Origin of the sequence: Caballeronia pedi (assembly GCF_001544915.2) — a bacterium.
GTDB lineage: Bacteria > Pseudomonadota > Gammaproteobacteria > Burkholderiales > Burkholderiaceae > Caballeronia > Caballeronia pedi.
This window is the reverse complement of record NZ_FCOE02000013.1, coordinates 1-115,343: the sequence shown is the minus strand read 5'-3', so window position 1 is coordinate 115,343 and position 115,343 is coordinate 1. Positions and strand designations below refer to the sequence as shown.

Genomic DNA, 115,343 nt, shown 5'->3' with positions numbered 1-115,343 from the left:
GTCTGCGACCGGGCAAGTCCATGCTGGTCGGCGCGCTCTTGAGCGCCGTGTCGGTGGCCGCAATGGCCGCGGGCGATTTCTCGAACCTGACGGGCCTGACCGACATCATCTGCACGATCAGCAACCTGATCAGCGGCCCGTATCTTTACGGCATTGGCATTATTTTAATTGTTCTGGGCGGCGTGGCTATCGCCGCATCCGAAAGCACGATCGCAAAAATCTTTTCTGGCGTTCTGATGGGCCTGGGATTCGCATCCGTTGCAATTCCGATCATGCGGGATCACTTTCACATGGCCGTCGCCTGTTGAGATGCGTCAACATAAAGTTAGTCGTGCGCTGTCTTTGCCTCGTCAGATGGGTGGCGCAGATCGTGGGCTCGCAATCTTCAATGGGACGATTACAGCGCTGCTCTGTTACACAAGCATGAGCATGGCTTTTTTAGGGCTCGGCGTAATCATGCATGTATTTCTGCGCTGGAAAAGCTCGACTGACCCGTGGTGGCGAATTGTCATGTTGGTCTATAACCGCTACCCGGACGTCTATGAGCCGGGCCCAAGCAGTCGGTTCAGTGCGCGCTTCAAACGTCCGTATGGGTTTGATCAGGACCTTCCATGCTGAAAATGATGTTCACCAAGCGCGCGGTGCAGGAGATCGCGCCGTGGGCGACGATGGTCACGCCCGAACTGGTGCTCAACAAGGACGGGTCGCTGCTGACCGTGTTCGAGTTCGAAGGCATCGACGCGGACTCGCCGAATCCCGGTGACATCACGGCCGCGCGCGACAACCTGGACCACGCATGCCGTAACTTTGACCACCGCGTCACTGCGTGGTGGCGCATGTCGCACCGGCGCGTGCGCGGTGGTATCGACGGCACGTTTGTGTCCGAGGCCGATGCGCGCGTCGACGCGATTAATCAGGCGATCATTGGCAGCGGCAAGTACTTTAAGAATTCGCACTCGCTCGCGCTCGCATTCACGCCTGAGACCGGCATCTCGCGGATCTTCGACAAGATCAGCTATCACATGACGGTGGGCGGCAAGAACCTGGCTGTGGCCATGTTCGAAGCGGCGAAAGACACGATACTCGCGCGCAGTGCGTTCGCGTTCGACCTGACCAAGATCCAGAACGAGATCAAGCGGTTCGAGTCGGTGATCGACGGCTTTGTCGGCGGCGTCACGCGCCTGAAGATGAAGCGGCTTCAGCTTCAGAACGTGCTCTCGTTCCTACATCAGCGAGCCAACCCGTCGACGCCAAAGCGCCGTGTGCGCTATCCAGTTACGATGCTGGACACCCATTTGACCGAGACCGAGGTCACGATCGGCGCGACCGAGCTGATGTTCGAATCGGCGCACGGCAGGGTGCACGCCCGTGTCATCGGCATCAAGGAGTGGATGGGCTTTCAGGAAGCGGCGCTCGACGTGCTCTCGCAGGTCGACGCGGAACTGGACGTCTGTGTGATGTTCCGATTCCTTGATAGCTCGCGGGCGAGCGCCTATATCAAGAAAATTCGCGGCTTTTACAAGGTCGCGTCCTTCAATCCCGTCGCGATCCTCAAGCAGTGGGCAACGAAGGAAGAGCAGAAAAACGACGAAGGCCGCGAGATTCTCGCGAAGGAAGCGGGCGACGCGCTTGCGAAGCTCGATGCGGAAGGCCAACAGTACGGCTTCGCGAATATTTCGGTGGTCGTCTATGGGAGCACGCCCGAGGAGTGCGAGGACGCGACCCGACAAGTGGTGGGTGTCATCGGCAACGCCGGCTTCGGCGTGATCCTGGAGAAGACGAACCTTTTTGCATCGTGGAGCGCGACGCTGCCGGGTCGCTGGGATCAGCAAAAGCGCCTGCAGTTCGTTGAGACGCCCGCCGTATCCGACATCGCGCCGCTGTGTAGCGTGGGTGAGGGATCGAAGGTCAACGAGTGGCTCACGCAGCAGTCTGGCTCTAAAACCGGGCCGCTCACCTGCCTGCCCACCCGCCATCGCACCCTCCAGTACTTCGACTTGCACCATCCGGGCGGCAAGGCGCACACGCTTGTCGTCGGTCCAATCGGCGCCGGTAAGTCGGTGTTCCTGAACTACCTGATGACACAGACGGGCCGCCACGGCGCGCGCCGCATCCGCTTTGACAAGGACCGCTCGACGCGCATCCCCACGCTGCTCGGCGGCGGCCGGTTCATCGATGCAACGGGACGCTTTGAGGCGGCGACCTCGGTCAACCCGCTTTCGCTCATTGGCGAAGAGAAGCACTGGTCGTACGTCGCCGACTGGGTGCAGCTTGCCATTGAGGGCGAGGAATATACCTGCACGCCGCAGCAGCAAACCGAGATTTACGACCGGATCAAGACCTTAGCGTTGGGCTTCCCCGCTGAGAAGTGGCGGTTGTCGAGCTTGATCACGCTGCTGCCCGCGGACCTGCGTGAGCGGCTGCAGGTTTGGACCGAGGGCAATAAAAACGGCAAGTTCTTCGACCATGCCGAAGACGGCTTCGCAATCTCCGATGATCTGTCGATCGAGATGGGCGACCTGTTCCAGAACTTCCCGGTTGCCGCTGCATTGTTCATGGACTACGCGTTCTACCGGATCGCGCAAATTCTCGACGGCAAGCGCTACACCGTGATCGAGATTGAGGAAGCGGGCTTCTTCTTCTCCTACCCGAAGTTCTATGCGCGCCTAGAAATCTGGGCGGTGACGATCCGAAAACTGAACGCAGCGCTGGTGATGGCGACGCAGTCTCTCGGGCAGCTTGCGCGCGTGCCGAACTTCGAGATTCTCAAAGAGAACATCCCCAACCTCATTTACCTGCCGAACAGCGACGCGACCAACAACCAAAGTTTGTACCGCGATGTGTTCGGCCTCACATCGCACCAGATCAAGATGATCTCGGGCGCAGTGCCCAACCGCGACTACCTATGGGTGACGTCCAAGCAGAGCCGGATGCTGCAGGCTCAGTTTCCAAAGGAAGCGCTTGCCTATCTCCGCTCGGACGGTCATGCGCAGGCGATCCTCGACAAGCACGTCAAGTCCGGCAGCCCACAGTGGCGGGAGGAGTACGTGCGCGACGTACTCATCAACGCTTAACGTTTTCTCTGCAAGGTACCGCCATGATGAAAAAATTGCTCCGCGGCATCGCCGCGACCGGTGTGTTGACGGTTGGTCTCGTCCAGCAAACCTACGCGAACATGCCTGTGTTCGACGCATCGAACTTCATTCAGAACACCATGACGGCGGCGGCCGCCGTGAAGGGTGAGGTGTATCAGGATTCGAACCTGGTCTATCAGTACCAGATGATGCTGAACCAGCTTAAGCAGGCGACCAATCTCAATCCGGCCGCGATGGTCGCGCAGTTCAACAGCATTAAGGACGATATTTCGGGCCTGACCAAGTACACCGACGCCCTAAAGGACCTGTACGGTGGACTGCAGAGTAATGCGGAGTACGCAAACAAGGTGCAGGCACTCATCACGCAGTCGGGAAAGACGCCCGACCAGTGGTTCACGGACCAAAACACGCTGCTGCAAAACAACGACAAGACGGCCAAGCAACTATTCCAGCAGGGTAACGATGTCATCTCGCATGTGGGCACGCTTGCCAAGCGGCGGCAGGAGATTCAGGACCAACTGAACATGTCGCCGACGATGGAAGCGACGGCGCAATTAACCACGCACATGCTCGACATCATTTCCAGCCAAAACAGCGACCTGCTTTCGCTGATGGCTGCGAAGCAGCGGAGTGACGCAGTCAAGGATTCGGCAACTGTCGCCGAGCAACAAGTTAACAACAATGCGCAAGCCGCGCTGAAGGCCAAGCAGGATCGCGAGCGCGCCGCGTTCGATGCGGCAATCGGCTCATCAACGAAGTTGGGGCAATGATGAACCGCAGAGTGATGCAGCTAGTACGCGCACTGCTTGTTTCGCTTGTCGTGGCGTTCACGGGCGCGGCGGGCACCTCATCGGCCGCGGTCGCGCAGACGACCAGCAGCACGAATTTAGCGACGACCGGTACGTCCGGCGCACCAGGCACGTCGACCACCAGTGGCTCCGCGAAGGGCAACGCCGTTGCAAGTAAAGACGGCGACTTCGCGGCCGGCGCGGCGAGCGCTGCCAGTCAGATCCATGTGTTGCTCGGCAATGTATTCAACACCGCAGTCACGGCGAGTGCAAACGTCATGGACGAAGCCAACAAGTTCGCATGGGGCCTCGGCGTGATCTCGCTGGTGCTGATGGGCGTTCGGTTCGCGGGCACGAATCACCCGATTTCGGCGTGGGTCGACTTGTTTGAGGAACTTGCGACGCTAGGTATCTTCGTGGCGCTGTACCTCGGCTATAGCACCTCGGCATCAGGGTTCTGGACCTGGTTCGAGCAGTTGGCCGCACACATTAGCGGGGGCGACAACGGATCGGTCGGCGCGGCGATGGCCAAGCTCGCAGGTGTCATGTTCGATGCCGTGAAAAGCAAGTTTTCGATCTTCGGGTTGATGGACCTCGGTGGGTCGCTGGCAGACGTTCTGATCTTGGTACTGTCGGCAGCCGCGATGTGCATCGCTTCCATTGTCTTCATTTTTTTCACGGCAATCGGTCAGGTACAGGCGGCCGTCGGCATTGTGCTGGGGCCTATCGCGATCGCACTTGGTTTCTCGTCGTACACCCGGAGCTATTTCAAGAAGTGGCTGGACTGGATGATTAGCGCCGGCATGTATGTGGTCATTGTTGCAATTTTGGTCAAACTTGTCGGAGAGTCGATCTCTTCGGCAATCACGAAAGCGACGCAGGTTGGCGGTACGACCACGATGAACGGCGCTTATGTCTTGGATCTCTCTGTGTTCGTGCTTCTGCTGTCGTTTGAGATCCCTAAGCTGGCGACGATCTTTGGCGGTGGCGCAACCGCGACCGGTACTGGTCCGCTCAAGCTTCTGAAGGGTGGGCTGTGATGAGCTTTCTGCACGAGCCGATCGCGGCCGAACAACTTTTTGCGAACCATCAAAAGCGTATCGAGCTGGTGCGGCAGTGTGCCAACGAAACCACCGAGGCCGAATTCGCGCGCAAATGGCTCGCAGTCCTTCGCCGCACGGCGACGTGGTTTTCGTCGATGCCGCTCACACCCGAGCTGCACTGTGAGCCGGGAGGTGCGTTTCGCGCGACCATTGAATCGACGTTTTACGCGATGCGGCTGGCGGGCGGGCAGAAATTCGCAGCGGATCTGACCTCTGACAAACGGCGCACGCTTGAGCCGCAGTACAACTACGCCGTGTTCCTCGCTACAGCTTGTTCGCTGCTTGATGAGCCGTTCCGACACTTCGAGTTCATCCGGCAGTCCGACCGGGCGACGTGGAATCCCGCGGCGGACGGCGCTTTCGTTGCCTGGATTGGCGCGGCACCGTATTCGGTCGTGCGCCGCGTGATGCCGCTCAAGAACGAACGGGTGCGTACCGCCATGATCGCGCAGACCGTTATCACGCCCGAACTGCTCGCGGGAATGGATACAGCGGTGCACTCCGACCTTTTCAACGCCATCAATCCGGAACGCAGCCCGCAAGGTTTCGAAGCACTGGTGCATAAGGTGGTACGTCAAGCGATGGACGTCGCGGTCGACTTCGAACGCAAGGCGCAACGGGCGGTGTTCGCTCCAGTGAAATTCGATGTGCCGTCGGCCGTTCACGTGGCGCTGGCGCTCGAGCCGCAGTTCGTTACGCCCGAGTCGGAGCCTACGCCCGCCGCCTCGCCAGAGGCAGCGGTCGCGACCCAGCCGGCTACCGCAGCAACGCCGCTCTCCGCCGCTGCGCCAGTCAACTCGCCGGCAATCGAGGTCCTGCCACAGAAGGCCGTCTCGGCCGCGCCCTCCAACGAGGCGCAAGTGGTGCCGAGTGCTGGCCCGCAGCTTTCGCAGCCGCTGCTCGACGCCTTAGCGGCGGCGGCCATCCCGCCAGCCACCGCAAACAATGCGACCGCGCCGCGGCCTGCGGCGGTTGATCCGGCGGCCGCCGGCGCTCAGTCGCGCAGCAACGCATCCCCATCGGGCCCAACTGATGAACAACTGAACGAGATTCTGGGTCCGGGCGCGGCCATGATGAAAGAGTTCTTCAAGGCGCTCGCGGGCGACGTGGCTTCCGGGAAAGCGAAAGTGGTCTGGGAGGGAAAGGGACTTGCCGTGCAGAAGCGCCTGGTGGGCGCCTATGGCATGACGAGTGACACGCTGGTGGAGCAACTCAAAAAGCGCAGCCTGCTGCTGCGCGCGCACGGCACTGACATCTGCATTGTCGAACGTGCCGGCAGACTCATTTCGGAGCGGTCCACCGCATGAAATACGTCAATCACTTTCGCCCGATCTACGAGTTCCGGCCGTTTCTGCTCTGGTCAGTGCTGATCGTCGGCATCCTCTTGTCCGGCATGCCATACGGCTGGGTGTTCTCGCTGGTGGGCGCGTTCATCCTGCTGGTCCGAGGCTTTCAGGTCTGGAAGGCGTTGAGCTTTCGCATGGCGATCTCGACGAAGTGGCTGAGCAAGATCCACATCGACAAGCTACTCGCGACACAGACGCTCATGAAGCAGCAGGCGGACTCGATGTATCTAGGCACCGGGTTTGAGTGGACGCAGAAGCACACGCAGATTGCGCACGAAATCCTTCGGATGCCGGTGACCGACATCCCGTCGCTGCCGAAGTGGCTGTCGAAAACGGAGGCCGGACGAAAGGTCGAAACCCGTATTGAGCAACTGTTTGGCCCTCGGGACAGCGTCCGCGACCGCATGCCCCAAGGCTCGTCGTGGATTCACGGCATGGAGCCGAAAAAGGTTCGTGTTCCGTTTCACTACAAGGCAATGGGCGGGCACACGCTCGTTGGTGGCACGACCGGCGCCGGGAAGACGCGCACTTACGAAGTCATCTCGACGCAGGTCATCCACAACCCTAACGACGTTTTGATCATCGTCGATCCGAAGAACGACGACGAGTGGAAAAAGCGCGTTGAGAAAGAATGCGCGCGCGCCGGGCGCAAATTCCTGTACTTCAATCAGGCCAAGCCGAACGAGTCGATCCGCCTCAATCCCCTTGAGAACTGGTCGCAGCCTTCGGAAATTCCCTCGCGGATTGCCCAGTTGATGGAGGAGGGACCCTTTCGGGACTTCGCTTTTCTGTTTATCGACCGCGCGGTGAAAGGCGAGCTATACGTTGGCGACAAGCCGAACCTGCGGTCGATCCTGAAGTACGCCCAGTCAGGCATCGGCACGCTGATGGAGCGGTGCCTGCGGCGCTTTTTCGTTGAAAACGGCCTGCCGAACTGGGAAGAGCTCACTGTCGCGGCGACGGTGAAGGATGCGCAGCGTCGCAACGACGTATCGCTCGCCGACGGCATGGCGAAGCTCTACCTGGAGCGGTTCGCGGCGCACGACCGTGGACACGAAACCATCGACGGACTGATCGCGACGCATACGCATGATCGCGAGCATTACATGCGCATCATCGCGTCGGCGTTGCCGCTGCTTCAGATGCTCGCGACCGGCGAGACGGGTTTGATGCTCGCGCCAAAGGCCGATGACTTCGAGGACGAGCGTGAGATCTGGGACATCGACAAGATCATCAAGCAGAAGGCGGTCCTTTATATGGGCCTCGATTCGCTGTCGAACAACATCGTGCAGAAAGCCATTGCCTCGATGGCGCTGTCGGATGTCGCCGCAGTGTGTGGCGCGATCTACAACTTCTACGCAGTGAAGCCGGATGTCGTGCTCATCATCGACGAGATCGCCGAGGCTATCAATGAGCAGGTGATTCAAATCCTGAACAAGGGGCGGGGTGCAGGCTTCAAGGCGTTCGTAGCCTTCCAGGCACGCGCAGACTTGGAAGCAAAACTCGGAAACGCTGCAAAAATGCTCCAGGTCTTGGGAAATCTCAATAACCAGCTCTGCTTAAGATTGGAAGATAGCGATACAGCAAAGTGGTTCTCGGACAAAGTCGGCGAGACGGCGATTCGAGTGGTCAATATCTCGAATAGCACCAACACGACGACCGAGGCCCATGCGCTCGAATTCAGCGGTTCTCAGTCTCGCTCAATCCAGCTAGAAAAGGTGCCGCTCATCCCCGTGAAGTTACTTCACAGCTTACCGAATTTGCAGTACTTCATGCGCATCTCAGGGGGGGCCGTGTATCAGGGTCGAATTCCCATTATCGAAGGCTAACTACACACTATGTCCGCTGCATATAAAAACATCGTTCGCGACCACAAGCTTTCGCACAGGCTTCTACAGGTCTTCAACGTCGCACCTGACCTGGAGCTTGCATGCTCGCGAGTGGCCGATTTTGTCGGTGAGCGGTTTATGGGAGACAAGAGGCCTCTGGCCGCTGAGATGATCGAATCTGCGCTTGACGGTTACAAGCGGGTCAAGCGCAAGGGCGACCCGCATATCGCTTTCATGCAAGGTCTGTTCGAACCGGCGAAGACGCTGTATGTCCGCCGTTATGTAGCTCGTTTCGGCGACAAGATCGCGGTCTGGTGCCCGATGGTCGAAGCCATTCCGACCTTCGAGGCTCGCTATTGCGAGTATCAGTTGGAGATGGTTGAGGAGCGTTGCCCCGACGAGATTACTGAGCGCACCGCAGCGTTTCAACTCGCCGCGCGTGTGCTGCATGGCGAGACCTTCCGCCGTTACTTTGAGGAATACGATGTCGCTCACCGTTACGACGATAGCGAAGCTGTCGGGAGTTAATTACCAAACGGCCAAGCGCGCATGTGACTTGGCCGGGGCATTCGATGGCGAGGTCCACGCCGAGCTGCCCGACGAATTCACCTACGGAGCGGGTGCACGCTGTTACGCCCTGGCGACAATAGCCGAGACCCGCATAGCGTTGTTTTGGGGCGGCCTCATTGCAATCGCGGCAGTACCGGTGCTTGCGCTCGTGAAGGTGCTGCATGGCTAGCCGCTTCGGATCGCACATCAAGATCTGGTTCTTGCTGGTCCCGGTGCTGGCCGTTGCCGTCATGCCCGCTATTCCCCAGTGCAGCCTGTTCGAGGTTCCGGAAGCTGAATCCATTTCGTTGGTCGGCTCAGTTGGGCAGGAACGAGCGGACGATGCCGTACGCCAAGCGAACGAGGCCTTCAGGCACGCGTTCGTCGACAACGGCCTCCTGCACCGCACGCTCAACGCTTCAGGCGACGTCCGCGGCCTGAACGACGGCGGATTTTCGAGCTTCGCTCACACGTGGACAGAGAACTTCTGGTTGCTCGTCTACCGGATGATGCTCCGCGCGATGGTGATGAAAATGTGGATCGTCGGGACCTTGCTGTTCGCGCTCGGAATGTTCGTTGACGGGACCGCTCGTCGGAAAATCAAAGCGTCGGCTGCCGGATTCGTCAGTCCCCTGTCATTCCACCTTGCGGGGCACGGTCTGCTCATCGTCACCGGAACGCTCTTCGGCGTGCTGGTCGTGCCTATCCCGGTGTTGGCAGGCTACTGGGTTGCCGTCGCAGCGCTGCTCGGAGCGTTCTTATGGAAGGCGGCGGAATCGTTTCAGTCGTTTAGATAGCAGTTCACGGGCGCGTAGGCGTGGAAAGAGATACGTTTTCGTGTCTCTTTTCGCGGATCGACAATTATCATGATAATCCCTACGGTGCCCGGACCCGGCTCCTGATGCCGGCGTGTCGCGCGGATCCCATTCCCCTTCTTCACCGCGCAGCGTGCGCTATCCACGTGCACGTCGTAGCCGCACGTGAAGTCCAAATCCCTCATGACGACCGCCGGCAGCCGCCATAAGTGGAAGCACACGCGGGTGTTTGCGTCGTGGCGGCCCGCCTTGTCCCGAAAGGCGCTCGAATTGGCCATTGTTTCAGGCGTTGCTCGGAGCATCAGCCCGTAACAATGGAAGGATAGGCAGCGCGTGCGCGCGCCTGAATCCCAACGACGAACGGACGAATGCGTCCAGATAGGAGAGGCGTAATGAGCACTGTGGTCGAATCCGGCAGTGAGGAAAAGGTCGCGCTGAGCGCACTTGAACAAGGCACGGTCGCGGTGCCGCTGACGACGGACGGGGCCTACGACGGCGAACTCGAGCGCGAGCTGACGCAGATGGAAGCAGACGCGGATCGCCTTCAGAAAGAAGGCGTGATCTCGCCCGACGACGCGCAGATGAAGCGCGAGGAAGTGGCCAAGACGCGCAGGCTATTCCGCGACCTGCCTGCCGCCGAGCGCATTTCCATCATCAAGCGCCGCCGCGAGATCGGTCGGCAGTTGTTGGATCGCCAGCTTTCCGGCGCGGCAGTCGTGACGGCGCGCGTGCGCCTGAACCATACGCGCCTGAAGCCTCTGTTCGAACAGTGGTGGCCGTACATCAACCGCATGAGCATCAACATGCAGCGCTTCGGCCGCTCCACGTTCGGGGAAAACGACAAGGAAGTCGTCAACAGCGCGCTCGAAAAGCTGCTGGCGGGCATCGAGAGCTACGTGGACGAGCAACTGCGCGTGGCCGACGGCTTCCGGCAGCAGAAAGAGGCGGCGCTTCGCGCCAATAAGGAATTCGTGTTCGAGCCGACCATTCCAATGCCAGCGATGGACATCGAGGTCGAGGCTTACTCGCGCTTCTCGATGCGCGTGCTGAGCGCCATCATGAAGTTTGATCGCGCGATGGATCACTTCGACTTTATGGTGTGGAACGGCATCCGCGATCAGTCCGACGTCGACGATGAGGCGGTCAACTTTCTCAAGCGCTTCAATCCGCTCGGCATTCGCGGGTACATGACGCACCTGAAGCTGATGACGACGGTCCGCGGCAACTAAGGAGACGCGATGCTGGACGAGCTCAATCCCCAGCAACGGGAAGTCGCCCAGTTGCGCCAGCATTGCGTGGCGATCGCCTGTCCGGGCGCGGGCAAGACGAAAACGATCGCCACGAAAGCAGCCCTGTTGCTGCAAGGCAGCGCAGCGACGGTCGGCGCCGTCACGTTCTCGAAAGACGCCGCGCTGGAATTACGCGAGCGTATCCTGGCTGCCGCCGGCGAGTCGGTAAAGAAGCGGCTGATCGCCGGTACCTTCCATTCGCTCGCCTTCAAGCAACTGAAGCGCCCCGGCGCTCGCGCGCTCGACATCGCGTCGGACGGAGATCGCCTGGGGTTGCTGATTCGCGTGATGCAGGAACTAGGCCGCGAGGGCAAAGCGGAAGACGCCATTCCAACGATAGAGAAGATCAAAACGAAGTTCGGCCGATGCGATCCGAACACGGACGACGGTGAGCTGTACCACGCCTACCAAGACGCGCTTGCCCGCAACGGCAAGATCGACTTTCAGGACATGCTGCGCCTCGCTGTCGAGGGGATGGAAAACGGCACCATCGCCCCATACGCGTTCACCTATCTGCTCGTTGACGAGTTTCAAGATACCGACCCGCTGCAATATCGGTGGATCGAGCTTCATGCAAAGGCGGGTTCGGTCGTGACCGTCGTAGGCGACGACGACCAGAGCATCTACGCGTTCCGTGAGGCGCTCGGTTATCGCGGCATGGAATCGTTTATCGAAGCGTTCGACGCGAAGCCCGTTGTACTCGGCAGCAACTATCGCTGTCGCGCGGAAATTCTCGGCGCGGCAGACCGAGTGATCCGCAATAACGTTGACCGAATTGCGAAGGTCCTGCGCGCCGAGAAGGGGCCGGGCGGACGCGTCCTCACATCGCGGCATCCAGACGAATACGAGGAGGCGACCGCAGCAGTCGAGGTGCTTGGTCCGCTGTTGGCGAAGGGGCAGTCGTGTGCCATTCTGGCGCGCACCAACCGCATTCTTGACCCGCTCGAATCGGTCTGCCGCTCTCACGGCATCAAATACTACCGCGCATCGGGTGCATCCGTCCTAAGCCGCCCCGAGGGCGCGCTTATGTGCAACTTGCTGGAGATCGTCGAGCGCATCAAGGACACGGGCCTTGATGCCGTTCTGGCACATCTGGGCCTCACCGCGCAGCAGTTGCGCGCATTGCACGCCGACATGGGCGCGGAGCTGACACAGAAGGGCCGCTCCGAGCTGGTCGAGTTGGGGCTACCGGAGGACGTCGCTACGAACTACCGTGAGTTCATGAAGCGGTTGGCGGAATGGCAAAGTCTGTGCGATCGGAAGTTTTATTCGCTGACGCTCTCGGGCGTCGCTGAGTGGATGCTGAAGTACGCGAAAAAGGATTCGGCAATCCGCGCCGTCGAGGCGACAAACGAAGTTCTCCGTCGCTTGTCGGGCAGCTTCGCTGAGCGGCTTCTTTTCTTGCGTCGGGATAATAACGAACCCACGCCCGGTGCGCTCATCCTCACGACAATGCACAGTTCGAAAGGGTTGGAGTGGGACCACGTCTGGATCGCGCGCAGTGAAGAGACAATCGTCCCGGATGCGAAGTCGACGGAACTGGAGGAGCGACGTCTGTTCTATGTCGCAATGACGCGCGCACGTGAATCCCTGATGATCTCGGGTACGTCAAAGAACTTCGAGTCGCGCTTTGTTGTTGAGGCTCAACTTCAGCCGATGGCCACAGCCGCCTGAGCCTATCTTCGGCGCGCTTGCTTGAAAGCGTTGCGTCGTCCGCCTATCCTTCAGATTTGCCTGGCGGCCAAGTCATGGCGCTTGTGGCACCTACTGAATGGAGACGCCATGCGCTCGATTCTGATTGCTTCCGTGCTCGCAACGCTTGCTTTGACCGCCCATGCGGGCGACGATGACGGCCAACACCACCGCGACAGGCACGTCCCAAAGGTGTTTGATGCGCAGGGTAGGGAGGTCGGACCACTCGAGTCCGATGCAGGCCAGAACGGCGTCTATATCGAGATCAACGGGGCAATCACGTTCGTCCCGATCGGTCGAGTCGGCACCGCCGAACGAGGTTCTGCCACGCAGTTTCAATGGGGATCGGACCGACCGATCCTCATCGGAACAGTCGCATACCCTTCTTCTGACTGCAGTGGGACGCCGGTCCTCATCTACTCGTTTGGCAGTGCGACGCAGGTCCTCCTCTACACGTCTGGGCCGCGCCCATCGATTGCGGTACGGCAGGGCGCCGATGTCACCGTGTATATCGCGAGCGACGCTGACTCAGGCCCGGTCAACGTTCAGTCGGCGCGTGGAAATCCAAATCCTTCGGAATGCACACGGTTCGTAGCCACCATCACGGCCTGGACGGTCGGTAGCTCATACGTGATCACTCAGCATCACCCGGAGCCGCTGACGATTCATTATTGATTGAGGCGCCGGTTCAGCAGGTTCCTGCGGCGGCTTGATAGGCTTCTCCCGGCCCTGAAGCGTCAACGCGGCCTTCCTAATCAATTTGCAGCGATCGCTGCAGACACTTTTTTAAGAAAGCAAGGCGTGCGCCAATGAACGAATGTTGCTATGGCTCACCGATGTCGGTAGCGGATCTCCGCGTTATCGCCTATAGCAAGGACTGGCACTCCCGCCTCGTGAGAGGAACCGCCCATGTCAACATTTCACCACGTCCTTGGCCTATGGTTAGCGCCGGACTTCTCCGCTGTGGAGCGCGGCGAGACGTTGCCCCCTCACCTTGATCATGACGCCATCGATCCGCGTGGCATCGCGGACTGGCTGGCCGAGTTCAACGACTGCGGCGAAGACGTCACTATCCGCGTCCCCAACGATGCCGTTGACCAGGTCACGGTTCAATTCCGACTGATGGGTCGCTCGTCAGGAAGTCCTCAGTGCGAAGATTTGCGGCCGAATTGCTGCACCTCGTTTAAACCTCGGCCGATTTGGACATGCGCGGGCCTTGGGCTAAGCTGCACGCGCTGCCTAATAGGGCGGAAAGCCCCGCCTCCCGTCCTGCTCATGTTTGTCGTCAGCGGAGCTCTCGACGCGGTCATGGTGTGGTCGCAGCAATTTCGGATGCGGCTGGGAATACGGGATGCAGATATCCTGAAGCAGATTTTTGGCAACGTTGAAGATGCTGACCATCCAAGGCAAACTGCCGAGCGGACTTGTAAAGTTCCTTGGCCGCACTTTCGCTATCCCGTACAAGCGCGAGTGTGTCGTCACTGGGCTCGCGAGTTCACCGGTGCCGTGTTGATTGGCGCTGCATCACATAGAAAAGCCCGCTATACGCGGGCTTCAGTCCATATCGGCAAGATAGCCGAACGCACAGTCTTACATCGTTCCTTCAACGTTTCGGCTCCAATGCCCGTTTGTACATTCCGACAGAACGGTAAGCAGGCCGGTTCCAATGTGGCGTACCGGCAGGCATCGCATGGCTATTCACCAGGCGCCCCATGTCGAGCATGCAAAAGCAGTGGCCTTCGAATGCGGCCTCTTGCGCGGCCTCGTTCCACGTCAAAGCGAGGAAGTCGAAGATAGGATCGATGGGTTTCACGGTCGCTTCCGCAGAGCTGACGTCACCCGTTATCGGCAATCAAACGCACTCATTTAGTCACTCACGCGATTACGCGCGAAATATCGGTTACGTTCGATTCAACTCGCTCGCCACTCGCGCTGTCCGAAGGGCGAGCGTCGGCGACTGCACCTTGCTTTTGCTCGGTCTGCGCTTCGATCGTGAGCATTCGCGCTACGCGTTTGAGGGTCCCGTTAAGCGCCGCACGCGGGCCGAGGCGGATGGTGCCGCAATAGAAGATGTCACCAGACACCTGGCCGTTGATCTCGAGGGAACCGCGCGCATGGACGTCGCCATCGACGCGCCCGTCGATGCGAACATGCTCGCCTTGTGCCGTTCCCTTGATGAGACCGCCCTCGCCAATATGCAGAAGACCTTGCGTCGAGATGATGCCGCCGTCGAGCAAGCCGAAGCACGAAATGCCGTGATCCACGACCATGTCGCCGGTGATAGCGCAGCCGCGCGCGATGAGCGTGATGTTGAGTTCCGCTTTCATGGTGTCGATTCCTTAAAACATTTGCACTTCGTTAGTCCCGGCGCGGCTCGGGGATGCCGGCTTTTTGCTTGCCGCTGAAACTGCGTCAGCTTCGCTTACCTGCTCTTCGCGCGAGCGCGAGTGATGGCGGCGGCTATGCGACTTAGCGGGCTCCGCGGCATTCGTTGGCGAGGTGTGATCTTGTACCGTGGCTTGTGCCACCGACTGCGTAGGCGGCACGGAAGCCGTTGGTGCAGCGGTGGAGACGGCAGTCGTCGTAGGTTTTAGCGGAGCCTGACCGGACGCGTCACTTTCGCGGCGCGATTGGCGAATAGGCGAGGCGGCCGCGCGTTGATCTTCGTTGGAAAGGGTAGCGGCGGGCTTCGCCGCAGGCGCCGCCGCGTTCACCGTTGGGCCGGTCGAGGTGCCCATCGAACTCTTGAATTGGTCAGCCGTCAGGCCGATCGGTGCAGCGGGAGCCAAGTCTTTCGCCGTTAGCATCGGCGCCATCGCCACCGGATGAGGCGGCTCAGCATCGATCGGACGCAACGCTGCGTCACTCGCGCGAGACTCCTTCTGTCCGGACTTGGACCCCGCCGACTGGGCCTGAGGAACGGGCTGTTCGTTAGCTGATTGTGCAGACGTTGCGTGGAGTGACTTGTAGAGCGAAGCCGCTCCCATGCCGGCCATCGCTACGACCGCGACGATTGCTACCGCAGCGACACTGCGACGAACGATAGGGGTACTCTTTGGAAGCTTCAGTTTGATCGCCGGTGACTTTGCCTTAGCGGTCGCGTCCGTCGGTGCAGGAAGTGCTGCAATCTGACGAGGCAGGTCGATCGTCATTGAGTCGGGTGCGAACTGTGCATGCAGTCGCTGGATATCGCGTAGGTCCATGTGTAGAGCCTCTCACCATTGAGTTCAGTCGAACTTCGCCTGCCCGGGTCGACGGCCCTGCCGTCGCTCCTGAGCAGTGGGATGCTTTCGGATGTTCAGTACGTGTCGCTGGAACCCGGGAGCAGTACGCCCTCCGGCGCGAAGCGGTCGTTGTCGGGGATGCAGAGGTAGGCGATCTTCTTGATGCGGGCCTTGCCGGCATCCAGGGCGCGTTGTCGGCTTTCAGCACCAATGGAGCGAGCGAGCAGAGCGCCCATGGTTTTCAAGAAAAGCTGGTCATAGATCGTGAGCAGGCGCACGAGCCGGCCCGACATCGCGTGTTTGATCTGCAGCGTGACCATTTCTGGGTACACTACTGTCTGGCGTTTGGGCAACTCGTCCGCCCACACCATCGCCTTCTTGAACCATGCCTCGGCAACACGGAACTCCGACTCGATAGCGAGCAACTTGCCGCCACGAGCAACAGTCATCTTCGCCGCAGCGAAATTGAAGTCCCCGCGCAAGAACTCACGCGCAAAGCGGGAGTGGTAGGGAAGCTCCGTCTGGGCAAGCGTATCGCCATTGATACGGGCAAGACGGCCATCACCGGTGAGCCTTTGAAGGGGGCGTAGGCCACTCTCTGCGGCGCTGTCGCCCGCGAGGGGCGCGGGCCGTTTAGGTTCTTCGTCGGGCGCTTCCATATCAATGACGGCCATATTTATGCTCGGTATGTCTGTGATCTCTCTCACATAAGATTTTCATTGTTTAGGCATGAGTCAAGGAGGCGAAAGCGATACGAATTTCGTGAGCTTTCGAGCGCCCGAGAGCGTCCATAACCCGGATACTCAACTCCATTCCCCGCGTCATTGACGCATCGACCTCGACTCCAAGCCCGGAGTCCATCTTCTTTCTGCAAGTCGTGCCCGCCTCGTTCGTTGGCATGCGCCGACCGGATAGCTACCGGTGTGGAAATCTTCCTTGTGCTGAGTGTGCTCGCTACACACTCCCCAATTTCAGCCGTAATACTCGTACCTTGGGCCGCATTCATTTGCGCCGGTACATCGTTCGAACCCGGAATACTCGGGTGGTCTCTCTCCAGCGCCTGATCTGGGTAGAACGATCGAAGTTGGCTGATCCGTGATTCCTGCGGCGGAAGTAATTCCGAAAAGGGCTGTTGCGCGGCGTGACCATGCTGCGCGAGAACGACTTTACGTTCTCTGATGAGCGACAACCGGCTAATGCCGGCCGCTCCCTGCTCGCCACGTCCCCGGAAGGGACGTGGCGCGTAGGTCTCGATTTCGATGTCACGAAGCTCGCCCCCTCACCGGAGCGGGCTTTTTTTTCGTCCGTCGCTTCTCGCGAGCCGGACCTTTCTCAACGGAGGTGCTGTTCTATGTTGTTGCCCGACCGCCTCAACCAGCGTATCGCCGAGGCCATCAAGCATCAAATCAATACCGAGCGCAAGGAGGCCGACACCACGTCTGCCGTTTGGCGCGCGCGCTGCGAGGTTGCTCAGGTCGCGATGTATGGCGATCGCGAGCGCTCTGTCTTCATCTCCCATATCAGCGAACGTCGCGGCAGTGCGGCAGCACGAGAGATGCGATCTCAGGCTGAAACGCTGCGGACTAACGCCATCTTCTTGCTCGCAAGGAAACCGTCATGAATGCAGTCGTTCAGATGTTCGATCACGCGCCGCGCAGTCTCGTTGAAGAACGAGCTATTCGCCCGCCCACGATCGGCAAGATTCGACCCGGTATCAAGGTACTCACGCGGGCGCACCAAGCCAACGAAAAAGCGGTCAAGCTCTATAACGACATGGTGGCCGCGGGCGAGTCGTATGAAGCGATCGGCAAGGTGCTCGAAACGTCGCTGAAGCTGCGCAACGCGCTCGTTCCGCGCAACGTCGACTACTTCGTCTGCAGACGCTCGGATTTCTCGAATCCAGACACGGCTGACGAGATCCTGCGGCTGTATGGCGAGGATCGTGGTCACGGTTTGCGGCTCTACCGCTTCCCGATCATGTTCGCGTTCGACGACTGGCTGCGCAACGTGCCGAATCAGATGGCCGCGTACACGACAGCCGGCCGACAGTACTTCTCGGAGTACGACCGCGACGGCAAGCGCTATTGCAAGACCTACGCGCCGGTCGAGCGCAACGCACGCGCACAGCGGGTACGGCGATCCTTCGGTGGGCGACTGGTCGTTCACCGGCAAGACGACGACATTCCCGATGGCGTCTGCGATCCTCACGTCTGTCCGCAGTATCAGGACCGCAAATGCAACCTGACCGCAAACTTCTTGTTTGCAGTTCCGGACGTGAAGGGACTTGGGCTGATCGAGTTGCCGACCAACTCCATCTACGTGCTGCAGAAAGCGTATTCGGCGATGCAGACCGTGGCATTGGCGCGGGGCAGGCTCACCGGCACGCGCTTCTGGCTCTCGAAGAAAGAGTTCGACATCACGCGGATTGACGACAACGGCCTGGCCGTGCGTCAGAAGCAGATGTTGACGGTGCTCGATGCCGACATTGACCTGGGCGCGCTGCTAGACGGCGCGGACGAGGCTCAACCGGCGCTCGATGCGGCTAGTCGTTCGGTGGCGCTGCTGGAGTCGGACGGAACGGTACGGTCGGCCGCCGATCCGGTTGCTCAGTCGGACGGGCAACCCGCCGGCTCAGAACAACCGGGCGCCGACGCATCGTCGGTCATTCACGATGAGGGTGGTCATGACGACGACTCGCCGGATCCCGACGAGACGCTGGAAGACAAGCGTCACCGAATGTCGGACCTGCTGCATCGTCTGGGCCTAAGTCAGCCGGAGCGGCAGAACGGCTTTCGCAAGTACGCGCACCAGACGTACGGTCGCGGCTGGATCGAACGCATTGCTGATGTCGATGCGATGAATGCGCGTCTTAAGAACGCGCTCGACGATCCCGCCTCGCTTGACGTCGAGATTCAGGACGCGATTGCGCAAGCTGCTTACGTGTAACCTTGGCCAGTCCCCGAATGGGGACTGGCATCCCTTCTTCCACGCCCGCGCATGAGAGCGTTTCAGCAAGAACCGCTTGCTCAAATGTTTTCGACCGCGCTGCACCTGCGCATCGAATTCGTCCGCCTCGGCGGCCCATCTACTTGTTCACGCGAAGGAGATTCCGATGCGTAGAGTCGGCAACTTCACGCTGTTCTTCGGCACGGAGGACGCTTTTTGTAACTGGCATCCGTGCCGGTTTACCTACCATGACGTCGATTTTGTCTCGGTAGAACAGTTCATGATGTTCTCCAAAGCCAAGCTGTTTGGCGACGAGGACATTGCTCAAGCTGTGCTCGCCACACACCTGCCGAAAGAGCAGAAAGGGCTCGGCCGCAAGGTCAGGGGCTTCGACCTCGATACGTGGAAGGCCAAGCGCGAGTCGATCGTCTATGTTGGGTGCCGTGAGAAGTTCACGCAGCATCCGGGGCTACGGACGCTGTTGCTCGCAACGGCACCGACCGAGCTTGTCGAAGCCAGTCCCTACGATCTGATCTGGGGCGTGAGCTTAGGCGAGCACCATCCTGACATCACTCACAAATCGAAGTGGCGTGGCCAGAACCTCCTTGGCCAAGCACCGATGAAAGTTCGCGACACGCTCAGTTCCTAAACGACCTTTCGAACGCGCCCTCGTGGTGCATTCGACATCCATTGGCTGCCTTCGGGTGGCCTTTTTCATTTCTAGGAGGCGACTTTGAAAATCGCTCATTTTTCTGACTTGCATTACGCACCGGGAAACGTCGAAGAGGCGGACCGGTGTTTTGGCTTTGCCATCGACCACGCCGTTCTCGCGCACTCCGATGTTGCGGTGATCTCCGGCGACGCGACGGACCATCGCCTCGACGCCCATGCCCCTTCGTTGAACCGGCTAGCGCGGCGCATCAATGGGCTGAGTGGCAGCATGCCGGTCGTGATGCTGCAGGGCACGTTCTCACATGAGCCGCCGGGCACGCTACGCAATTTCGAATTGATGGCAACGAGGCATCAGATCTATGTTGCGGAACGTGTCCAGCAGGTGAGCCTACATGAAGGGCGGTTCTATCCATCGAGCGGCCCGGTGTACTCCGACGAGGAGCTACGCGAGGTGCTCGCGATCGGCGCCGATGTCGTGTTCACCTGCTTGCCCACGGTCAACAAGGGGCAACTGGCTGCCGCCGTTGGTGCCAAGGAAGCCGGGACGGGTCTTGAAGCCTTGCTAGGTGACTATCTGGCCGCCGCAGGGCGCATCAACCAACAGCTTCGAGCCGCGGGAATTCGAACTGTCGGCGTCTCCCACGGCACGGTCAACGGTTGTACCACCGGGCACGGCGTGACGATGGCGGGATTCGACCACGAATTTTCGCTTGGCAATCTGTTCGAGGCTGAATGCGATGCCTTCATGCTCGGGCACATCCACAAGGCGCAGCAGTGGGAGCGAGCGGGGCGCGTCGTGGCCTATCCCGGTTCCATCGGGCGGTTCCACTACGACGAGGAAGGCGACAAGGGCTTTCTCATGTGGAATGTCGAGGTGGGCAGCGCGCAAGCCGATCTGGTCGTGACGCCGTCCCGGCAGACGATCTGCGTCGACTTTGACGGGCCGCCCGACATGCAGCGCCTGACGGCAATCGCGCTCGACGCGACCGACAAGTTCGTGCGAATTCGTTGGCAGGTCGACGAAGAGCACAAGCAGTCAGTGGACCGGGACGCGATCGCGGCGCTGTTTGGCAACGCGGCCGAGCTGAAGGTCGAAGCTCGCATTCTTCCCGTGGTCCGCTCACGCGCCCAAGGCATTAGCCTCGAGACGTCGATTGATCGAAAGCTCGAACGCTGGTGTGAGCACACTGCGGTTGATCCGGTGCCCTTGCTTGACCGGCTGCAGTCGCTGGAAACGGGGGACGCGGAGGCAATCGCTGCTGGCGTGCTGGCTCGACTGAGCGATGCAGACCCGGCGCATCCGTTCGCAAATGACGGGCTGCCCGCATTCTCGAGCCTGCCCGAGCCTGTGCCGGTCGCTGTCCAAGAAGGTCAGAGTGACGACGCTAGAGACGATGCATTGCCAATGCCCGATGCGACGGTGGAAATCGTCGAGTCGGCTACGGCAGGTCAGCTTTCGTGGCTCAACGATGATTTGTTCGCGGCTTAATTTGCAAATGAGGTAGCCGCGCATGCAGGGGAGGCCAGTACGGCTCCTTTGCCTGAACACGCAAGCCGTGTTCCGATAGCCGACATCGTTGCTATCGAAACATAGGTTTCACCGCGTCTTTGACGCATCGACTAGTAGTGGCAGGACCTTTCTCTAGCAGTTCATGTCTTCTTTCACCCTGGCGGGGAGCGATCCCTACCGGGGCCGCATTCCGCCCACCATAACGGAGTGCATCATGTTTGGTCTTTATCCCGCTGGCCCGAACTGGGTTCGCACCTTTGCGTTGGGCCACTGCTCATCGCGTGACCTTCAAAAGTCGTTAGTCGATTTGGCCGGCTTCACCGCTGCGATTCAGCATCAGCCGTTCGGTCAAGACCGCGGTGCGGTACTGGCGCAGTTCGGTCAGACGCTGCTGCTGCTCGCCACGACGCCCGGCGCGTGCGAGGTTGCTGTCACGCCGACGGTTGAGATGCAGCACCTTCTGTGGTCGTATCAGGAAGGGTATGCGAGCCAGTGGTCGGCTGCCGAGATCCGCAGGCTCACCGGGCACAGCGGCTGGTCGGAGCTTCTCACGAACGCGCGCCGCGAGTTCAGTAGAGTCTGCGATCAGGTAGCTGCCGCGCTCGACGGGACGCTTCAGGCGCTACCCCGTGCCATTGCGTCTGCTGACCTGAACGAGCCGTTTCCCAACGAGGACGACGACGCGTTCTACTCGCAGATGGCAGCGATGTCCGTCTCGATGAGCGTGTCGGAGGACCTGTCATGCGGCCTCTGAAACTGACACTGGAAGGCTTCGTTGGCGTGCGCGATGGCATGAAACGCGACAGTGTGACGCTCGATCTGGAAGCGTTGCCGGATGGCCTGATCGCCTTGACCGGCCCTAACGGGGCGGGCAAGACAACGATCATGGACAACTTGCACCCATATCCGATCATGCCGTCGCGTGCGTCGAAGCTGTCGGTCGATGCTTTCTCGTACTGGGATCACATCTGTGGCACCAGTGCATTGAAGGAACTCGAATGGGAGCACGATGGCATCCGCTATCGCTCGTCCTTTACGTTTCGCAAGCCCGGCAAGACAGGCAAGGCGGAGTACTACCTTGCCTATCGCGGCGTCGACGGTACTTGGCGCCCGGTGTCGCTGCCTGACGGAACGGTGTCGGACGGCAAGGCGGAGTCGTATAACCGCTGTGTCGAGGCGATCAACGGTTCGTTGGAAACGTTCTTCACGAGCGTGTTCTCGGCTCAAAACCGGCGGCCGCTCGCGTCCTACGGTGCGGGCGAGATCAAGACGCTGCTGGCCGAACTCCTTGGCATCGACCACCTGAAGGCATTGTCGGCGAAAGCCGCTGATGTCGCGAAGGTGCTCGGCAAGTCGCTCGAAGGCATCCAGTCTGAGCTTGGTGCGCTAGCCGGAAAGCGGCAACGTAAAGCCGACGCTGAGCAGTCGATCGTCGCGCACGGCAACACCCTGCGTGCCGCTCGGGAGCAACGCGATGCCGCGCATGAGCAAGCGAGCAAGCTGGCTCAGGAGCGGGCGACGCTTGCGGCGAAGCAGACTGAATCTGCGACGACCGAGGCCCGCCTGCGAGAGCTGGGCGTACGCCGAGACGAGTTGGGGCGTGCCCTGAAAAGCGCGGCCGACGACGAGCAAGCAGCAGCGGTTCGTTGTCAGCAGCGCGCTTCCGTGCTGAGTCGAACCGTGGCCACGCACCAAGCAATGCTGGCTCGCCGCGAGGCGATCATGGGTGCGGCGGCTAAGCGCGAGGAGGCCGAGTTGGCGATTCGGCGCGAGGAAGCGAGGTTTGCTCCCCTGCAGCGCGACATTGCCGATTTGGAGGTCAAACGCGCGACGTTGACCACGCTCGATGCGACGCTTACCAGCTTAATGAACCAGGGCACGACGAAAGCCGCGCACTTCGAGACGCTGAGTAAGCAGGCGGCCGTGGCTGAGCAGGTGCCGTGTGTCGGTCATTCGATACATGCGCAGTGTCCGCTGCTCGCACAAGCCTTTCAGGCGAACGAGCAAGCGGAAGCGCAGCGTATTTCGGTGGCGAGTCTTCGCGCGGAGTATCGCGAGAAGAGAGCGCAGGCCGAAGCCCTGGCTCGCGTGCCGGCCGAGTTGGCGGCAAAGCGTGTCGAGATGCTGGCCATCACCGATGCCGCCGCGCAGCTTCGCCGTGCACTGCAGGCAGCCGCCGAGCTTGCTGCGACGAAGCCATTGCTTGATGCCTCCGTGGCGGGACTCGAAGCGGCGCAAACCGAGTTGCGTTCGATCGCTGAGGAGAGTACGGCACGCACCGCCAAGTACCAGTCTGAGAAGACGCGTACAGAAGCAGAGCTTGCTCGTATTACCGAGGAGGTCGGGCGACTGGCCGCTGTCGACGTTAGCGCTGTGATTGCAAAGCTGGATCGCGACATCGCACTGAACCGCGAGACTGTCGCGGCACTTGATGGTCGGATCGAGCAATCCATTCGCTCACAAAGCGTGTTGCAGGCCGAAGCGGAAGCCCTGGCTGTGGAGTTGGAGAAGTTCACGGCCACGCAGTCGCGTGCCGAACGCCTCTCCGACGAGATCGCGCAATGGAAGCTGCTGGCCAAGGGCTTGGGCAACGACGGCGTGATCGCGTTGACCATCGATGACGCGGGGCCGGCGCTGACGCACACCGTCAACGAGCTATTGCTCGCGTGCTACGGCATGCGCTTCACCGTTGAGATCCGCACGCAGCGCACGCTCGCAAGCGGTGAATTGCGCGAAGGCTTCGAGATCCTCGTTCACGACGCCGAGTCCGACAGCAGCAAGTCGGTCTCCGTTATGTCCGGCGGTCAGAAGGTCTGGATAAACGAGTGTCTCACGCGGGGCATCGCGCTCTATCTCGCGCAGAACATCGGTCAGCCGTATCAGACCTTGTTCAGCGACGAGTCAGACGGCCCGCTCGATCCCGAGCGCAAAGTGCAGTTCATGCGAATGAAGCGGGAGGTGTTGCGCCAAGGCGGGTATCAGCGGGAGTTCTTCATCTCGCAGACGCCCGACCTTGTCGCTGAGGCCGACGCCGTCATTGACGTTCAGTCGCTTGCCGCCTGATTCCTTATCTACCCTTGTGGGGAGTCGCCCCACAAGGGCGCTCCCGCTTCCCTCTCTTTCTCGCGCCTTTCGGCGCTATCCACTATGGCAAACCTTTTAATGCTGCTGCTCGCGGCAGCCGGCAGTCCGTCTCACGCAAACGTGGTGCCTCACCAGCCTCCAGCGCAGCAAGCCGCACCGGCTACTGCTCAGTCGCAGCCGCCGCGCGCGCCGTACCTGCGTCGCGCGGCAGCGTTCGATACCGGCCGTTTCCATCGCATCTGACACAGCAGCTCATTTCTTTTGAATTTTGACTGGAGACTTCCATGACCTATTCCTGCACTGATTTCGTCGACGACGTTCTTAACGACATGGTGATCCGAAGCTGGATCAAGCCCGAGCAGTACGGGGCCGACGACCCGCAAGCTCAATGCAATGCGGTGCTGGGCGCGATCAACGATGCTGATGTGTCGCTGCGCTTCGCCGCTGACGCGAAGCAGTTTCATGCGGAACTGCTCGATTCCGTCGAAACGCTGACCGGCATCGCCGAACAGCACGGCGCGCTTGCCCTCGCGAATGTCGCCTATCTCCAGACGGCGATCTTGAAGGGCGGTGTGATCGAGCTCACGCGCGAAGAAGCGGTTGAGTTCTCGTTCGTCAGAGACCTGCCTTCGGGCGGTCGCTGGTGGCAGAGCGTCAAGCTGATCGACTGAGCAGCGGCTGTTTGCGGCCAACGTCCTTTCTCAACCCTGGCGGGCAAGCGGCCCGCTGGGGTTGCTGCGCGTTCTTTCTGCGGAGTGTATTCATGTTTGAAGCAGCAAAGCTGGGCGCATCGCCGGAGCAGTTCGCCAACCTCGAAGCGGCGATCGGCTACATCGCCGGCACCGCGACGCACGCGGGTGAAGTTCGCCCCGGGGTCCGCAACGTCGAGACAAAAGTGTTCTTGATCATCGGCGGTAGATTGCAACCCCAAAAAGGGGTGCGCCGATGACCCCCCCCGTGGCTGGAGCAATATGCCAGTGGCCAGAAGGCCGGCTACGCGCAAGCGTTCATGGCCTACGCGGACTACTACGGCGTCGATGGCTCTGCCGATGATGACCCGGAAATCGAAGAGCGGATCGCCATGCATCGGCAACCGATCGTCGGTTACGCCAGTCGCACCGGTACCCGCCGCAACCTGGCCGCCCTGCAGGGCGCGGATTGGCGCTTGTTGGTCTCGGCCAAAGGCGAGCTGCGTACTGAGGGCTTTCGCCGCTATGCATTGGATAACGGCGCTTGGACGGCCTACCAGCAGGGCCAACCCTTCGATGAGCACGCGTTTGCTGTCGCCGTCGAACGGCTCGGCGAGAGGGCCGACTGGCTCGTCCTTCCGGACATCGTCATGGGTGGCATGGCTTCGCTCGACTACTCGCTGAAGTGGCTGGATCGACTTCGGGGGATGCCCTGCCGGATGCTGATTGCAGTTCAGAACGGGATGCAGGTCGACGACCTTGCGTCGCTTTTGTCTCCTGCGGTTGGCATCTTCGTCGGCGGCTCAACGGAGTGGAAAGAGCAGACGGCGCACGTGTGGGGGTCCCTCGCGCGACGGCGTCACTGCTACTTGCACGTCGGTCGCGTGAACTCGGCGCGGCGCATCCGCATCTGTGCGGCCGCCGGTGCCGACAGCTTCGACGGTACCAGCGTTAGCCGGTATGCCAAGACGCTGCCGCGCCTTGATCGAGCAACGCGCCAGAGCGACTTGTTCGCAGCGGCGCACGACGGTCTCGAAGAGGCGCAACAGGCGACGGCTGACCTTTTGATTTGATTTGACCATTAACCCTTTCGGGAGCGCATCCCGAAAGGGTCGCTCCCATATTTTTTGGAGCGAAAAAGATGGAACAGCAAATTTTCTCGAAGATGGAAGCCGCGATCAGCGTCATGCAGCGCTATATCGAGCAGGGCTATAGCCTGAGTTGCGGGTATAGCGGCGGCAAAGACAGCACCTGCACCTTGGTGTTGATGCTCGAAGCAATTGGTCGCGCGAACCGCTCGACGATCGGGCACCACATTCAGTCGGCTGACACGACGATTGAGACACGGATAAGTTTTTCCCGGGGTGATTTACCTGGTAAGTACCACAGGAAATGGACATTGCTCGTCGGTACGTGCAAGCACCGATGCTTACCAGTCGCTGAGACCTGTCAACGGCCTTTGTTGAACGCCAGCGGGATCGTGGAGCACGATGGAACGCGCGGGGTTCATACTCTGGCGGATCTGATGTTGGATGGCTCGAGCGAACGAATTCAGACAGCCTTACGCATTTCCTCGACAACGCAATACGACCACTTCGCGCCGTAGTCTATCGACCCAGCCGCATAACGTTCCGCACTGACGACTTCATCCATTGTTGGAACACGCAGGCCGAGTTTCTGCGCTTGGTGCGTTGCTTCGCGAAACACGGCATCGCATTCTGCAGCTTGCCACTGGTCGATGCTGCGTCCTTTGCGTTTGGTCGCTTCGGCCTGGAACGCCTGGTAGATGCTACGCGCAGGTTCGTGGCGGGGTTCAAAGATGTCTTGCATGATGTCGTGTCTCGTAAAAGTGCGGTCCAGGGCTAGAGGCGCACCGCATTATTTCACATACAGCCTTTGCAGCAAAATCGCTATCTGACCTGCCGATAGATGGCTGGGCCGCCGATCAAGCCAATCGCTGTGATTTTGGTTCGGCCGTAATTGCGCGACTCCCTACGGACCTCGTATCCGTCTTCATCTTTGCGAAGCCGAGCCAAATGCTCCGCAACCGTGGCAACTTCATTGCGAACTGCCGCGAGGTCACGCATCACCAGATCGCTTGGAAGCGATCCGAGGCATTCCATTAACGTTGGCACTTCAACTCCCAATATCCGTGTTTCAAGCCGGTGCTTGACTGATACGCGTCATCTTACATGGTGCCGTAGCGCGTCAAGTCTGGCGACCTGCCGTAGGATCAGGAGACCCCTGTATGACGAATCGGAGTTCCGGTCAATTCGTCGCTGGTCGGACGCTTACTCATAGACGAAAATGATAAGTTTTGAAATGTTGAACAAGTTACAGCCGTTCCTGCCAATCATGGCCACGTACAGTCCGGTGGCCGCATGCTGAACCCGCCGATCAAATGTGCGGTTCTGCCGGCTTTCATCCTGACTGAAACGTGCGACGCAGCAGATCCTCTCGGCATAAAACGCGTTATCCCCGCAGGTGCGCAGCGGGCCGAACAAACCTATCACATGCGGGAAGTCGCCAAGGCCGTCGACTCTCACGGCGGCTATCCGAAGTGGGTCAAGTTCAATTACAACCTTCTCCCGCTCGTTCTGGATAGCCGTGGTGTTCTATGGGACGCGGCTACGATTTATATCCTCGCTCGATGTCAGGCACATCTGAACCCAGACATGACAACGTTCCAGAGTATTGCAGAGGATCTGTCGATTTTTATGAGGTTTCTCGAGGAATTCGAGGTCGATTACCTTGCGTTTCCCCGTTTCAAGTTGCAGCGGCCGACCTATCGGTTCCATGGTTATCTCAAGAACCGCATTCTTCAACGGAAGACGGCGCCCGCAACGGCCAAAAGAACCATGGGATCGGTGATTGGCTTCTATCGGTTTTTGGTCGCCGAGGGGATGCTCGTGCCGGAGAATCCGCTCTGGGAAGATCGAGACCAGTATTTGACGTTCAAGGATGCTCGTGGACTGTCGATCAGCAAACGGGTGAACGTAACGGACGTGAGTATTCGCGCGCCGAAGCAGCTTGATCCATACGATGGCTGCATTAGCGATGGCGAACGATTGCGGCCCCTACCTCAAAACGAACAGGAATGGCTGTTCGAGGCACTGGCCGGCCTTCAGAATCCTGAGATGCTGTTGATCCATCTGCTTGTGGTGACGTCCGGAGCCAGAATTCAGACGGCGCTGACACTTCGAGTCGCGGACGTGCGCAATGAACTACCGGATTCAGCGCGAGAATTTCGGTGTAAGGCCGGCCCTGGAACTGGGATAGACACGAAAAACAATAAGCAGCTTACGATCCATATTCCTCGCTGGGTGTACGAGATGCTCCGGAAGTATGCGTTCTCCGATCGGGCAGCTGCGCGCCGTAGCCGGGCGAAGGGCGGCAACAACGATGACCAATATCTTTTCCTGACGCAGCAGGGGTCCCCTTACTACCAGCAGAAGGCTGAGAGCCTACGCTTCGATCCAGATTTCGACAGGCGGTACCGGGAGCGAGGTCAGGCTCTTCGCATGTTCATTCGTGACCGGGTGATCCCGTGGGTTCGCCAACGCCACGCGCGGGACTTCCACTACAAACCGCACGACTTGCGCGCGACTTATGGAATGAACCTCACTGATGTTCAACTAGCAGCGGTTGAACGGAACGAGAAGACGCTGTCTCAGGCGCGAGATTTCGTCCGTGTGCGGATGGGCCACGAAAGCTCCGCCACGACTGACCTGTACTTGAACTTCAGGTCGAACCAAGCAACGGTCTATGCAGCTGTAGACGGACACGAGGCTTATTTTCGCGATTTGATCGAGAAAGCGTGGCGGGGAGCACTCAATGCAGAAGCGTAAATCAGTTTCGAATGGCGGCGTGCAATTTTGGGCAAGACCGACAGAGCGACACTCAGTCCCGCTGGCCAAAGGGATGTCGGTCCTTCATCCGGAGCGCGCGGTCCTTGTATTCGACGGCATGGCCAAGGACGTAGGGGCGCTTTGCTACATGCGCCGCCAAGGTAGCGTGGAGCCGCGCAATCGACGTGCTCGACAGGCGCGGGAGGTGGACCTAGGATCACTTGACCTGACTCGTACACGGCTGATAGGCCGCTTTATTGAATTCGTTTCCAGCCTTCTTCTGGACGGCGGATTCACCAATTCGACGGTTCACGGATGGGTGGGATTGTGGATCAACCTGATGGATTGGGCCGATGAGAGCGGGCATTCAGATATTCTCAGCGGTGGGGATGCAACCTACGTTGGGTTCCGAGCGTACGTGGACTATTTGAGGCATCGACTTGATACGAACCAAATTACGCAAAGAACCGCAGCCTCTCGGCAATTTGCGAATCTGAGGTTGATGGAGCGGTTCACGGGCCTCCATGACATTCATCGAGGCGTTCGGCTGATCGACATTGCTCGTCCCGATGACGCGCGTACTGTACCACCGTCTGAATATGATCTCGGGCGACTGGAGGGGCTATGTGATGCAATTTTCCACGGGCATACAGATCTGGTTCTCACCCAGCGCGAATTCCCCTACAGAATGGCGGTTCCGAAGTCTCTCGACTGGAAGCGCGATTACGTGTGGTTATTTCCGCTGCGAGCCTGGTCGGTCTCTGTGGGCAGGATTGAGAACAGGGCCACCGGCGGCAGCACGTATGCTGCCTATGATTTCGAAAATGGCCGACTCGCCACAATCCAGGAAATTCGCACGCAGTTCAGTTCTTTTTCCAAGGCGAATACTGCCATCCGGCACGCGCGCAATCGACTCGCCGAGGCAAACCGGAATCCCCGACATCCGGAACGACTCGCCGCGGCAATGCGGGCTCATCATGCATTCGTGGTCCTGTTCCTCGGTCAGACGGGCATGAATGCGTCGGTCGCGTTTGCCCTCTCCTGGGGCGCAGAGTACAAAGTGGGGGCATCACAACAAGGGTTTAGAGAGATAAAGTGGCGCGCCGGCGGAAAAATGGTATCCGTCGTAATCCGAAACAAGTTCCTGCCGTTGTTCGTGAAATTCATTGAGATCCGCAGTTACCTGCTGAACGGTCGTGAGGCCGCCACGTTGTTCTTCAATCTCGGTAATCAGAACCGAAGCGCACCGAAGCCGTTGACAGTAAGGGGGTTTGAATCCTTCTATGCGTCGTTGCGGAGACTAGGCCCAAATATCCCGCTGATCAGGAACCGGCAGTTGCGTGCAGCAAAACAGGATTACCACGTACGCAACGATGATTTCTCAGTCGCAGCCACGATCATGGGCCATTCGGAAGAAACCTCGAGGCGCCACTACACCGCTGGTAGCAAGTCCGCTCACCATGAAGAAATCTCGACGTTTTTGACGAGGATTGAAGAGTCTGCCCTGAACAAGCGGATAGTGCTACAAGCCGACGAAACGGTAGATGGCGGCACGCACGGGCATCTTGGTACCTGCGCGGCGTTTGGCTCTCCTCATTCGATTTCCGAAGATGTCCCCGTGGCGCCAGATTGCGGTCGGCAAGAGGGGTGCCTCTTCTGCGACAAGCACCGTGTACATGCCGACGCCCCTGACATTAGAAAACTGGTGAGCTGCGCCTTTGTTGTTCAACAGGCGACGTATCTGCCAGGTGCGGAGGCCTATTTCGAGCCTGTCCTCCGCCGAATTGCGTCACTGCTTGATCAGGTCAAGGAGTTTGACGGGATGGCCTTGATCGTCGCCCAGATTGAGAATGAAGTCGAGGAGTACGGCCAACTCGATGCCTATTGGGCGGAGAAGTGGGCTTTGCTCAACGAACTAGAGGTGATCGTATGAGTCGTATGTTTCAGGCTAAGTTAGATATCCCGGAAAACGCTGCATTACCGGATGAATGGGACGTAGCCTCCACCGGGTTGGCGCCCCCGGACGATTTCGTTGTCAGTCGGTATGCGAACGGGGTTGCGGCGTCGACTCTCGCCGACATTTACTGGAACTGGACCCCGTACGACCCTGACGGGCGGCCCAGGTGGCTGTGTTTCGACTATTGGCAGAAGACAACATCCAGAATCGACCGACCCATGCGTCAACGTATGTCGAGGTTGAGATCCGGAATCGTCGCGGACATGCAGCGATTTATGGCGTTGTTGATCTACAAAAAGAGAGGCGCCTCGCTTAGTTTCTCCTCGTTGACCGAGTCCCTGAGTGTCCTCCGCCTCATGGGCCAATACAGTGAGAAGCATGAAATTGGATACGAGGATTTTTGGAGTTCGTCAACCCTACTCGAAGATTTCTGTTCATCGTTAGATACCAAAACGGCGGTCACCAAGGTTGCCAGGCTCATGGGTGTGTTCATGGCGATGAACCCGGAAACAGATTTGGGCTTTACTCTCGGGTGTGCGGAGTTATTCGCAACGCTGCAAAAGCGTGTCAGCGATTTCCCGGCAAACAGGCAGACGCCGCCGATGCCGACCCGGGTCTATTCGTCCGTGCTGACCGCGCTGAATACTGAGTTAAACAACTTCGACGTGATTTCCGATTGCTACCTCGCTTTGGTCGCACGCTTGGCGGCGTTGCGGTCGATCCCTGGTGGAGATCGAAAATCTTTTTGTGATGTAGGGTCGATGCTGGCCGAGTATGGGCTGACTGAATACTTTCGCGAGAAAGGAATCACCCCGACGATGCACGGAGTATCCAGTGGTCTTTCAAATATCCAGACCGTTTGCCGCCTTACGGTTCAGGCGTACACCGGAATGAGACACAGCGAAGCCCAGATGCTTCCTTACCACTGCTTGTCGGCGGAAAAGCGACCGGGGGCAACGCATTATTTTCTGGGTGGCCGAACAACGAAATTCGAGAACGGACGCATTCGTCGAACGCAGTGGGTGACCAGCAAAGAGGGCGCTCGGGCCGTTGACATAGCTCGTCGTGTCGCTACAGCAATATACGAGGTAATCGGAGATACTCCACACCAAGCCGACGAGCGAATCAGCAGGTATCCGTTGTTTGTCGCGACATCGTACCTGGAGTTCGCTGGTAGGCAGACATATCAAGTGGTGACTCAGGATGCGTACCTGACTTCTGACAACCGATTGACCAGCCCGCCGTTCGCGCAGCTATTGAAGCGGTTGCGCCCTGTCATCAATGAAGGGGACCTCCGGGAATTGGAAGAAATCGACCCGCACCGCGCCTGGGGAGATGACCCGGATTACGGTGTCGGTCAGGCATGGTCGCTGAGATCACATCAATTCCGGCGGTCGCTTGCCTTGTACGCACAACGTAGCGGCCTGGTGTCGCTCCCGTCGTTACGCCGACAGTTGCAACATATCACGCGGGAAATGTCACTTTACTACTCGAAAGGTTCGGTGTTCGCCAAGAACTTCATTGAGAACGATCCGACAGACTACAAAGAACACATTTGTAAGGACTGGCGCGACGCCAAGCCGGTGTCAGAAGCAATGGCGTTCCTTCGGGACGTAGTATTCGCCGATGAACCTCTGTTTGGTGCTGCTGGGATATTCGAACAGCAGAAGAAAAATCGTGGCCAGATTGTTGATCGAGCCATAACGCTCAAACAGTTTCAGAAGGGATTAACTGCCTACAAGGCAACCCCGTTCGGAGGTTGCGTCAAAGTCGGTGAGTGCGACAAGGCTGGCCTGAGAATGATGGGCGTGCTGTGCCTGGAGGATTGCAAGAACATCGTAATCAAGCTGTCGAAGCTTAATCGGGCCATCGATCAGCAGCAACACCTGGTCAACTCCCTCGAACAATCATCGATCACCTATCACCTCGAGAAGGACGACTTGGATTCGATGGTAGCGGCGCGAAAGCGTTGCCTCGAAATTGCCAATAGGGGTTCAGACCGTGTCTGAGACACTCAATGACTACTTCAAGGCGCTCGAACGTCTGAAAAACGGCACCCCGGCGTCAGTCCCGAAGGGAACGCGAATCTCGAACGATGCCGTTGCCCTAGAAGCTGGCCGGGGAAAGGGGAGTATCAAGAAGTCTCGACCCATCTTCAAAGATCTGATCGAAGCAATCGACCACGCGGCCGCTGACCAGGCTAAGCCGAAGGGGGAAGCCAAGGAGCAGCTCGCGTCGGCTCGAATGTCAGCAAGCAAATATCGCCTGCTCTGGGAAGAGGCCCTTGCTCGAGAAGCCTCCCTGCTCGTTGAGCTGTTTGAGACGAAGAAATCCCTCGCAAAGCTTACCGGAGAGACGGTGTTGCCGCTTCGCGGGCGAAGCCGATAACGTCCCATGCCTGCATTCTGATGGACAATTTCCACGAGAATTGTCCATCAGTCGGGCCGATGGGATGGACACCGCTGTTTTCGAGATCGCTTTATCTGACAAGGCATTGAGCAGTGTCCATCTGCACACCCTTATCCGTATTGAAAACCCGACGATCGCCAACTTCCTGCACTTGGTCCTCGATGAACTGTAGTTGTACATCGAGGAGACGGCGATGCCGGTCGCGATTCACGTAACAAAGCCGTCGCTCGCCAGTCAGTTCGTTGTTTCGACAATCGGACGGGGAACGCTGGTCCGCACGCCGGAAAACGGTGTGCGCGATGGTAGACGCATGCGTGCGTGCGCGGACGAATGGAAGGTGAGGCCGGGAGGGCGCCTGCGAACTTTGCTCGAGCGCCGCGCGGCAACTGACGGCGCTCGCGAGGTCATCACGGTGCTTGGTCTGCGCAAGGACGAAAGTGCATCGCGATCCTTGGCGATGGCAGAGCGCGAAGACACCGCCGACGTTGCGGTCCGGAATCGAGGCGGTGGGCTCACGCTTAGTCCCCTGGCCGACTGGTCGTCCGACGATATTTGGACGATGCTCGCGTTGTTAGCCGATCCGGGAAGTATGCCGTTTGGTTCGCCGTTGCTGCCAGCAACGATCCACCAGCTGTCGGAGATCTACCGAGCTGGCAACGGAGGAACGTGCGGCGTCGTAGTGGGGGAGTCGGGTGCGCGGGCATCTTGCGAAAGCAGGTTCGGGTGCGCTTTCTGTTGTGTCTCGGGCGACCGTGACAAGTCGCTTGAGGCCATGATCGAGGATGAGCAATACGGGCATCTGCGGCCGCTTAACGCCTTTCGCAACTATCTGCTCGCGATCCAGTGGGATATGTCGCGTCGGGAGTTGGTGGGGCGCTCGCTGAGCGATGCGGGCTACACGCGCATCCAGGCAGACACGTACAGCTACCTGACGCGTGTCGATCTGCTCAAGAAACTCTGCAGTATCGACGCGGCCGAGCGCGACCGCGCGGAAGCCCATTCCGGGGCACTGGCGAACGGATCGATTCCGGATACGGAAGACAATCGGCTGCTGTGCGAGCCGCAGTTCGAGTTCGTGACGCCGCAGCAGTTGGTGGGGATCGATTTCTTTCTGTCGATGCATCACTACGCGGCGCACGCGTTCCCCGCGCTTGCGGTCTGGCACGACGTCAATGTGTTGGGGCGTCGCTATCCGATCCCGACGCTTGAACCGCTTCCAAAGACGGATATCGTCCTGCACGGCTGGTATCCAGTTGGTCAGTACGACAAGGAGGCGCCAGCGACCGGATTGCGCTCGTTCGATGCAGAACAGTGGAACCCGTACCGGCATCCTGGTCGGCCCGGGCGATATGCGAGGACGACGGGCGGTGAGCAGACCGTCTATTTCCAGGAAGCCTTGCAGTTCGAGGTGGATGCGGAAGCGGCGTGCCTGTTCGTCACCTGCACATACGACACTGCCTTCATGCTGGACGCGCAGCATCGCGACACGATTGATTCAGCGCATTTCTGGCTGAACGAGGGCATCGTGAAATTGCCGACCGGCATGGCCCAGAGGTATCAGGACATGGCCAAGCGCGGGCAGTACTTCACGAGGCTTGCGCAGCGACTGAACCTGACGCCAGCCGACCTGGACGCGCATCTCGTGTCGGGTGCAATCAGCGATACGGAGCATGACGCGATGTTGGGTCATGACCGGCAGCAGCTGAGCCTTTTTGCGGAAGCGGCTTGACCGCGACCGGTACTTTTCGACAATCCCGGGGCCTATCCCCGGGATTTTTTCTTCAGTCGACTTAATCGAAATCCGGAGTTGTGAGCGTCTCGCCCGCCTTGACGCCCGAGAATAGATCTGCCGAGTCACCGGGACGTGCGCTAGACTACAGATGAACGAGCAACTGCGTCGGCCCGCGACACTGCCGCGATCGCTCGGCTTCTGCAGACTGAAGCCGCACGAGAAAGGGCGATGAGCGATGCACGAGGAGGAGAGAAAGCTCCTTCTGGTTTAGATTGCTTGGCAAGGTCTATTACGCTGAGGTCAGCTTTTATCGAACTTTACTGGCCAAGGTTCCTGAGAACAACCGTCCGCAAACGGGATCAGGTTTTGCTGCACAGTCTCTGCACGGGAGACGATCATGCTCAGACTTCTCAGCATTTTGACACTCGCAGCGGCCTTCTCTGGATGCGTCGCCGCTCCGCCGTATGGTTACAGCGATCCCGCATATGGTCCCGCGCCGGGTCCGAGGGTTGGAGTGGGCGTGGGTGTGGGTACCGGCGGCTTCGGGTCCGGAGGGGGCGTTGGAGTAGGTGTCGGGTTCTGAGCGTTGCGCCCGCACAAACTTGGATTGCCCGCTAGTGTCTCTGTCCGAGCGATGCTGCGCAAAAGATTCGAGCCGCCGCAGGAGCATTGCGGTCAAAAACGCCGCTGCGATCCAACTCACGTCGGCCGCTGCCAAACTTCTGAAATAGGGTCCCGACTACCCTTCTTTGTTATCCCGGCGGGATTTGCTGACATTCCGTTTGGAACCAATAGTCGACGAGCCGTTGGGCCGCTTGTAAGTCATCGGGGTAATACGGATCGTCGTACCACGGCGACGGGTCGTAGCCCGCTTTGCGCAATGCGCCCAGTTCGCTTTGGTGTTGCGCCATCGTAGGGGACGTGTTGCTCCGAAGCGCAGCCAAGTCACGACACTCTGTTGGACTCAAGTGCCTTCCGGTGTACGGCATTCCACTGGCAACACAGCCGCCAAGAAGAAAAATCATAGCGCAAAGCGCTGATCGGTGTCTCTGAAGTTCGCTCACGATTTAACTCAGCCAGAACGATCAAACTAATAACGGCGAACGGGCGAGATTCGCAAGCAGACCGGCGGGCCCGGGATAAACTGCAACGCAGCCGGCGTCTCGCAGTGACTGTTCGGGAAACGCTCCAGAAAGAAGGCCGATCGTGTGCAAGCCCGTCTTCGACGCCGCTTGCGCGTCGTAGGGTGAATCGCCAATCACGATCGCGCCGTCGGGCGACACTTCGAGCTTTTGCAGGGCGACCTTGAACACATCCGGTGCAGGTTTCGATTGCTCGACGTCCTCCGAGGAGACCGTCACGTCGAGTAAATCAGCGATGGCAGCGATCTTGAGATACACCTCGAGTTCATCCTTCTTCGCTGATGAGGCGACGGCAAGTTTCACCCCGGCCTCGCGCAGTTTTTTAAGAAGTTCGGGCACCGCTGCGAAAGGTCGCACCATCGACAGGTAATTTGCCTTGAAATGCGTTCCCCTCCAGGATTCGAGCTGTTTGCCATGGTCCCGCAGCTGGGCGTCAGACAGAAAGACCGGCATCAGTTTATCTCCGCCCTTACCGATTTGACTGCGCGCCTGTTCGAAGCTGACTTCATGTCCGAAATGAGCGAAAGCCTCATGCCAGGCGAGCGCGTGGAGATCGACCGAGTCAATTAGTGTCCCGTCGATATCGAAGATTGCAGCGTGTGGCATAGGGCCTCCGTGGATCAAAGCGTTGTGCAAGGCACGTACCAGCCCAGTCTTTTCATGGGCTTCTCGCTGGCGGCAACGACCGCCGCACAACGAGGCCAAGCAAGGCTACGTGCGATACGTTGCCATCAATCCAGACTACGCCGATGTGGACCACAATTTGGCTATTCTTCTGGACAAACGCAAAGAAAGGCACGGCCTCATCCGACATCGGAGCGCCTACCGCAGACCGAGCCGCTAACAGCGTCATTCGGAATATCGCGAGTTGAGCGCCAGGAGGCAACCTGTTAAGGTCGCGCTGATAATTTTGTCCTCGGAGTCGGAATGCTACCCACGTCCAACCTTGCCTTAGCCGAAGAGCATATTCGAACACGCGCCTATCTCTTGTGGGAAGCCGAAGGCGGCGCGCACGGCCGCGACGACCACTACTGGCGCGAGGCCATCGCGCAGCTTCAGGCGGAAAGCATCCAGCCATCGCTGGATGTGTCCTCAGAGCCCGATGTTGCCGTGGTCGCAAAGGACCAGAAGACGTCGAAGACGGGCAAGAGCGTCGCAGGGAAGGCCGCGAAGAATACCGCTGAGCTGGCCGGTAACGGCAAGGCTAAAGCCAGCAAGAAGTCCAGCGAGAATGCCGGAACGAAAGCTCGCGATAGAGTTGCCAATAAGGCGGCCGGAGCCGTCGATGAACCCAAGAGCGCTGCGAAGAAACCGAAAACTGTCAAGAAAGTGAGTGAGGTCGGTGAGGGTAACGCGGCGTCGCCAGCTCCAGCGCGTCCGAAGAAGCCTCGGAAGACTGCGTCCAGCGAGTCCAAAGTTTTGGCGCAGCGTTCCGCGGAATAGAGAGTTGATCTCGGTCTCTCAGCGTGATCGTCTTCATACGTTGTGAAGGGTTTCCTCGACGCCTGATTCAGCAGAAATTCCGGCTGACGGTCGTGAGTCCGCCCAGAAGATGTGACATGTCGACGAGCCGCTGAGCGACGAGGTGGCGGACCTCGCCTTCGCATTGCCACGTGCCGTACACGGCAAGGAGCGCGGCACCCAACGCTTCCTTCCGTTGCTTCTCAAGGAGCGACGGCCAGATGATCACATTGACGTTGCCTGTCTCGTCCTCTAGCGTCACGAACATCACGCCCTTGGCTGTGCCCGGCCTCTGCCTCACTGTGACTAGCCCACAGCCGCGTGCAAGTCGGCCGTTTCGATAACTCCGAAGCGTAGAAGCGGGCATGAGTCGTTGTTCGAGCAGTGTCGGGCGCAAGAGTGAAAGAGGATGGCGCCCCAAGGTCAACCCTGCGGCGTTGTAGTCGCTGACGATGTCTTCAGCCTCAGACGGCGCGCCGAGTTCGGGCGTCTCGTCGTCGACCCGGCTGTCGGCGAGGATGTCACGATCAGGCACGGCTGCAACCGACTGCCAAAGCGCTTCACGTCGATTGCCGGCAAGCGACTGTAACGCGTTCGACGCCGCCAACACCTGCAGATCGTGCCGATCGAGCTGCGCTCGGCGTGCCAGATCACTGACGCTCACGAAGGGCTTTACGGCGCGCGCGTTCTCGATGCGCTCTGCAGCGCCGTCACGCATGCCCTTGAGCAACGACAGTCCGAGACGCACAACGGGCTCTGCACGATCGGTGCGTTGCTCAAGCACCGAGTCCCAACCGCTGATCGTGACGTCGATCGGTACGACTTCGACGCCATGACGCTTTGCGTCTTGCACAAGCTGCGAGGGCGAGTAAAAGCCCATCGGCTGCGAATTCAGCATGGCAGCAAGGAAGGCGGCGGGTTCGTGGCACTTGAGCCAACTGCTCGCATAGACCAGCAGCGCGAAGCTGGCCGCATGACTTTCCGGAAAGCCGTATTCGCCGAAGCCCTTTATCTGCTCGAAGATGGCTTCGGCAAATGCAAGTTCATAGCCGCGCTCGCGCATGCCGTTGACGATGCGATCGTAATATTGCTGCAGGCCACCCTTGCGTTTCCACGCGGCCATCGCGCGGCGCAGTTGGTCTGCCTCGCCCGGTGTGAAGCCCGCAGCCAGGATCGCCACCTGCATCACCTGCTCCTGAAAAATCGGCACGCCGAGCGTACGACCGAGCGCCGTTTCCAATTCCGCACTCGGATAGGTCACGGGTTCGATCTTCTGGCGTCGCCGCAGATAGGGATGAACAGCGCCGCCCTGAATCGGACCAGGACGCACGATGGCGACTTCGATGACGAGGTCGTAGAACGTTCGCGGTTGCATGCGCGGCAACATGCTCATCTGTGCGCGCGACTCGATCTGAAACACACCCACCGTATCGGCTTGGGAAATCATCTCGTAGGTTGCGGGATCTTCCGACGGGATGTCCTGCATCTCGAAGCGCTCACCGCGCTGCTCGGAGACGATGTCCAGCGTGCGGCGGATCGCCGAGAGCATGCCGAGCGCGAGCACGTCGATTTTGAGAAGTCCGAGGGCTTCGAGGTCGTCCTTGTCCCACTGGATCGCGCTTCGATCCGCCATCGCGGCATTCTCGACGGGTACGAGCCGGGTGAGCTTGCCTCGGCTGATGACGAAGCCGCCCGAGTGCTGCGACAGGTGCCGTGGAAAATTCAGAATTTCCGCCGCCAGTTTCGCCCACATGGTGATGAGCGGATTCGTCGGATCGAGTCCGGTCTCTTCGAAACGACGTAGCAGATCCTGCGAGTGATCGAACCATTGGTGTGACTTGGCGACTTTGTCGACGATCTGCGGATCGATGCCGAGCGCCTTGCCTGTTTCGCGCAGCGCCCCGCGAGGGCGATAGGTCGAGACAGCAGCCGCAATCGCCGCGCGGTCGCGGCCGTACTTGCGATAAATGTACTGAATGACCTCCTCCCGCCGCTGATGCTCGAAGTCGACATCGATGTCGGGCGGCTCGCCGCGCTCCTTGCTGATGAAGCGCTCGAACAACATGTTGCCACGCGACGGATCGACTTCGGTGACGCCCAGGCAGTAGCAGACCGCGCTATTGGCCGCGGACCCACGGCCTTGACACAGGATGTGCTGGTTTCGCGCGAAGCGCACGATGTCATAGACCGTGAGGAAGTACGCTTCATAGCGCATCTCGCGGATGAGCTGTAGCTCATGCTCGATCTGTTGCTGAACCTCATGCGGAACGCCGGCTGGAAAGCGCTTATGCGCGCCGATGTAGGTCTCCTGCCGCAGATACGCTTCATGGGTGAAACCGTCCGGCACGAGCTCGTCGGGATATTCGTAGCGCAGTTCGTCCAACGAGAATGTGCAGCGCTCGAGGATGTTGAGCGTCTGGGCGAGCGCGTGTGCAGGGTACAGATTGGCGAGGCGCAGGCGAGAACGAAGGTGCTGCTCGGCATTGGGCGCGAGCTCGTATCCACACTCGGCCACCGGCTTGCCGATGCGGATCGCGGTCATCGTGTCCTGCAGGGGCTTTCGCGAGCGCACATGCATCACCACATTGCCGAGTGCGACCACGGGCACGCGGTGCTGTTCGGCGATGTATTCGACGCTGCCGCGATGAATGTCATCCATCGCGCGTTGATGCAGAATCAGGCCCACCCATGCACGAGCGGGAAACGTCTCGTTGAGCCATTCGACCTGCGCGGACAGCGCATCTTCCTTCGCAGGAAAGTCCGGCACCAGGATCGCCAGGCAATCCGGCATGCCGCGTAGATGCGCGTGCCCTTTCTCGGGCTTCGACAGGTCGTGCGGCGTGAGCAGGTAGGTGCCCTTCGCGGCACGCATGCGTCCGAGCGTGATCAGTTCGGACAGGTTGCCGTACCCATTGCGGTTTTGAGCGAGCAGGATCAGTCCGAACGCCGAGCTTTTGTCCGCATGAACGAGACGGAAGTAGGAACCGATGATCAGCGGCAGCTTTTCTTCCTTGGCCTGGACGTGAGCACGAACGACACCTGCGAGCGAGCACTCGTCCGTGATCGCCAGGCCTGAGTAGCCGAGTTGGGACGCGCGCAGCACGAGCTCTTCGCCGTGCGACGCACCGTGCAAGAACGAAAAATTCGTGAACGCGAAAAGCTCAGCATAATTGGGCAAGGCCGACGAGAAAAGATCCACGGCAACACCGACTATCCGAACAGACCGTGGAGGAACCAGCGGACTTCCTCGGTCGTCACGCTCGGTCGTTCGCGGTAGATCCAGTAACAGCTTTTATCGGTGGCTTCCGCGACATAGTAGTCGCGCGTGACCAGCGCTCCGTCGTGCCAGCCCGCTTCGATCCGCTCGCCCGTCGAAACCAGCTTGAGCGGGGATCCGTAGAACGGTCGGTGATTCTTGATCATCAGTCGCACGGGCGCGTCAAGCATCCATGTCGGACGGGGCAATTCGGCCGGGGCTGTGCACGCTTTGGCCGTATCCTGGACCGGAACCCATTGATTCGCCTGCTCGGGTCGATGATCCGATGTCGGCGCTGGCCGCAGCACATTCTCCGCACCCAAGCGAGCAACCAGCAGTTCGAGGAGGAGGTTGTGATCTTGCGCGGAACCACCCGGGTCCGGAAAGAGCGAGTCGCTAGGCGGCTCAGCGGGCTGTACTTTCGATGCCGTGAGTCGGAGCGCAATGACGGCCGCTTCGAGTTCGACGCGCCCGAGCCGCTCCTTGAGCAGGCGAACAAGGTGTTCCTCGTGCCATGTGGGTTCCGCGAGTGCAATCTCGATGACCGTCGGCTCGATGGCCTGGCGGCCGCGCTCGTGCTCGAGCGTGATGGTCGCCTGCGTGAGCGCGAGCTGCTGCGCGCTCAACCAGCCACACAGCTGCACGATCAGTCGCCGTGCGGAAAACAGAATGGCCTCGGCGTGCTCGACGCGATCGGGCAGCTCGGTGCGCGCGCTGAAGGAGGGCGGTAGCTCAAGCCATTCGTAAAGCTCGGGCGACAGGCCGTAGGCGCGGTCAAGAGAATCCAGTAAATCCACGCCACACCTCTTTTTGAGACCTGCACGCGGCAGGCGTCGAATATCGTTGAGCACTCGGCAACCGAGGCCGTTAAACCAGTCGCCGAAGGACCGGACCTCGGGGACGACCATGAAGGGCAACTCGCCGAGAAAGCGTTCGAGCGATGTCATCTTGAGCACGCGCCGGCGACCGCGTTTGGCGAGCAGCCACGCGCCTTGACCCGTAGGCGCGACGCTCATGCGGGCGGTGACGCCGATGGCTTTAACCGTCTCCCGAATCTGTCGACAGACGTGCACGATGCCGCCGAAGAGTCGAAGACTTGCCGTCACGTCGACGACGATGGTTTCTTCTTCGCGCACGGCGACCTGAGGCGAGAAGCGCAGCAGCGCGAAAGCGACTTCACGTTGCACATCGAGCTCGCGCGCGGGGCTACGGTCATACATCAATGCGTCGGCCGTCAGTGTCGTGACGCCACCGCGCTTCATCCCTACCATCACCCCTGCATCTCTGGCTGCCTGATCGAGCACGATCACCTTGTCACGCTCGAGCACCACACAGCCGTGTTCAGTCGGTGATGACCATCTCGGACGGAAGACCTCCAGCGAAAGCCGGGGCAGGAAGATGGCGACGAACACGGCCATGAGGGCTGAGCAGAATCGGAGTCGGTTGGAGGTGGATGGACAGTGAGTCGGTTCGGGTTGGACCTCGTCGCTTGATGACATCGACGACGATTCCGCCGTCGGCGGGCCGCACCCCCAGCCGTAAAGTTGCCGGCGACGAATCCTGGGCGGCGGCGAGCGGTCGAACCAGAATCAGTAGGGTCTCTGTTGCTTGGGCCGCCAGATGCAATCGCCTCAAGGCTTCAGATCGGATGTGCTGCTGCCAGAAGAGCAGCGCACCGCAACTTCGGGCGTTCAGCACGCGCTCGGCGCACCAGAGCGCATCCGCCGTCTTCGGCGCCCGCAGTAGCATGAGTTTGTCCAGCGGCAAGCCCAGGTATGCGAACGCCACGCTGTTCGGTACATGCGGCGCCTGCAGCAGCGCGACCGGGCGCTGACTTGCGGCCACCAGTGCGGGCTTGAGCAACCTCATCTCTCCGATCCCGGGTTGCTGGACCAGCAACTCCACTAGTGCGCCGATCGGCCAGCCGCCACCGGGCAGTTCGGCCGACAGGGCGGCGTAGCCGGTGTCGATCGTCTTGCCGTAGGCGCGCGCCAGTTTGTCGGCCTTCCACAAACTGGGATGAATCGACTCGATGTGTTGAGGCAGGGCGGACATGGTGGAATCGGTTGATCGAAATACTGTATATTTATACAGTATTCTATCTCAAAAAAACCGTTCGGAGGATGTGCCCCTGTTTGATCAGAGCAATCGAAATCGGATGCGCGTGTTCTGCAGCCTCGATGCCGGAGCCCGTGGACTTTATTTCCAAGCGGCGGGAGGCTCGCGGAGATGCGACGATCGATGGGGCCCGGTCGCCTGCGCCAAGGCGGGTGAATCGATTTTCTCGGGCGAGAAATGGGCGGACGGCAGAGATCAAGTCAATTGAACATTTCAATTGCTGACCGGTCGACTCCACCGTGCGTGATCGGCATTATTACGAGGGGTGCGATGTCCCTGTGTCGGAACGGGACTGTGTGGTAAAGCCTAGGGCGCGGACACGCGCGGTTGAAAGTCGCGAACTTTGTCCGCACCTGCGTCAGACGGTGATCGTTGAGAATAGGCAGGGAGCGAGATGAATAAACCCGATATTGGTGAACTAGAAGGGGCACGAGCCGATCTGCTGTGCTTCCTCGTGGCAACGGTTGCAGCCTCCTATGCGCTGACGCACGAATGGCGCGTCGATCATGTCGTTGAGAGTTGCCGCATCTGGCTCAAGCGCAACCTCGTCACGATGCATTGGCTTGAGCGGATCCGCATCGGCCAATTGGCCTTCAAAATCGCTCGACGCGACCTGAAGGGAGCGGGCATCGCCGTGCGCCAATCGGACGTGCAGGCGCTCTTTACCGGCGACATGGGGCTGAACCATGCGAGCACCGTGGTGCAGAAGATGATGAGACTGTGCCGCGAGGCTACGGGCACTGCAACCTAAACAGATCGAGTTCGAAGGGGACGGCCGTGTGCTATTCGGCGCAAATTCAGGCGGACTATCGCAAGTACGTGAAGATGTTCGGCGCGCAGATGGACATCCGCGAGTTCGCGCGCCTGTTCTGGGAGCGCGCCGAAGGCAGCAAGGTGAAGATTCCAAAGGCGATGGAAGACGCGTTCCTTGAACCTCAGACGGACGACGAGCGCCAGATCAAGCGATTCATCGATCGGTTCAATGCTGAGCAGGCGGCCACGCTCGAACAGGATCTCTTCAAACAGCGCAAGCGTCTCGCCGACGCTGAGCGCGCTTTGGAGACGAAAATCACGAAGGCAGCGAGTGAAAGTCGTCGCATTGCGACTGACAAGATCGACTCGAATCTACGCAGGCTCGAGGACCTGAGTCGAGCGACGCCGAAAGACCGCGACTCGCGGATTTTCCCCGGTCATTACGCGCCCGTGCTCGTGGTCGAGGACGGACAGTATGTCGTGAAGCCGATGCGCTATCAGTGCCGCATTGCTGGCAAGCCGGCGAACTACGACGCGCGCTTCCCCGGCACCTACAACGCCCGGCGCGACAATCTCGAAGGCTTCTGGAAACCGTGCTTTGGCGTATCGCACGGCGTGATGCTGGTCGGCGTTTTTTACGAGAACGTCAAGCGAGCAAAGTACGAGAATACGCTGCTTGAGACGCACGAGCGGGACGAGAACATCGTCCTCGAGTTTCGACCGAGCAACCGTCAGTTGATGCACGTCGCTTGTCTTTGGTCGCACTGGAGCGCGCCTGGCCAACCGGATTTGCTCTCGTTCGCAGCTATCACGGACGAGCCTCCGCCTGAGGTCGAGGCCGCCGGCCATGATCGTTGCATCATTCAATCAAAACCGAAAACATCCCGGCGTGGCTGAATCCGAAGGCGCCAAATTTGGATGCGATGTACGCCATCCTCGATGATCGCGATAGGCCGTACTACGAGCACCGGCTTGCCGCATGAATGCGAGTGAAAGCTGTCCAGATCTGCTGAGCCAGTGATTATCGAACGGAGTAAGTGGACGGGCACAACATGACGCAACTGGCCACCGCACTTGCCCTTCGCGCCGCGATCAACGTCCTTCGTGATTCGGCCAAGTCTCGCCGCATGCCTTCTGGTGGTCCGCTTGATGATGCGGGCGCGAATATCTTCATGTTGAGGCCGCGGAGGTTCTGGAAGAAGCGTTTTCGACACTCCGCAACCATGAGTAGTGCTCGACCAAGAGACCGGATGGAGCCTGGGTGTTGCTCGCACTCAAGCGCTCCGATGTTCGAGTTTGATGAATACGATTTCGCCGCGGCAAACGAAAACCCAACGACGGAAATAAGTAGGGCCTTGCGTAATCGCTGCTAATTCACGCAACTGTCACGCGGTTACTGGTGCGTAATCTTGAAGGGTGGGAGCGGAAGCGTCTCACCGTCAACAAATGCAAACGCGCAGCGAATCGCGAAGCGGTACGCACCGTCTTTGCTCGCAAACAATCCGAGATCCCCTAGGGAGGTCGCTTCGCCGTCTTCTTCGAGGATAGACGCGCGGGCAGCAAAGGCTCGCCCGACACGGGTGACCGAGGGCTGGATGGCTGCACCATGGTGATAGAAGATCATCCTGTCTGTCCCCCTATATGTCGTGCGAGTAAAAATAGCGTACTGCGGAAAAAAATCTAGCAGTTCGAGAGTTACCTTTTTTGAACGGCCGCTTAATTCTGCTGTGCTCTCGTCAATCGCCGTCCAGCGAATACCATCATCAAAGGATTGCAGGAAGTCACCGTCGCATGTTCCCTACATTGGATAGCCGGTGGTTTCCCCGATATAAGTTGAGCGAGCAGAAGTCCTTATACTTTCTCCTCCCAAACTTCGAGGACTGGCCATGTGGCAGGCGCAATGGCAGCAGCTGCCGGCATTTCTGACGCACATTGAGTTGCCGAACTGGCCGAGTTGGCTAGGGATAGTCGGCGCTTCGAGTGCCGTGAGTTCCATCGTCGTTTTGTTGATGCAGGGGTTGAGGAATCGAATCGTCCTGCGACGAGAGCGGCGCGACGTCGCGCTGGAAGTCGCGATCTCGCTCGAAGGCTATGCGCGCGAGTGTCGTTCCATGATGCACCGCGCCGACTGGGCACGCGCGGAAGTTGCGCGCTCGGGCAACCGTGACGCCGCAAAAAGCGCGATGCTGCCGAAATTCTCGTTCCCCGAAAGAATCCAGTGGATCAGGCTCAGCCATCGCGTTGTGTCAGAACTGCGTGACTTCCCGGCCCATGTGCATGCGGGTCGGAGCGACCTCGACGCGTTCGCCGAGTTTGGCGATCCGTCCGCCTATTGCGAAGAGGTGAGCTTTGAGAGCGCGAAGGCGGCGCGAGACGCGCTCGTCTTGGCACGAGAAACCCGAAAGAAGCACGGCTGCGTGCCGTGGCGCCCAGGTGCGAAGGATGCGGATCTGACTCGCGAGCTGCTGACGTTCATTTCGAGCGCGAACGAGAAGCGCCAAGCGCATCAAGATCCTCTCGGCCAGCACCGGGCTGCGCCGCGTTCGTTACACGCGGCGTCGGCCGGCGGTGAGCCAGCCATTGCGCCGCAGTGAGTCAACGCCGTTAGTCTAGTCAGCGAGAAGGCATTCGAGATCATGCCCGTATCCAAGAAGCGGAAGGCCCCAAAGCGGACTGCGCGCGTTCTTTCAAAGCGATATCTGTTGCCGATGCCGCGGCAGGACGCGGACGGACTCTGTCTGCAGACGCGGCTTGCACTCGAAGCGGCGCGATCGCGGCGTGCCGCCAGTCGGGAGATGACCGTTCTTGCACAAGCCGTCCTGCTGACGAGCTTCCTTACCGAGTCGGGGCACGGACTGCTTGCACTGAGCTGGGTCCGTCAGGTCGAGGAAGCCGTGCTTGCGGTACTGGACGAGGGTAAGAAAACTGGCGAATGGAACGTCGACGAGACGATCATCAAGTCGCTCACTGTCATCGTCAACGAACACGATCGCCAACTTCGGGAAGTTCGCTTCTCTGAAGTTGTCGCGGCGACAGAGCGTCTGGACAAAATGATCGTAGCTGCGCGTTAAGGAACTAGGCGATCCGTCGCGGTCCAGTAGCGATCTCATCATGACCCAGTGAGCGTCGCTTGCCGCTACGACGCTCTTCGAAAGCGTTTCGTTACCAATGGTCAAGGTTTGGAGGCTCATGATCTTGGGACTGCGTGAGTAACCATTCTTCCGCCTGTTCAAGCAGGCAGCGGGCATACTCGGAAACGAACACGCTGTCGATGTGATCCGTCTTCCCGAAAACGCTCACCATCACGCGCCGTGCTTCGGTCGCGAAAGCTGCCCGGTCTTGTTCCGAGTCGAAGAAAACATCGGTGACGATCCTTTCGGCAAAGTCGTTGATTGTCCCGACGACTTTGCCGTCCAGCAGGATCTTGCCGGTCGCATTGAAGCCGCGTCGTGTCTCGGTGAACTGGATGCTGAAGGGATCGATGGTGTAGGTCATATTGGCCTGATTAAGAGCGTTAAGTGACGCGCCGGTCCTAGCCACCACGATTCGGCGCATCTCCCAGACTAGGCCTACCTTGCGTAAGTCAAGGCTGCTTGTCTCTCCACGGCCACGTGTACCAACCTTTGCCACCATCGAGCTTTCCATGTCACGCTGCCGCTGCCCGCAGACTTCGAATTTCGTGATGAAGACGGCAGGTGTCTCGTTCTTCCATAGGATGACGCACAAGGAGATCTGAAAAATCAGGGGGCAGTCGAATGATGTTGCTGACGAATGTGCTAACCGCGACGCGGGCGCGATGAAACGCAAGCTCCCGCGTTTCGAGCCCGTGGGCGTCAATGAGGGCAGGGCGCTCTGGGTGAAATACCGCGGAAATTCAGAGGTTCAGCGCATGCTGTTGGAGATCGCGCAGGCGCGCGAGGCGATTCGCGAGATCGCGGACTACTTTGCCTTGGTGCAGAAGGCATGGGAGGAAGAGGATCTCGGCCAACTCGTTGCGCTGGAGAAGATCCGACTATTGCTCATGGAGCAAAATCTTCGGCACCGTGCGCTTGCGGGGTTGAAACCGCCGCCGTGCGACAAGCCAGACGAGCCCGAACCGGCACTCGTCGACTGAAAGAGCTAAAAATGACTGGCATGCTGCGAAAGCTGCGCCAATCCGGACATTGGGAGCCGGTGAGCGTGGCAAGCCGGTTACCGATCTCTCGTCCCGAATTACTAGCCGTCTGCCTGTACCGTTGTCGGGGACGCCTTGCACGAGCGGCATGCCTCTGCGTGCAACCTTCGGCCAGATTCTACTTCGATCGATTGAGGATCTCGACGTCAAAGCCTTCCGGCCATCCCTGATTGACGACGCGCAAGGCGTCTTCCGCAATCAATTCCGGTGCAACATTTTCGTAGTCGCCTTGCGGCGTAATGAGCAGCAGCGCGCACGGAGCGCCCTTTGCGGTGGCAATTTTCTCGGCAAGCGTCGTCATCTCCGAAGCCCACCGATTGATCTGATCCTCAAGGATCTTCTTTTCTTCCTTTTTCATCGTTCGCTCTCTCTTCTACTTCATCAGCCGACGATACTCGTCGGCTCCAAGGTTAGTCGCAGCCGGGTCACCGTACGGTGGCTCGACAGTCCCAATAGATTGCTGACTTGTTCGTTGGTCCCACCAGCCGCAATGTGCCGACGGCCGTAGGTATTGCGGAGCAGTCGAGGACTCTCATCGGACGCTGACAGGCCGGCGCGTCGCAGAGCGATGCGAACGCACTTCACCAGCGTATCTGGTTTCATCGGCTTACCGCTGCTCGTTGCGACGAAGAGCCACTCGGTCGGGCACATCGACTCGGTCCGGACGTGATGATACACACGGAGAATGTCGTAAGCGAAGCGGTCGACTGGAACACGTCGAGCCAAACGTGGTCCGTGCTTTTGCACCAACAGGCTAGGTCGCACGCCTTCCATGTCAAGGTCTTGGACGCGAAGGAGGCTTAGCTCGGCAGCCGTGACACCACAGCTGAGAAAAAGCGCCACGATTGCCGTGTTCCGCAGGTCTCTGGCTGACTCGGAGTTCGTCAAACCGCAAACAGCCTGCAGTCGCTTGTCATTCTCTTCTGACAGATAGATTGGTGTCGGTTCTTCGTCCGGCCAGTGCTCTTGAGCCAGCATTTCGGCAGCGGGATTCGCGGCGCGCAACTCGATCGCAACCAGGTGTCGCGCGAACCGATCGATCAGTTTGAGATATCGATGCCGTGTGGTCGTGCCGGGCTGACAGTCGTTCGCAAGCTCATCAAAGAATCCTTGGATATGGTCGGACCCGAAGGTGGTCACACTTTGACGACGCGCCAACAGAAAGTCGTTAAATCGAGAAAACATCGAGCAATGCTGGACGACGGACTGGTCGGCAAACGCCCGCCGATCCGCGCCGGTCGCCTCGGCGCGTTGCCATTCGGAGTACGCTGTCTCGGGATCGGATAGCCACAAATCTGTCGACATGAAAATCGATATACTGAATTTTGCCAGCCTCTAATCTAACGCGAAGCTCACGCTTCGCCAACACCTGTATTCAACCGGAAGTCTCTAGTGCCCGCTCAAAGCGAGATGAATACGCGTGAAGTCACGAGACTTGTCTGTGCATTGAACTATTTCAATGACGGTTTAGTGCGTCATCGCTAGCTCTATTGTTTGCATTCGTGGCATAGTGCCGATACTTTTCGAATGCGGAGGATGAGATGGCAACTCTAGAAGCAATTCAAGCGCGCATCAAAAAGCTTGAAGCACAGGCGCAGGCGCTCAAAGCCAAAAGCGTGAGCGGGGTACTTAAGCAGATTCATGACTTGATGGGTTGGCACGAGATCTCAATGGAGGATGTTTCTGCATTCGTTGGCGGCGCCGCACGTAGTATCAAAGCGAAGGCAACGGGAAAGGCCGTTTCGGCGAAATACGTCGATCCGAAAACGGGCGCATCTTGGAGCGGACGGGGCAGGGCGCCAGCATGGATTGCGAACGCGCGCGATCGAAGCGCATTCCTGGCGGACGGAACTGCTCCTGTTGAAAATCCGAAGGCCACGGTAACCCGCCGGAAAGCTGCCCGGAAGGGTCCTCAGCCCGCCCTTTATCGCGATCCGGTCTCTGGGAATACGTGGAGCGGATTTGGTCGTGCGCCGGCGTGGATCGCAACAACCAAGGATCGCAGTACGTTCCTCATTGCTGGAAATGCCGTTGCGAGCGAAAGCGGGAGAAAGGCGAACGCCGCTCCGGCGAAGAAGACCGAAGTAGCAAAGAAGACGCAGGCGAAGGCAGTGACGACAGCGAAGAAGGCGGCGCCTCCCGTCAAGAAGGCGGCAGCAAAGAAAGTGACGGTAAAGAAGGCGACGGCAAAGAAAGCCACCGCAAAGAAGGCGACGGCAAAGAAAGCCACCGCAAAGAAGGTGGCGTCAAAGAAGGTCACTGCGAAGAAGGCCACATCCGCGAAGAAGGGCGCGGCAACTAAATCGGAAGGTAACTCGGCTGCGTCGAAGCGGGCCCGTTCGATCGGTGTTCGTTCAGCTCGGAAGGCTCCGTCCACGGCGGAAAATGTAGTGCCGGCGCCTGAGAGCTCCGTGCAATCTGCCGATACCGAATCGCAAACTAGCGCAAGCTAAGAAAGTAAGTCTCGATTGTCGCCTCGCGGCAATCGAGACTGCAGGAAAGACCCCGTCGAGGCTGGCGATTGATCGGCCGCCGAGGTCTGGAAAGCTGAAGCGCTTTTCCCGAGACGATCGCTATACGGGGAGCGCTGAAGCTTTACCGTACCGAGGCGGCGGCGCAATCAAACACACCGTCAAGATTTCAAGGCGCTTGTACTTCTGGGAGCCCCTTGCGGACCTCGTGTTCGTCCGGGTCATCGTGGCTGCGAGCGATGTGCCCTGCGATGGTCACCGCCTCATTGCGCGTTGCCGCTCGATCGCCACGATCCCAGCGACTGCCTTGATCGGACGGCCGGCCATCGGCCTTATGGAAAGCTTCACATAAGGCCGACAAGGCGTACGACGCGAGTTCATCGACCAGGCGTCGACGCCTTTGTTGCGCCTCTGCGTAGTGGACAGCGTCAAGCAGCACGGCCGTAGGCAATTCACGGCCGGCAAAGCGTTCAAGGATGCGGTCAATCGGTCGTGACCTGGCGCGCGGTTGTTATCGAGCCACTCAGAAAAGTTGGCCGACAAGCGGTTGCAGACTGGTGAGCTTGACAGCGCTCAGGCGCTCCGAGCCATCCGGATGAATCGATCTGATCATCACGCGTTGACCTCGTGCTCCACCCAAGACCTCGACGATGCGATCGCCATAGCGTGCGATGGTGCCGCGCGGCGGCTTTCGCCTCATGATGTTTCGTTTAGAAGAAGAGGGCATAGACAGATCTTGCAGATGCGACGTCAGTTCTACTTTCCTGGCGTTACGTCAACGCCGATGCGGTCTGCAAGATCCAGCAGTTCCGCGTAAGCCTGCTCGTCTCTCAATAGATTTCGTGGGCTGCCGACCTGCTGCAGCGTCCCCTGCGGAACGCGATCACCAAACAGCACCACGGCGCGCGCCGTGTCGTCCTGGCGCGAGATCCAGGAGAGCCCTTGGATGTCTTCGTGCTTTTCATGAATGGCTTCAGCCCACAGACGCGTGTTCGGGTATTCGTTCTTCTCTGTGTCGATCAACTGCCTGCGTTGCACGCCGAGTTTGCGTAGCGCGAGGCTGCTGAGGTCGGCAAGCTTTAGGTCGCGCTGGGCCTGCACCTGGGAATGCACTTGACCCTCGAGCTTGTCCTTGGCGTAATTTTTATAGCCAGGCGCGTGGGAGACGTCGTGGAACACCGATTCCATGGCGGCTGCGTCGAACGTGATCGCCGCGTAGATGGTCGGAATCGCGTTGCCTTTGTTATCGCGGATCGGACTGAAACGCGCATTGCCTTTCTTTCCCGGATTGAACTCGCCAGCTTGGTACTGATCGGAGTGCACCCGGTGCAGCACCTGCTTGCTGGTCAACGTCCATGGCGTAACATGAAGTGTCGCCGTCGGCGCCGGAGTCGGCGCCGACGTTGAATTCGACTGGATCTTGCTAGCGTCACCATCGCCCGAAGATGCGGCCGTACCTGCCGCTGACGAAGGCGTGCGGGGTTTAGCCATGCAAGACGCCTTCCACTTCGTCCTGGGCGGCGGCGACAACTTGCTCCGGTTCGACCGCAAGTACATCCTGAGGGCGTCGGCCGCCCAAGAAGCTGTTGGCCGAGAGAAACCAGTAGGCTAGCCCCCAACTATCCTTCTTGTCGCCGAAGACATCCAAAACGGGTTTGAGAGCCTTGCGCGGTCGCCATCCGGCCGCAGGATCAAGGCCGTAACCCGGAAAGTAGTCGATGCCGTTGTGGTGAATCGCGAAGATTCGGCGCTCGCGTTTCCACTTGTTGGGCTGGGTGCTGGGATTGGTTGCGCTCAAACCAGCGAGTTCGGCGACCTTGGCCGCGGTCAGCCAGTCCGCTCCTTCCAGCACGGCTTTGCGCGAACGCGCGAGCATTGCTGCTTCTTTGAGCAAGTTCGGTGTCGGAGGCGCCTTGGGTACGATGGCATTGACCAAGGCCCTGAGCGTCTGCTCATTCTGCTCGCTTAGAGTCTCGCCAATGAACGAGACGACGGTGGATAGCGCTTGGGCTAGCAGCACAGCCTGCTGAATACTCGCATGAGCCAGAGGCACCACGATGACCTGTTCAGCCTTGAATTGCTCGAGCCGGGTTCGCACCTCCTGAGGGGTGCCTACCAGGGGGGCGAATTCGGTGGGTTCATGAAGAGCAGGCATGGCAGGCTCCTAGATTGATTATAACGAGTATCTAACATAATGATATCCGAAATAATCTCGTGTGTCACCGTCGGTGCAACCGGCTAAGCGCTTGTGCTGCGCGGAAGGTCGCCATATCGCTGAGTAGCATCATGTATTAAGCGATCCACGAAATGTTGATCATGTTAGTTTCGTCAAATTCGACAAGGTGAGGGTTACATCCGACCTAACTCCGACGATGCGGTCGCCCGTGCAACCTACAGATTATTGTTTTACAATAAATCCTATTGTTGATGATAATTGAGGCCAGATCATGGTTGCCGAGACTCGCACGCTGACGGCGCAGGTGCCGATTGAGTTGGCTCAGGAAGTGGATGCCCTGTCTGAGTTGCTCGAGCGACCTCGTCAATGGATCATCAAGAAAGCATTAGTTCAGTTTCTTGCACGTGAAGCGGAGAAGCGCCGTTTGATTCAAGAAGGTTTAGACGACGTAAGCGCCGGACGAATGGTATCAATGGAACAAGCCCGCGCTTGGGCCAACAGTATTGGAACGGACGAAGAACGACCGGTGCCCAAAGCGTGACCGTTAAAGTACTTCCGACCAGTAAAGCGATGTCCGACATGGCGCTGATCGTTGAACACGTAAAGAAATTCAATGATGGCGCGACGGCGCGTCGGATCGTCAACGCGCTGTTCGACGAAGCGGAGCGCCTAGGACAAGATCATTTCCATCGTCTCGGGGAAGAGCTTGACGGTTATGACGGGCCGCCGGCGCGAGAAGTGCACCGCTGGGTCTGCCTCGCAGGTCGATACGAGTTGCATTACGAAGTCCTACCCGCTTACGCTGAAGAACCGAGCACGATTGCTATTTTGCGGGTGTGGGACACTCGCCAGGACCGATAGCAACTGGCAGCATCGCGTCCACCTGAGAGCCTTGCCATTGCCGCCCTAGACATTCGCTAAGCGCGCGAACCTTCCAGTGAGAAGTCAACGGCATTCTCGACTTTGCATAGGACTATTTATAATAAGCTCACTATGCTATTTGTGTAAAAGGTCGTGGACGATAAGGTGAGTTTTCGAAGCGCGTCCGCTAGGTCGGCACGCTTCACCTGCAGCCCGGTTGACCAACTGGAAGCGGGCGATCTTGCCGCGGACCGGCTTTGTCGGTTTATTCGGCAGGAAGAGTCGAACCGATCTGCACGAGGACTGACGGGCGTACCGCGGGCCCAGCGCGGTCAGTTTTCTGCGCTCGGCAGGTCGGACAAGCAGGACTCCGGTCCGGCGATGACAATCGCGTTTTATGAACGCAAGTTTTTCGCAGGAATGCGGCTATTAAGAAACTGAGAGTTATCTAAATAGCTGTGTTTTGAACGCGTCAGCGAGCTGAGCCGACGATTGCTTGATGCGCTTTCTGCGCCGACCCGGACACCAGCGAGACATTAAAACCATGCCTGATAATACGAATTATCAGGCATGGAAGGGGCGTCCGTGTCGCGCACCGTTTCGGCGACAAGTGGATCGAGGAGGGGAGATCAGCGGTGTTGGTGGTCCCGTCGGTCGTGGCGCGGGCGGAATGCAATGCCGTGGTGAACCCGGCACACCCGGATGCCGGACGTCTAGTCGTCTCGGCGCCGCAGCCTGTCGTGTGGGACCAGCGGCTGTTCGCGGGCGGACCGGACGTGTCACCGAACAAGTTGAGCCGTGTCGCGCCACCGAAGCAGCCCGATACCATAAAGATCGTGTTCCAGCGGCTTCAGGGTGCGCGTCGATACAGGCCCGTACGTCCGTACCGGCCGTCAATGAACCTCATCTTTGGAATTGCGCAGGTTGTCGCGCACGCGGCGCGCCACGAGGACCGACAGGTAGTCCACGATGCGTGCCCCTTCGCTGAATTCGGCCCACGTCTCTTCGAACATCCTCGAGACCGTTTCCTCAGGCGTGTCGCCACCGAGACAAGCTCAGTCGCGACGAGTCTGAAAGGACCGAGCGGCTCCCACGGATCGTCGCGACCGCACCCTATGTGTGGGACGACAGGGTGACGCGCGGGAGTTTCTGAATACGGTGCACCCGTTGCTCGAAGGGCGCACGCCGGTGGAAGTCGCTTTGAGCGAGCTCGGCGCGCGGCGCGTCGGAGCAACTGTTCTGGAAGCTGGTTCTATTGGCGGCCGGCATGACCTCCTACATAGAGGTGTTGAGGTGCCGGCCTGATGCGGATTTCTAGAGTTGCAGATTGCAGATCGACGTCATCCGTTGGAGTGGAACGGGGGCGATCTTGGTCGGCGGCCGCTTGAATAGCACAGGGCGCCCGGTCGTGTGGGACCGGCTGATCGTGGGCGGACCGGACGTGTCGCCCGAAAAAGCTGAGTCTTGTTTCCTGAAAAGAGGTCGGGTAGGCATCGACCAAGCGGTTGCAGAAAAGGGCGAGCGAAGAAGGCGTTTCGCTCGGAATGCGTCCGGTGCACCTCCCGTTCCGACCGTTGATTGTCCAGCGCGTGAACAATGCCAGTTGGCTCCTCTGCCGCCGGCCTGCCATGTGCGCGGCACTTCGCTGCGCTAAAAATACTCTGCATCATCAGGATTGCAACTGAGGCGACATGCTTGACGTGGCACATGAAAAGGAACTGAGCTCTCCGATGGGAGCGGGCCGCGAGCATATTCGACGTCCCGTTTACGAAGCCGTGGCCAACGCGTGGAGCGCCGACGCGGTTGTGAGCCATCGGCCACCACTTGACGCTAGAACCACCGGCGAGTCAGCAGGCGCTGGCATTGTTTCGGCGTAAGATTGAGACGTTCGATTTGCCATTGGTTAAAATTTTTAGGTGCCGTTTACCATTAGGAAAATTTCTTTGATTTTTTTTCCGAGTGACGTAGTATGGAGAGCATATGCAGGACACAGAAAGCAGTTTGGACGCCGCTGCGGCTCATGAGGACGACGGCGAGGTCTCGCAACAGGGTGCGGAAGATCGGATTGGCGAAGACGTCCGCAGTCTGCGCAAGGCGAAACGGATGACGCTGGCCGAGCTGGCGAGCCGCATCGACCGGTCGATTGCTTACCTCAGCAAGCTGGAGCGCGGGCTGACCAGGCCTTCGATTACAGAGCTGAACGCAATCAGCGCTGCGCTGGATATCAAGATCAATTTCTTCTTTCACGAAACGACGGCACGCAAACCGTCGGAGCGGCGGATGGTCGTCAGAAAGGCGGAACGGAGAAAGCTGAACTTTGCAGCCGGCGTGACTGACTTTCTGCTCTCGCCGAATCTGGATGGCCCGTTGGAGTTGTTGAAATCAGTCTTTGAACCGGGCGCGGGAAGTGGCGACGTCGCCTACAGCCACGAAGGCGATGAGGCTGGCGTAGTCCTGTCGGGAACGCTGGAGTTCTGGGTCGGCGACGATCACTTCACCGTGGAAGAAGGGGACAGTTTTTCTTTTAAAAGTTCTATCCCGCACAGATACAGGAATCCTGGATCGGTCGAAGCCGTTGTCATCTGGGTCATCACGCCACCGTCATACTAGGCGGCGAATGCTACCCCGACTCCGGTGGACCACTGTGCAAAACGCAATGGTTTTTCAAGGAGACGGAAATGTGGCGTGTTGGCGTTGATGTAGGGGGTACGTTTACCGACCTGTTCGCCTGGAACGTGAAAACGGGGGAACGGAGAACAGCCAAGGTTCTGACGACAAGGCGTGACCGGTCCGAAGGCGTTGTGAATGCCGTGGAGAAGGCGAATATCCCGTTTGGCGAGATTTCGCACTTCATGCACGGCACGACAACGGCCACGAACGCGCTTTTGGAACGCTCGTTTCCGGACGTCGCATTGGTCACGACTGATGGGTTTCGCGATACCATCGAGATTGGCCGTCAGCATCGCCAGTCGCTATACGACCCGTACCAGAAAAAACCGCGTCCCATCATCCCGCGTCGTTTTCGCTTCACGCTTACGGAACGCATGGGTGCGCACGGCGATGTCGTCACTCCGCTCGACACCGCTCGGGCCGTCGAAATCGCCAAAGATATCCATCAACTTGGACTGCAGGCGGTCGCCGTCGGATTTATAAACTCGTACGCGAATCCGGCTCACGAACGGCAGATGCGCGACATCCTGACCGAGCATGCGCAGAATTGCCAAGTAGTCCTCTCGGCTGAAACGCGTCCCGTGTTTCGCGAGCATGGTCGCTTTACCACCACCGCAGTCCGAGCCGCGGTCCTGCCGGTCATGAAGAGCTACTTCGACCGTCTGGCTGAGCAATTCGCAAATCGCGGATTCACTGGCGCGCTTCTGACGCTCAAGAGTAACGGGGGGGTGATGGGCGTGGCTCTGGCGAAGGACCACCCCGAGGAGCTAATTGAATCGGGACCGGCGGGCGGTGTTTCCTATGCGGCGTATTTGAGCCAAACATGCGAGCATGAGCGACTGATTCACACGGATCTCGGCGGCACGAGCTACGATGCTTCCATTGTCGAGAACGGCACGGGACTAGTTACCCGCAATTACGAGCTTGAATGGGAAATTCCCATCGTCGTTCCCATGCTTGACATCCACAGCGTAGGTGCGGGCGGTGGGTCGATCGCCTGGATCGACGATGGCGGCTCCCTGCGCGTGGGTCCTGCCAGCGCGGGTTCCGAGCCTGGTCCGGCTTGCTACGGTCTCGGCGGCACCAAGGCAACCATCACGGATGCCAATCTGATCCTGGGCCGCATCCAGCCCACGCTCGGCGGCAAGATGGAACTGGATGTTGAAGCTGCTAAGCGCGCATTGCAGCCCATCGCAGACACCATTGGACTTTCCTTGCTCGACACGGCCGAGGGGATGATTCGCATCGCCTGCGAGAACATGGGCCAGGCGGTCAAGATGGTGGTGCTCTCGCGAGGCCGGGACCCACGTGATTTCGCGATTGCGAGTTTCGGTGGCGCGGGTCCGATGCACGCCTGCTTCGTGGCTCAGGCGATGAATATTCCGACTGTGGTCGTGCCGCCATATGCCGGCGTAGCGTCGGCGTTCGGCGCGACGTGCATGGATATCCGTCACGATCTCGAAGAATTCTTCTACGCACCAGTGAGCGGCGTAGACATGCAGACGATCACGCGTCTTTACGAACAGCTAGAGGCACGAGGCCGGGCTCTCCTCGCCGCCGACGGCGTGAGTCCCGGCGATGTCGTCATCGAGCGCAGTGCACAGATGCGCTATATCGGTCAAACCTATGAAGTCGATACACCGATTCCCGGTGGCAAGTTGGATGACTCTCATCGCGCCGGTATCGTTTCGGGGTTCCATCACGAGCATCGACGTGAGCATGGCGTCAGCTCCGATGATTTCGACGTGGCGATTGTTTCCCTCGGGATCAAGGCGATTGGCGCTGTTCCCCATCCGCCCATGGAAAAGCAGGCGATCGATCAGGCGAACAAAAAGGCGAGCGCAGCAGGTGCGCGCCCGGTCTACTTCTCCGGAAAGTGGGTCAATACCCAAGTCTACAGCGGGCAGACCCTGACGCCAGGCGCGTCGCTCGACGGTCCTGCAATCATCGAATACGAGGACTCATGCACCGTGATTCCTCCCGGTTGCAGCGCGCGGGTCGACGGGACCAACAATCTGGTGATCAGCGTGGAAACCGAGGCCGAACTGGACGAGTACAGCACGGAACATGCGCTCGTTGATAGCCACTGAAACCGATACGATCTGGAGACAAAGATGAACGACATGAAGATTCCCGCTGCGGGTGCCGGGCGCAAGGTTGACCCGGTCACTTTCGAGGTTTTGCGCAACGTGTTCAACTATGCGTGCGAGCGCATGACCTCGGTGCTGCAACGCTCGTCATTCTCGCCCATTCTCGCCGATATGCTCGATTTCTCGAACGCTGTCTACACAGCAGACCTGAAACTGGTGGCGCAGGCGGCGAATTGCCCAGTTCACTTGGCCGCAATGGCGTTCTCCGCAGAAGCGGCAGTCGAGGAAATCGGCTACGAAAATCTGAATGAAGGCGACGTTCTCGTCCTGAACGACCCCTACCGCGGCGGGACGCACATCAATGACATCACGTTCGTTATGCCGATCTTCCACGAGGCCGAGTTGATGGGCTTCGCGGTGAGCCGCGGACATTGGATGGATCTGGGTGGCGGGGCAGCCGGCGGACAGGCATTCTCTGGGACGCACATCGCGGGAGAAGGTCTGCGCATTCCGCCGATGAAGATTTACGAACGAGGTGTCGTGAACAAAGGCCTTCTGAGCCTGATCATCAATAACACTCGGACGCCGCACTTCGTTCGGGGTGACCTACAGGCGCACGTCGGCGCGCTTCGCGCAGCGGAACTCGAATTCCATCGCGCAGCGAAGCGATATGGAATCGATACTGTCAAATCGGCAATGCAGGATCTCATCGCGTACACCGAGCGCATTGTGCGCAAGAGCATCGACGCGATTCCCGACGGCGTCTACGAAGCATTCGACTACGCCGACACGGACGGCATTTCGGGTAAGCCGGTCAGGTTACAGGTGAGGGTCGAGGTGTCGGGTTCGAACATCACGGTCGACTTTGAAGGAACCGATCCGATTTGCGCGGGCGCAATCAACTCCCCGTTTGCCAATACGTCCTCGGCAGTCTACTACTCGCTGCAATTCTTCCTCGCGCCCAGTGCCCCGGCCAACGCAGGGATGTTCAATCCGATTAGCATTCGCCTGCCTGACAATTGCTGGCTTAATGCGAAGTGGCCGGCGCCCACCATCGGCTGCACGACGCTGACCTCGTCCAAGATCACAAGTGCCATCTGGCAAGCCCTTGGCAAAGCGATTCCGAATCGCATCACGGCCTCGACCTGCTCGGACAGCAACTGGTTTGTTGCTTCCGTCAAGGACCAGAACGGACTGGTCGACGTGTTCTCGGACCTGCCCGCTGGTGGCTGGGGCGGCACGCCCTATGACGACGGCATGAGCGTTACGATGGACCCGCTCGGCAATTGCATGAACATGCCCGCGGAGACCGCTGAACTGCTATTCCCGATTCGCTACGAGTCGTTCGAGTTGCGCCGGGATTCGGCTGGCGCGGGACGCAATCGGGGTGGCCTAGGCGCCGTCTTCAAGGTTCGCTTTCTGGGCGACGGCGAGCTCAGCATGGAAACGTCGCGGACAATCGAAGGAAGCCCCGGTGCAAACGGTGGCACGCGCAGCGCGGTACAGCGCGGCACCAAGATCGGACCCGACGGGAAAACCGAAGTCATCGGTGGCCTGGACGAGAACGGGCAATGGAAAAATCCGCTTCTCTCCGCGCACAAGTTTGCGCCCGGCGAAACTTTTATGTTCGAGACGACCGGCGGCGGCGGATGGGGCAACCCACTCACGCGATCCGTGGAGCGCGTCTTGAACGACGTCAAGGATGACTACATTTCGGTCGAATCGGCAAAAGCGCACTACGGTGTGGTCATCGATGCGAGCTCGATGACAGTGGACGAGGCGGCAACCGCGAGACTGCGTCAGGCGGCCGTTGGTTGATCGCGTATCGGATGACTGCGACGCAACCGCGGTCATCCCTTGCCCTTTCTCGCGTTTCGGCGTTCGCTCCCGCCGGCGCGCATTGTGAACGGCTAAGGTGGAGTGTCCAATGGATGTGAGAAACAAATACGCGCCCGCAGATACAGCACAGGTAATGTATCCGCGAACGTTGCCGACCGTAAATGCCTCAAAGCACCTGCTTCGGAGTTTCTGGATGCAAGATGCCGGCTGGCCTCTGGAGGCGTGCAGCCCGTTGACAGGCTCGACAACTGCGGACGTCGCGGTGATTGGTGGTGGTTTTGTCGGATTGTGGACGGCGCTGGAAATCAAGAAAGCTGCGCCGGGCTCTAACGTGGTGGTGCTTGAGCAGGATGTCTGCGGGGGTGGCGCGTCGGGCCGAAATGGTGGCTTCGTCATGTCTTGGTGGCCGAAGATCGCATCATTGCTGTCCTTCTGCGATGCAGAGGACGCCCTGTTCTTGGCGAAGTCGTCCGAGCAGGCCATTGATGAAATTCGCTTGTTCTGCGAGTTGAATCAAATCGATGCGCATTTCCGCCAGTCTGGATGGCTTTGGACGGCGACAACCGAGGCACAACTCGACTCGTGGCGAGAAACGGTCGAGGCGTGCGCGAAACTTGGCGCGCGGCCTTTTGAGGCCCTATCGCCGCAAGAGATCGTTTGCCGGACGGGGTCTGCGGTGCATCGGGCGGGGGTTTTCGAACGCAGCAATGCAACGGTGCAACCGGCTGCCCTTATCAAGGGCATGAGAAATGTTGCACTCGCGGCGGGAATTCGTATCTTCGAAAATACGAAGGTTCGGGATTTCAGTCGTGGCAGGCCGAGCACAATCAGTACCGACGATGGTGCAGTTCGCGCGACAGCCGTAGTACTTGCCACGAACGCATGGGCTGCGGCGATTCCCGAACTTTCGAGACTGATTGTCCCAGTCAACAGTTCTATTGTGGTTACCGAACCGATTCCGGACAGGCTCGCACAAATCGGCTGGACGGGAGGAGAGTCGATTACCGATTCGCAATTGATGGTGGACTATTACCGGACGACGCGAGATGGTCGCATCGCTTTCGGTAAAGGATCTGGTGCAATCGAATACGGGACGTCCATTGGAAAACGGTTCAGCTACGATGAAGAGAGCCGCGAGTTGGCGTACCGTGATTTTCTCCGCACGTATCCCATGCTTGAGGATGTTCGTATCTCGCATGCGTGGGCCGGACCGATCGACAGAACATATGACAGCCTTCCTGTGTTCGGAACGCTCGCCGGCACGCAAAATATTCACTATGGCATCGGGTGGAGCGGGAATGGCGTAGGCCCGAGCCGGATAGGGGGCAAAGTTCTTGCCAGCCTTGCGCTTGGGAAAAAAGACGAGTGGAGTACCTGCCCCCTCGTGGGCCGCGAGACGAAAACATTCCCGGCTGAACCCTTCAGATTCATCGGCGGTTCACTGGTAAGGCGTGCCGTATTGCGAAAGGAACAACGAGAGAACCTCGGACTTCGCCCTCGCGCATTTGACAGAGCTCTTGCGAAATTCGCGCCTGCAGGTCTTGAGGATAAGGCATAGCCTAGGTACGAAAATGGAAAATGGACCCATCGTATACTCATATGGCAAACATGATTTTTCAGATTGGAAAGATGTAGCTGAACCGATAGGCTCGCTCGTGTCCATGACACGTGCAGCAGAGGCGATGGAGGCTCATGACCGTGCAGTCTCAATGGGGATTTGGGAGTGTTCACGTGGGGTCTGGCGTCGCCAGGTTCTGGCAGCTGAATTCAGTTATATCCTGCGCGGGCACTGCTTCTTTACACCGGACGGGATGACGCCAGTGGAACTCAGGGCAGGAGATAGCGTTTATTTTCCGTCGAACTGCGTCGGCACTTGGGACATACGCGAGGATCTCGCCAAATCCTACTTCATCGTGAGCAGTTGAGGGCGCTTTTGCGCGAGTGCAAGGTGGTCCCGCAATGGCATTGAACAGCTAGTCGGTACTCGGGTCCGCCAGTTCACGGCCCGATACCCCATCCTAAACGTAGTTCGGAAAGTAGTCGAAGCTTGAAAGAGTGCCCGATAGTGCTCGACGACGGCTATAACTATCTGTTTCGGCAAAAACACCTCCGGACGTCAGCATAGCTCGTTCTTATTTTTCGACTGCAATGATTCGCCCGCCGGAGTCAAAATCTACAAGCGCGGCAAGATAGGTCGACTCGGATATCTTTGGTCAATTAATGAAACAAAGTCGCTTAGCCCGAGTAATAGTTAGGATAACGTAAATAAAAAATCTTGAAGGTTGAGGAAAGTGCGTCACTGAATATTTGGCAAAAACACCGGGGCAGATATCTGTTCCATATCGGTCGGAAAGATGAGGAGAAGAGCATGGCAAACCTGGAGAAGGCATCGAACTCGGATATCGATTATGCGAACGCGCCGATACCGCCCACCCAACGGATGGGGCGGCTTGCACTCAGCATGGCTTGGTTTGCATTGTGTAGTGCAATGTTTTGGTTAATGGTGCCGGCGGTGCTCGCTCAGAGCTTCGGGACCGTGAACGTCCTCATAGGATTGGCGCTATCTGTTGTTGTATATGGTCTTGTTAATCGCGTGATCGTCAAGTACGCGATACGAACAGGTCTTTCCGTTTCTCTTTTCTCGCGATTGGTATTCGGGAAAGTCGGGGCGGAGTTGGCAACCTTGATTTTCTTTGCGACAGCAATATATTACGCCGTGTTCGAAGGGTCCGTGATTTCGATTGCCATTCATAGTCAATATCCGTCTATATCGCTGAATTTGGCATATGGAATAGTCGTTGCGTATAGTGTCCCGCTTGTTTTCGGAAGTGTACAGAAATGGCTAGATAAACTTAATGGCGTGCTGCTGCCATTCTTTCTTGTTGGACTGGTTGCAGCGGTGGTGATGAGTTTTAGTCATTATGGCTACAGCGATGCGTGGTTGCATATCGGTCCTGCGAGTGGTGATCCCGCTGGTGGTTGGTGGCAATGCTTCACATATTTCATGGGCGTATGGATCATGATGATGTACACCTGGGACTATGCGAGATTTGGCAAGGAGAAGGACGCCGGTTTCCATCGTACAGTCACCTTCGGATGGTTCTTCTATGGCTTCACCTTCATGATTAACGCCCTCGTCGGTATGTTTCTGGTCGGCAGCTTCTCGGTCGATGGTGGCGTCAATGAGGTCAGTGCCGTGGTTGCCTTGCTGAAGCTGATGGGAATTTCCGGACTCGTATTTGTCTGGATCACTCAGACTCGCATCAACACAGCAAATTTCTACCTTTCGGCTGTGAACATGAAGTCGTTCTTCGGGATGTTTTTCGGACTCGACATTCCAAAGTTTGCATGGGCAATCGTCGTTGGCGTAGTCGTTTATCTTCTTATGCAGCAGAACGTGTTTTCATTCATCCTCCAGTCGCTCGCATATCAGGGAATTTTCGTTGTAGCTTGGGTTTCAATCGCGCTCACTCACATTCTAGTTAATGACTCGACGACACGCCCAGAGGAAATCGAGGTCGCTCTCCGCACCGCTCCGCGCTTCAACCAGAAAGGGTTGGTCGCATGGTTCGCGGGAACGGTGGCTGGCATTGGTGTGATGCATATGCCTGGTTTTGCCGCGTCATTTTCTGCTCCGGTCACCGCATTGTGCGGCGCCTTGGTGTTCGCGGCACTGACTAAACCTGGCCGTAGCGCGCAGCGGGCAGGCGTCATTCGTATCGATTAGGCTTCGGTCAATTTCGCGGACGACTCTGATTGAATCACGGTGGCAATCGACGGGCAGGAACTATTCGGCCTTTTCATAAGGATGCCTGAGTGCTCATAGGAGTATCCTAGCAAGCGACCCTGGTCGTGCAGAGCTCGACGGCACAATATCGAACCGTTAACGAAATCGCGCCCGTCTGAGGGCGCAAAACGACAACGCTGAGGTACCAAGTGAAGAAGTATCATGCAATGGTGGGCGTTGCATTCGCCCTGACGTCTTTGGGTGCGCACGCCCAGAGCGCTGTAACGTTGTACGGAATTGTCGATCTCGGGATCGACTACGCAAACAATGTGAGCGACGCGTCGAACGGGGTCGCGGTTCCGGGAAGTGGCGGCAAACTCTTTCAGATGCAGAGCGGGGTGCCACTGGGAAGCCGCTGGGGGCTGCTTGGGAGCGAAGACCTCGGCGGTGGCCTACAGGCGGTGTTTCGGCTCGAAAGTGGTTTCGACGCCGCGAACGGCGCGCTTGGAGGTGGGCTCGCATTTTCCCGCAACGCCTACGTGGGCTTGTCGTCGAAACAATTTGGTACCGTTACGTTTGGCCGGCAATGGGATTCAAACGTTGACCAGCTTGAGGTATTTACTCTCAACGGGCAGTACGGCGGCTGGTACTTTGCTCACCCGAACGATATGGACAACCTCGACAATGGATTTTCCGTGCCGAACGCAATCAAATACGTTAGCCCTTCGTTCGGCGGAGTGACGGTGGAGGGCCATTACTCGCCAGGCGGTCTTGCTGGACAATTCTCGACGAACTCGACGTACAGTGCGGCCGTGGCCTACGCTGGCGCCCCATTCAGCGCGGCGATTGGTTACTTGCGTGTCAACGACCCGTCAACTGCTGTCGCGGGATACGCTTCTGGCGGTGGCTTTGCAAACGCGGTCTATGGAGAAGCGCTCGTTGCCGCGCGCAGCCAGTCTGTGCTTGCCGTTGGCGCATCGTACACGCTCGGAGCGTTTAAAGCGTCGGCTGCTTTTTCGAACACAGAGTTTCGCCCGAAGTCCGGCGGGGCCAATCTAACGTTTCAGAATTATGAGCTATCTGGCTCGTATCACATGACGCCTGCATTTGTTGTCGCGGGTGGCTTCACTTACACGGTCGGACACGACGACGCGGCGGGCACCTCTCCGAAGTACGAGCAACTCAATTTGATTGCGCAGTATGCGCTTTCGAAACGGACATCGGTATACGCGATGATAGCTGGGCAGCAAGCTTCGGGGGACGCTGCGGTAGCGCAGATTACGGGTTTTAACCCGTCTAGTTCCAAGCGGCAACTCGCGACACGACTCGGAATCACTCACTCGTTCTGACTCGGGGCAAACGCGCGACGCATGCGCGACTCAACGCGCGTGCGTCGTTTTTCAGGTCAAGACTGCGATCGCTGCACGGAGGCGTGAAATGGTTCTGATCCACGCATTTCAACATGCCAGCGGGCGACCGGGGCCTTCGTTTGTTCGATGGGACAGTCGGCAGCGTCGACTGGAGGCGGGCAAGCGTGAGCTTTTTTAATATGTAGCCCCGAAGTGGCCCAAATCGTCTTCAAGTTGCGCCTATCCGTAGTGTTGAGCCCTTTCCTTACCGTTGCCGAGATCATGTCTGGCTCGACGTAACTACGTGGCCCTCTCTTTTCGTGGGGCGAGTTTCGAGTTTGCATCTCAAAGGACTTTCGGGCAAGTAGACATCTGATATGGTCGCTGAGTGTCAATAGAGAGGCTGTTGTAAATCTAAGGGTGATCGAACGATGCGACACAAGTCCGTTGCAGCGACGATGGATCAGACCGATACCCGTGGGTTGGTACCACCGTGCATAGATCCGTCAGGGAAGCGGCCTCGCTTTGGTTGACACAGGTTGCACGCAGGCCTTCTGTACATGGTGTCGACGCGGATTCTTGCTATCGTGACCCGTACCGCATCGCCAGATTGCCCTTTTTATCTGGTGCCCTGCCGCCTTAAGTTCGCAATAGTCAGCGCCATGCGGGCGATCGCCTAGACGAAGCCGGCCAGTTCGCGCGCCACGGCGACACACACCTTGTTGGCCTAGGCGCCGGACTTACACCGTCGCGGGAATCTCGCGCACAGGCGAACGGTTGCCTTCCACGCAAGTTCGCGGATCGACTGCGCGAGCGCTCGTTGACGCGTACACAGTTCGTTGTGCACGCGCGGTGCGAACGGATAGTTCCAGGCCGATTCGGTTAGCGGGCGATGTGCGTGCGCGCTGCCGGTCTTGGTAATCGCGCGGCGTCGCACAGTGCCACCGCTGGGATGCTCAGCGGGGACCAGTTCGAGGTAGCCCATGAGCTGACGGGCAGTGGCAAAACGCCCGATATCACCGATCTCGGCTGCCGTAGCGTCGGCACGTCATGCCTAATGGTGCCGGAAAACCGCGCAGGTTCCTGACCGGCTTCACGCACGCCAATCGAGATGCTTTCCTTGTGTAGGTCGACGCCAAACGAATTTGATAATCTTGTCCATGGCGCGTCTCATGAAGTTCCGCGCCTGGCCCACCCAGGCGTTTGTGGCTTGACACACTTCGGTGCGCAAATCAAGATATCCGAGACGGGCCCCTGCGCTATTCAATCAGCAGCGACCAATATGTCAGCCGCTTCGGTCCGAAACCACGGAGAATCAATTTGAGTGTCGTGCGCTTCGCCTCTTCTGCCCGACGTTCATTTTGTTGTTGGGTTCCCGGACGCGCCTGCGGACACCGACTCCGCAGAGTGCCCTGCGAAATCGCTCGGACGCAGGCGCGGCTGCTCGAGTCAGTCACAGTGCTTCAATCAACTGAGGGACGACCTCGAAGAGGTCTCCCACAAGTCCGTAGTCCGAGACGCCAAAGATTGGCGCGTCCGCGTCCTTGTTTACCGCCACGATAACCCTCGAGTCTTTCATGCCGGCCAAGTGCTGAATGGCGCCAGAGATTCCCACGGCGAGGTACAGCTCCGGCGCGACGATTTTGCCCGTTTGACCGACTTGCAGGTCGTTTGCGGCGTAGCCCAAATCGACCGCTGCTCGCGACGCGCCGATAGCTGCCCCCAGCTTTTCTGCCAACGGGTCGAGCAAGGCGAAGTTCTCGGCGCTGCCAAGCCCTCGACCACCAGAGACGACTACTCGAGCAGCGGTTAGGTCGGGGCGGTCGCTTTTCACAATCTCGCGACGTACGAGGCTCGACAGCCCGGAATCGGGGAGCGCTGTCATCTCGTCGACCGACACATTACCACCATCCTTCGCCGCGTCAAAAGCGGTAGCGCGTATGGTGGCCACAATTACCGAGTCCGATGACTGCACGGTAGCAATCGCATTTCCTGCGTAGATGGGGCGTTGAAAAGTGTCGAGGGAATCCACTGCAACGACGTCGGAGATCTGTGATGAGTCGAGCTTCGCTGCCACACGCGGTGCGATGCTTTTGCCTGCAGCAGTGGCTGCGAAGAAGACATGCGAATAGTCCTTCGCGAGTGCGACGACCTGCGTGGCGACGTTCTCTGCCAGACCATCGGCGAGGTGTGGGGCTTCAATGAGCAGCACGCGTCCAACCCCTGCGATTTCGCGGGCGGCGTCGGCGACGGCACGCGCATTTTCACCCGCCACCAAGATGTCCACGCCGTTCGAGAGCGCCAGCGCGGCCGCGACGGTGTGGAGGGTAGCGTCCTTCAACTGCTCGTTGTTGTGTTCAGCAATAACTAGGGTCGTCATTTAAATCACCTTCGCTTCGGTTTTCAGCTTTTCCACGAGCGTCGCCACGTCGGGAACAATGACACCAGCCTTGCGAACAGGCGGCTCCACAACCTTGAGGGTCTTCAGGCGCGGCGTTGGGTCAACACCCAGTTCAGCCGGCGTGACGGTGTCGATAGGCTTCTTCTTCGCCTTCATGATGTTGGGCAGCGTCACGTACCGTGGCTCATTCAGGCGGAGGTCCGTCGTGATGATTGCAGGCAGACGAATCGAAACAACCTCGAGACCACCATCTACTTCGCGCGTGACAGTTGCGTTGCCATCACGGATTTCTATATTGCTGGCAAAGGTGGCCTGCGGCCAGTCAAGCAGCGCGGCCAGCAACTGCCCGGTCTGCCCGGCATCGTCGTCGATAGCCTGTTTGCCGAGGATGACGAGTTGAGGCTGTTCTCTGTCAACAACTGCCTTCAGGAGCTTCGCGACAGCGAGGGGCTGAAGTTCGACATCGGTCGACACAAGTACACCACGGTCCGCGCCGATTGCAAGGGCCGTGCGCAACGTCTCCTGGCTCTGCACGGTGCCACAGGAAACCGCCACAACCTCGATCGCTTGGCCTCCTTCTTTCAAGCGAACCGCAGCTTCCGTACCAATCTCATCGAAGGGATTCATCGACATCTTGACAGAGCCAATATCGACCCCTGTCTGGTCAGACTTAACGCGCACCTTGACGTTGTAGTCAACGACCCGCTTGACAGCAGTAAGTACCTTCATTTGTCTTTCCTCGGTGTTCAGAGCCGAACCATTAGGAGACCGCGCCGAGACCATACTTGCCGGTCAACAACTCGCCGGTGTCGAAGCGTTCGATTGAGTACGGCTTGAGGGACACGTCGGTGGGCATACCGAGCGCTTCTTGCGCGAGCACGCGTCCGACCGTTGGCGAAAGTTTGAAGCCGTGGCCTGAGAATCCGTATCCAACGACGAGCCCTTCGATGCCCGGTAGCCTTCCGAGAACCGGGTTCCAGTCGGGCGTCACGTCATACACGCCCGTCCAGGAAGATGCGATACCGGCGGTTTCGTATTCGGGGAAGCGTTCAGCGACTTGCGCGCCGACTTCGACGATGTAATCCATCGGAATGTCACCCTGCTCGGTCTCCGTGGTATTGAGCTTCTCGCCCACGATGCCTTCGCTGACGAGCATCTGATTGCCGCCGTAGCTGCGGTAGTACAACATGCCCGGCGAAGCCAAGTCCTTGAAGACAGGCATCGAGAACGTGTACTTGGCGGCATCACATTCCAGCGCAAGCACCGCATGGCGTTCAGGAACAAGCGGGAGGGTACGATTAGTCCAGCCGGCGAGTTGGGGCGTCCAGATGTTTTGTGTGCTGATGACCATCGAGGTCTTGAAGTCGCCAATGCTGGTGGAGACGCCGATGACCTTGTTGTTGTCGATGAGAATCTTGTCGACGGAGACGTTCTCGCGAACGGTGACGCCGCCACGGCGCGCTGCGCGCGCGAAACTGGTCGCAACGAGGTACGCATCGGCGAAGCCCGCTTCAGGTTCATACCCGATGAGGGCGGCATCCTCGAACTGCGCAATCGGGAGCAATTCCCTCGCTTGCTGCGCGGAGAGCAACTCGAGCGGTATGCCTTGCGTTTTTTGCTGGTTGAGTGACGCGCGCAGCGGTTCGACCTTGTCGCCTTCGCTCGCTACAATCATGTAGCCGCACTTGACGAGGCCGCAGGACGCCTCGTCGTCGCCGAGGTAAGAGGCGAAGTCGTTGAACACAGCCCAGGATTTGCGAGCCAACTCAACGTTCTCTTTCACGGAGTAATGGGTCCGCAGGATGCCGGAAGACTGTGACGTCGTCCCGGCTCCGATTGTGCCTCGGTCGAGCACAAGGACATTCTTCGCGCCAAGCTTGGCGAGTTGAAACGCCACTGAGCTTCCGATGACTCCGGCACCAATCACTACAACGTCATATGTGTTCACGGTTGTGTTCCTTCAGAGAGCAAACGAGTGCTTACAGTGTGTTGCGTGAAAAGTGATGATTGGCGTGTATAAGAGAAATCGATTGTTTGCAGAAGCGAAGTGCCAGATACGTTCGGCTTGATTCCGTGCCGACCCGCGAGGAAACCGCTCGGACGGATCGCGTCAGCAGCTACATATTTGAATAGTTAGGGCCGCCGCCGCCTTCTGGAGTGACCCACACGATGTTTTGCGTCGGGTCCTTGATGTCGCACGTCTTGCAATGCAGGCAGTTCTGCGCGTTGATGACCAGCCGGCCTTCGCCTTCATCGTTCTGCGCGAACTCGTATACGCCGGCGGGGCAGTAACGGCTCTCTGGACCCGCATAAGTAGTGAAGTTGACCTCTATCGGCACGGTTACTTTCTTCAGCGTGAGGTGCGCGGGCTGATTCTCTTCATGGTTCGTGTTCGAGGCGAACACAGACGACAGCCGGTCGAACGTCAGTTTGCCATCCGGCTTTGGATAGTCAATTTTCTGGTGCCGTGCCGCTGGCTCGAGCATTTCATGGTCCCAGTGCTTGTGATGAAGCGTCCACGGCACTTTGCCACCGAGCAGCTTTTGTTCAATGCCCACCATCAACGTGCCCAGATAAAGGCCCTTGCTCATCCATTGCTTGAAATTGCGTGCGCGGTATAGCTCGTCGTACAGCCACGAGGCTTTGAAGGCCTCTGGGTAAGCCGTGAGTACGTCGTGCTGACGTCCTGCTTGCAAGGCTTCGAATGCTGCATCAGCCGCGAGCATTCCGGTCTTGATGGCAGCATGCGAACCTTTGATGCGTGAGGCGTTCAGGAAGCCCGCGTCGTCGCCGACCAATGCGCCGCCGGGGAACACCACTCTGGGCAACGACATCAGTCCGCCCGCGGTGATGGCGCGAGCCCCGTAGGAGACACGCTTTCCTCCATCGAGGAACTTGCGAACCTGTGGATGCGTCTTGTAACGCTGAAACTCTTCGAATGGCGACAGGTAGGGATTTTTGTACCCAAGCCCGACAACGAAACCGACCACGACTTGGTTGTTGTCCGAGTGATAGAGGAATGAGCCCCCGTACGTGTCGTTCTTGAGCGGCCAGCCGGCGGTGTGCATGACCAAGCCAGGTTTGTGCTTCTCGGGCGAGACTTCCCAGATTTCCTTGATACCAAGCCCATACACCTGCGGGTCGACACCGTCGCCCAATCCAAATTTGTCGCTCAGTTGGCGCCCGAGGTGCCCACGCGTTCCCTCGCTGAAGAGCGTGTACTTGGCGTGCAGCTCCATTCCGGGTTGGAAACTTGCAGTGGGCTCACCATTCTTGCCGATCCCCATGTTGCCAGTCGCAACACCTCTGACGGAGCCGTTATCGTTATAGAGGACCTCGGCTGCGGGGAATCCGGGGAAGATGTCGACGCCGAGCGCCTCAGCCTCTCGGCCCAACCATCTGGTCACATTAGCGAGACTGACGACATAATTACCGTGATTCTTGAAGTTGTCCGGTAGCGCCCAAGCCGGAACGGGCCTGGCGTCGCTCTCGGTGAGAAACAGAAAGCTGTCCTCTGATACCTCGATATTGAGCGGCGCGCCCTTTGCTTTCCAGTCGGGAATAAGCTCGTTAATGGCGCGCGGGTCCATCACCGCACCGGAGAGAATGTGCGCTCCGATTTCAGAACCTTTCTCCAGAACACAGACACTGATGTCGGCATCGTTCTGATGAGCCAGATGCTTGACACGGATGGCGGCTGATAAACCTGCAGGGCCGCCGCCGACGATTACCACGTCGTACTCCACTGACTCTCGCGGGCCGTACTGCTCAAGAAGTTCAGGGTTCATAGCTTAACGTTCCACTGATTCAATCGCTATTGACACGAGCTTGCACGATGGGCCAGCCGCATGCACTTCGAGTTCGCCCGCGCAGTCTTCCAACAGCACGCCATTCATCGATTGCAGAAGGACGCTGTTGAGAAGCGGGCTTGACACGCTCCATTGACCCGCCACGCACAGCAGCAGATGCACACGCGACAAGGTCAGCCGAAGCGAGTGCGAGGCTGCGGACACGTTTGCTCGTAGGGTGTTGCGACGAATCATCACGTTCACGACCTCCAGGTGTTCGGTCGGAACAGATGCCCAGATGTGAAGGTCGCCGGAAAACGAAACAGGCTGGCCAGGGCGCGCCGTTCTGGCGCCGTCCTGTGAACGCAATTCCACCGCACCATCACCCAAAGGCATCAGTACGCGTTCAAGCCCAGGAAACTGCGAGAACTTCGATGGGCCGGTCAGCGTCGCCAGACTCACTCGCCAGTTCATCTCGCCGTCGACGCCGAGTTCACTTGCGACGGTTCGCGTGGTGCCCGCACCGTTCTTCCAAGGCTCCGGGGCTAGCTTGGCGCAGTCCAACAAGCGGAGCGCACCATGGGCGAACGAATTTTTAGGAATAACCACGGAATTCTCCTGGTGGGCTGCTGGCGCGACGAGTCGCGGTTTCGGGGAGGAGGCGCCAGCCTGCGCAACAGTCGGCGACGTCTCAGTGATGGACCGGATTCTAGAAAGCCAAAAGCACCGGAAATTTTGCATAAGGCAAACTAATGCTAGATCCCTCCGAACACTGGCGACAGCAGAAATCAATTTGGACAGAGGCACGATGTCGCGAAAGCGCGTACCTCACAGATATGGGGATTTCCATGAGACGGACTCAATCACCGATTGACCTTCGCGCCTTGCAGGCTTTTGTCGCCGTCTGTGAAACAGGGTCGATGACGGCCGCAGCGAAGCGACTGGGCATCAGTCAGAGTGCGGTTAGCCAGGCCATCGCGACCCTAGAGCGCGACCAGGCAACGGACTTGTTCGACCGCGAAAGTCGTCCGCCCAGGCCGAACCTGGCGGGAAGAACGCTATTCGAACTAGCTGGACCGCTTCTGGAGCATGCACACATGGTCAGCACGCGAATCGGCGATGCATCGGCTTCCGGTACATTGCCGGTGCGCCTAGGCTGCGTCGATTCGTTCGCGGCAACAGTCGGCCCCGAGTTGATTCGGGCGCTCTCGGGCTCAACCCGGCACATTGCTTTGTGGTCAGGGCTCACGCCAGGACTCTCGCAACAGATACACGACCGTGAAGTGGACGTCGTGGTCTGCACGCAGACGGTGTTGCACGACAGTCGCATTGTCGAGATGCCGGTGTTCTCTGAGGCTTTCGTCGCGGTCGTTTCGCGTCGGTGGCTCGACGAGCAAAAGTCGCGAGATATCGACTGGCGGACGTTGGCGGCCGAACTGCCTCTTATCCGTTATACCGCGCGGTCTGTGATAGGGCAGCAGGTTGAGCGGCTTGCTCGTCATCTTGGAATCGAAAGCCCACGCCGATTCGAGTTCGACGCGACGGACCCGCTTCTCAGCCTTGTGACTGCAAGGCTTGGCTTCGGTATCTCGACGCCACTGTGCCTATGGCAGGCACGACAGTATCTGGACGACATCGCGGTGCTGCCTTTGCCGGCAGGGCGGCTCTCTCGCAGAGACTTCTTTCTGCTGCACCGGCAAGGCGAATGGGACACGCTGGTCGGCGAGATAGCGACGCTTACGCGCCGCGTAATCGACCATGTCATCCGACCGGCACTCACGCATGCGCTCCCTCAGCTTCCAGAAGATGCGATAACTTGAAACTCAAAGAGGACATTGAAAGACGATGACCGAGTTCTACTCCTTGACGCGTGGCGATGCACCGCTGATTGTGTCCATCCCGCACCTGGGTACGCAGATTCCCGATGAACTGCGCTACCAATACACGGACGTGGCACTCACGGTCGCTGACACCGACTGGCATCTGGACCGCCTCTACTCATTCGTGAAAGACCTCGGGGCGACGATTCTCGGAGCGCGAGTATCTCGCTACGTCATCGACCTGAATCGGCCGCCGACGGACGAGAGTCTTTATCCAGGGCAGACGACCACGGGTCTTTGCCCGACAGAGACATTTCGCGGCGAGTCTGTATATCGGGCCGGGGGCGAGCCCGACATGTCGGAAAAGCAGCGCCGCGTCGAGACCTATTGGCAGCCATACCACGATGCATTGAGCGCCGAACTCAAGCGATTGCGCGGGCGGCACGCGAACGTTCTTCTGTGGGAGGCGCATTCCATCGCCAGCCTACTGCCGCGCTTATTCGACGGCAAGCTGCCAGACCTGAATCTCGGCACCCAGGATGGGCGAACGGCAGCGCCTTCTGTTTTGGAGCCAGTGGTCGCTGCCGCTGATAGCAGTGAATTTACATGGGTAGCCAATGGTCGCTTTAAGGGCGGATATATCACACGGAATTATGGTGCGCCAGACCAGGGTATCCATGGCGTTCAACTGGAGATGTGTCAGAGCGTCTACATGGACGAAAATCCACCGTTCGGCTATCTCGATGAGCGCGCTCAAGAGGTTACGCCCGTACTAAAGCAGATGTTTGACGGCGCAATGCAAGCCCTCAGTAAGCTATCAGCCGATCAGACACCACCACAGTAAATGCTTCAGAGAGCAAAACGATTACGGGCGACCAGGGGTCGCCCGTTTGCTTTTCTGGCCTACCCGAAGGGGAGTTAAGTAAAACTGTTGAACCTTCATAACCTTGGTGTTCATCGTGGTGCTACGTCGCACGCTTGTGGTCCAAGCGGCACCAAGGATACGCGCGCCCTAATTTCTCCCCCTCTTCCCTCAGTTCGTCAGACCCGCGTCGCTGTTTCATTTGAGGAAAATTTGATTCACATAGAGAAACTTGGCACGGCTGTTGCATCTGACGCTGAGACAGGAATCACTCTTCGCCTGGCGACGGATAGACAAAGATGGACAGGAACTGAATGGGTAGCTTAATCAGTCGTTCCGGTCCGTGTGGCACCGAAGCCTGGAAAGTCAGCGTATCGCCTGGATGAAGCGTATAGGTCTGCTGCCCGTGGCGGTACTCGATGACTCCTTTGAGCATGTGGATGAACTCGGTCCCGGGATGCTCGAACACAGGAAACTTCTCAGCAGCATCTTCGATGGTGATGAGAAAGGGTTCAAAGAGTTTTCTCGGACCTTGGTCGTAAGCAAGCAGGTGGTAGGTATGACCGCTTTTTGTGCCTCGCCGAACGACCTCCATGCCCGCGCCCTTGCGTACCAGTTGAGCGCCGCCTTCCGGAACGTCGTAGTTCCGGAACAGCGTGGCCATGGAAACACCCAGTGCCTTCGCGATTCGGTTGAGCACGTCGAGTCCCGCAGTGGCCTGCGCGTTCTCGATTTTCGACAGCATTCCGCGGCTGATAGCGGCTTGCTCGCAGACCTGGGCGATGGTTAGTCCGTGCCGCTGACGAAGTTCACGGATGGTCGCGCCCAGTGAGCGTTCAAGTGAGTGCTTGCCGTCGTCGCCGTTTTGCATGGTTGCCTCAGAGGAAAAACAAAGCGTAACAGAGGAGCAGCAAAGTGCGTCCGCTTAGTTTCACTACAGGAATCATTGTTGCACAGCAAGAAAATAGATTGCATACTACGGTCAGGCTTGCAGCGTGTCGCGCCGGAGAAACGGAATCAGTCGTTTCTACCTGCCGTAGAACCGTACGGTCAATGAACCCGCGCATCACGCGCTGTAAGGAGTTTCGATGAATACGATGGATTCAAAGCAGCTGATGTCCAACGCTCTCGGCACCGTGCCGAGATTCGAGTCAGCAGATGAGGCTGAGACGTGGCTGGCCAACCAAGGCATCAAGTACGTGCTCGCGCAGTTTGTCGACATCCACGGTGTTGCCAAAGCCAAGTCGGTCCCCGCGGCACATCTGAAAAGCATCCTTACGGCAGGAGCCGGCTTCGCAGGATTCGCAATTTGGGGTGTGGGCATAGAGCCGAATGGGCCGGACTTCATGGCAGTGGGCGACCTCTCGACGCTCTCGCCGATGCCATGGCAGTCGGGACTTGCCCGCATCGCTTGCGATGGTCACGTCGACGGTGAGCCGTGGACGTACGACTCGCGTGTGACCCTCAGGAAGCAAGTCGCTCGGATGACCGAGCGCGGATGGACGCTGTTCACCGGCCTCGAACCGGAATTCTCGCTGCTGCGCCGTTCTGCCACGGGACAACTGGAGCCTTGCGACCCGAGCGACACGTTGGCGAAGCCTTGCTATGACTACAAGGGCCTGTCGCGTACGCGTGTGTTTCTCGAGCGTCTCACCGAGGCGATGCGTGAAGTCGGCATCGATGTGTATCAGATTGACCACGAGGATGCGAACGGTCAGTTTGAAATCAACTACACGTACACCGACTGCCTGAAGTCGTGCGACCACTACGTGTTCTTCAAAATGGCGGCCTCCGAAATTGCCAACGAGCTTGGGATGATTTGCTCGTTCATGGCAAAACCGTTCGCAAACCGTCCGGGCAACGGCATGCACATGCACATGTCGATTGGCGACGGGAAGAGCAACCTCTTCTCCGACAAGAGCGACCCGAAGGGCATGGGTCTGTCGAAGCTTGGTTACCAGTTCACTTCGGGCCTGCTTGCACACGCACCTGCGTTGGCTGCGCTCTGCAATCCGACCGTGAATTCGTATAAGCGACTGGTCGTCGGCCGTTCGCTGACTGGTGCAACTTGGGCGCCGGCGTACATCAGCTATGGCGACAACAATCGTTCGACGATGGTGCGCATGCCGGGTGAGCGTATCGAACTTCGTCTGCCCGACGGTTCATGCAACCCGTACCTCGCGACTGCCGCTGTGATTGCCGCTGGACTGGACGGCATCGACCGCGAGTTGCCGTTGGGGCCGCCGGCGAATGAAAACCTTTATGAGTGGACGCCTGCAAAGCTCAAGGAGCACGGCATCGGCGTGCTACCGCAGAATCTCGAGCAGGCACTCGACGCCCTCGAAGCGGACCATCTTATCTGCGAAGCACTCGGTCCCGTGGCGCAGGAATTTCTCAAACTCAAGCGCATGGAGTGGCTGGAATACATGCGTCACGTATCAGACTGGGAGCTGAAGAGCTACCTCGAATTTTTCTAAGGAGAAGAATCATGTGCGGTATTGTGGGTCTGCTGGTCAAGACACCAGAACTACGCGAGCGCTTGGGCGAACTGATGGTACCGATGCTCATCGGCATGACCGAGCGCGGCCCGGACTCGGCGGGTCTTGCAATATTCGGCGCTCCGGTCGCGAGCGAGGAACGCAAGGTCAGCCTCTACGCCGGCTTCACCGATGAAGGCGCCGATTTCCCGTGGAAGCGGCTTGTAAGCGCATTGGAAGGACGTCTCGGCTCGAAGGTCGGACTTGAAGCGAAGGGCAATCACGCCGTGCTCATGGTGCGCACCGACGTGAATGCCGTCAAGCACTGGCTGAGCGAGCACTATCCGAAGGTCTATCTTCTGTCGGTTGGAAACTCAATTGAACTGTACAAGGACATCGGCACACCCGCTCAGGTGGCCGATCGTTACAGCTTCGAGAAGCTGAAAGGCTCGCATCTCGTCGGCCACACACGCATGGCGACCGAATCCGCTGTGACGCCCGACCGCGCGCACCCGTTCACCGCGGGCGAGGACTTCTGCCTCGTGCACAACGGCTCGCTTTCGAACCCGTACGGCGTGCGTCGCAAGCTTGAGCCGCAAGGCATTCGTTTCGACACCGACAACGACACGGAAGCCGCGTGCCGTTTCCTCGAATGGCGCCTTCGTGAGGGAGACACGCTTCCGGACGCGCTGCAAAAAGGCTTCGAGGAACTAGACGGGTTTTACACTTTTTTGATGGGAACCTCGACGGAACTCGCGCTGATTCGGGACCCGTTCGCTTGCAAGCCGGCAGTGGTTGCAGAAAACGACGACTACGTCGCTATCGCATCGGAATTCCGCTCGCTGGCCCATCTGCCCGATATTCGCCACGCAAAGGTGTTCGAACCTGCACCAGAGGAGATGTACGTATGGAAAGTCTGACCTTTAACCTCGAACGAAAATCGGTTCGTGACCTGAATCAGTTCCTTCACGCCGACGCGAATGAGCTCGCAGGCCAGCACGTCGTGGTCGCTTCGCCCGATGGAGCACACAACATCGCCGTCGGCGTTGATGCAGACGTGAGCATCCGAATCGACGGTCACGCGGGCTACTACGCTGGCGGCATGAACAAACGCGCGAATATTGTGATTGACGGGAGCGCCGGCACCGGCGTCGCTGAAAACATGATGAGTGGCAAGGTGCATGTTCGCGGCTTCGCATCCAACGGTGCGGGTGCATCCGCTTGTGGCGGCTTGCTGGTCATTGATGGCGATGCGGGATTGCGCTGCGGCATCTCGCTCAAGGGCGGCGATATTGTGGTGGGCGGCTCAGTGGGAAGCTTCTCGGCATTTATGGCTCAGGCCGGGCATCTCGTCATCTGCGGCGACGCAGGCGACGCGCTTGGCGACTCGCTTTACGAGGCAGTGCTCTACGTGAGGGGGGAAGTGAAGTCCCTCGGCGCTGACGCGCAGTTCGAGCCGATGACCGACTCGGATTTCACGACGCTGGCGAAGCTCCTCGATGCGGCTGGGTTCGACTACGACCCGCGCTCGTTTAAGCGCATCGCATCTGCACGCACGCTTTATCACTGGAACGCAGACGCGGACCAGGAATATTGAAAACAGAGGGTCCCCATGGAAGCCAAAATCGAAACGAAGCCGAATCACTTCGCCCGCCTGCAGCAGGAAGAGTCTCATGGCTACGATAGAGCAACTATCGACTATATCCATACCGCAGCACAGCGCGGTCTTTATGAAATTCGCGGTCTGGGCGCTAAGCGCCGCGTCCCGCACTTCGACGATTTGCTTTTCCTCGGCGCGTCGCTCTCGCGTTATCCGCTCGAGGGCTATCGTGAAAAATGCTCGACCACGACGGTACTCGGCACCCGGTATGCGAAGAAGCCTATTGTTCTTGACTCCCCGATTACCATTGCTGGCATGAGTTTCGGCGCGCTGTCGGCGAACGTGAAGGAGGCGCTAGGTCGCGCCGCGACTGCAATTGGTACTTCGACTACGACGGGCGACGGCGGCATGACGCAAGAGGAACGTATGTCCTCGAAGACGCTTGTATACCAGTGTCTACCGTCCCGTTACGGCTTCAATCCCGATGACGTGCGTCGAGCAGACGCCATCGAGGTCGTGATTGGACAAGGTGCGAAGCCGGGCGGTGGTGGGATGCTGTTGGGGCAAAAAATCAATCCGCGCGTAGCCAAGATGCGTACGCTGCCGGCGGGCGTTGACCAGCGGTCCGCGAGCCGCCACCCGGACTGGACGGGGCCGGACGACCTGGCCATCAAGATCCAGGAGCTTCGTGAAATTACCGACTGGCAGAAGCCGATTTACGTGAAGGTCGGTGCTACCCGTACTTTCAATGATGTGAAGCTTGCGGTCCATGCAGGCGCAGATGTTGTCGTCATCGACGGCATGCAAGGCGGCACTGCGGCGACCCAGACTTGCTTTATCGAGAACGTCGGCGTCCCGACGCTCGCTGCGGTCCGTCAGGCGGTGGACGCGCTGGAAGACCTGAACATGAAGGGGCAGGTGCAGCTAATTGTCTCCGGTGGCATTCGTACGGGCGCAGACGTCGCGAAGGCACTCGCACTCGGTGCCGACGCAGTGGCGATTGGCCAAGGTATTCTGATGGCGCTCGGTTGCAACAGTTCAACCTACTTCCAGAAGGGTCAACTGCATTCCGCGGAGGCAGACTACGCGGCGCTGAATACGTCGCCAGGGTTTTGCCACCACTGCCATACGGGGAAATGCCCCGTCGGCGTGACCACTCAAGACGCCATCCTCGAGCAACGCCTGGAGCCTGAGGAAGGTGCACGTCGTGTGCGCAACTACCTTAAGACGCTCAACATGGAATTGACGACGATTGCACGTGCTTGCGGGAAGCAAAACGTTCATCACCTAGAGCCTGAAGACCTAGTTGCTATCACCGTCGAAGCGGCGGCGATGGCCCGTGTACCACTGGCCGGTACCTCTTGGATTCCGGGTCACGGGTTCTAGGCCCCTCATCTTTCAATAACCCATGTCGGGCTTCTCGGCCAATCGAAATGCGGGAGACGGACGAGGCATATCATTTTCTCCCGCCTTTTTTCATCGTGAAGCGCTTAAAACATACGAAGTTGAGCTTTAGATGCTAGTCGAGACGAGTTGCCGGAACTGCGAGAAGAGCGCGAGGTCCCTTCGATTTCGCTTATCACAAGCAGGTGCTTAGCATGGTTGAGTCCGGGGAGTTCGAGCTGTAGCTGGGTGGGTAGACACGCCCCAAAATATCTGCCGCTTCGAGACCCGGTATGTCACTTTCTCATCGTGACCACCGGTGCAATCCGGGATTTAGCCTCTGCTCAGTTCAAATCGAGGCCCTCTGATCCCGATCTGCGCGCACATGAGGTTGTGCTCGGCATGCCCTGAAGCGAAGCGGCGCATGGCACGCACTTGTCAGCGGAAACATCGTTCATGCCGCTGAACTACCTCCCGTCGGCGACGCAAGGGGATCAGTTCGAACCTCGACACATGGAGCCGATATGGCCGAGCGGCCGTTGCTGCTGCAGGGCGAGATCGTGCTGTACGCAGCGCGTCAGAACCCGAGATCAATTGCGACGACGTGCAAGTGGCGTGGCGGTGCGGGTTACCGTGCCCGGTATCCAATTACATTGTCGCGAGTGAACCCGCGCGTCGGAGTTCCCATTGCCTCCCACGACGCCGACTCGGATTTGAGCATTTGTTCGCGCGCCGACATCGCCTGAGCAGCCAAGCGTGCGCCTGCGAGTTCCGCCGCGACCGTGCAGGCGTGGCGATCTGGCGCACGATAAAAGCGTTCCCCCGAGGCCCAGTCGAATCGTCCGGAGCAACATCGCCCGATTTTCCTCCGCGATCCGTCTGGCATCCGTGGAGACGCCACGCGAAACAGGCCCTCCGACCGCCCGGCCATCGCCATCGGGCGCTTCGCTGCTCCGGCCCGAACCGTGCGGGGACGATCGGAAAGGTGTGCCGGACTGCCGAATCCGGAATCATCGCCCGTCCGGACCGCTTGTAATTCTTGGCTTGCGACCGCCTCTTCGTTGCTTTAGGAGATACCCTGAGTGGCAGCCACGTCATAGCAATTGCCCCATTCCTTATATGCAGGCGCGGCGCTGAGATTCGATACTCACTACGCCCAAGAGGTAATCACTAATTCAAGAATCGCGTGACGGCAAGCCACTTCAGACGCTCGACGGATATTCAAGTTTGATATGGCGCGGACTTATTGCAGACGAGGGAAAACTTTTTACCGCTACACCCGCATGAAGTCGAGACTATTCCAGGCGTCGCCGCATGATGTGGGCATGTTATCCGCACAATTGCCGCCGCTGATGACTGAAGGCGCAGGAGCAGGGAGCTTACGCGTAGTACTTTCGTGGATTTGCGGCACGACATAGTTGTCGCGCTATGGATCTGGATATTAGTTATGCAGAGTAAATAGCAACACAAATGAGACCTAAGTCGAAGAGGTTTAAGTTTGTCGATGGCTAAAAGCGGGTGCCTTGACAAGGCAACTTTAGCAAGCGGCAATAGTCACCACAAGTTTCAGGAGTTGAGGAGGCACAAATGGAATGGCTAAGTAAATTTCCCCACATGCAGGATGAATCGCTTCTTCACTTGAAGCGGTCCATCGACGACGGATTCCGGGTTTTCACCGCCGCATACGGTGACTCGATCGATCACGCTTTTCAGCCGCTGCAGAAATTTCTCATGGGAGCGGAGCGCTTCATGACGCAAACGCCTTGGCCCATCATCATGCTGTTAGTGCTTGGGGTCGCTTGGGTGGCCAGCAGAAACTGGAAAGTCGTCTTTGCGTGCCTAGTAACCCTTTTGCTCATCGGCTATTTCGATATGTGGCAGGACACGATGAGAACCGTGTCCATGATTTTTGTAAGCACCCTCATGTCGATCATCATTGGCCTGCCTGTAGGTATTTTCATGGCGAAGTCGGACCGCGTTCGTCGAGTAGTCGATCCGATTCTCGACGTTATGCAGACGATGCCTAGTTTTGTCTATCTCATTCCGGTCGTGATGTTGCTCGGCATCGGCCGCGTGCCTGGCCTTATCGCTGTCATCATCTACGCACTTCCGCCGATGATCAGACTGACGAATCTCGGGATTCGCCTTGTTGACAAAGACATCCTTGAAGCTGCGGACGCGTTCGGATCCTCGGGTTGGCAACGACTTGTGAAGGTGCAATTGCCGCTCGCGCTTCCAACCATCATGGCAGGCGTCAATCAAACGATCATGATGGCTTTGGCAATGGTGGTCGTGGCGGCCATGATTGGCGTTCAAGGTCTCGGACAGCCGGTGTTGAAGGCTATCGCGAACCAATACTTTACGCTCGGTATTTTCAACGGACTCGCTATTGTTGGCATCGCAGTCATTTTCGACCGCGTTAGTCAGGCATATGGCAAGCGACTCCAAAAGCATCTGGAGGTGGTTCATGGCTGATGTTAAATCCGGCGGTATCAAAATCCAGAATCTTTATAAGATTTTCGGACCAAAGGCAGCATCACACGTTGCCGCCGTTAAGAATGGCTTATCCAAAGCGGACCTGTTGAAGCAGACTGGTCATGTGCTTGGCCTCCGGGACATCAATATTGACATCCCCGCTGGCTCCATTCAAGTGATCATGGGCCTATCTGGCTCCGGCAAGTCGACGCTCATTCGACACATCAATCGGCTAATCGACCCGACTTCAGGCGAAGTCCTCATTGGTGGAGTCGATGTGTGCAAGATGAAGTTTCGAGACCTGCGCGAGTTCCGCCGGCGTCAGACCGCAATGGTGTTTCAGAAGTTTGCGCTTCTGCCGCATCGGAACGTTCTGGACAACGTCGTCTACGGCCTCGAGGTGTGCAGTGTCGGCCGCAAGGAGTCAGTGGACACGGCGATGCGATGGATCGAGCGCGTAGGCTTGAAAGGGTTCGAGCAGCGTTATCCTAACCAACTATCCGGCGGCATGCAGCAGCGCGTCGGTCTCGCACGCGCCCTTGCGATGGATGCGCCAGTTCTTCTCATGGACGAAGCTTATTCGGCGCTCGATCCGCTTATCCGCATGGATATGCAGACTGTTCTGCTCGACCTCCAAAAAGAGATTCGAAAGACGATCGTCTTCATCACGCACGATCTCGACGAAGCGCTTCGACTGGGCGATCAGATTGCGATTCTTCGTGACGGCTGCATGATTCAGCAAGGCACAAAGCAAGACATTGTGATGCGACCGGCAGACGAATACGTAACAAACTTTGTAAAGCAAGTGAATAGGGGACGCGTCGTGTCTGTCGATGGCGTGATGTCACCTATTCTTAGGAGTGTTGATACAGTCGGAAAGCAAATCGCGGTGGATACGACCATTGAGGACGCGATCTCAATTCTGACCCGCAGTCCAGACGCGGATCACTTGGTTGTCGTTAGTGAGGCAAATCAGCCTCTCGGAACCGTGAATCTCCGTCAGTTGGCTTCTGCGCTTGTCACACCGAGTGAGGATGTCGACGGTTTCACCGATCCCGCGGAAGAGTTCGTTGGAGTTGAAACTCGAGCCGCGGTATCCGCACTAAAAGTAGCACGATAGGCGTTAGATCAAATGTTATCGATAAGTCGAAACCTAATTCGAGGTCGAAAACGCGTGAGTCGCCGCGCATCAACTAACCCTCCATTCACAAACCTCGCAGCCCGAGAATTGCGACAACTCGTGCTGCGACAAAACCACGTCGCTTGGTGATACGGAAGGAATGAAAATGAAAAAGGCAATTTCGTCCACATGCGTACTGCTTGGTCTTTTGGCCGGCGCGTCGGTGGCCAACGCGAAATGCGGGCACGTAACGATTGCTAGCATGAACTTCACAAGCGCCGAGGTGCTGGCGAATGTGGACAGACTCATTCTTGCAAATGGCTACGAATGCGATGCTGAACTCGTTCTTGGTGACACTGTTCCGACGATGACTTCCATGGTAGAGAAGGGGCAACCGGACATTGCGCCGGAAGTGCCACCCGCACTTTTGCCACAGCTTATCAATCGCGGGCTGTCCGAAGGGAAGTTGCTCCAGACGGTGGAAAACATCTCCGACGGTGAGACAAATGGATGGTTCATTCCGAAATACTTCGCAGATAAGCATCCTGAGATCAAGACCATTGGGGACGTCCTCAAGCATCCTGAACTTTTCCCGTCGCCGGACGACCCCAAGAAAGGTGCGATCTACAACGGCCCTCAAGGTTGGGGCTGGACCGTGATCACCGCTCAACTATTCAAAGCGTTCGACGGGACGAAGGCGGGCTTCGAGTTGATCAATACTGGTTCGGCCGCGGGGCTTGATAGCTCGATTGTGAAAGCGTTCGCAAATCACCAGGCTTGGGTGGGCTACTATTGGTCACCGACCGCGCTCCTGGGCAAGTATCAAATGGTGCGGATCGACCCGGGCGTGCCTTATAACGACGCCGAATGGAAGCGATGCATTACAAAAGCAGACTGTCCGGATCCCAAGGCTACCGGCTGGCCGGCCACTGATCACGTGTACTCGTATGTTACCAAGTCGTTCTCAACCCGAGTGAGCCCGGACGTGATGCAGTACATGAAGACCCGCTCTTGGAGCAGCGCAACATTGAACAAGCTGATGGCCTGGATGTCCGATAACCAAGCAACCGGCGAGGACGGCGCAAAGCACTTCCTCAAGGAGAACAAGGCACTGTGGAGCAAGTGGGTTTCTAAGGACGCCGCCGACAAAATCAGCGCCTCACTCTGAGAAAGACACATATACGCGCTCTGCGCGTCACCGTAGAAGAGTGGAAATAGAGGGAGATGAACCTGAACGGGATGCGTTCGGGTACATGGGGCGGCAACAACTAATCAAGATTCAGTTGCCGCTCGCGCTTCCGATTATTGTAACGTGAGGCAATCAGACCGCCATAACCATCCTTGCGTGGCGGGCGTAATCGGAATCGCTTTCGCTATCGAAATCCTGTAGAAAGGCCCTTAAAGCGAGGCCTTGGTCGGTTGACCTTTTTCGCGTTGGCCTACTGAATATACGCAAGCCGGCGTTCTCTGGGGGCCAGCAGTACCGTGTAGATCCGTGCGCTCCTGTCTGGTTCGATCACACTTCGGTCTGGACGGATGCCCCAAGAAAGTGCGGTTATCTGCTTAGTGGACTGCCAACTGCCGTCCGCAGCGAACCCGATTTTGCGAAGGCAGCGAACGAACGTGTGACCGATGATTGCGGTGACGTCTGAGTCTCATGCACGTTGCTGGATGGAGTATTAGCGCCATCCGAGCCCGTCTTCGATCCCCGGATCCTTGAAGTCGCCGCGTGCATGCTCAACGGCCCACATCAGGCACATGACGTCCGACACCCTCGGCACGGACTACCTCAGCAAGCTTGACACCAGCGGACTCATTCGCCCTTTTTGAAGCACCTAACTGATGTCGGCCATTGACGTATCGAAAACGGCCGGGTACTTCGCCCGCGACGCTCCTACCATTGCTGCTCAACAATGGACGCGCGCCGCGCGTTCCCTGGAGGCGAGTAATGTTCCCTTCGAGTTACACAAAGATCGCGTCGAAATGGGTCGTCTTACGGGGGTGCCCTTCACATCGAGCAAGTAGTGCTGGCTTGGCTTACCATAAAATATACCAAGCGAAGTTTTCCTCGTGGAAAATTTGTTTAATCTATTTTCCGTCGCTATACTTCCGTGTACATCGGACACAAGCGCAGCTTTGGGGCGACGAGCCGCGATGTTGCCCGCAACAGACGCCGTCCAAGCATCCGTGGCAAGGACGACGGCCCTTGTCGTGATTTGTCCCTGTGCAGAACTGATGACCGATGGGTAGTCTCGCGTGCATTCGACTACCGGCGTGTTTTCGTAGATGAGGATGCCACGGTCCATGGCCACGCGCCGCATTCCCCTCGCGAGCGCGGACGGCCGAACCGTCGAATTACAGCGCCCGACGACAGCGGAACGCGATGTGGATCAAGCAATCGATTTTTTCGGGAGGTCGTACATGGCAAGTGCAGGATACTCGGACACACGTCTTTTCATCGATGGCGAATGGTGTGACGCCACGTCCGGCGAAACGATCAACGTCGTGAGCCCCGCGACGGGCGAGGTCATCGGCAAGGTCGCGAAGGCGGGCACGACGGACCTGGAGCGCGCGGTCGCCGCATCGCGGCGCGGCTTTGCGACCTGGCGCAGGATGACCGCGCTCGAACGCGCCAACACGATGCGCAAGGCGGCCGCGCTGATCCGCGAGCGCGCGGATTCGATCGCGCGCCTGATGACGCAAGAGCAGGGCAAGCCGCTCGCCGAAGCGCGCGTCGAAGTGAACTCGGCGGCGGACATCATCGAATGGTTCGCGGATGAAGGGCGCCGCGTGTACGGCCGGATCGTGCCGCCGCGTAACGTAAATGCGCAACAGACGGTCGTCAAGGAGCCGGTAGGCCCGGTCGCCGCGTTCACGCCGTGGAATTTCCCGGTCAATCAGGTGGTGCGCAAGTTGTGCGCGTCGCTTTCGACGGGCTGCTCGTTCATCGTGAAGGCGCCGGAAGAAACGCCGGCATCGCCCGCCGAACTGATTCGCGCATTCGCCGATGCAGGCGTGCCGAAGGGCGTCGTTCAGCTCGTGTATGGCGATCCGCCGCAGATTTCGCAGTTCCTGATCGCGCATCCGGACATCCGCAAGGTGACGTTCACCGGCTCGACGGCAGTCGGCAAAGAACTCGCCGCGCTCGCCGGTCAGCACATGAAACGCGCGACGATGGAACTCGGCGGTCACGCACCGGTGATCGTCGCGGAAGACGCGGATGTCGAACTCGCGGTGAAGGCATCGGGCGCGGCGAAGTTCCGCAACGCGGGCCAGGTCTGCATTTCGCCGACGCGTTTCCTCGTGCACAACAGCGTGAAGCAGGACTTCATCGCGGCGCTCGTGAAGCACGCGGAAAGCCTGAAAGTCGGCGACGGCCTCGCGGACGGCACGACGCTCGGGCCGCTCGCCAACGCGCGACGCATCTCGGCGATGAACAGCGTGATCGAGAACGCGCGCAAGACGGGCGCGACGATCGCGACGGGCGGCGAGCGCATCGGTACGGCGGGCAACTTCTTCGCGCCGACGGTCATCACCGATGTCTCGCTCGAAGCCGACGTGTTCAACGCGGAGCCGTTCGGCCCGGTCGCGGCGGTGCGCGGCTTCGATTCGCTCGAAGACGCGATCGCGGAAGCGAACCGTTTGCCCTTCGGCCTCGCCGGCTACGCGTTTACGCGTTCGTTCAAGAACGTGCATCTGCTCACGCAGGAACTCGAAGTGGGCATGTTGTGGATCAATCAGCCGGCGACGCCCTGGCCCGAGATGCCGTTCGGCGGCGTGAAGGATTCGGGTTACGGCTCGGAAGGCGGACCTGAAGCGCTGGAGCCGTATCTGGTGACGAAGTCGGTCACGGTGATGGCGGTTTGATCGTCGCGGGGCCCGAGTTTACCCGGGCCCCGGACGAACAAAATGAGCGTTTTCGCCGTGTTCGCGCCGCGCGCTTTCACACCTCGAACATGTTTCTCGACTCTCGATCTGAGGCCGCATAGCGCTTATCGATAGCACCAAAGCAGCGTCATTCTAAAAAGGACCGATTTAGCCATTGATCTCGATGGAGGGTGAGCTTGTCAAATATCGCGTCAAGCGTCCTCCGTTCTTCTTCGTCTAGGACAGCGAGCATGGCCTCTTGAAAGTCGGAAGCCATTGGGAAGAGCTTGTCGAGCATCCGACGTCCCTTCGCCGATATCACAAGACGGGTATTCCTGCGATCCTGTGAATCGGTCTCCTGCGAGATCAAGTTCTTCTTAGCCAGTTCGCTGACCCCTCGGCTGATACTGTTTTTCGGTCTCGCCGTGACGTCGCAGATTGTTTTCGCACGCAGCGGCCCATATCTGCCAAGGCAAGCCAACACATTGAATTCATCGCGGGAAATACCGTGCACCGCGGTCATCTCTGCAAACAACGTGTCTCGGTAGGCGTTCGACCAGAGCGTGATGTTCCACGCGGTCTTCATAGGGCCATCGTTGACCACTGATTGAAAGACTTGATCATCTTCAACGCTCGAGAGTTTCGTAGATTTCGCGGTTGCCTCCAACCGCCCTCGGTCTCCGCTTCGTTCACGCCGCGACATCATCGTTTCCTTAGGTTTGGCAAGAATATTATCCACGAATCGGAAGCACTTCAACGCTCCGATGCGACAGGGTGTCGGTTCGCAATGACGCACGCGCGCTTCGTTGGCGCCTTTGTTCACAGGGGAATTAGTTTAGGCTAGCAGCGGCGGATCGAAGCACAGCAGTTGCAGGCGTCTCGCGCGTGCCCCAGTGTCGCGCTCACACATGGCCACACCGGGTAAACGTCCAACCTTGACTTCTTGACGAATGGTTCTAGATGGGACTAATCTGCTAATACGCTGGTTCGTTCCGACATGGCCCTGGCCGGTCTGACCGAAACTGCACCGTCATTGACGAGATTCGTGTTCAAGAGATTGGCGTTCCTAATGAATAATCTCGATGAAGCGCGTGCGTTTTTAGACCGGGCTAGCCAATCAAGTCTGGCGCGCTAACGTTGGCTTGTCGTTCACGACTCCGAGGCTGTGACCACTGGTTGTTCGATCCCACTGAGCCGTCCAAGGCGGCGGCACCATTGGTGATCAGCGGGCGTGATGAGTTATCGCATGCGGTAACTCTTCTGATAGATGCACAACGCTGTTTGTCCCTTACACGTATTCTCAGAATGAACTACCGCCCAATCATGAAAAGAATCTTTCCCATAGTATTTGTAGCTTGTTATCTTACTGCGGGCTCGTCTTCAGCGAACTCTCAAGAGACCGTCAAGATCGGAGTGTCCGCACCCCTCACCGGCATCAACGCATCGAACGGGAAGGATCTCGAAAACGGCGTGCGACTCGCAATCGAGGAAGCAAATGGGCAGCACGTTAAGGTTGCGGGACGCGAGGTGCACTTCGAACTTGAGTCGGTCGATGACCAATCAGACCCGCGAATTGGCGTGCAGGTTGCTCAAAAGCTCGTCGATGAGGGCGTCGTCGCAGTTGTGGGTTATTACAACTCTGGCGTCGCTTTGCCGGCGGCCCCTATCTTCGCGAAAGCAGGCATCCCTCTGATCGATCCGGCAGCCACCAATCCCGCCATCACGCGTCTGGGCGGAAAAAACGTGTTTCGCATCATCGCGACCGATGCTCAGAACTCGGGCAATGCAGGCAAGTACGCGGTGACGGTGACCAAGGCGAAGCGGATCGCGGTCATGGATGATCGGACGGCTTTCGGGCAGGGAGCAGTCGACGAGTTCAAGAAGGCTGTGGAGGCAGCAGGCGGCCAGATCGTGGCGACTGAATTTACGAACGACAAGGCTGTCGAATTTAATGCTCAGCTGACCAATATCAAAGGTGCAAACGCGGATCTGCTCTTCTATGGCGGCGGCGATAATCAGGCCGCGCTCATCACAAAACGCATGAAGCAGCTTGGCATGCGCACGCAGTTCGTCGGCAGTGGAGGCATCGCCGACTCCATCTTCATACAGGTCGCCGGCAACGCGGCGGAGGGTGCAATGGCATGGGAATATGGCCGGCCGGTGGAATCGCTTCCCGAGGGCCGTGCATTTGCCGCGAAATTCAAGAAGCGTTTTGGTAATGAGCCGTTGACTTACTCGCCGTTCGCGTATGACTGCGCGTGGGTCGCGATCAATGCGATGAAGCAAGCGAACTCATCGAAGCCCGAAACGTTCATGTCCGCGCTGCGTACGATGCAATACAAGGGCATTACAGGGCAGATCGCATTCGACAGTAACGGCGACCTCAAGAACCCCACGTCGACGCTCTATCAGGTCAAGGCTGGCAAGTGGGTTCCGGTGACGACGATTGGAGAATAGGACTAACTCGTGCGTTTCCATTGGTCAGTAGGGTTTTTCAGCACGGGACAAACGGCCATTCCAGGAATGAAACCAACGCGGGTAACGTTTCGTTCCTGGCTGGACAAAGCAGGTAGTCGCTGAGCCGGCAGTGCGCGTTTGATTTCGTGCGTTCTTTTGCCAGCAGGAGTCACGTAGCGGCTAGAGTTCTGAAGACTCCCTTCGCCATGAAGCCAGCCTCCCGCGATCCACCGCGCCAACGCTTGACGCTATTCATGGTCCTATACAGAGGTAGATGCAATGCAATCGAAGCAAATATTTCCTGCGGGCACTGGCATCGCCGACAATAACGGGGGCAGCCACCCTGGCGTGAACGGGGACACCTGTCCGAGCGATTTTGACCTTCTTTTCACAGCCCTGTTGGCGGTCGTGGCCTATCACGCGACGGAAGAACAGTCCGCCGAAGGCGTCCAGTTAGTGCAGGCTATCAAAGCTGAAGTCGAGAAGGGGCCCGCAGGCGGATGATAGCCGTATTGGAAAGGCCATCGACCATCTCGTAGACATGGTGCCGGGAGCCGCTAAGTCACTCGTGGTCCTGTTTTCCGCGCCGATAGTAAGAAGCTCCTCCGGTCCGGTTACAGAATCCGTTCTGCAGACACTGGACCGAAAGTGAGCCACCTGTCTTTGAGTCGCTGATCTTCGATCCAGCGACGAAACTTTACGGCCCTTAAGGCGGAGGCCATCGAAGCGAAAGCCAAAACGCCCCTGTCCACACTGCGTGCAAAGCATTACAACGGTGTCACGGAACATACCTTATTCGGTACGCACGGCAATCTCAAGAATCCCATCTGGGGACCCTAGGTGACTTACTTGCGGGTTTCCGTTTAAGGTAGGGTAGTTCAGCACGCGCTCAATAGCCATTCGCGAAACGCAACCAACGCGGGTAGCGTTTCGTTCCCGCTTGGATAAATTAGGTAGTAGCTTCGCTCACTGGTAATCGCGTGTCCGATCGCGATGAGTTCGTTTCTGTTCAACTCGTCCTCCACCAGAACTTTTGGAACGAGACCGATCCCCATTCCCGCACGAACAGCCTGTATTAAGTGCGACGTTAGCTCGAAGCTGGGCCCAATGCGCATTTGGCGATGGTCAAGGCGATAGTGCGAAAACCATTCCGCCCACGCCTGCTGGTTGCTCGTCACGCCTAGCAGTGTTTGTTTCGTTGCCCAGGCCGGAGCGCAGCTTTCGGGTGTACCAGCCGTCGCCTCAGGACTGGCAATGGCAATGAGAAATTCGTTATAGAGACGGTGAGCGTGCAGGTCGGGCCAATCACCTGCGCCGACAGTAATTGCTGCATCAATATCTGCGTTGCGAAAATCGATGCTGCCAATTCGCGAGTGGAGGTGGACCGTCATGCCGGGATGGGCGGCATAGAAATCGTGCAGATGCGGCAATAGCCACTTTGAACCGAATGTGGGCAACGTCGCGAGCCGGAGCGTTCCTGCACCCGCCTGGTAGGACATGACTTGCAGGGTCGCACTGCGGATGCGTCCCAGCGCACCGCTCAACTCAGTGAAATAGCGACGTCCTACTTCTGTCAGCTTGACGGACCGTCCTTCACGCCGAAAGAGGGGCACACCAACATGCTCCTCGAGCACCTGAATCTGCCGGCTGATCGCGCTCTGGCTGAGCGACAGCTCTTCGGCCGCTCGCGTGTAGCTTTCGTGACGCGCGGCCGCCTCAAAGACGAGAAGCAGCGACATGGAAGGGGTTAGACGTCGGTAATTCATGAGTTTTATGCAGCAATCGAGGGACTAGGATTCGTTTGTTTTTCGTTTGCGCCGCCACGATACTTGAATCTCCCCGAGCGGAAACTTGCGCAGATGTCATATGTTAGCTGCGTTGGTGCGCCGACTCTACCCGCGATTCATACTTATTGCGCCCCATGTCAATCGTCCCGTTGCCCCGTCCCGCAGACCCACTCGAACCCCAGTACCGTGATTACCTCGCTGCGCTCCAAGCAGCGGGGTTCGAGGGAGAGATTAGCCCGGACTATGCGAACAGAACCGTACTGGCAACTGACAACTCGATATACCAGCGCTTGCCGCAAGCCGTGGTCTGTCCGGCCCATGCTGACGATGTTCAGCTGCTGGCTAAACTATTGGACGACGTCGCCCACCGCGGAATTGTTGTGGCACCGCGTGGCGGCGGCACTGGGACCAACGGGCAGTCGCTGACTACAGGTCTGGTCGTCGATCTCTCCCGAAATATGAACAGTATCCTCGAGATCAACGTCGAGGAACGGTGGGTCCGGGTGCAGGCGGGGGTCGTCAAGGATCAGCTTAATGCGGCCTTGGAGCCGCACGGCCTGTTCTTCGCACCCGAGCTGTCAACGTCGAACCGGGCCACCATCGGCGGAATGATCAACACGGACGCCAGCGGGCAGGGAAGTTGCACCTACGGGAAGACCCGTGACCACGTCCTGGCATTGGATTTCGTATTGCTCGGTGGCGAGGCGCTGCACAGTGAGGCACTGGATGTCGAAGAGTTAGAGCGCGTGTGCGCCCGGCAGGACCGTATCGGCAAGGTCCATCGTACCGCGCGGCGGATCAGCGAGGACAAGGCCGAGCTGATCGAAGCAAAATTTCCCAAGCTCAATCGTTGCCTGACGGGGTATGACCTGCCGCACCTGCGCGAGCCCAGCGGACGTTTCAATCTCAACAGCGTTCTATGCGGGGCGGAGGGCTCGCTCGGCTTCGTCGTGGAAGCCAAGCTCAATGTGTTGCCCATTCCGAAGTACTCGGTGTTGGTCAACGTGCGCTACGCTGGCTTCATGGACGCCCTTCGCGATGCGCAGGCGCTGATGGTGCATCGGCCGCTGTCCATAGAGACAGTGGACTCAAAAGTGCTGCTTCTCGCCATGCAGGACTTTGTCTGGACCAGCGTAGCTGAGTATTTCCCGCAAGATGAACAGCGCGCGACGCTCGGCATCAACCTGATCGAGTTCAGCGGAGACGACGTGGGCGAAGTCGACGCCCAAGTACACGCGTTCATTGATCATCTGAGGACCGACCCGAGCGTAGAACGACTCGGTCACACGCTGGCGATTGGCGAGGAAGCTGTCACGCGCGTCTATTCGATGCGTAAGCGTGCGGTAGGCTTGCTGGGCAATGTGCAGGGCGAGGCTCGTCCTCAGCCCTTCGTCGAAGACACCGCTGTTCCCCCTGAAAATCTGGCCGCATACATCGCTGAATTCCGCGAGCTGCTTGATAGTCATAACCTGCAGTACGGGATGTTCGGCCATGTCGACGCGGGCGTCCTGCATGTGCGCCCCGCGCTGGACATGAAGGATCCACGGCAAGCGGCCCTTGTACGACCGATTTCTGACGGTGTGGCGGAGCTAACGCAACGTCATGGCGGCTTATTGTGGGGAGAGCACGGCAAAGGCGTGCGGTCCGAGTATGCACCTCGCTTTTTTGGGGAACTCTATTCCTCGCTTCAGCAACTGAAGGCCGCATTTGATCCGCGGAATCAGTTCAATCCCGGCAAGATCGCCACCCCGGCGGCCACGACGATGCAATTGCTGAAGATTGACGAAGTACCCACGCGCGGACAGTTCGATCGGCAGATCGATGAGCGCGTCTGGCAGAGCTACGGAACGGCCATGCACTGCAATGGTAATGGCGCCTGTTACAACTTTGATCCGGACGACGCCATGTGCCCGTCCTGGAAGGCCACTCGCGAACGGGTGCATTCGCCCAAAGGGCGAGCTTCGCTCATGCGGGAATGGTTGCGCCTGCAGGGCCAGGCCGGCGTCGATGTCGTTGCCGTAGCGCGTACACGACAGCCATTTCTGACCAGTCTGGCGGGCCGCTGGCGTAACAGCCGTGCCGCTCGCGCCCGCGATTCCGACTTCTCGCACGAGGTCTATGATGCGATGGCTGGTTGTCTAGCCTGCAAATCATGCGCCGGACAGTGTCCGGTCAAGGTCAACGTCCCAGAGTTCCGCTCACGGTTCCTGGAACTGTATCACCGACGCTATCTGCGACCGGTGCGCGACTATCTGATTGGTTCACTGGAATTCACAATGCCCCTGATGGCGCATGTGCCGAGGCTGTACAACGGCTTGATGCGTACAGAATGGGTGCGTGAGTTGCTCGAACGACGCGTCGGCATGGTCGACAGTCCGCTCCTGAGCCAATACGATCTGGCGCCTGTCTTGCGGCAATGGCAGGTCAGACCAGCGGATCCGCAAGCGCTGGCAGCGTTGACCCAGGCGCAGCGCGAACGCAGCGTCATCATCGTTCAAGATACGTTTACGCGTTTCTTCGATACCGTGCAATTAGCCACGCTGATCGAGCTCGCGGCGCGTCTGGGTTTTTTGGTATGGCTGGCGCCGCTCAATCCAAACGGCAAGCCGCTGCATGTACAAGGCTTTCTCGACGCTTTTGCCAAGGCTGCGATTCGCAACGCTACGCAACTGAGCGCACTCGCCCAATATGGCGCTCCTCTTGTCGGGCTTGATCCCGCGATGACGCTGACGTATCGCCAGGAATATCTGAAGGTGCCGGGGCTTGCTGAAGCGCCACAGGTCGCCTTGCCACAGGAATGGCTGCTAAAGGCACTGCCGAAAGCCACCCGTGAAGGTTCGCCGTCGACTTACCGGCTGCTACCGCATTGCACCGAGAGAACCAATGCTCCCGACAGTTCCAATCAATGGACGGAACTTTTCGAGCGTCGTGACCTGCGCTTGCTGGTCCAAGAGACCGGTTGCTGCGGCATGTCCGGCACTTATGGTCACGAAGCTCGAAATGTCGAAACGTCCCGGACGATCTACACCCAGTCCTGGGCCGCGCATGTCGACGCATCGGACGATCACGGGGAAGCCCTGGCCACTGGATACTCCTGCCGAAGTCAGGCCAAGCGCCTGTCGACTCGGCAACTGCGCCATCCGCTGCAAGCATTGCTTGATCATGTCCGTGCGTCGCAATGACAGTTGGTCAAGTTTCTGTTGCGGCCGGCCCGCTTTGAGGCTTTGAGGGCGGGGAAATGGATCTCGCGGCAGGCGATGGTGCTCGGCTTTCTTGAGCGTCGCCGCGATCAACAGCACTGATATCAAAAGACGGCGGATGCCGCTCAGGCACTGGCGGTGGGTGTCCTATCAGGGCAAAGATGTTACAGGAGCAGTACTCGCTTGGAGGCAGGCAACACAAGGCTGTGCGGGTCAGTCGTGCCTCCGTCTCTCCAATCGTAGCGCCCAAACCGTTCACCGCGCAGTGCGAACTGCCAACCGCGTAAGCCGCCGCGTCGTTCGTCGTGCGCTCAATTCTCTTCGTCCTTCGCTCCATCGCTTCTTCTCCACGGGCCGCGCGAACCATCGCGAAGGCCGCCGGCGCGTTCGCATTTCAGTCTGTCTCTCGACAGCCGGGGCCGCTTTAGGGGGATACCCTAAATGGCAGCAACATCACAGCAATTGCCCCATTTCTTATATGCGGCGGTCCTACCCAGAACCGATACTTTCGTCAAATTCGGTGTTCTATATGAAACGAGTAGATTATTTACCTGCTGACGACAGATCCTGCGGCTGGTTTCACTTGAGTCGGAAACGGCAAGTTAGTGCACCACACTCAGGATATACATCAGCACCTTGGGTAGTTATCGGCGCAGGGCTTACAGGGCTGGCAGCAGCGCGGCAAATCGCGTTCCATTATCCCAATGAGCAAGTCATCCTTCTGGAAGCCCAGGAGGTGGGCTATGGCTCATCGGGAAGAAGCTCTGGAATTGCGATTGACTTACCGCATGATATCGGTGCGCCTGATTATATTGGGGATCTCGCCACCGCGAAGATGAACCTAAAGCTCAATAAGGCAGCACAGGAAATCATTAAGAGACTGGTTTCTGAGCACAATATCGAATGCGACCTGCGCCCGATTGGTAAGTACGAGGCCGCCGTCGAGCCGCGCGGCATTGCTGTTTTGGATGCTTACCGCCGAGGATTGGAGAATCTTGGTGAGGAAAGTGAAGTCATCTCCGAAGCAGACCTTCCAGAACGCATCGGTACGACTTTTTATAAAAAGGGACTTTTCACGCCAGGCACGATTCTCTTGCAGCCGGCCTCATTAGTAAAAGGTCTAGCAGACAGTCTGCCGGAAAACGTCACGTTGCACGAGAATACACCGGTTTCTGCGGTGGAATACGGTAGCAGAATTACTTTGAAGCATGAGCACGGCGAAATCGTCGGGGACAAACTGCTGTTGACTAACAATGCTTTCGCATCGAGCTTTGGTTTCCTGAAGAGACGGTTGCTTCCTATATTCACTTACGCCAGTATGACAAGAGTGCTGACCGAGGAAGAGCAATTCCGGCTCGGAGGCCTGCCGGCCTGGGGCATTATTCCAGCCGACCGTTTGGCAGCACGTTGCGGCGGACCCCAGACAATCGTTTGTTGGTACGCAACAGTTTCAGTTTCAACCCGGATGGCCGCAGCGACGAAGGCTTCCTCCATCGAGTTGTGCACCGCCACCGGGAGTCCTTCGACCGGCGCTTCCCAATGTTGCGGGACGTCGAGTTCGAATACACGTGGGGCGGAGCCATGTGTTTGGCACGTAATCACATGGCGCATTTTGGCCAATTGGCTCCAAACGTGTACGGCGCTCTCTGTTGCGGGGGGTTAGGCATTACGCGCGGAACGGTTACAGGCACGTTGCTGGCGGACTGGTTGGCTGGTCAGCGCAACGAACTTATAGAGTTTCTTCTGTCCTCTCCAGGCCCCAATCTGAATCCGTCCCAACCGTTTTTGTCTCTGGGAGCGAATTTGAACCTGATGTGGGGCAAGTGCCGTGCAGGCAAAGAGAGCTGACAATTCGTCGTTCGAGGTCGTCATGATAAAACTAGGTATTCTCGGCGTAGGAGATCTCACCGAAAAGATGGTGCGCGGCCTGCTTCGCGACGCTGGTGAGATGGAAGTCTTTTTGTCGCCTCGCGGTCGTGAGAAAGCTTGCACTCTCTCGAGGGATTTGTCGTGCCGCGTCATGCCCGACAATCAAGCTGTCGTGGACGCGGCCGACATCATACTCATCGGAGTGCGGCCTGGCCAGTTGATTGAACTTGCACAGCAAGTCACTTTGAGAAACGACCAGAAGTTGATATCCCTGGTCAGTGGTGTATCGGTTAATGAACTGCGTCGGCTGTTCGGAATTCAACGCTGTGTACGGGCCATGCTGTCATACGCCGCTGAGATCAATCGCTCAACAGTTGCTATTTTTCCAGCAGACGCCGAAGCACAAGCGCTGCTTCGCCCGCTCGGCAATCTTATTTCCTTGGCGAGTGAAACCGAGTTTGAACTTGCAACTGTCAGCGCGTGCATGAATGGCTGGTTCTACTTCTTGCTTCACGACTTGCAGCATTGGCTGATCGAAAAAGGGCTGCCACCAGAACGTGCCAGAGCGCTCGTGACGAGCAGCATGGAAGACTGTGCAGCTTATGCCAAGCATCAGGATTCTTTACCAATCCGCGACCTTGGTCAATCCATCGCGACGCCGGGTACCTTTACTGCCCAAGGACTCGAGATGCTCGGGTTGCATCAGGCCAACGCAGCCTGGAACGCAGCATGTGAAGTCGTATTCGACGCGCTTCTGACGCAGTCTGGAAGAGGTTCCTTGTGCAACCTCGATACGGCAGAGCACTAGCCCGTCGACTACCGAGTATCCGGTAATCAACGACCGCAAATTCAGGTTACTAATACATTTAGGTAAGCGAATGTTGAATTCGAGTGTCATTGGGGCAGAGATCAAGGCCAATAGAGATGTAGCCTCTCTAGAGGATGCGCCGCTGAATAGCTTCCATAAGCGACTGACGTTTTACTCGTCTGCCGCACCGTTTCTGGATGGCTATATTCTGAGCATCATTGGTGTGGTGATGCTACAAATGAGTCACGCTTTGCAGTTGACTTCCGTCCAGGAGGGGCTGATCGCAGCATCGTCGCTTATCGGCATGTTCTTGGGTGGCTTCATTGGTGGGGTGGTTACCGACAAGCTGGGTCGGAAAACTCTGTACCTTCTGGTTCTCGTTGCGCTCGCACTTTTTTCGTTGGGACAGTATTGGGTGACGTCCGCCTGGCAATTGATCGGGCTGCGGCTGCTGTTAGGCATGGCGATCGGGGCCGATCATCCGCTCGCGACATCCCTGCTGGCTGAGTTCCTTCCTCGAAAGCACCGTGGTTCCCTTCTGGCTAGCTTGGTGATGATGTGGTTTGTCGGGGCTTCGGCGGCTTATATTTTTGGCGAGATGATCATGCGATCCGCCGGAGCCGACGCCTGGAGAGTTGCGTTGGCCAGCGCGGCGATCCCCGGCGTCATATTCCTCATGCTGCGAGCCGGTACGCCTGAGTCTGCGCGTTGGCTCCTGAGCAAGGGCAGGGTTTCCGAAGCCGATCAAGTCATCAAGAAAGTGTATGGACCGCAGTACTCCGTGCGCAATCTGCATGAAGTCACTCCCCAAAAGCATTTGTCGGTTTGGTCCTTGTTTCATTCCGGCTATGGCAAACGGATTTACTTTGTCAGCATGTTCTGGACTTGCGCGATCGTTCCGGTGTTCGCGATCTATTCGTTCGCGCCAAGGATTCTCGCGGCCTTCGATTTGACCGGCGACCGAGCGTCCTGGGGTTCGGTGGCCATCACGGTCATCTTCGCTATAGGTTGCTTGGTGGCTCTAAAGCTCATTAACCCGATGGGGCGACGCAAACTGCTGATTCACAGCTTCCTTTGGTCTGGTCTGTCCTTGTTGCTGCTGGGGATTTTCCCCAATAGTTCCGCGCTGGTGACGTTGCTGCTGTTCGGGGGCTATGCCTTGTTCATTGGCGGTGCACAGGTTCTCGAGTACGTGTACCCGAACGAACTCTTCCCGACGGAAGTACGGGGCAGCGCAGTTGGTTTGGCGACCTCTCTTTCGCGAATTGGGGCTGCGATGGGAACTTATCTCGTCCCGATTTCGCTCAATTCGATCGGTATCGGCAATACGATGTTGGCGGCTTTTGGCGTTTCGATGGTAGGCATGGTTGTGGCCATCTTGATGGCGCCCGAGACCCGTTCATTGGATCTGCAGCAGGCGGCTTCCCTTCGGAAGTCCTGACGCCCCACGACGAGGTGCTTCAAAATGATTCGTTTGCCTTTGGATGCGCTTTCAGCCGCCACTTACGACGTAGTCGTGGTGGGGGCGGGGGCAGTCGGGTGCGCCACTGCGCGTGAGCTGTCAGCGCGGGGCCATCGCACTTTGCTGGTGGATCGTGGCGATATCGGAGCAGGCACCTCGTCTCGTTCGAGCCGGATGCTCTACTCCGGTGTGGGTTATCTGGCACCGTATTTTCCGTTGTGGCAGATCGCCTTTCGGCCAACCGAAGTGTGGCAGCGATTTCAATACGCTCGAAACATCATGCATTGCCGGGGTGAGCTGGTCGCCGACATGCCCCATCGCTTGACCAAGCATCGCTTTCACTATCCGTTCCGCAAAGGCGACCGCTATCCCCATTGGCTTGTCGAATTCGGGTTTCGGTTGATGGAAACCGTGGCCAGCCGCGGCGTGCCTTTGGCGTACCGCAGGCTATCGCCGAAACAGGCCGCCCAAGAGAGCGCGCTGGTCGCTGGTTTGGGCGGCCGGTTGTCCAGCGTTGCAGTGTTCGAGGAGTACATGTATGACTGGCCGGAGCGCATATGCGTGGATACGGCGCTGGATGCGGAGCAACGGGGCGCAACCATCCGCACTTATGCGAAAGCGACCCGAATCGAACGGTGTGGCGAGTCGTGGCACATCACCCTGGAAGAACAGGCGCCCGGATTGACTGGACAGGCTAGCATCAACACACGAACCATCGTGAATGCCGCCGGCCCCTGGGTTGACCGAGTGAGGGGTGGAGGAAGCGGAAAAGTGAAGCGGATGCTCGGACGCAAGGGCGTCAATGTAATGGTACGCCTGCCGGATGCGTGGCGTGGCCAAGGGCTGGAGGCCTTCTCAAGCAAGGGTGAGCCGTTCTATGTTTTTCCTTGGGGTGAATACCATTTCATCGGACCGACTGAAGCGGTAGTGGACGAAGACCCAGACGATGTTCGCGTGCTGGAGGCGGAGATCGACTACATTCTGGGCGAAGCGAATTTTCTGTTCCCAGATCTTCGCCTGACGCGCCAGCACGTGCAGCATAGCTGGTGTGGTGTGCGGCCCATGTCGACGCTGAATGGTGAGACGGTCAGCCTGCCGGTGCGGGCCATTGAAGATCCGGACATGCCGGGGTTGGTGACCGTGACTGGCTCCTACATCATGATGCATCGTCATGCCGCACGTCTCGCGACACAGGCCATTGAGAAATGGCTTGGCGCAGGAAGCGGTTTGCCGCCGTCGGGAATGCTCATCGGTGCGCGCGATGTCCGCAGCAACGAAGACATCGCGCGAATCGTGGAAACGGAGCATGTGGTGTGTCTTACCGATCTCATTCGTCGCCGGCTGCCCGACGGCTTGAATCCAAGCTTGGGGCGCGACAGGGCCCAACACCTCTCAAACATCGCTGCGGCGACACTGGGGTGGTCCGAATTTCACAGGCAGCACGAGTTGAAAAGGTTCGACGAAGATACAGAGCGAGTGTACTGGCGGCCCTGCGTCGATGAAGCATCAACCGAGCTTCTGTCAAACAATTACCTTTGACGTTCGTCCGGGTTAAAGCTAGTACTTGATCCACGCTTTCGTCAGCCTAAAACTCATTCGAAAGCGTTCCATCGTGTCGTAATGCCCATCGTGCCATTTTGAAGCGCCTGGGCGGAGAGAAAACATGTCATTCAAGAGAACCATTCATGCGGTTGACACCCACGCCGGCACGCCGATGCGCGTGATCACCGGAGGTGTAACGCACATCCCTGGCAACAGCGTCTATGAAAAGATGAAGTGGCTGGAAAAAAACGATGATCAATTGCGCAAGCTGATGTTGCGCGAACCGCGCGGCTACCCGGCGCACTGCTGCAACATCATCGTACCGCCATCCCATCCCGAAGCGGACGCGGGCTACATCATCATGGAGCAGATTGAGTATCCCGTCATGTCCGGCGGCAATACCATCTCTGTTGTGACGGTTTTGCTCGAAATGGGCATGCTCCCGATGAAGGAACCTGTCACGGAGTTGGTTCTGGAAGCACCTGCAGGGCTCATCCGTGTAAAGGCCGAGTGCCGAAACGGAAAAGTGAAGAACGTTACCTTCCAGAACGTGCCGGCCTTTGCCGCCCATCTGGACGCAGTGATCGACGTTCCGCACCTGGGCAAGGTGACAGTCGATGTTGGCTGGGGCGGCATGTTCTACGTTATCGCCGATGTCCGCCAGTTCAAGGGCCTGAAATTGATCCCTCAGCATGGTAAGGAGATCGCGCGCATTTCTTCGATGATCAGGGAGGCCGCCATTGAGCAACTGCCGGTGGCTCATCCGGATTATCCGGGCGTCGGCATCACCATAACCCAGCTCTCCGGCCCGACCGACGACCCCAATGCGGATTGGAAGAATGTGGTGACCATGGCCTCGGGGGATTTTTCCTGGGACGATCCGACTACTTGGACGGGTGCGCTGGACCGCTGTCCCTGTGGTACCGGTACTTGCGCCAAGATGGCTGTCTTGCATGCGAAGGGTGAACTGCCGCTGAACAAGGACTTCCGTCACCAAAGCATCATCGGAAACGTGTACACGGGACGACTCCTCGAGGAAACGACCATCGGAGATAAGACCGCTGTCGTTCCGACCATAACAGGGACGAGCTGGATTTACGGATTGAACACGTTCGTTCTGGATCACGACGATCCCTTCACGGAGGGGTTCACCGTAGGCGATATCTGGGCTTGATATCCGCACTAAGCTCGCTTAAGTCGAGATGGATCGATTCGTTCGTTTCGGTCCATTTAGATGATTGCAATTTGTCCGCCAGTACCCAACGTTCTGGCGATCGTGTTACCTGAAATCCATAAGGTTCATCTCATGACTCAAGTTCTTACCATTGTTCGGAATGCCGAAGGCGCCGCTATGGGCCAACCCCAGCCGGCAAAGTTGCCCATGGGTGATGTCGTTGCGAATCAAAGCACAGCGCAGCATCAGGATGCGGCCGACGCGGGCGCCGGTGTGGGTGTTTGGGAAAGCTCGCCTGGGGTGTTCCGTCGCCATCTGAAAAATCGTGAGTTCAGCCATATCGTCAGCGGCTGGTGCATCTTCACGCCTGATGGCGGCGAGCCGGTGGAGTTGCGTGCCGGCGACGCAGTATTGTTCCCGGCGAACTGCGAAGGTGTTTGGGATATCCGCGAGACGCTTCGCAAGACTTACGTTCTGTTCTGAGGTGAGTTCGAACATGAGCGAGATCAAGCGATTTGCGATCAGTCGGCGAGCTAGCGGCGTCGTAGTGTCCGGCGATCACTTTGAGACATCGGGCATCGTCGCTGCGCCAGGCGCATCGCGGGGCATTGCCGAGCAAACACATTCGGTTCTGTTGCAACTGGAAGATTTGTTGCGGCAGGCGGGGGCCGCGAAGAAGAACCTAATCCGCATCCAGATCTGGCTGGCGGACATGAAGGACTTCGATGCGATGAACCATGTCTACGATGAGTGGATTGGTAACGTCGATCAGCCAGCGCGGGCCTGTGTCGGTTCGCGACTCGCACACGAGAGCTACCTCATCGAGATTCAGGCAACGGGTGCTCTCTGACTCATGCAGCATATCGATGCCGCCCATCCCTTTGCGATCGCATCGGAGAAAGGTTCAGGGCGGCATCAACTTGGGGCAGCTTCCGCGAGGCCTCGTTGTTAGCGCGGGAATCGCCTACAGCCCGATTTTTCGTAGCATGCAATCGGCAATCATGAGATCCAGATGAGCGCCACCGCCATTCTTAAATACCGTGATGCTATCTGGAGTTCGAGAGCTTGCGTCCGGGTTAGCGACCAGATCGTATAGGTCACCACGGACGTGATCGTGCGGTACCGCACCGGAGGCGATAGGGTCCGCAAGCTCCCCGATATGACGGGTGGTCTCGCGACTGTCGACGTAAAGAAGGCCCGCTGCAATTAACGAATCATCGGCTTCACGCATTTCCTTCGTGAACGCGCCGATCAGATCAACGTGCGTTCCAGGGCGAATCCATTCTCCGAGCAAAACGGGCTGCCGCGCCATGGTTGCGCTCGAGACAATATCCGCGGTTGCAAGTGCTGAGGGCAGGTCGGACACCGCCGTGACTGAAACAGGCAAGGCGTCTAGTCGATTGCTGAGTTCCTGGGCTTGCTCGATACGGCGTGTCCAAATCGAGATTTTCTGCAACCTCGGGAACAGTGCGCTGTAGGCGCGGGCGAGATTGCCCGCGACGCGGCCGGCACCCACAATGACCAAATGACGGCTCTCTGGTCGTGCCAGCAACGTAGCGCCCAGCACAGAGTCTGCAGCAGTCTTGAGGTCGGTGATAAGGTGACTGTCGATGACGGCGCGTAAGATGCCAGTGTCTGGCGAGTAAAGCAGCACGGCGCCATGGGTGTTCGGGAGTCCTTTGCTTGAGTTTGCACTGAAAACCGATTCGACTTTCACGCCGTAGCCCATGCCTTCGATTCGCGCTGTGCGATTCAACAGCATTTCGTCCGTCGGACCAACCAGTGAATCATGCGTTTCGGCCCTGGGCAGCAGATGGCCTTTACGCAAGGCATCAACTGCGTCGGACCAGCTCAATACGTCTTTCGCACCGTCATAGGTCAGGAAAGAAGACATAGCAAAAATATTCCTCTAAACGAAATCGCTATCTATACGCCTTCGACGATAGAAAATGTGCGCTCCATCGCTTTCTGTGCGAATTCCTTCGCCTTCTGGTATTTCTCGCTATAATAACAATCTAACGCGACCTGATAAGATCGAAACTCTACGACAAGAACGCGAGGTTTATTCGGGCCTTCTACCGTACTTGTCTGCTTGCCCCCCGCAACAAACTTAGCGCCATATTCATTAGCAATCTCGATCCAGGCTTCTGCATATTTCTGCATAGCCGATGAATCGGTTATTTCTTGACATTGAATTACCCAATATCCTTTAGGCTGTTCCATATTATTCCTCGTGCTTTGAAAGTATGTCGAAGGCGTGACATTGGCAACTGTTAGTCCACTTGTGTCACACCTCGATTGTCGGATCGATCGAAGAGTCTGTAGATGAGATTCAGGACCATATCAGGAAGACCGATGCCACTTTAGACATCTTTAGGTATCTAACTTGACCCTTCCCGCTCGGGTTGGGCGCTCTTGATATCCACGCCCCATCAAAGCAGTTTCTATACGCTCGGGACATCGGGCACTGCGGGGCGTAGTTGGTTGCTCAGCTGGTCGGAAGTCGTCTCGCCACAGTTATAGGCCTGAGCGAACGCGGCGAAGCTCTTAAGCAGGCTCGCTGCTTCGGGGGTTGGGTCGACGACGGTATGCAAGGCTCCCGTTTTGGTCGTCGGCTTGGAACCGGCCACCGCGGTCTCAACGTAAGCGGTCGATATTCGACGTCTGGCAGTGAGCGACAGTAGCGAGGACCATAGGTGTCCACCTATTTTGAGGTGGACACCTATGACTGGAATAGACTCAGAGTTGGCAGTAGTACGTCGCAGCAGCGATGGCCGTCGCCGCTATGACGAAAAAAGTAAACGCGCCTTGATTGAGGCAGCACTTCGTCCTGGAGTATCAGTCGCCGGTCTGGCTCAGGAGCACGGCATCAACGCCAATCTGCTGCGCAAGTGGATCGCGAAGTACCTGATGGAGCGCGAGAAAGGCATTTCGGCACCGCCGCAGCACAATGGCGACGACGAATGCAACCTGCCTCGGCCCGAAGAGTCGATTGATGGGGTGGCCATCGATCTTCCCGGCTCGCATCAACCCGTCCCCGTCAAGGTAAAGCGATCTGCGTTCGTGTCGGTTGTTTCAGCGTCGCCGACACAGCCGTCCACACCGCCATCGATGACACTGGCCTTGCATGTGCGTCTGCCGAATGGCGTCGAGCTTGAACTCGGCGGGGCAATCGCGACCATCGACGAGTTGATGACTATGGTTCAGATTCTGGGGAGGATGCCGTGTTCCGGTTCGACGAAAATCTGAAGGTCTACTTGCACCGCGATCCCGTCGATTTCCGCTACGGCATGAACAGTCTGTCGATCCTTGTCGAGCAGTCGATGCGCCTGAATCCGATGGACACGTCGCTTTACATCTTCGGCAACCGGCGCCGCGATCGGATAAAGATCCTCGGCTGGGATGGCAGTGGTTTCTGGCTCCTGTTGAAACGATTGGAGACAAGCCACTTCATATGGCCTGACAACAAGGCTGACATTGTGACAATGACGACCAACGTGCTGCACGCGTTGCTCGACGGCGATGACATCACCGCGATTCAACGACATCCAAAACGAGAATATGTCCGCGTGAGCTGAACAGTGAGGCGGGGTGCAGGTCTAAGCGGGATGCCGACCAACGTCACGATCACCGCCGAGGAGTTGAAGGCGTTGCTCGCCGAGCGCGATGCCGCTCGTGCATTGCGAGAAGAACAGGAGGCATTACGCGGCGCTTTGCGGCTCGTGACGGCCGAGCGCGATCTCGCCGAGGAGCGCCTCCGAGCCTATCGTCGCGAACTGTTCGGCGCCAAGAGTGAAGCACGAGATTCTAATCAACCTAGCCTGTTCAACGAAGCCGAGACGCTCGGCGCGAACAGCGCGCCCGCACAGGAAGACACGCCGGAGACGACGGTCGCCGCGCACAAGCGCAAGAGGCGCGGTCATCGCAAGCCGCTAGATCCGAATCTGCCGCGCGAGGTCGTGCGACACGAACTGCCCGAAGCCGAACGCTTCTGCACGAACGATGGGCATGCGCTCGTCGAGATAGGCGCGGAGATCAGTGAGCAGCTCGATGTGATCCCCGAGCAGCTCCGAGTGATCCAACACCAGCGTGTTAAATATGCGTGTCCGTGCTGCGATCTTGGCATCAAGGTCACGCCGGCGCCGCTGCGCATCATCCCGCGCGGACTGTTGAGCGAATCGGCGCTCGCATGGATTGCCACCGGCAAATATCAGTTCGGCATGCCGCTCTATCGTCAGGCTGGTTTGCTATGTCGCTTCGGCGGCGACATCTCTTCGAACACGATCGCCGCCAGCATGGTTCGCGTTGGCCTCGCGACCCAGCCCGTGATCAACTTGATGCGCGATGCGTTACTCGAGGCAGAGCTGATCTACTGCGACGAGACAACGTTCCAGGTACTGAAAGAGAAAGGGAGAAAACCACAAACGAAGAGCTACCTCTGGGCGCAGATGACCGGCTCTGGCGTCCCTATCCGCTGCTTCAGCTATACACCCGGACGCGGCGCCAAGCTGGCCGACAAGCTGTTCGCGGGGATTCGCAAGGGCGCGGTTCTGGTAACTGACGGCTACGAGCCCTACAACGACATCGCTCAACGCTACGACCTCGTGCACCTCGGATGTTGGGCACACCTGAGACGGTACTTCATCAAAGCCGAGGAGAACGTGCCGAAAGCCGCGCGTTCCCCCGATCTGCTCGCGACACGCTTCATCACGCTGATCGGCAAGCTGTTCGCTGCGGAGGCCCGCTCTAAGAAATGGAAGCTTGAGCGACGACAGCGATTGCGACGGCGATACAGCACGCGCATACTCGACGCCATCTACGCCCTGGCGCTCGCGCAGTCGCCCGGCATCGTGCCAAAAAGTTTGCTTGGAAAGGCACTGACCTATCTGCGCGAGCAGTGGCCGAAGCTGATCCGCTATATCGAGAACGGCAGTTGGCCCATCTCGAACAACCCTTGTGAAAACGCGATTCGCCCCTTCGTCGTTGGGCGCCGTTCATGGCTTTTTAGCGACACGGTTGCGGGGGCAAACGCAAGTGCAAACCTCTACAGCCTGATCGAAACGTGCAAAGCCGGCGGCATCGATCCCTATCGTTACCTGCACTGGTTATTCCAGTGCCTTCCTCTGGCGAAGACCGTCGACGACTACGACGCGCTGCTTCCCTGGAAGATGCCCGCAGATCTCCGCTGACCCGCTTCGCTATCACACATCACGCGCTCTACCATCTTACTCTGAGGGGCGTCGTTCGTGGATCGCATACGTCTCAACCAGGTACCCGTTCATCGCAGAGGTCGAGAACTCCGGATGAAACTGCAAGCCCCATGCGCATGGACCAAATCGAAACGCTTGATGTAGATCGTGTTCGCTGCGGGCCAGCGATATCGCACCATCGGGCAACCCAAGCACCGACTGGCAATGCACCAGATGCGCGGGAAATTTCTTTGGCAAGCCCTTAAGCAAGGGGTCCCGAGAGGCCGACTCCAGAAGTTCGACGCTTTTCGTGCCAATCTCAATGCCTGCAGGGTGATTATCTACATGTCCACCTAACGCGTGGGCCAACAACTGATGGCCGTAGCAAATCCCCAGTACAGGCACCGCCGTCTCAACGCAAATTTTTAGCCACTGCCCCAACTGTTCGCTCCAATGGGCCCGATCCGTCACCATCGCATGCGAACCGCTCACGATAACCCCAGAGAAGTCCAGCGGCGATGGAAGCTCGCGCGCAAGCCGTGCATCGAGACAGCAGTACTCCACGCCTTCTCCGAGCCCCGATGCGATCCAGTTGTCGAAGTCGCCATTTGATCGGCTAATTGACGGAAAGGTTCGGCCGGTGAGAACGATAAGAATCGGTTTAACTAGGAGGTTTCGCATAGCTTGGCCCAAGAAAGATTAGGGTCATAAAGCATGGTAAAGAGATGACCGGCGATCAGCGTTCGAGAACTAACAGCGGGCCACCGCTGCAATTTGAGACGCGTTTGCCGGGGCGTTGCATACCGACGCGCTACAAACCGCGCTTGGACACGTCCGGCGACTGATAGACATCGATTTGACCTTTCTTTCGGACCGGGATTGCCAGCCGAACAGAATCCCTTTCCGTCTCGCGCATGCCAGATCTGCTGGCGCTATCGATTGCTGCAAGTCCTTCTCACGTCGTCCCTAGCAGACGTTCCACCTCATGTCGACGCTTCCGATAGGCCGACGGCGTCTCTCCGTATTGCTTTCGAAACCAGAGGATAAAATGCGACGCATCGGAGAAACCACACTCAATGGCGATCGTGGTGACATTCCTGCTCGTATCCGCAAGCTGCTTGCGCGCGTGCTCGAGCCTGAGCTTTCGCCAGTAATTTGCGGGCGCGTCGTTGGTGTTGTTGAGGAAAGCGCGATTCAACTGCCGGGGACTGGTACCTGCATGGTCTGCAACCTCTTTCAATGTCGCCGTCGAGCCGAGGTTGGCCCGCATGAACGCAATCGCCTTCCACACAATTTCGTTTTGGTAAACATGCGGCTCGGCGTCGGGTTGGGATTCTGGCGCCTTTTCAAGCGCCGTGTCTGCAAGCAGATACTTGAGGCCCTTCTGCGCGCGAATCTCGCCGCAATGGCGGCGGATCATGTTGGCGGCCAGATCGATAGCTGTCCCGCCGGGACACGTAATAATCCCTCCGTCATCCACATAGCTCTTGTCGACCAACGCCGTGGCCGAGGGGAACCGTTGCAAAAATTCCTCGCGGATCGTGAAGTGGATAGCGCATCGCCGGCCGTCCAACAAACCTGCCCTGCCGAGCACAAAAGACCCAGAGCACAGTGCGACTATTGGCACGCCGGCCGCATGTACTTTGCGCAGCGCATCAAGCAGCCAGCTAGGCGGGTCTCGCGTTTCCCCTAGCAATCCGCCCGCAAGGACGATGTAATCGTAAGATTCAAGCTGCTCCAACGGCTTCGTTGGCAGGATTGGCATGCCGCAACTCGCAGCGATAGGCTGGTCGTTGCATGTCATCCAATCCCATTTACAATAAATCTGCCGGCTTCGAAACGATTTATCCGCAGCAAATCTTAATGAATCTACCAAGCCGGCTACGGGAACCAGCGTGAATTGATTCATCAGAATAAAGCCGACTCGAAGATCTGGCCTGGTCGGCGGCAAATCTTCAGATTCTGGACTCTCGTCTCCAGTGTCTTCGTCTTTTAGTTCCATCGCTCATCTCCGGAGATTCCGGTACAAACTGCGCTCGCAGTGTACGACGTTGTCGATGTCCTGTATGTTGCAGATATACCTAAAAATATAATACTACTGCCAACTTGCAATTGCAGCGTTTCGGCGGTCATTTTATTAGGGCACGAAGGCCTCCGCGCAATGACGTCGCGGGGCAATAGGTGCCGGGGCCGAGCGAGCGCGGCCGATTCCGGCGTAGGGAAAGTCCTAGTGTGGCTAATACGGCGCATTCTAAGAATTGTCCTTCGCGTGATAGCCCAGTGATCTGGACAGCAGGAAAATCGGTCCCAGTTTGATTTTCTATCAGGGCGAAAAATATGTACCGAGGTTTCTGGTATGCACAGGCGCTGGATCGTGAATGTGCATTGGCGCCGGCACTTGAAGGAACGACGCAAGCCGATGTGTGCCTCATTGGAGGCGGTTACCTGGCGATGTGGTCTGCGATCCGGATGAAGAAGGCCGATCCGAGTCTGGATATCGTGATAATCGAGAAGGACCGCTGCGGCTCCGGCGCCAGTGGGCGCAATGGTGGTTTCGTCAATAACTGGTGGGCAAAATATCTTTCGCTGATGAGTATTTGCGGCGAAGCCGAGGCGCGGCGCATTTGCGAGGCCGCAGAATCGGCGATCGACGAAATCGGCGAATTCTGCCACGAACACAACATCGATGCCCAGTTCCGCAAGGACGGTTGGCTGTGGACTGCAAGCAATCCGCGCCAGCACAATTCCTGGCTGGTGCTGACTGAGAGCCTGGCAAAGTACGACGTCAACCCGTTCAAGACGATGACGCCCGAGGAGGCAAGGTATAAATCCGGCTCTCCGCGCATCTTGTCAGGCATTTTCGACCCTAATGCCGCCACCGTGCAGCCGGCCCTGCTCGCCCGCGGTCTGCGCCGCGTGGCGATCGAGCTCGGCGTGCGCATCTATGAAAAGACGCCGATGACCCGCCTGGAGCGCAGCAAGCCGCCGGTGGTGCACACTGAGCGCGGCCAGATCCGCGCCAAGAAAGTGGTCATTGCCATGAACGCATGGAGCGCGCAATTTCCCGAACTCAAGCGGATGTTCGTGGTCATGTCCAGCGACATGATTGCAACCGCTCCGATGAAGGCGCGGCTTGACGCCACAGGATTCAAGACTGGCGTCTGCGTGAGCGACTCGCGCACTGTGCTCAACTACTGGCGCAACACACCGGACGGTCGCATTGTGTTCGGCAAGCCGCTGGGGCAGTTCGCCTTCGCCTCGAGAATCGGCAATCTGTACGATAAGCCATGCCCGGCGATCGATGGCGTCACGAAGGAAATGCGTTCCTTCTATCCACAACTGGCCGACGTGCCCATTGTTAGCAGTTGGACAGGACCGCTGGATCGTGCCATGAAGGGGCTGCCCAACTTCGGCTATCTCGGCGGTCATCGCGACATCGTCTTCGGCGTGGGCTTCTCCGGCGCCGGCGTAGGCCCAACGGTTTTCGCCAGCCGCATCATTAAGTCGCTGGTCGAAGAGGCCAACGATGAATGGGCCAATTGTGGGCTGGTCAACCAGAAGATGAAACTCCTGCCGCCCGAGCCATTCCGCTACCTTGGCGCGCGCATGGTGCGCGATGCCCTCGTACGCAAGGAATCACTGGAGGACCAGGACCGTGATGCGAATCCGCTGACCAATTTCCTGACCTCGCTGGCGCCTGCTGGTTACGCGCCGAAGAAAGTCGTTACGAAAGGATGACCATGTCACATCACGTCGTATTTCTCGACAACGAAGGCATTGCGCCTTCGGTGAAAGTGCCTCAATTGCCTTTCGCACACACCTGGTCCAGCTATGACTACACGTCACCGCAAGATCTAGTGGCGCGACTGCAAGACGCGACCATCGCGCTCACCTGCAGCGTGCCGTTGCGTGCCGAGCATCTCCGGCAACTGCCCAAGCTCAAGATGATTTCGCTGGCGTTGACAGGTACAGACATTGTCGACCTCGACTACTGCGGTGAGCATGGCATCGTTGTGACGAACGTGCCCGGATATGCTGCAAATACTGTCGCCGAGCATGCGATTGCCATGATGTTCGAATTGCTGCGCAAGCCTTCGAGCTATCATCGTTTGATGCAAAAGATACATCGTGGCGAAGAACCTCCGCGAAATATCTATTTCGATTTCAGGATTCGCGATGTTGGCGGCAAGACGCTCGGGATCATCGGAAATGGTGTCATTGCTCGTCGGCTGGCTGAGTTGGCGCGAGGCCTGGGCATGAAGGTGTGGTTCTACGACAAGGGCGGTGAATTTAAAGGCGATGAGTACGTTTCAATGGCGAAGCTTCTCGCGATCAGCGATGTGATCTCACTCAATGTGCCGCTCACATCTGAAACACGGGACATGCTTGGTGCGAAAGAACTTACCCAGATGAAGCGCGATGCCATTCTGATCAATACCGCACGGGGCGGCGTTGTGAATGAATCAGCGTTGATCGACGCGATTCTCAACGGCACGATTGGCGGCGCTGCGCTGGATGTCTTGGTGAATGAGCCGGTCGATCCTCAGGATCCCATCTTTCAACTTATTGATCTGGACAACTTTATTTTAAACCCGCATGTCGCCTGGAGTAGCGTAGACGCCATGCAAGGTCTGATCGACAAAGCGCTCAACAACATCGTGCAATTCGCGAACGGTGAGACGCCTCAATTTGCTATTCAAAAGGTACCCGCATGACCTCCGACATCAAAACCAGCTTTATCGACGGTGCCTTCGTCGAAGCAGACAGCCACGGCGATATCCTCGAAAATCGCAATCCTTCCCAGCCCACAGATATCGTCGACCGGTTTGCACGTGCGGACGCGGCGTTAACGGAGAAGGCCATCCATGCGGCTAAAGCAGCGTTTCGCGACTGGAGTACGAGCAGCCCACAATTGCGGGCCAATGTTCTCGATCGGATCGGTAGTGAGATCCTCGCGCGCCGTGCGGAACTCGCTGAACTGCTCGCCCGGGAGGAGGGCAAGATCGTGCGCGAAGCGCTGGGCGAGGTCGACCGCGCCGGCCACTCCTTCAAGTTCTATGCGCAGGAAGCGCTTCGTGCCAAAGGCGAAAAGTACGATTCGGTGCGAGAGCGCGTGAGCGTCGACGTCTTCACGCAGCCAGTCGGCGTGATCGGTGTCATCAGTCCGTGGAACTTCCCGTTCGCCATCCCCGCGTGGAAGATCGCGCCGGCCCTGGCGTACGGTAACACCGTCGTGTTCAAGCCGGCCGAACTGGTTCCTTCGTCGGCGTGGGCGCTCGCGGATATTATCTCGCGTTCCGGTCTGCCGGCCGGCGTTTTCAATATGCTCATCGGGCCGGGACGCGTTGTTGGTGACACCATTCTGCGCTCGCCGTCGATTGACGCCATTACGTTTACCGGGTCCGAATCCACCGGCCGCCAGGTTGCCCAAATTGCCGCGGAACGTATGATCCGCGTGCAACTGGAAATGGGCGGTAAGAATCCGCTCGTTGTGCTCGACGATGCCGACCTGGACGTCGCAGTCGAAGTGGCATTGAATGGTTCGTTCTATTCCACTGGCCAGCGTTGCACGGCCAGCTCTCGAGTGATCGTGACCGCTGGAATCCACGATGCCTTCGTTCAGCGCCTCGCCGAGCGCACTCGCGCACTTCGTGTAGGCGATGCGCGTGGCCCCGAAACCGACATCGGCCCAGTCGTCGATCCGAGCCAGCTCAAGCAGAATCTTTCCTATGTCGAGTCGGGGCTCCGAGAGGGCGCAACGTTGATGTGTGGCGGAAAGCATCTGGAAAATGAAAAGGGTGCCTACCACTTCTCACCAGCACTGTTCACCGAAGTTCAGCCGGATATGAAGATCTACCGAGAAGAAATCTTCGGACCGGTATTAGCTGTCCTCAAAGTGGCGGATTACGAAGCGGCGCTCGCGGCTGCAGAGGATACACCGTTCGGGCTCTCCGCTGGCATCGTGACAACATCGTTGAAATATGCAGAGGACTTCAAGCGGCGTTCGTCTGCCGGCATGGTGATGGTCAATCTGCCCACGGCAGGCGTGGACTATCACGTCCCGTTTGGCGGAAACCGTGGCTCGAGTTTGGGCCCGCGAGAGCAGGGAACCTACGCCCGTCAATTCTTTACGCGAGTGAAGACGACATATCAATTAGCCTGAGCACGCACGATGGCCGATCGGCGGTGCGGGATCGCGCAGGGGCGAAAAGCTCTAAAAGACTCCTTCGGCGCTGAACCCGTGCTGCCCTGTCGTCGGTCGACTCTTCCCGGTCGTATCTCCTGTTGTCCCCGAGAGTTGGGGTTGAAATGAACGGATGTCGCCCATCCGATCAGTGAAGCTGACGAGAGTTCGCGTCGCGGCATTGCCGCCGATGCTTGACCCCTTTACATATGAATCGACAGCGTCAATGTTCGCTCGATGACGACAAATTTAAATGGGGGAGCCCGACATAAGGTCTTGGACGGAGCGTAGCGGACAATACGTGGGGCAATCAATCAGCGGACACGAGCGCTCCACTGGTCGTCTCATTGCCCTATGCAAGCTCCGACTTCGTGATCATCAATTGATGTTCGAGTTGATTAATTGCATTATTACATTGTTTGTGCACGGCCGTATTTATAATCGGAAGCTGGAAGGAAAGTCGGGAATCGTAGCTTAAGGGGATACCCTGAGTGGCAGCAACATCATAGCAATTGCCCCATTAGTTATATGCAGGTAACGCGCTCTGATTCGATACTTAATACATCAGTAGCTCACGCCAGCCGGAGATTGGGCGACTAGCCTACCGAGATATTCAGCTTCCCGTCAGCTGACACGCGACCGTCATAGTCGTGTGAGTTGTCGTAGCTTGCATCATGAGTCACTGTTCGATCGACTAACCGAGCCGTTCCACGGAACGCGGAACTTCGGGCGCTTTAGAAGCGTGATCGATTTCACAATAACGCGTCATTGTTCTAGACACTGACTCAGAAAATATCGAGTCATAAGTACAACGATCGATAGTGTCAGAACAAATGGCTGCAACTTAACGAGACGTTCTGTTATGCGGAGCGATCTGAATAAATATTCAGTTTTCGGTCGCATGAAAATAGGAGGAAATACCATGTCATTTCAGAGTAAGCCTTTAACCGCCACCGGTGAGATCGTTAATGCCGAGACGTCCCTAGCGTTCAAACGGCGCTTCATGATGAGGATGATTTTCGTCCTGACGGGCGGCATGTTCCTCGATGGCTATATCCTCGGAATCGTCGGCCCGGTGTCATCCAGACTAACGGCCGAGCTTGGCGTTTCAACATTCTGGGAAGGTCTGATCGCTGCGGGCGCTTTATTTGGCATCTTGTTCGGTTCCCCGCTGGGCGGCTGGGCTGCCGACAAGTACGGCCGCAAGCCTATGTTCATGGCGGACATGGCGCTGTTCCTGATTTCTTCCGCGATGCAGTTCTTCGTGAGCACGCCGATGGAGCTTTTCATTGTGCGCCTAATGATGGGCGTCGCGATCGGCGCCGAATATTCGGTCGGCTGGCCACTCATGTCGGAGTTCGCGCCTGCCAAACTACGAGGGCGGCTTATGGGCGTAACGCTGGTCGCCTGGTACGCCGGATTCATGGTCGCCTATGCGGTTGGATTTGCGTTGAACGAGTCGACACACCTCGGCTGGCGATTCATCCTGGGTACGAGCACGTTTATCGCGGTGATCCTGTTCTTCGCTCGGGTTGGCCTGCCAGAGTCGCCCCGCTGGCTGTGGAACCAGAAGCGCGTAGACGAGGCTCGTGCCATTGCTCGCCGCTATATGAGGAGCGCCGATGCGGCTGACGTCGAGCGCGAATGCAGCACCCACAATGGTCTGAAGCTGGGCATGCTCTTCTCGCCGCTGTACTGGCGAGCCACGCTCTTCATGTCGATGTTCTGGTTCTGCGCCGTCACACCCTACTTCGCGATTGGAACATTCGCGGACAGCGTGCTCCAGAAATACGGCCTCAGTGGTGGCCTCGCGGGCGGGATCGGTCTCTCCGCAGTTGCTCTGGCCGGTGTCGTGGCCACGGTTCTCCTGATCGACAAGCTCGGGCGCCGTACGCTGACCGTGCCGCCGCAGTGGCTGTGCACCGTAGTCCTCGCAATCATCGGCCTTTGGACTGCTGCTCCGCCCGTCGCGGTGTTGGCGTTGTTCCTCGTTTTCTCTTTTTTCAACGCTGGATACAACACGCTGACCGGAATCTACCCTGGCGAGGTTTTTCCAACTGAGGCTCGCGGCATCGGTACCGGCTTCGCGACCGCCGTCAGTCGTGTTGGAGCAGGTCTTGGCACGTTCCTTCTGCCCTGGTCTATGAGTCACATTGGCGCATCAGGGACCATGCTGATCGCTGCTGCGATCGCTGGTGTGGGAGCGGCACTGTCGCAGTGGCTTGCGCCCGAAACCAAAGGCAAAAGCCTTACCGAAACGGCCGCTGGATATGCGCACTAGGCTGATATCCACCAAGGACAATTGAATTGATTTAATGGACCGAATTTTGAAGCAAATCGAAATCGTCGCGATGTCACGGCACATCTCTCCTTTGTTTAGCGACCTGTCGTAAGGATCCGGCATGCATCGACGTGTTGTGGTTCAAGCACAGAGCAGGTTCACGTCGCGAGCGTAACTAATGGAAGGGTTGTGCTCGCAACTGTGCGACAGGCGTGCGGCGGCTGTTAGCGTCTCGAGCGTCTCGGGAAACGCGGATTGGAGATGATGCTCAGCCTGCCTTTTTCGGCCAGTGACAACTTGCCCCAACCGCGTACCCGACCTTGACTAAGCCGAACCGGGGCGTACCTCGCCTCATGCTGCGCGTGGCGAGCGTCGAATAGGGTCGCTGCTTGGCGCAGGAAATAGTCTGACATTAGGTGTGTTTGCGTTTGTTTAAACATAAAAACCTTCTATGACAGCAAATCGTCGTTTTCTTCGCACGATCGATCGGGTTAATTTTGAGTGATTGCGGTCGTGGTCCGCTCTAAAGGGTAAACGATCAGAGGCGCTGAAGAGGCCCGTGGCGCCTTGCTGAGAGCGTCACCGCCAATCTCCGGATTTTCTGAATTGCGTTTTTGCATTGACAAAGCCAACCTTCCAAAACTATTCTGATTGCGTTTCTTAGATCAAATAGTAAATATGGCGGTGGCGCAAAAACACCACCAAACCAATTTTCGAATCCGGCCGGAGACAAGCCATGACTTCCGCAGCACACGCAAATCCCGCAACGCTTATTTCGCCAGACGAAGAGGAGCTTCAGCGGCAAGCCGTATCGAAGACCGCGTGGCGGTTGCTTCCTCTTCTGACGCTCGCTTTCATCTTCAACTACATCGACAGAACGAGCGTTGGATTCGCCGCGCTGAGCATGAATGCGGACCTTGGCTTGTCTGCGAC

99 protein-coding genes and 8 pseudogenes (1 of these 107 running past the window's edge) are annotated in these 115,343 nt (G+C 58.2%); 75 read left to right on the top strand and 32 right to left on the bottom strand.

The genetic code is table 11. The features are described 5' to 3' along the window. From AWB80_RS20630 to AWB80_RS20565, 13 genes are all read left to right on the top strand, one after another. Window positions 1-308, top strand: partial view of a hypothetical protein gene (locus tag AWB80_RS20630; protein WP_061176510.1) — the 3' portion only. It extends 46 nt beyond the left edge of the window; the window shows 308 of its 354 coding nt (coding positions 47-354); the start codon falls outside the window, past its left edge; it ends in the stop codon at window positions 306-308. A gap of 46 nt (window positions 309-354) precedes the next feature. Next, complete coding sequence (locus AWB80_RS20625) at window positions 355-618, top strand: conjugal transfer protein (RefSeq protein WP_061176596.1); 264 nt, start codon at window positions 355-357, stop codon at window positions 616-618. Further along, window positions 612-3,074: a VirB4 family type IV secretion system protein gene (locus AWB80_RS20620; protein ID WP_061176509.1), complete on the top strand. Its 2,463-nt coding sequence runs from the start codon at window positions 612-614 to the stop codon at window positions 3,072-3,074. The genes AWB80_RS20625 and AWB80_RS20620 overlap by 7 nt, the downstream gene beginning before the upstream one ends. A 23-nt stretch (window positions 3,075-3,097) precedes the next feature. Further along, on the top strand, window positions 3,098-3,865 hold the full coding sequence (locus tag AWB80_RS20615) for a TrbJ/VirB5 family protein (protein WP_087131454.1): 768 nt from the start codon (window positions 3,098-3,100) through the stop codon (window positions 3,863-3,865). After that, a complete protein-coding gene (locus AWB80_RS20610) occupies window positions 3,862-4,923 on the top strand; it encodes a TrbL/VirB6 family protein (protein WP_061176508.1) in 1,062 nt (353 codons plus the stop codon). Before AWB80_RS20615 ends, AWB80_RS20610 begins: the two co-directional genes overlap by 4 nt. Next, entirely contained in the window at window positions 4,923-6,293 is a 1,371-nt protein-coding gene (locus AWB80_RS20605) for a TraI domain-containing protein (RefSeq protein ID WP_061176507.1), read from the top strand. Before AWB80_RS20610 ends, AWB80_RS20605 begins: the two co-directional genes overlap by 1 nt. Beyond that, window positions 6,290-8,161, top strand: coding sequence for a conjugative transfer system coupling protein TraD (gene traD, locus AWB80_RS20600; protein WP_061176506.1), 1,872 nt, complete (start codon window positions 6,290-6,292; stop codon window positions 8,159-8,161). The genes AWB80_RS20605 and traD overlap by 4 nt, the downstream gene beginning before the upstream one ends. Window positions 8,162-8,170: 9 nt before the next feature. Beyond that, window positions 8,171-8,689, top strand: coding sequence for a hypothetical protein (locus AWB80_RS20595; RefSeq protein ID WP_061176505.1), 519 nt, complete (start codon window positions 8,171-8,173; stop codon window positions 8,687-8,689). Continuing rightward, complete coding sequence (locus tag AWB80_RS20590; protein ID WP_244206626.1) at window positions 8,646-8,900, top strand: hypothetical protein; 255 nt, start codon at window positions 8,646-8,648, stop codon at window positions 8,898-8,900. Before AWB80_RS20595 ends, AWB80_RS20590 begins: the two co-directional genes overlap by 44 nt. Then, window positions 8,893-9,507 carry an IncC plasmid conjugative DNA transfer DtrJ family protein gene (locus tag AWB80_RS20585; protein WP_061176504.1) on the top strand — a complete coding sequence of 205 codons (615 nt, stop codon included), beginning with the start codon at window positions 8,893-8,895 and terminating at the stop codon, window positions 9,505-9,507. Before AWB80_RS20590 ends, AWB80_RS20585 begins: the two co-directional genes overlap by 8 nt. 410 nt (window positions 9,508-9,917) lie before the next feature. Further along, on the top strand, window positions 9,918-10,754 hold the full coding sequence (locus tag AWB80_RS20575; protein WP_061176502.1) for a hypothetical protein: 837 nt from the start codon (window positions 9,918-9,920) through the stop codon (window positions 10,752-10,754). A 9-nt stretch (window positions 10,755-10,763) separates the two neighbouring features. Beyond that, complete coding sequence (locus AWB80_RS20570; RefSeq protein WP_061176501.1) at window positions 10,764-12,488, top strand: ATP-dependent helicase; 1,725 nt, start codon at window positions 10,764-10,766, stop codon at window positions 12,486-12,488. Between the two features lie 108 nt (window positions 12,489-12,596). Then, window positions 12,597-13,181, top strand: coding sequence for a hypothetical protein (locus AWB80_RS20565; RefSeq protein WP_143328098.1), 585 nt, complete (start codon window positions 12,597-12,599; stop codon window positions 13,179-13,181). 928 nt (window positions 13,182-14,109) lie between these two features. Here the strand turns inward: AWB80_RS20565 and AWB80_RS20560 are convergent. The 4 genes from AWB80_RS20560 to AWB80_RS20545 all read right to left on the bottom strand — a co-directional run bounded on the left by AWB80_RS20560 (window position 14,110) and on the right by AWB80_RS20545 (window position 16,404). Continuing rightward, window positions 14,110-14,319: a hypothetical protein gene (locus AWB80_RS20560; protein ID WP_143328097.1), complete on the bottom strand. Its 210-nt coding sequence runs from the start codon at window positions 14,317-14,319 to the stop codon at window positions 14,110-14,112. Window positions 14,320-14,380: 61 nt separating this feature from the next. Continuing rightward, window positions 14,381-14,833: a bactofilin family protein gene (locus tag AWB80_RS20555; RefSeq protein WP_061176498.1), complete on the bottom strand. Its 453-nt coding sequence runs from the start codon at window positions 14,831-14,833 to the stop codon at window positions 14,381-14,383. 12 nt (window positions 14,834-14,845) lie between these two features. After that, window positions 14,846-15,709 (bottom strand): hypothetical protein, encoded by an 864-nt coding sequence (locus tag AWB80_RS20550; RefSeq protein ID WP_061176497.1) that lies wholly within the window; start codon window positions 15,707-15,709, stop codon window positions 14,846-14,848. Window positions 15,710-15,804: 95 nt separating this feature from the next. After that, window positions 15,805-16,404, bottom strand: a complete 600-nt coding sequence (locus AWB80_RS20545) for a hypothetical protein (RefSeq protein WP_061176496.1) — start codon at window positions 16,402-16,404, stop codon at window positions 15,805-15,807. A gap of 473 nt (window positions 16,405-16,877) precedes the next feature. Between AWB80_RS20545 and AWB80_RS44960 the strand changes: the two genes are divergently transcribed. The 10 genes from AWB80_RS44960 (at window position 16,878) to AWB80_RS44630 (ending at window position 26,237) form a co-directional block, all read left to right on the top strand. Next, window positions 16,878-17,351: a DUF7696 family protein gene (locus AWB80_RS44960; RefSeq protein ID WP_244206625.1), complete on the top strand. Its 474-nt coding sequence runs from the start codon at window positions 16,878-16,880 to the stop codon at window positions 17,349-17,351. Next, on the top strand, window positions 17,348-18,676 hold the full coding sequence (locus AWB80_RS20535) for a recombination directionality factor (RefSeq protein WP_061176495.1): 1,329 nt from the start codon (window positions 17,348-17,350) through the stop codon (window positions 18,674-18,676). The genes AWB80_RS44960 and AWB80_RS20535 overlap by 4 nt, the downstream gene beginning before the upstream one ends. 166 nt (window positions 18,677-18,842) lie before the next feature. After that, entirely contained in the window at window positions 18,843-19,325 is a 483-nt protein-coding gene (locus tag AWB80_RS20530) for an NADAR family protein (protein ID WP_061176494.1), read from the top strand. An 84-nt stretch (window positions 19,326-19,409) separates the two neighbouring features. Next, window positions 19,410-20,837 carry a metallophosphoesterase family protein gene (locus AWB80_RS20525; protein WP_061176493.1) on the top strand — a complete coding sequence of 476 codons (1,428 nt, stop codon included), beginning with the start codon at window positions 19,410-19,412 and terminating at the stop codon, window positions 20,835-20,837. 163 nt (window positions 20,838-21,000) lie between these two features. Next, complete coding sequence (locus AWB80_RS20520; protein WP_244206623.1) at window positions 21,001-21,612, top strand: hypothetical protein; 612 nt, start codon at window positions 21,001-21,003, stop codon at window positions 21,610-21,612. Further along, window positions 21,600-23,921, top strand: a complete 2,322-nt coding sequence (locus AWB80_RS20515) for a nuclease SbcCD subunit C (protein ID WP_061176492.1) — start codon at window positions 21,600-21,602, stop codon at window positions 23,919-23,921. Before AWB80_RS20520 ends, AWB80_RS20515 begins: the two co-directional genes overlap by 13 nt. Before the next feature lie 305 nt (window positions 23,922-24,226). Further along, window positions 24,227-24,613: a hypothetical protein gene (locus AWB80_RS20510; protein ID WP_061176491.1), complete on the top strand. Its 387-nt coding sequence runs from the start codon at window positions 24,227-24,229 to the stop codon at window positions 24,611-24,613. Between the two features lie 92 nt (window positions 24,614-24,705). Continuing rightward, on the top strand, window positions 24,706-24,891 hold the full coding sequence (locus tag AWB80_RS20505) for a hypothetical protein (protein ID WP_061176490.1): 186 nt from the start codon (window positions 24,706-24,708) through the stop codon (window positions 24,889-24,891). Window positions 24,892-24,951: 60 nt separating this feature from the next. Beyond that, window positions 24,952-25,704, top strand: a complete 753-nt coding sequence (locus tag AWB80_RS20500; protein ID WP_244206622.1) for a hypothetical protein — start codon at window positions 24,952-24,954, stop codon at window positions 25,702-25,704. A gap of 68 nt (window positions 25,705-25,772) precedes the next feature. After that, the gene (locus AWB80_RS44630) at window positions 25,773-26,237 is read left to right on the top strand and encodes an adenine nucleotide alpha hydrolase family protein (RefSeq protein WP_061176488.1); all 465 of its coding nucleotides are present in this window, start codon (window positions 25,773-25,775) and stop codon (window positions 26,235-26,237) included. Here the strand turns inward: AWB80_RS44630 and AWB80_RS20495 are convergent. Then, on the bottom strand, window positions 26,183-26,461 hold the full coding sequence (locus tag AWB80_RS20495) for a hypothetical protein (RefSeq protein WP_087131453.1): 279 nt from the start codon (window positions 26,459-26,461) through the stop codon (window positions 26,183-26,185). The two genes, AWB80_RS44630 and AWB80_RS20495, sit on opposite strands and share 55 nt — an antisense overlap. Window positions 26,462-27,012: 551 nt before the next feature. Between AWB80_RS20495 and AWB80_RS20485 the strand changes: the two genes are divergently transcribed. The 5 genes from AWB80_RS20485 (at window position 27,013) to AWB80_RS20465 (ending at window position 34,574) form a co-directional block, all read left to right on the top strand. After that, window positions 27,013-28,479 (top strand): tyrosine-type recombinase/integrase, encoded by a 1,467-nt coding sequence (locus AWB80_RS20485; RefSeq protein WP_061176487.1) that lies wholly within the window; start codon window positions 27,013-27,015, stop codon window positions 28,477-28,479. Further along, window positions 28,466-30,412, top strand: coding sequence for a hypothetical protein (locus AWB80_RS20480; protein WP_143328096.1), 1,947 nt, complete (start codon window positions 28,466-28,468; stop codon window positions 30,410-30,412). The genes AWB80_RS20485 and AWB80_RS20480 overlap by 14 nt, the downstream gene beginning before the upstream one ends. Beyond that, the gene (locus tag AWB80_RS20475) at window positions 30,409-32,445 is read left to right on the top strand and encodes a hypothetical protein (protein WP_143328095.1); all 2,037 of its coding nucleotides are present in this window, start codon (window positions 30,409-30,411) and stop codon (window positions 32,443-32,445) included. Before AWB80_RS20480 ends, AWB80_RS20475 begins: the two co-directional genes overlap by 4 nt. Further along, window positions 32,438-32,824 (top strand): hypothetical protein, encoded by a 387-nt coding sequence (locus AWB80_RS20470; RefSeq protein ID WP_061176484.1) that lies wholly within the window; start codon window positions 32,438-32,440, stop codon window positions 32,822-32,824. Before AWB80_RS20475 ends, AWB80_RS20470 begins: the two co-directional genes overlap by 8 nt. A 214-nt stretch (window positions 32,825-33,038) precedes the next feature. Then, on the top strand, window positions 33,039-34,574 hold the full coding sequence (locus tag AWB80_RS20465) for a phosphoadenosine phosphosulfate reductase domain-containing protein (RefSeq protein ID WP_244206620.1): 1,536 nt from the start codon (window positions 33,039-33,041) through the stop codon (window positions 34,572-34,574). 755 nt (window positions 34,575-35,329) lie between these two features. Here AWB80_RS20465 and AWB80_RS20455 read toward each other — a convergent pair. Then, on the bottom strand, window positions 35,330-35,641 hold the full coding sequence (locus tag AWB80_RS20455; protein ID WP_061176482.1) for a DUF4148 domain-containing protein: 312 nt from the start codon (window positions 35,639-35,641) through the stop codon (window positions 35,330-35,332). 21 nt (window positions 35,642-35,662) lie between these two features. Further along, the gene (locus AWB80_RS20450) at window positions 35,663-36,325 is read right to left on the bottom strand and encodes an HAD family hydrolase (RefSeq protein WP_061176481.1); all 663 of its coding nucleotides are present in this window, start codon (window positions 36,323-36,325) and stop codon (window positions 35,663-35,665) included. A 321-nt stretch (window positions 36,326-36,646) separates the two neighbouring features. Between AWB80_RS20450 and AWB80_RS20440 the strand changes: the two genes are divergently transcribed. Beyond that, complete coding sequence (locus AWB80_RS20440; protein WP_061176480.1) at window positions 36,647-37,162, top strand: DUF2934 domain-containing protein; 516 nt, start codon at window positions 36,647-36,649, stop codon at window positions 37,160-37,162. Window positions 37,163-37,229: 67 nt separating this feature from the next. On the opposite strand, the gene AWB80_RS20435 is transcribed toward AWB80_RS20440, so the two are convergent. Genes AWB80_RS20435 through imuA form a run of 3 tightly spaced genes read right to left on the bottom strand, consistent with a single transcriptional unit; the run spans window position 37,230 to window position 42,491 of the window. Beyond that, a complete protein-coding gene (locus tag AWB80_RS20435; RefSeq protein ID WP_061176479.1) occupies window positions 37,230-40,379 on the bottom strand; it encodes an error-prone DNA polymerase in 3,150 nt (1,049 codons plus the stop codon). An 11-nt stretch (window positions 40,380-40,390) separates the two neighbouring features. After that, window positions 40,391-41,854: a Y-family DNA polymerase gene (locus tag AWB80_RS20430; RefSeq protein ID WP_087131445.1), complete on the bottom strand. Its 1,464-nt coding sequence runs from the start codon at window positions 41,852-41,854 to the stop codon at window positions 40,391-40,393. Further along, complete coding sequence (gene imuA, locus AWB80_RS20425; protein ID WP_061176478.1) at window positions 41,778-42,491, bottom strand: translesion DNA synthesis-associated protein ImuA; 714 nt, start codon at window positions 42,489-42,491, stop codon at window positions 41,778-41,780. The genes AWB80_RS20430 and imuA overlap by 77 nt, the downstream gene beginning before the upstream one ends. Before the next feature lie 457 nt (window positions 42,492-42,948). Between imuA and AWB80_RS20420 the strand changes: the two genes are divergently transcribed. Both AWB80_RS20420 and AWB80_RS20415 read left to right on the top strand, forming a co-directional pair. Next, window positions 42,949-43,305, top strand: coding sequence for a hypothetical protein (locus AWB80_RS20420; protein ID WP_061176477.1), 357 nt, complete (start codon window positions 42,949-42,951; stop codon window positions 43,303-43,305). Window positions 43,306-43,331: 26 nt separating this feature from the next. Beyond that, window positions 43,332-44,290, top strand: a pseudogene (locus tag AWB80_RS20415) (SOS response-associated peptidase family protein). 410 nt (window positions 44,291-44,700) lie between these two features. Here the strand turns inward: AWB80_RS20415 and AWB80_RS20410 are convergent. After that, window positions 44,701-44,931: a hypothetical protein gene (locus tag AWB80_RS20410; protein ID WP_061176476.1), complete on the bottom strand. Its 231-nt coding sequence runs from the start codon at window positions 44,929-44,931 to the stop codon at window positions 44,701-44,703. A gap of 262 nt (window positions 44,932-45,193) precedes the next feature. Between AWB80_RS20410 and AWB80_RS20405 the strand changes: the two genes are divergently transcribed. Both AWB80_RS20405 and AWB80_RS20400 read left to right on the top strand, forming a co-directional pair. Beyond that, entirely contained in the window at window positions 45,194-45,901 is a 708-nt protein-coding gene (locus AWB80_RS20405) for a hypothetical protein (RefSeq protein ID WP_061176475.1), read from the top strand. A gap of 42 nt (window positions 45,902-45,943) precedes the next feature. Continuing rightward, a complete protein-coding gene (locus tag AWB80_RS20400) occupies window positions 45,944-46,378 on the top strand; it encodes a transcriptional regulator fis family protein (RefSeq protein WP_143328094.1) in 435 nt (144 codons plus the stop codon). 91 nt (window positions 46,379-46,469) lie between these two features. On the opposite strand, the gene AWB80_RS44040 is transcribed toward AWB80_RS20400, so the two are convergent. Next, window positions 46,470-46,802: a hypothetical protein gene (locus tag AWB80_RS44040; protein ID WP_160147461.1), complete on the bottom strand. Its 333-nt coding sequence runs from the start codon at window positions 46,800-46,802 to the stop codon at window positions 46,470-46,472. Window positions 46,803-47,103: 301 nt separating this feature from the next. Here AWB80_RS44040 and AWB80_RS20390 point away from each other — a divergent pair, with 301 nt between their 5' ends. Next, on the top strand, window positions 47,104-47,421 hold the full coding sequence (locus AWB80_RS20390; RefSeq protein WP_143328092.1) for a hypothetical protein: 318 nt from the start codon (window positions 47,104-47,106) through the stop codon (window positions 47,419-47,421). 178 nt (window positions 47,422-47,599) lie between these two features. On the opposite strand, the gene AWB80_RS20385 is transcribed toward AWB80_RS20390, so the two are convergent. Then, complete coding sequence (locus AWB80_RS20385; RefSeq protein WP_061176471.1) at window positions 47,600-47,839, bottom strand: hypothetical protein; 240 nt, start codon at window positions 47,837-47,839, stop codon at window positions 47,600-47,602. Between the two features lie 23 nt (window positions 47,840-47,862). Beyond that, window positions 47,863-48,786 (bottom strand): tyrosine-type recombinase/integrase, encoded by a 924-nt coding sequence (locus tag AWB80_RS20380; protein WP_061176470.1) that lies wholly within the window; start codon window positions 48,784-48,786, stop codon window positions 47,863-47,865. 236 nt (window positions 48,787-49,022) lie between these two features. Here AWB80_RS20380 and AWB80_RS20375 point away from each other — a divergent pair, with 236 nt between their 5' ends. Beyond that, window positions 49,023-49,934: an H-NS family nucleoid-associated regulatory protein gene (locus AWB80_RS20375; protein WP_087131444.1), complete on the top strand. Its 912-nt coding sequence runs from the start codon at window positions 49,023-49,025 to the stop codon at window positions 49,932-49,934. 541 nt (window positions 49,935-50,475) lie between these two features. On the opposite strand, the gene AWB80_RS20370 is transcribed toward AWB80_RS20375, so the two are convergent. From AWB80_RS20370 to AWB80_RS20360, 3 genes are read right to left on the bottom strand one after another with little or no spacing between them, the layout of a single operon-like run. After that, entirely contained in the window at window positions 50,476-50,652 is a 177-nt protein-coding gene (locus AWB80_RS20370; RefSeq protein WP_341866822.1) for a hypothetical protein, read from the bottom strand. A gap of 56 nt (window positions 50,653-50,708) precedes the next feature. Continuing rightward, on the bottom strand, window positions 50,709-51,443 hold the full coding sequence (locus AWB80_RS20365) for an RES family NAD+ phosphorylase (protein WP_061176467.1): 735 nt from the start codon (window positions 51,441-51,443) through the stop codon (window positions 50,709-50,711). Further along, window positions 51,436-52,107 (bottom strand): hypothetical protein, encoded by a 672-nt coding sequence (locus AWB80_RS20360; RefSeq protein WP_061176466.1) that lies wholly within the window; start codon window positions 52,105-52,107, stop codon window positions 51,436-51,438. Before AWB80_RS20360 ends, AWB80_RS20365 begins: the two co-directional genes overlap by 8 nt. 292 nt (window positions 52,108-52,399) lie before the next feature. Here AWB80_RS20360 and AWB80_RS20355 point away from each other — a divergent pair, with 292 nt between their 5' ends. The 3 genes and pseudogenes from AWB80_RS20355 to AWB80_RS20345 form a co-directional block, all read left to right on the top strand. Beyond that, window positions 52,400-52,669: a CopG family ribbon-helix-helix protein gene (locus AWB80_RS20355; protein WP_061176465.1), complete on the top strand. Its 270-nt coding sequence runs from the start codon at window positions 52,400-52,402 to the stop codon at window positions 52,667-52,669. Further along, window positions 52,666-52,989, top strand: a complete 324-nt coding sequence (locus AWB80_RS20350; RefSeq protein WP_061176464.1) for a type II toxin-antitoxin system RelE/ParE family toxin — start codon at window positions 52,666-52,668, stop codon at window positions 52,987-52,989. Before AWB80_RS20355 ends, AWB80_RS20350 begins: the two co-directional genes overlap by 4 nt. A 584-nt stretch (window positions 52,990-53,573) precedes the next feature. Continuing rightward, window positions 53,574-53,759 (top strand): annotated as a pseudogene (locus tag AWB80_RS20345) (RES family NAD+ phosphorylase); the annotation flags it as partial. Window positions 53,760-53,882: 123 nt separating this feature from the next. Here the strand turns inward: AWB80_RS20345 and AWB80_RS20340 are convergent. After that, a pseudogene (locus tag AWB80_RS20340) lies at window positions 53,883-54,026 on the bottom strand (DUF3562 domain-containing protein); the annotation flags it as partial. A 2-nt stretch (window positions 54,027-54,028) separates the two neighbouring features. On the opposite strand from AWB80_RS20340, the pseudogene AWB80_RS20335 reads away from it, so the two are divergent. The 8 genes and pseudogenes from AWB80_RS20335 to AWB80_RS20300 all read left to right on the top strand — a co-directional run. Beyond that, window positions 54,029-54,260 (top strand): annotated as a pseudogene (locus AWB80_RS20335) (antitoxin Xre/MbcA/ParS toxin-binding domain-containing protein); the annotation flags it as partial. A 709-nt stretch (window positions 54,261-54,969) separates the two neighbouring features. Next, on the top strand, window positions 54,970-55,599 hold the full coding sequence (locus tag AWB80_RS20330) for a helix-turn-helix domain-containing protein (RefSeq protein WP_061176463.1): 630 nt from the start codon (window positions 54,970-54,972) through the stop codon (window positions 55,597-55,599). A gap of 68 nt (window positions 55,600-55,667) precedes the next feature. Beyond that, the gene (locus AWB80_RS20325) at window positions 55,668-57,749 is read left to right on the top strand and encodes a hydantoinase/oxoprolinase family protein (protein ID WP_061176462.1); all 2,082 of its coding nucleotides are present in this window, start codon (window positions 55,668-55,670) and stop codon (window positions 57,747-57,749) included. A 24-nt stretch (window positions 57,750-57,773) separates the two neighbouring features. After that, the gene (locus AWB80_RS20320; protein WP_208635669.1) at window positions 57,774-59,567 is read left to right on the top strand and encodes a hydantoinase B/oxoprolinase family protein; all 1,794 of its coding nucleotides are present in this window, start codon (window positions 57,774-57,776) and stop codon (window positions 59,565-59,567) included. A gap of 214 nt (window positions 59,568-59,781) precedes the next feature. After that, window positions 59,782-61,146, top strand: a complete 1,365-nt coding sequence (locus AWB80_RS20315) for an NAD(P)/FAD-dependent oxidoreductase (RefSeq protein WP_087131440.1) — start codon at window positions 59,782-59,784, stop codon at window positions 61,144-61,146. Window positions 61,147-61,159: 13 nt separating this feature from the next. Continuing rightward, window positions 61,160-61,513 carry a cupin domain-containing protein gene (locus AWB80_RS20310; RefSeq protein ID WP_167390465.1) on the top strand — a complete coding sequence of 118 codons (354 nt, stop codon included), beginning with the start codon at window positions 61,160-61,162 and terminating at the stop codon, window positions 61,511-61,513. Window positions 61,514-61,956: 443 nt separating this feature from the next. Beyond that, window positions 61,957-63,315: a purine-cytosine permease family protein gene (locus tag AWB80_RS20305; protein WP_061176461.1), complete on the top strand. Its 1,359-nt coding sequence runs from the start codon at window positions 61,957-61,959 to the stop codon at window positions 63,313-63,315. 209 nt (window positions 63,316-63,524) lie between these two features. Further along, window positions 63,525-64,664 carry a porin gene (locus AWB80_RS20300; RefSeq protein WP_244206618.1) on the top strand — a complete coding sequence of 380 codons (1,140 nt, stop codon included), beginning with the start codon at window positions 63,525-63,527 and terminating at the stop codon, window positions 64,662-64,664. A 730-nt stretch (window positions 64,665-65,394) separates the two neighbouring features. Here AWB80_RS20300 and AWB80_RS20295 read toward each other — a convergent pair. From AWB80_RS20295 to AWB80_RS20270, 6 genes and pseudogenes are all read right to left on the bottom strand, one after another. Beyond that, window positions 65,395-65,691: pseudogene (locus AWB80_RS20295) on the bottom strand (transposase); the annotation flags it as partial. A 426-nt stretch (window positions 65,692-66,117) separates the two neighbouring features. Then, window positions 66,118-67,044, bottom strand: a complete 927-nt coding sequence (locus AWB80_RS20290) for an electron transfer flavoprotein subunit alpha/FixB family protein (protein ID WP_061176459.1) — start codon at window positions 67,042-67,044, stop codon at window positions 66,118-66,120. After that, window positions 67,045-67,794, bottom strand: coding sequence for an electron transfer flavoprotein subunit beta/FixA family protein (locus AWB80_RS20285; protein ID WP_061176588.1), 750 nt, complete (start codon window positions 67,792-67,794; stop codon window positions 67,045-67,047). A 31-nt stretch (window positions 67,795-67,825) separates the two neighbouring features. Continuing rightward, on the bottom strand, window positions 67,826-69,013 hold the full coding sequence (locus tag AWB80_RS20280; protein ID WP_061176458.1) for an NAD(P)/FAD-dependent oxidoreductase: 1,188 nt from the start codon (window positions 69,011-69,013) through the stop codon (window positions 67,826-67,828). A gap of 169 nt (window positions 69,014-69,182) precedes the next feature. Beyond that, window positions 69,183-70,853, bottom strand: a complete 1,671-nt coding sequence (locus tag AWB80_RS20275) for an electron transfer flavoprotein-ubiquinone oxidoreductase (RefSeq protein WP_061176457.1) — start codon at window positions 70,851-70,853, stop codon at window positions 69,183-69,185. Window positions 70,854-70,856: 3 nt separating this feature from the next. Further along, entirely contained in the window at window positions 70,857-71,462 is a 606-nt protein-coding gene (locus AWB80_RS20270; protein WP_160147460.1) for a HutD/Ves family protein, read from the bottom strand. Window positions 71,463-71,701: 239 nt separating this feature from the next. Here AWB80_RS20270 and AWB80_RS20265 point away from each other — a divergent pair, with 239 nt between their 5' ends. Next, window positions 71,702-72,673, top strand: coding sequence for a LysR family transcriptional regulator (locus tag AWB80_RS20265; protein ID WP_061176587.1), 972 nt, complete (start codon window positions 71,702-71,704; stop codon window positions 72,671-72,673). A gap of 25 nt (window positions 72,674-72,698) precedes the next feature. Continuing rightward, window positions 72,699-73,517 (top strand): N-formylglutamate deformylase, encoded by an 819-nt coding sequence (hutG, locus tag AWB80_RS20260; RefSeq protein WP_061176455.1) that lies wholly within the window; start codon window positions 72,699-72,701, stop codon window positions 73,515-73,517. Between the two features lie 286 nt (window positions 73,518-73,803). Here the strand turns inward: hutG and AWB80_RS20255 are convergent, their stop codons facing one another. Continuing rightward, complete coding sequence (locus AWB80_RS20255; RefSeq protein WP_061176454.1) at window positions 73,804-74,406, bottom strand: helix-turn-helix domain-containing protein; 603 nt, start codon at window positions 74,404-74,406, stop codon at window positions 73,804-73,806. Window positions 74,407-74,623: 217 nt separating this feature from the next. Between AWB80_RS20255 and glnT the strand changes: the two genes are divergently transcribed. The 7 genes from glnT to AWB80_RS20220 all read left to right on the top strand — a co-directional run bounded on the left by glnT (window position 74,624) and on the right by AWB80_RS20220 (window position 83,758). After that, window positions 74,624-76,012 carry a type III glutamate--ammonia ligase gene (gene glnT, locus AWB80_RS20250; RefSeq protein WP_087131433.1) on the top strand — a complete coding sequence of 463 codons (1,389 nt, stop codon included), beginning with the start codon at window positions 74,624-74,626 and terminating at the stop codon, window positions 76,010-76,012. An 11-nt stretch (window positions 76,013-76,023) separates the two neighbouring features. After that, window positions 76,024-76,932 (top strand): class II glutamine amidotransferase domain-containing protein, encoded by a 909-nt coding sequence (locus tag AWB80_RS20245; protein ID WP_061176453.1) that lies wholly within the window; start codon window positions 76,024-76,026, stop codon window positions 76,930-76,932. Next, complete coding sequence (locus AWB80_RS20240) at window positions 76,920-77,609, top strand: GltB/FmdC/FwdC-like GXGXG domain-containing protein (RefSeq protein ID WP_061176452.1); 690 nt, start codon at window positions 76,920-76,922, stop codon at window positions 77,607-77,609. The genes AWB80_RS20245 and AWB80_RS20240 overlap by 13 nt, the downstream gene beginning before the upstream one ends. Window positions 77,610-77,624: 15 nt before the next feature. Beyond that, window positions 77,625-78,998, top strand: coding sequence for an FMN-binding glutamate synthase family protein (locus AWB80_RS20235; RefSeq protein WP_208635668.1), 1,374 nt, complete (start codon window positions 77,625-77,627; stop codon window positions 78,996-78,998). A 1,584-nt stretch (window positions 78,999-80,582) separates the two neighbouring features. After that, a complete protein-coding gene (locus tag AWB80_RS20230) occupies window positions 80,583-81,470 on the top strand; it encodes an ABC transporter permease (RefSeq protein ID WP_061176451.1) in 888 nt (295 codons plus the stop codon). Beyond that, complete coding sequence (locus AWB80_RS20225) at window positions 81,463-82,590, top strand: quaternary amine ABC transporter ATP-binding protein (protein ID WP_087131476.1); 1,128 nt, start codon at window positions 81,463-81,465, stop codon at window positions 82,588-82,590. Before AWB80_RS20230 ends, AWB80_RS20225 begins: the two co-directional genes overlap by 8 nt. Before the next feature lie 166 nt (window positions 82,591-82,756). Continuing rightward, complete coding sequence (locus AWB80_RS20220) at window positions 82,757-83,758, top strand: glycine betaine ABC transporter substrate-binding protein (RefSeq protein WP_061176584.1); 1,002 nt, start codon at window positions 82,757-82,759, stop codon at window positions 83,756-83,758. A gap of 739 nt (window positions 83,759-84,497) precedes the next feature. On the opposite strand, the pseudogene AWB80_RS45580 reads toward AWB80_RS20220, so the two are convergent. Further along, window positions 84,498-84,932: pseudogene (locus AWB80_RS45580) on the bottom strand (FAD-dependent oxidoreductase); the annotation flags it as partial. 79 nt (window positions 84,933-85,011) lie between these two features. Between AWB80_RS45580 and AWB80_RS20210 the strand changes: the two are divergent. Next, window positions 85,012-86,457, top strand: coding sequence for an NAD-dependent succinate-semialdehyde dehydrogenase (locus AWB80_RS20210; RefSeq protein WP_061176583.1), 1,446 nt, complete (start codon window positions 85,012-85,014; stop codon window positions 86,455-86,457). Window positions 86,458-86,605: 148 nt separating this feature from the next. Here the strand turns inward: AWB80_RS20210 and AWB80_RS20205 are convergent, their stop codons facing one another. After that, window positions 86,606-87,196: a MarR family winged helix-turn-helix transcriptional regulator gene (locus tag AWB80_RS20205; RefSeq protein WP_143328090.1), complete on the bottom strand. Its 591-nt coding sequence runs from the start codon at window positions 87,194-87,196 to the stop codon at window positions 86,606-86,608. 602 nt (window positions 87,197-87,798) lie between these two features. Between AWB80_RS20205 and AWB80_RS20200 the strand changes: the two genes are divergently transcribed. After that, the gene (locus AWB80_RS20200; protein ID WP_061176582.1) at window positions 87,799-88,914 is read left to right on the top strand and encodes a branched-chain amino acid ABC transporter substrate-binding protein; all 1,116 of its coding nucleotides are present in this window, start codon (window positions 87,799-87,801) and stop codon (window positions 88,912-88,914) included. Between the two features lie 279 nt (window positions 88,915-89,193). Continuing rightward, window positions 89,194-89,418 (top strand): hypothetical protein, encoded by a 225-nt coding sequence (locus tag AWB80_RS20195; RefSeq protein ID WP_061176448.1) that lies wholly within the window; start codon window positions 89,194-89,196, stop codon window positions 89,416-89,418. A 374-nt stretch (window positions 89,419-89,792) separates the two neighbouring features. Here AWB80_RS20195 and AWB80_RS20190 read toward each other — a convergent pair whose 3' ends face one another. Beyond that, entirely contained in the window at window positions 89,793-90,680 is an 888-nt protein-coding gene (locus tag AWB80_RS20190) for a LysR substrate-binding domain-containing protein (RefSeq protein WP_061176447.1), read from the bottom strand. Between the two features lie 155 nt (window positions 90,681-90,835). Between AWB80_RS20190 and ydiJ the strand changes: the two genes are divergently transcribed. The 9 genes and pseudogenes from ydiJ to AWB80_RS20150 all read left to right on the top strand — a co-directional run bounded on the left by ydiJ (window position 90,836) and on the right by AWB80_RS20150 (window position 101,606). Then, the gene (ydiJ, locus tag AWB80_RS20185) at window positions 90,836-93,883 is read left to right on the top strand and encodes a D-2-hydroxyglutarate dehydrogenase YdiJ (RefSeq protein ID WP_061176446.1); all 3,048 of its coding nucleotides are present in this window, start codon (window positions 90,836-90,838) and stop codon (window positions 93,881-93,883) included. A gap of 136 nt (window positions 93,884-94,019) precedes the next feature. Beyond that, window positions 94,020-95,186, top strand: a pseudogene (locus tag AWB80_RS45450) (NAD(P)/FAD-dependent oxidoreductase); the annotation flags it as partial. A 122-nt stretch (window positions 95,187-95,308) separates the two neighbouring features. After that, on the top strand, window positions 95,309-95,749 hold the full coding sequence (locus tag AWB80_RS45445) for an NAD(P)/FAD-dependent oxidoreductase (RefSeq protein ID WP_341866821.1): 441 nt from the start codon (window positions 95,309-95,311) through the stop codon (window positions 95,747-95,749). A gap of 22 nt (window positions 95,750-95,771) precedes the next feature. Further along, a complete protein-coding gene (locus AWB80_RS20175; RefSeq protein WP_061176581.1) occupies window positions 95,772-96,578 on the top strand; it encodes an NAD(P)-binding domain-containing protein in 807 nt (268 codons plus the stop codon). A 70-nt stretch (window positions 96,579-96,648) separates the two neighbouring features. Further along, entirely contained in the window at window positions 96,649-98,019 is a 1,371-nt protein-coding gene (locus tag AWB80_RS20170) for an MFS transporter (protein ID WP_061176445.1), read from the top strand. Window positions 98,020-98,043: 24 nt separating this feature from the next. Beyond that, a complete protein-coding gene (locus tag AWB80_RS20165) occupies window positions 98,044-99,579 on the top strand; it encodes an FAD-dependent oxidoreductase (protein WP_061176444.1) in 1,536 nt (511 codons plus the stop codon). Between the two features lie 124 nt (window positions 99,580-99,703). Continuing rightward, window positions 99,704-100,756: a proline racemase family protein gene (locus AWB80_RS20160; RefSeq protein ID WP_061176443.1), complete on the top strand. Its 1,053-nt coding sequence runs from the start codon at window positions 99,704-99,706 to the stop codon at window positions 100,754-100,756. A gap of 132 nt (window positions 100,757-100,888) precedes the next feature. Further along, window positions 100,889-101,239, top strand: a complete 351-nt coding sequence (locus AWB80_RS20155) for a cupin domain-containing protein (RefSeq protein WP_087131474.1) — start codon at window positions 100,889-100,891, stop codon at window positions 101,237-101,239. Between the two features lie 13 nt (window positions 101,240-101,252). Continuing rightward, a complete protein-coding gene (locus AWB80_RS20150; protein ID WP_061176441.1) occupies window positions 101,253-101,606 on the top strand; it encodes a RidA family protein in 354 nt (117 codons plus the stop codon). 114 nt (window positions 101,607-101,720) lie between these two features. Here the strand turns inward: AWB80_RS20150 and AWB80_RS20145 are convergent, their stop codons facing one another. Next, window positions 101,721-102,650 (bottom strand): ornithine cyclodeaminase family protein, encoded by a 930-nt coding sequence (locus tag AWB80_RS20145; protein WP_061176440.1) that lies wholly within the window; start codon window positions 102,648-102,650, stop codon window positions 101,721-101,723. A gap of 32 nt (window positions 102,651-102,682) precedes the next feature. After that, on the bottom strand, window positions 102,683-102,979 hold the full coding sequence (locus tag AWB80_RS20140; protein WP_061176439.1) for a DUF1330 domain-containing protein: 297 nt from the start codon (window positions 102,977-102,979) through the stop codon (window positions 102,683-102,685). A 501-nt stretch (window positions 102,980-103,480) separates the two neighbouring features. Between AWB80_RS20140 and AWB80_RS20135 the strand changes: the two genes are divergently transcribed. The 3 genes from AWB80_RS20135 to tnpC are packed head-to-tail and all read left to right on the top strand — an operon-like array spanning window position 103,481 to window position 105,945. Beyond that, a complete protein-coding gene (locus AWB80_RS20135) occupies window positions 103,481-104,005 on the top strand; it encodes a transposase (protein WP_061176438.1) in 525 nt (174 codons plus the stop codon). Then, complete coding sequence (tnpB, locus tag AWB80_RS20130) at window positions 103,981-104,334, top strand: IS66 family insertion sequence element accessory protein TnpB (RefSeq protein WP_061176437.1); 354 nt, start codon at window positions 103,981-103,983, stop codon at window positions 104,332-104,334. Before AWB80_RS20135 ends, tnpB begins: the two co-directional genes overlap by 25 nt. A gap of 30 nt (window positions 104,335-104,364) precedes the next feature. Further along, entirely contained in the window at window positions 104,365-105,945 is a 1,581-nt protein-coding gene (gene tnpC, locus AWB80_RS20125) for an IS66 family transposase (protein ID WP_061176436.1), read from the top strand. Window positions 105,946-105,981: 36 nt separating this feature from the next. On the opposite strand, the gene AWB80_RS20120 is transcribed toward tnpC, so the two are convergent. Both AWB80_RS20120 and AWB80_RS20115 read right to left on the bottom strand, forming a co-directional pair. Next, the gene (locus tag AWB80_RS20120; protein WP_061176435.1) at window positions 105,982-106,626 is read right to left on the bottom strand and encodes a glutamine amidotransferase; all 645 of its coding nucleotides are present in this window, start codon (window positions 106,624-106,626) and stop codon (window positions 105,982-105,984) included. 274 nt (window positions 106,627-106,900) lie between these two features. After that, window positions 106,901-107,947 (bottom strand): GlxA family transcriptional regulator, encoded by a 1,047-nt coding sequence (locus AWB80_RS20115; protein WP_061176434.1) that lies wholly within the window; start codon window positions 107,945-107,947, stop codon window positions 106,901-106,903. A gap of 335 nt (window positions 107,948-108,282) precedes the next feature. Here AWB80_RS20115 and AWB80_RS20110 point away from each other — a divergent pair, with 335 nt between their 5' ends. The 5 genes and pseudogenes from AWB80_RS20110 to AWB80_RS44625 all read left to right on the top strand — a co-directional run. Then, on the top strand, window positions 108,283-109,683 hold the full coding sequence (locus AWB80_RS20110; RefSeq protein WP_061176433.1) for an NAD(P)/FAD-dependent oxidoreductase: 1,401 nt from the start codon (window positions 108,283-108,285) through the stop codon (window positions 109,681-109,683). Window positions 109,684-109,685: 2 nt separating this feature from the next. Further along, window positions 109,686-110,660 (top strand): NAD(P)-dependent oxidoreductase, encoded by a 975-nt coding sequence (locus AWB80_RS20105; RefSeq protein WP_061176432.1) that lies wholly within the window; start codon window positions 109,686-109,688, stop codon window positions 110,658-110,660. Window positions 110,661-110,668: 8 nt separating this feature from the next. Then, entirely contained in the window at window positions 110,669-112,108 is a 1,440-nt protein-coding gene (locus AWB80_RS20100; RefSeq protein WP_167390469.1) for an aldehyde dehydrogenase family protein, read from the top strand. A gap of 943 nt (window positions 112,109-113,051) precedes the next feature. Continuing rightward, window positions 113,052-114,410 carry an MFS transporter gene (locus AWB80_RS20095; RefSeq protein WP_061176430.1) on the top strand — a complete coding sequence of 453 codons (1,359 nt, stop codon included), beginning with the start codon at window positions 113,052-113,054 and terminating at the stop codon, window positions 114,408-114,410. A gap of 736 nt (window positions 114,411-115,146) precedes the next feature. Beyond that, window positions 115,147-115,343: pseudogene (locus tag AWB80_RS44625) on the top strand (MFS transporter); the annotation flags it as partial.

Excerpts from the sequence above, each read along its gene's own strand:
- AWB80_RS20505 (WP_061176490.1), top strand. The coding sequence starts at position 24,706 with ATGTTTGAAGCAGCAAAGCTGGGCGCATCGCCGGAGCAGTTCGCCAAC.
- AWB80_RS20530 (WP_061176494.1), top strand. The coding sequence starts at position 18,843 with ATGCGTAGAGTCGGCAACTTCACGCTGTTCTTCGGCACGGAGGACGCT.
- AWB80_RS20495 (WP_087131453.1), bottom strand. The coding sequence starts at position 26,461 with ATGCAAGACATCTTTGAACCCCGCCACGAACCTGCGCGTAGCATCTAC.
- AWB80_RS20265 (WP_061176587.1), top strand. The coding sequence starts at position 71,702 with ATGAGACGGACTCAATCACCGATTGACCTTCGCGCCTTGCAGGCTTTT.
- AWB80_RS20480 (WP_143328096.1), top strand. The coding sequence starts at position 28,466 with ATGCAGAAGCGTAAATCAGTTTCGAATGGCGGCGTGCAATTTTGGGCA.
- AWB80_RS20170 (WP_061176445.1), top strand. The coding sequence starts at position 96,649 with ATGTTGAATTCGAGTGTCATTGGGGCAGAGATCAAGGCCAATAGAGAT.
- AWB80_RS20220 (WP_061176584.1), top strand. The coding sequence starts at position 82,757 with ATGAAAAAGGCAATTTCGTCCACATGCGTACTGCTTGGTCTTTTGGCC.
- AWB80_RS20390 (WP_143328092.1), top strand. The coding sequence starts at position 47,104 with ATGAAACGCAAGCTCCCGCGTTTCGAGCCCGTGGGCGTCAATGAGGGC.
- tnpC (WP_061176436.1), top strand. The coding sequence starts at position 104,365 with ATGCCGACCAACGTCACGATCACCGCCGAGGAGTTGAAGGCGTTGCTC.
- AWB80_RS20210 (WP_061176583.1), top strand. The coding sequence starts at position 85,012 with ATGGCAAGTGCAGGATACTCGGACACACGTCTTTTCATCGATGGCGAA.
- AWB80_RS20555 (WP_061176498.1), bottom strand. The coding sequence starts at position 14,833 with ATGAAAGCGGAACTCAACATCACGCTCATCGCGCGCGGCTGCGCTATC.
- AWB80_RS20385 (WP_061176471.1), bottom strand. The coding sequence starts at position 47,839 with ATGAAAAAGGAAGAAAAGAAGATCCTTGAGGATCAGATCAATCGGTGG.
- AWB80_RS20115 (WP_061176434.1), bottom strand. The coding sequence starts at position 107,947 with ATGGAACTAAAAGACGAAGACACTGGAGACGAGAGTCCAGAATCTGAA.
- AWB80_RS20420 (WP_061176477.1), top strand. The coding sequence starts at position 42,949 with ATGAATAAACCCGATATTGGTGAACTAGAAGGGGCACGAGCCGATCTG.
- AWB80_RS20310 (WP_167390465.1), top strand. The coding sequence starts at position 61,160 with ATGGAAAATGGACCCATCGTATACTCATATGGCAAACATGATTTTTCA.
- AWB80_RS20175 (WP_061176581.1), top strand. The coding sequence starts at position 95,772 with ATGATAAAACTAGGTATTCTCGGCGTAGGAGATCTCACCGAAAAGATG.
- AWB80_RS20225 (WP_087131476.1), top strand. The coding sequence starts at position 81,463 with ATGGCTGATGTTAAATCCGGCGGTATCAAAATCCAGAATCTTTATAAG.
- AWB80_RS20190 (WP_061176447.1), bottom strand. The coding sequence starts at position 90,680 with ATGAATTACCGACGTCTAACCCCTTCCATGTCGCTGCTTCTCGTCTTT.
- AWB80_RS20565 (WP_143328098.1), top strand. The coding sequence starts at position 12,597 with ATGCGCTCGATTCTGATTGCTTCCGTGCTCGCAACGCTTGCTTTGACC.
- AWB80_RS20255 (WP_061176454.1), bottom strand. The coding sequence starts at position 74,406 with ATGCAAAACGGCGACGACGGCAAGCACTCACTTGAACGCTCACTGGGC.
- AWB80_RS20620 (WP_061176509.1), top strand. The coding sequence starts at position 612 with ATGCTGAAAATGATGTTCACCAAGCGCGCGGTGCAGGAGATCGCGCCG.
- AWB80_RS20610 (WP_061176508.1), top strand. The coding sequence starts at position 3,862 with ATGATGAACCGCAGAGTGATGCAGCTAGTACGCGCACTGCTTGTTTCG.
- AWB80_RS20285 (WP_061176588.1), bottom strand. The coding sequence starts at position 67,794 with ATGAAGGTACTTACTGCTGTCAAGCGGGTCGTTGACTACAACGTCAAG.
- hutG (WP_061176455.1), top strand. The coding sequence starts at position 72,699 with ATGACCGAGTTCTACTCCTTGACGCGTGGCGATGCACCGCTGATTGTG.
- AWB80_RS20320 (WP_208635669.1), top strand. The coding sequence starts at position 57,774 with ATGAACGACATGAAGATTCCCGCTGCGGGTGCCGGGCGCAAGGTTGAC.
- AWB80_RS20545 (WP_061176496.1), bottom strand. The coding sequence starts at position 16,404 with ATGGCCGTCATTGATATGGAAGCGCCCGACGAAGAACCTAAACGGCCC.
- ydiJ (WP_061176446.1), top strand. The coding sequence starts at position 90,836 with ATGTCAATCGTCCCGTTGCCCCGTCCCGCAGACCCACTCGAACCCCAG.
- AWB80_RS20105 (WP_061176432.1), top strand. The coding sequence starts at position 109,686 with ATGTCACATCACGTCGTATTTCTCGACAACGAAGGCATTGCGCCTTCG.
- AWB80_RS20380 (WP_061176470.1), bottom strand. The coding sequence starts at position 48,786 with ATGTCGACAGATTTGTGGCTATCCGATCCCGAGACAGCGTACTCCGAA.
- AWB80_RS20450 (WP_061176481.1), bottom strand. The coding sequence starts at position 36,325 with ATGCCACACGCTGCAATCTTCGATATCGACGGGACACTAATTGACTCG.
- traD (WP_061176506.1), top strand. The coding sequence starts at position 6,290 with ATGAAATACGTCAATCACTTTCGCCCGATCTACGAGTTCCGGCCGTTT.
- AWB80_RS20595 (WP_061176505.1), top strand. The coding sequence starts at position 8,171 with ATGTCCGCTGCATATAAAAACATCGTTCGCGACCACAAGCTTTCGCAC.
- AWB80_RS20550 (WP_061176497.1), bottom strand. The coding sequence starts at position 15,709 with ATGGACCTACGCGATATCCAGCGACTGCATGCACAGTTCGCACCCGAC.
- AWB80_RS20110 (WP_061176433.1), top strand. The coding sequence starts at position 108,283 with ATGTACCGAGGTTTCTGGTATGCACAGGCGCTGGATCGTGAATGTGCA.
- AWB80_RS20140 (WP_061176439.1), bottom strand. The coding sequence starts at position 102,979 with ATGGAACAGCCTAAAGGATATTGGGTAATTCAATGTCAAGAAATAACC.
- AWB80_RS20410 (WP_061176476.1), bottom strand. The coding sequence starts at position 44,931 with ATGATCTTCTATCACCATGGTGCAGCCATCCAGCCCTCGGTCACCCGT.
- AWB80_RS20500 (WP_244206622.1), top strand. The coding sequence starts at position 24,952 with ATGGCCTACGCGGACTACTACGGCGTCGATGGCTCTGCCGATGATGAC.
- AWB80_RS20615 (WP_087131454.1), top strand. The coding sequence starts at position 3,098 with ATGATGAAAAAATTGCTCCGCGGCATCGCCGCGACCGGTGTGTTGACG.
- AWB80_RS20290 (WP_061176459.1), bottom strand. The coding sequence starts at position 67,044 with ATGACGACCCTAGTTATTGCTGAACACAACAACGAGCAGTTGAAGGAC.
- AWB80_RS20245 (WP_061176453.1), top strand. The coding sequence starts at position 76,024 with ATGTGCGGTATTGTGGGTCTGCTGGTCAAGACACCAGAACTACGCGAG.
- AWB80_RS20360 (WP_061176466.1), bottom strand. The coding sequence starts at position 52,107 with ATGCCTGCTCTTCATGAACCCACCGAATTCGCCCCCCTGGTAGGCACC.
- AWB80_RS20625 (WP_061176596.1), top strand. The coding sequence starts at position 355 with ATGGGTGGCGCAGATCGTGGGCTCGCAATCTTCAATGGGACGATTACA.
- AWB80_RS20230 (WP_061176451.1), top strand. The coding sequence starts at position 80,583 with ATGGAATGGCTAAGTAAATTTCCCCACATGCAGGATGAATCGCTTCTT.
- AWB80_RS20120 (WP_061176435.1), bottom strand. The coding sequence starts at position 106,626 with ATGCGAAACCTCCTAGTTAAACCGATTCTTATCGTTCTCACCGGCCGA.
- AWB80_RS20330 (WP_061176463.1), top strand. The coding sequence starts at position 54,970 with ATGCAGGACACAGAAAGCAGTTTGGACGCCGCTGCGGCTCATGAGGAC.
- AWB80_RS20465 (WP_244206620.1), top strand. The coding sequence starts at position 33,039 with ATGCCGGTCGCGATTCACGTAACAAAGCCGTCGCTCGCCAGTCAGTTC.
- AWB80_RS20575 (WP_061176502.1), top strand. The coding sequence starts at position 9,918 with ATGAGCACTGTGGTCGAATCCGGCAGTGAGGAAAAGGTCGCGCTGAGC.
- AWB80_RS20355 (WP_061176465.1), top strand. The coding sequence starts at position 52,400 with ATGGTTGCCGAGACTCGCACGCTGACGGCGCAGGTGCCGATTGAGTTG.
- AWB80_RS20275 (WP_061176457.1), bottom strand. The coding sequence starts at position 70,853 with ATGAACCCTGAACTTCTTGAGCAGTACGGCCCGCGAGAGTCAGTGGAG.
- AWB80_RS20475 (WP_143328095.1), top strand. The coding sequence starts at position 30,409 with ATGAGTCGTATGTTTCAGGCTAAGTTAGATATCCCGGAAAACGCTGCA.
- AWB80_RS20135 (WP_061176438.1), top strand. The coding sequence starts at position 103,481 with ATGACTGGAATAGACTCAGAGTTGGCAGTAGTACGTCGCAGCAGCGAT.
- AWB80_RS20365 (WP_061176467.1), bottom strand. The coding sequence starts at position 51,443 with ATGGCTAAACCCCGCACGCCTTCGTCAGCGGCAGGTACGGCCGCATCT.
- AWB80_RS44630 (WP_061176488.1), top strand. The coding sequence starts at position 25,773 with ATGGAACAGCAAATTTTCTCGAAGATGGAAGCCGCGATCAGCGTCATG.
- imuA (WP_061176478.1), bottom strand. The coding sequence starts at position 42,491 with ATGTCCGCCCTGCCTCAACACATCGAGTCGATTCATCCCAGTTTGTGG.
- AWB80_RS20535 (WP_061176495.1), top strand. The coding sequence starts at position 17,348 with ATGAATGCAGTCGTTCAGATGTTCGATCACGCGCCGCGCAGTCTCGTT.
- AWB80_RS20605 (WP_061176507.1), top strand. The coding sequence starts at position 4,923 with ATGAGCTTTCTGCACGAGCCGATCGCGGCCGAACAACTTTTTGCGAAC.
- AWB80_RS20145 (WP_061176440.1), bottom strand. The coding sequence starts at position 102,650 with ATGTCTTCTTTCCTGACCTATGACGGTGCGAAAGACGTATTGAGCTGG.
- AWB80_RS20325 (WP_061176462.1), top strand. The coding sequence starts at position 55,668 with ATGTGGCGTGTTGGCGTTGATGTAGGGGGTACGTTTACCGACCTGTTC.
- AWB80_RS20165 (WP_061176444.1), top strand. The coding sequence starts at position 98,044 with ATGATTCGTTTGCCTTTGGATGCGCTTTCAGCCGCCACTTACGACGTA.
- AWB80_RS20590 (WP_244206626.1), top strand. The coding sequence starts at position 8,646 with ATGTCGCTCACCGTTACGACGATAGCGAAGCTGTCGGGAGTTAATTAC.
- glnT (WP_087131433.1), top strand. The coding sequence starts at position 74,624 with ATGAATACGATGGATTCAAAGCAGCTGATGTCCAACGCTCTCGGCACC.
- AWB80_RS20315 (WP_087131440.1), top strand. The coding sequence starts at position 59,782 with ATGCAAGATGCCGGCTGGCCTCTGGAGGCGTGCAGCCCGTTGACAGGC.
- AWB80_RS20160 (WP_061176443.1), top strand. The coding sequence starts at position 99,704 with ATGTCATTCAAGAGAACCATTCATGCGGTTGACACCCACGCCGGCACG.
- AWB80_RS20405 (WP_061176475.1), top strand. The coding sequence starts at position 45,194 with ATGTGGCAGGCGCAATGGCAGCAGCTGCCGGCATTTCTGACGCACATT.
- AWB80_RS20485 (WP_061176487.1), top strand. The coding sequence starts at position 27,013 with ATGCTGAACCCGCCGATCAAATGTGCGGTTCTGCCGGCTTTCATCCTG.
- AWB80_RS20150 (WP_061176441.1), top strand. The coding sequence starts at position 101,253 with ATGAGCGAGATCAAGCGATTTGCGATCAGTCGGCGAGCTAGCGGCGTC.
- AWB80_RS20095 (WP_061176430.1), top strand. The coding sequence starts at position 113,052 with ATGTCATTTCAGAGTAAGCCTTTAACCGCCACCGGTGAGATCGTTAAT.
- AWB80_RS20195 (WP_061176448.1), top strand. The coding sequence starts at position 89,194 with ATGCAATCGAAGCAAATATTTCCTGCGGGCACTGGCATCGCCGACAAT.
- AWB80_RS20400 (WP_143328094.1), top strand. The coding sequence starts at position 45,944 with ATGCCCGTATCCAAGAAGCGGAAGGCCCCAAAGCGGACTGCGCGCGTT.
- AWB80_RS20155 (WP_087131474.1), top strand. The coding sequence starts at position 100,889 with ATGACTCAAGTTCTTACCATTGTTCGGAATGCCGAAGGCGCCGCTATG.
- AWB80_RS20375 (WP_087131444.1), top strand. The coding sequence starts at position 49,023 with ATGGCAACTCTAGAAGCAATTCAAGCGCGCATCAAAAAGCTTGAAGCA.
- AWB80_RS20440 (WP_061176480.1), top strand. The coding sequence starts at position 36,647 with ATGCTACCCACGTCCAACCTTGCCTTAGCCGAAGAGCATATTCGAACA.
- AWB80_RS20235 (WP_208635668.1), top strand. The coding sequence starts at position 77,625 with ATGGAAGCCAAAATCGAAACGAAGCCGAATCACTTCGCCCGCCTGCAG.
- AWB80_RS20430 (WP_087131445.1), bottom strand. The coding sequence starts at position 41,854 with ATGGCCGTGTTCGTCGCCATCTTCCTGCCCCGGCTTTCGCTGGAGGTC.
- AWB80_RS20520 (WP_244206623.1), top strand. The coding sequence starts at position 21,001 with ATGTCTTCTTTCACCCTGGCGGGGAGCGATCCCTACCGGGGCCGCATT.
- AWB80_RS20370 (WP_341866822.1), bottom strand. The coding sequence starts at position 50,652 with ATGAGGCGAAAGCCGCCGCGCGGCACCATCGCACGCTATGGCGATCGC.
- AWB80_RS44960 (WP_244206625.1), top strand. The coding sequence starts at position 16,878 with ATGCTGCGCGAGAACGACTTTACGTTCTCTGATGAGCGACAACCGGCT.
- AWB80_RS20240 (WP_061176452.1), top strand. The coding sequence starts at position 76,920 with ATGGAAAGTCTGACCTTTAACCTCGAACGAAAATCGGTTCGTGACCTG.
- AWB80_RS20510 (WP_061176491.1), top strand. The coding sequence starts at position 24,227 with ATGACCTATTCCTGCACTGATTTCGTCGACGACGTTCTTAACGACATG.
- AWB80_RS20305 (WP_061176461.1), top strand. The coding sequence starts at position 61,957 with ATGGCAAACCTGGAGAAGGCATCGAACTCGGATATCGATTATGCGAAC.
- AWB80_RS44040 (WP_160147461.1), bottom strand. The coding sequence starts at position 46,802 with ATGACCTACACCATCGATCCCTTCAGCATCCAGTTCACCGAGACACGA.
- AWB80_RS20570 (WP_061176501.1), top strand. The coding sequence starts at position 10,764 with ATGCTGGACGAGCTCAATCCCCAGCAACGGGAAGTCGCCCAGTTGCGC.
- AWB80_RS20585 (WP_061176504.1), top strand. The coding sequence starts at position 8,893 with ATGGCTAGCCGCTTCGGATCGCACATCAAGATCTGGTTCTTGCTGGTC.
- AWB80_RS20515 (WP_061176492.1), top strand. The coding sequence starts at position 21,600 with ATGCGGCCTCTGAAACTGACACTGGAAGGCTTCGTTGGCGTGCGCGAT.